Genomic DNA, 115,343 nt, shown 5'->3' on the forward strand with positions numbered 1-115,343 from the left:
CACGGTTCCAGCGGGCCCGGTCGCCCACCCGGTACATCCGGGTGCCGGGCGGACCGTACGGGTCGGCGACGAAGCGCTCGGCACTCTGGCCGGGCCGCCCGGCATAGCCGCGGGAGAGGCCGGTGCCGGCGAGGTACAGCTCGCCCCACACACCGTCGGGGACGGGCTGGAGACGGTCGTCGAGCACATAGACGTGCGCGCCCGCGATGGGGCGGCCGATGGGTACCGGCCCCGCGGCGAGGTCGTCGTCCGGTTCGAGCCGGTGGACGACGCAGCCGACGGTCGCCTCGGTCGGGCCGTACTCGTTGATCACCACTGCCTTGGGGTGCCGCTCGCGCCATGCCCGCAGGGCACTGCCGTCGAGTGCCTCGCCGCCGATGACCAGGGTGCGGGCGTCGCTGACGCGGTCGGGCAGCGACTCCAGCAGCCGTAGATGACTCGGGGTGACCTTGAGCAGGTCGGGGGTGGGGGTGTCCTCGTCCAGGTCCCCGAACCGCACCCGGCCGCCCGTGATCAGCGGCGTGAACAGTGTGGTCACCGGCATGTCGAAGGCGAGGGAGGTGTGGACCAGCGACTCGCCCGACGCGGCCGGGTACATCGCCGCGGCCTCGCGCAAGTAGGCGGCGAGCGAGCCGTGTTCGACGACCACTCCCTTCGGGTGGCCGGTCGAGCCGGACGTGTAGATCAGGTAGGCGGCCTGGCGGTGGTGGACCCGGACGCCCGGGGCGGCGTCCGCGCCGGTGTCCGGGACGGCGGCCAGCGCGTCCTCGTCGAGGACGATCGTGGCGCCCGCGTCGGCGATGAGGGCGTCGATCCGCGCCCGCGGGTTGGCCGGGTCGATGGGCAGGTAGGCGGCCCCGGTCTTGAGGACCGCGAGCAGCGCCACGATCACCTCGGGGCGGCGCGGAAGCACCACGGCGACGACGGTCTCCGGCCCGGCCCCGAGCGTGACCAGGTGCCGGGCCAGCCGGTCGGCGCGGCGGTTCAGCTCGGCGTACGTCAGCTCGGTGCCGTGCGGGAGGCCCGCACCGTCCGCGACGACGGCCACGGCGTGCGGGGTGCGCGCGGCCTGCTCCTCGAACATCTCCGGCAGCGAGGCCCCGGGCAGCGAGGCCTCCGGCAGTGAGCCGTCGGGCAGCGGGCGGGCGGTTCCGGCGCGTCCGGCGAGCGTGTCCTCGCGTTCGGCGCAGGTGAGCAGAGGCAGGCTGTGCAGGGGGCGGGCCGGGTCGGCCGTCACCTCCTCCAGCAGGCGCAGGTAGCGGGCGGCGACGCTCTCGGCGGTGGCGCGGTCGAACAGGTCCGAGGCGTACTCGACCCATCCGGACCAGCCGCCCTCGCCGTTCTCGGCGAACATCAGTGACAGGTCGAACTTGGACCGGTCGCCCGGTACGTCCCCGACGGCCACCTCCAGGCCGGGCAGCGTGGGAACGACCGTCCTCTGATTGACCGTCAGCATGACCTGGAACAGCGGGTGCCGGGAGCGTGAGCGCGCCGGGTTGAGGACCTCGACGAGCCGCTCGAAGGGCACGTCGGTGTGGTCGTACGCCGCCACGTCGGTCGCGCGCACCCGGTCGAGGAGTTCCTCGAACGTGGGGTCGCCGGAGGTGTCGACGCGCAGGACCAGCGTGTTGGCGAAGAGTCCGACGAGGCCTTCGAGCGCGGTGTCCGGGCGGCCCTCGACGGGTGTTCCGAGCACGATGTCGTCGCCGGCGCCGAGTCGGCTGAGGAGGGTGACGAGCGTGGCGTGGAGCACCATGAAGGCGCTGGCGCCCCGGTCCCGGCCGAGCGCGTCGGCGCGGCGGCGCAGGGCGGCCGGCACCGTGAAGGGCACCATGCCGCCGCGGTGGGAGGCGACGGCCGGCCGGGGCCGGTCGGTGGGCAGCTCGATCTGGTCGGGGATCCCGGCCAGTTCCCTCGTCCAGAAGTCGACCCGGTCCGCGGGCAGTTCCCGCTCCCACAGCGCGTAGTCGGCGTACTGGACGGGCAGCGGGGCCCAGTCGGGGGTGCGGCCCGAGCGTCGGGCGGCGTAGGCCGTGGAGAGGTCCTCGGCGAGGGGCCGCATGGATGTGCCGTCGCCCGCGATGTGGTGCAGGAGCAGCAGCAGCGCGTGTGCGCGGTCGCCGTCGGTGAAGAGCGTGGCGCGGATGGGCAGTTGGTGGTCGAGGGCGAACGGCACCCGGGCGGCCTGATCCAGGCCCGCGGTGAAGTCGCCCGGGTCCAACGACCGGGTCACGAAGGGCGGTTCGGTGTCGACGACGACCTGGTGCGGTCCGTCCGGCCCTTCCGCGATCACCGTGCGCAGTACCTCGTGGCGCCCGACCAGATCACCGAAGGCGTCGCGCAAGGCGTCCGGGTCGAGCGCGCCGGTCATGCGCAGGACGACGGGGATGGTGTAGGCCGGCGCCTGGTCGTCGAGCCGGTCGAGGAACCACATCCGCCGTTGTGCCGCCGACAGCGGTATCCGCTCGGGCCGTTCGCGCCGGACGAGAAGGGGGCGGGAGGCGTGCGTCGGCCGTTGTGACAGCAGTTCGGCGAGGGCGGCGACGGTCGGGTGCTCGAAGACCTCCCGGATGGACAGCTCGGTGCCGAGGCCGTCCCGGACGCGGTTGACCAGCCGTGCGACGAGCAAGGAGTGACCGCCGAGGCGGAAGAAGTCGTCGTCGGCTCCCACGTCGGGCACGCCCAGGACGGCGGCGAAGAGGTCCGCCACGCGCCGCTCCGTGCCCTCGGCGGGCGGCCGGCCCGAGCCCTGGGGGCTCAGGTCCGGGGCGGGCAGCGCCTTGCGGGCGATCTTGCCGTTGGCGGTCAGCGGCAGGGTCTCCAGCACGACGAAGGCGGCGGGGACCATGTAGTCGGGCAGGGCTCGCGCGGCGGCGGCGCGCAGGGCGGCCGGGTCCGCCGGACGGTCCGGCTCCGGGACGACATAGGCGACGAGGCGCTTGTCCCCGGGGCTGTCCTCGCGGACCACTACGGCGGCCGCGTCGATGCCGGGCTGGGCCGTCAGGACGGCCTCCACCTCGCCGAGTTCGATGCGGAAGCCGCGGATCTTCACCTGGTCGTCGACCCGGCTGACGAACTCCAGCAGTCCCGCGGCCGTCCAGCGGGCCAGGTCGCCGGTGCGGTACATCCGGGATCCGGGCGGGCCGTACGGGTTGGCGACGAAGCGTCCGGCGGTCAGGCCGGGGCGGCCGTGGTAGCCGCGGGTGACGAGGTCGCCGGCGACATACAACTCGCCCGCGGTGCCGACGGGCGCCGGGCGCAGCAGGGCGTCCAGCACATACATCCGGGTGTTCCAGGCGGGTGTGCCGATGGTGATGACGCCGGGTGGGACGGGAGCGCCGGGTTCGATGCGGAAGAGGCTGCAACCGATGGTGGTCTCGGTGGGGCCGTACTCGTTGAGGACGGTCACCCCGGGGTGACGGGCGCGCCAGGCGTCCAGCACGTCGCCGAGCAACGACTCACCGCCGAGGACGAGTTGGCCACCCGGCGAGTACTCCTCGGGCACCGCCCCGAGCAGGTGCAGATGGCTGGGGGTGGCCTTCACGAAGTCGGGCCGGGTGACGTGGGCGTCCGGGTCGGGTCCGCTGGATGTCCAGCGGACCAGTTCCACGGTGCCGCCGGAGATCAGCGGGCCGAACATGCCGGTGGCGGTGAGGTCGAAGGAGACCGGCGAATGCACCAGCACACGGCGGCGCAGGCTCGCGTACTCGGCCGTCGCCCAGGCCAGGTAGGAGACGAGCGAGCGGTGTTCGACGACGACCGCCTTGGGGCGCCCGGTCGAGCCCGAGGTGAAGATGACGAACGCGGCGTGCTCGGGCCGGCGGACCACCTCGGTGAGCGGGCCGGACGGCTGCTCCGCGAGCGCTGGATCGTTCGCGAGTACGACAGCGGCGTCCGTCAACGACCGTACGAGAGGGGCCAGTTCAGTGGTGGTGACCACCGCGACCGGCGCGATGTCGCTCAGCATGAAGGCGAGTCGCTCGGCCGGGTGTCCCGGGTCCAGCGGCAGATAGCCGGCCCCCGCCTTCAGGGCCGCCAGCAGGGTCACCGGGATGTTCTCGCAGACCGGCATCAGGACGGCGACGTACCGCTCGGGACCGGCACCGAGGGCGGTCAGGTGCCGGGCCAACCGGTCGGCGCGGGTGTCGAGTTCGGCGTACGACAGCTCGGTCGTACCGAAGACGACCGCGGGGGCGTCCGGCGTACGGACCGCCTGGGCTTCGATCAGGTCGGTGAGGGTCTGTGACGGCACCTCGTGGTCGGTGGCGTTCCAGTCGGTGAGCAGCAGGCGGCGTTCCGCCTCGTCCACGACGTCGAACTCCCGCAGCGGGCGGTCCGGTTCGGCGACGACGTCGGTGAGCAGCCGGGTGAAGCGTTCCGCGATCCGGGCGGCCGAGTCGCGGTCGAACAGGTCGGTGGCGTACTCCAGGAGTCCGCTCACCCCGCCTTCCGGCCGCTCGGTCAGGAAGAACGACAGATCGAACTTGGCGGCCGGCGAGGCCACCGGCTGCACGCGCGCCGACAGTCCGGGCAGGTCGACGGCGAGGTCGAGAGCCGCCTGCTGGTCGGCGTTGCTGAAGTTCAGGCCGGTCTGGAACAGCGGGTGCCGGGCGGTGGAGCGCACCGGGTTGACCGTTTCCACGACCCGCTCGAAGGGGACGTCCTGGTGGGCGTAGGCGGCGAGGTCGGCGGCCCGCACCCGGCGCAGCACCTCGGTGAAGGCGGGGTCGCCGGTCAGGTCGGTGCGCAGGACGAGGTTGTTGGCGAAGAAGCCGACGAGCGGGGCCAGCGCCTCGTCGGTGCGGTTCGCGATCGGTGAGCCGATGACGATGTCGTCACCGGCGCCGAGCCGGTGCAGCAGGGCGGCGAGGGCGGCGTGCACGACCATGAAGACGGTTGTGTGGTGCGCGCGGGCGAGCCGGACCATGGCCTGGTGGACGTCGGGTGCGACGGCGAAGGGCACCGTGGCGCCGCGGTGGGTGGGGACGGCGGGTCGGGGCCGGTCGAAGGGCAGCTCCAGCTGCTCGGGCAGCCCCGCGAGCGTGCTCCGCCAGTGGTCGAGCTGGCGGAACAGGACACTGTCCGGCTCGTCGGCCGAGCCCAGCGTCCGCCGCTGCCACACCGCGAAGTCGGCGTACTGGACGGGCAGTTGACCCCAGCCCGGCTCGTGTCCCTGGGCGCGCGCCGCGTAGGCGGTGGTGAGGTCGCGGGCGAGCGGGGCCATGGAGGCGCCGTCACCGGCGATGTGGTGCAGGACGAGGAGGAGGACGTGTTCGTGCGCGCCGAGGTCGAACAGGGTGGCACGGAGCGGGGGTTGGGCGCTGAGATCGAACGGGGTGCGGACGGCCTCCGCCAGCCGTTCGGCGAGCCCCTCCTCGTCCACGGCGACGACACTCAGCGGCGGCACGGACGGCAGGACGATCTGGTGGGGCCCCTGTGCGTCCTCCGCGAAGACCGTGCGCAGCGCTTCGTGCCGGAACGCCAGGTCGTCCAGGGCGGCGCCGAGCGCGGCGACGTCGAGGTCGCCGGTCAGCCGGAGCGCGACGGGCAGGTTGTACGTCGGGGAGGGGCCCTCGAAGCGGTGCAGGAACCAGAGCCGTTCCTGGGCGTACGACAGCGGGAGGCGGCCCACGCGCGGCTGCGCCGTGAGACCGGAGCGACGTGGGCCGCCGGCGCCGAGCCGGGTCGCGAGCTTCGCCACGGTCGTCGCCTCGAACAGCACCGACAGTTCGAGGTCGGTGTCGAGGGCGGCGCGGATACGGCCGGCCAGCCGGGCCACCAGGAGAGAGTGACCGCCGAGCGCGAAGAAGTCGTCGTCCACGGAGACCTCGGCCAGGCCGAGCACCTCGGCGAACAGACCGCACAGGATCTCCTCCTGCGGGGTGCGCGGTCCGCGCCCGCCGGTGTGCGCGAGGTCGGGGACCGGGAGCGCCTTGCGGTCGAGCTTGCCGTTCGGGGTGAGCGGCAGGACCTCCAGGGAGATGAGCTGGGCCGGGACCATGTACTCGGGCAGCCGGGCGGCGAGCCGGTCGCGCAGGGCGTCGGCGTCGAGCGGGACACCCGGGTCGGCGGGGACGACGTATCCGACGAGCCACTGGCCGTGGACGGCGGCCGCCGCCCGGACGACGGCCGGGTGGTCGGCCAGGGCGTCCTCGATCTCGCCGAGCTCGACCCGGAAGCCGCGGAGTTTGACCTGGTCGTCGGCGCGGCCCAGGTACTCCAGCTCGCCGTCCGCCGTCCAGCGCGCCAGGTCACCGGTGCGGTACATGCGCGAGCCGGGCGGCCCGTAGGGGCTCGCGACGAACCGTTCGGCGGTCAGGGCGGGCCGGTCGAGGTAGCCGCGCGCGAGCTGGACGCCCTCGCAGTACAGCTCACCCGGCACACCCGGTGCGACGGGGGACAGGCCGGCGTCGAGGACGTACATGCGGGTGTTGGGGACGGGCCCGCCGATCAGCACGGTCTCGGGGTCCGGGCCGGCCGGCCAGGTGGTGACGTCGACGGCGGCCTCGGTGGGGCCGTAGGCGTTCAGGAGCACGGCGTCGGTGTCCTGGTGGAAGCGCCGGACCAGTTCGGCGGGCAGTGCCTCGTCGCCGGAGACGACCAGGCGCACCGAGTCCGGCAGCCGGGCCTCGGCGAGGTAGGCGCCCAGCATCGAGGAGCTGAGGTGGACGACCGAGACACGCTCCTCGCGCATCAGCCGTTCCAGATGGAGCGGGTCGCGATGGCCCTCCGGGCGGGCGACCACGAGGGTGCCGCCGTGGGTGAGGGTCCAGAACACCTCCCACACCGACACGTCGAAACTCACCGGCGTGGACTGCAAAACCCGCTCTGCGGGCGCCAGTTCGTGGTCGCGCTGCATCCACCACAGGCGGTTGCCCATGCCGGTGTACGTGTTGACGGTGCCCTTGGGGCGGCCGGTGGAGCCGGAGGTGTAGATGACGTAGGCGGAGTTCTCGCCGCGGACCGGCACCCGCGGGTTCTCCTCGGACTTCCCGCCGTCGGGGCCGATCCGGTCGAAGCCGTCCACGTCCCGGTCGGAGACGAGCAGGGTCGCGCCGGAGTCGGCGAGGATGTACGCGATGCGGTCGGCGGGGTAGCCCGTGTCGATGGGCACGTACGCGGCACCCGCCTTGAGCACCGCCCACAGGGCCACGATCAGGTCCACGGAGCGCGGCAGCATCACCGCGACCCGTGACTCGGGGCCCACCCCACGCCGGCGCAGGGAGCGTGCCAGACCGTTGACCCGGGCGTTCAGCGCGCCGTAGGTGACGCGCTCGCCCTCGAAGAGGACGGCCTCGGCATCCGGGGCCTGCGCCTCGAAGCGCTCCACGATCGAACGCCGGTCGTTCCAGGCCACAGTGGTGTCGTTCCAGCCGTCCAGGACCCGTGCGCGGTCCTCGGCGCCGAGCACGTCCACCTCGGACACCCGTCGTGTCGGATCGGCGGTGACGCTCTCGAGCACGCGGACGAAGCGGGTGGCGAAGCTCTCCGCGGTCCGGCGGTCGTAGAGGTCGGTGGCGTACTCCAGGCGGCACAGCAGACCGCCGCCGTCGTGGACATGGCAGTCGAAGTGCACGTCGAACTTGGCGGTGCCGCTGGTCACCGGGCCCGGGTCGGCGGTCACACCGGGCAGGTCGAAGCGGGCCTCGCCGAGATCCAGCCAGGCCAGCATCACCTGGAAGAAGGCGTGCCGGGAGCGGGACCGCTCCGGGTTCAGCTCCTCCACCAGCCGCTCGAACGGCACGCCCTGGTGGGCATAGGCGGCCAGGCCGGTCTCCCTGACCCGGACCAGCAGATCCTCGAAGGCCGGGTCACCGGAGGTGTCCATGCGGTAGACGAGGGTGTTGATGAACACGCCGACCACGTCGTCGAGGACCGAGTCGGGCCGGTCGGCGATCACCCCGCCGAGCGGGATGTCCTCACCCGCGCCGAGCCGGGTCAGCAGCAGGGAGACGGCGGCCTGGAGGACCATGAAGGGGGTCGTGCGGGTGCGTCCGGCCAGGTCCAGCATCCGCTGGTACAGCTCCGGGCCGACCGAGAACTCCACGTGGTCGCCGCGGTGGGTGGCCACCGCCGGGCGCGGCCGGTCGCCGGGGAAGGTGACCTCGGGCGGCAGCGCGTCGAGGTGCTCCTTCCAGTAGGCGATCTGGCGCGGCAGATCCGCCGCGAGCGTCTGCCGCTGCCAGATCGCGAAGTCCTGGTACTGGACGGTCAGTTCGGGGAAGTCCGGCGGGTTGCCGGCGAGCCGGGCCCGGTAGGCGGCGGACAGGTCCTCCGCGAGCGGACGCAGCGAGGCTCCGTCGGTGGCGATGTGGTGCACGACCAGCAGCAGGACGTGGGTGTCCGGTCCGAGCGGGTAGAGGGTGGCCCGCAGCGGCACGTCACAGGTCAGGTCGAAGGGGCGGGCCGCGGACGCGGCTAGGTCGGGGGCGGGCCCCGCGTCGCGTACGACCTCCATGGCGAAGCCGGTGTCCGGGGGCAGGACGACCTGGTACGGCCCCTCGGGGTCCTCCAGATACAGGGTGCGCAGCGCCTCGTGGCGGGCGACGAGGTCGGCGAGCGCGGCGCCGAGCACGTCCGCGTCGAGCGGACCGTCGAGGCGGATCTGGATCGGGACGTTGTACGTCCCCGAGGCGCCCTGGAGCCGCTGGAGGAACCACATGCGTTCCTGGGCGAAGGACAGCGGGACCCGGTCGGGCCGCTCCTCGGCCGTGATGCGCTTGGCCTGCGGGGCCAGTCGGGTCAGCCGTTCGGCGACCCCCGCGACGGTCGGCCCGGAGAAGACGTCGCGCAAGGACAGGTCGACGCCGAACTCGTCGCGCACCCGGTGGACGAGGCGGATCATCAGGATCGAGGTGCCGCCGAGGGCGAAGAACTCGTCGTGGACGCCGACCTGTTCGACGCCGAGGACGTCGGCGACGATGGCACACAGCGTGCGTTCCTCCGGTGAACGGGGCTCGCCGCCCGCGAGGGCGACAGTGGGCTTCACGGGAGTGTCGGGTGCGCAGATCCCGGTGAGCGGCAGCCGGTCCGCGTCGCCCCGCACGGCCAACTCACCGGCCAGGACGTCGAGTCCGGCCGCGGCGGTGCCGGCCAGGTCGGCGAGTCGGGCGGCGATGCGCTCGACAGCCGCCGTGTCGAAGGCACCGGTGAGATGGGAGAACCTCAGCCGCAGCCGCTTCCCGGGGAAGACGGACAGGCTCAGCGGGTAGTGGGTGCGCTCGACGAGTTCGGCGTGGGCCAGGCGCAGTCCGCCGGCCTCGATGCCGTCGCCCATCGGGTAGTTCTCGAAGGCGACGATGGTGTCGAACAGTGCCTCGAAGCCGGACGCACGGGTCAGCTGCGCCAGTGAGGCCTGCTGATGGGCGTCGAGCGAGCGCTGCTCGTGCTGGAGCCGGGACAGCAGCCCCGCCAGCGGTTCGCCCCGGTCGATCCGCACCCGGACCGGCAGTGTGTTGACGAACAGGCCGACCATCGACTCCGCGCCCGGCAGCTCGGGCGGGCGACCGGAGACGGTGGCGCCGAACACGACGTCGTCCCGTCCGGTGAAGGCGCTCAGTACCAGGCCCCACAGGCCCTGTACAACGGTGTTCAGGGTGAGCCGGTGCGCACGGGCCGTCGCCGACAGGGCCTCGGTGAGTGCCTCCGACAGCACCAGTTCATGGCTGCCGTGTCCGCCGCGGGCGCCGTCGGCGGGGGCGAGGAGCGTGGGCGCGGCCAGGTCGGTGAGGTACGCGCGCCACGCCCGGGCGGACGCCTCACGGTCCGTGTGGTGAACCCAGCTGAGGTAGTCGCGGTACGGGGCGGCGGGCGGCAGTTGGGAGCCGCCGTACAGGCTGAACAGCTCACGGACCAGCAGCGGCAGCGACCAGCCGTCCAGCAGGAGGTGATGGTGGGTCAGGACGAGACGGTTCCCGAGGGCGGTGAACCGCAGCAGGGGCGGCCGCATGACGCTGAAGCCGCGTGTCCGGTCGCGGGCGAGGAACGCCTCCATGTCGTCCTCGTCGCGCTCCTCCCAGTCCACCTTGACGTCGGCGGGGACGACCTGGACGGGGGCGCCGGCCGGGCGGCTGCGGAAGGCGGCGCGCAGCTGGGGGTGGCGGTGCAGCAGCGCGGTGGCGGCGGCCCGCATCCGCCCGGTGTCGAAGCCGCCGTCGATCTCCAGGACCAGCTGGCCGACATAGGGGTCGTCGGCGTCGTACAGTGCGAGGAAGAGCAGGCCCTCCTGGAGCGGGGAGAGCGGCAGCACGTCGGCGGCGCCGCGGAACCGGTCCAGTTCCTCCTGGGTGATCCGGACCAGGGGTACGTCGGAGACGGTGAGTCCGCCTCGGGTGTGGACGGCGAGTTCGGCGAGGGCCGTGGTCCACGCCTCGGCGAGGGCGCGGACCTCGGACTCCGTGAGGACGCCCGGGGGGTAGGTCCACTCGGCGGTGAGCCGGCCGTCGCGGACGTGGGTGTCGATCTGGAGGGTGTGGGTGAGCGCGAGGCCGTCGTCGGCGAGGAGTTCCACGGCCGTCGCGTCGTCGGCGAGCCGCCAGCCGCCGAGGTCCTGCGGCTCCAGGCGACCCAGGTAGTTGAAGGAGATCTGGGGTGCGGGCAGACCGGTGAGACGGTCGCGGAGCAGGTCGTGACCGCGGCCGCCGTGCGGGACGGCGCGGAGCTCTTCCTTGGTGCGCTTGAGCAGGGCGGGGCCGGTGTCGGTGCCGGATCCGAGGCGGACCGGGTGGATACGGGTGAACCAGCCGACGGTGGTCGACAGGTCCATGCCGTCGGGGAGATGGTCGCGTCCGTGACCCTCCAGATCGACCAGGACCGGTCCCTCGCCCCGGTGACGCTGTACGGCGGCCGAGAGCGCGGCGAGGAGGATGTCGTCCGGCCCCGCCCGGTAGGCGGCGGCCAGTGTGGTCAGCAGGGTGTCGGTGAGTTCCGCCGGGACGGTGACGGTGATCGAGCGGGCGGTGCCGTGCACGTCCTGGGCGGGGTCGAGTGGGCGGGCGCCGAGGACGGGTTCGGGGGTGGACAACAGGTCGGTCCACAGCGGGAGTTCGTCGTCGGGAGCCCGGAGGTGGCCGGCCCAGCCGCGCAGGGAGGTGCCGACCGGGGACAGCTCGCCGTCCGCGAGGGCCTCGGCGAGATCGCTCAGCAGGATGCGCCAGGACACGCCGTCAACGACCAAGTGGTGCAGGACGAGCAGCAGTCGGCCGGAGTCGAACCACACGGCCCGGACCATCGAGCCGTCCTCGGGCGACAGTGCGCGGCGGGCGGCCTCCTTGTGCGCGGCCACGTCCTCGTCCCGGGCGCGGGTCAGACAGTCCACGGCCCGTACGGCGCCCACGGGCCGGATGTGCCGGCCGCGCATGCGCAGGGCGTCGTGCCGGTCCAGGACGCGTTGCAGGGCCCCACCGAGTCGGTCGTACGACAGGCCGGGCCGGGCGGTGAGGAGGAGGGACTGGGCGAAACCGGTGGTGGGTCCGCCGCGTTCGGCGAGACGCCGGGCCATCGGTGTCTGGGGGAGCTCGCCGACCGGGTCGTCCTCGACGGTCGCGGGCGCCGGTGCCGTGGTCGCCGCGGTGGCGAGGCGGGCGACGGTCGGGTGGTCGAAGACGTCCTGCGGGGTGAGGTTGAGGCCTTGGCGGCGGGCCCGGCTGACCAGCTGGATGGCGTGGATGCTGTCCGCGCCGAGGGCGAACAGGTCGTCGTCCACGCCCAGTTCGGGGCGGTTCAGCAGGTCGGCGGCGAGGGCGTGCAGGGTGTGCTCGGGGAGGGTGCGGGGTGCACGGCCGCCGACCGGGCGGGTGGGGGCGGGCAGGGCGCGGCGGTCGGCCTTGCCGTTGGGGGTCAACGGGATCGACGGCAGGACGAGCACGCTGACCGGCACCATGTGGGCGGGCAGCAGGGCCGCCAGGTGCGTCCGGGGGTCGGTCTGCGGAGTCCCGGTCACATAGCCGACCAGCTGCCGGGCACCGGCCGCGGAGTCGTGGACGAGGACTACGGCCTGCGTGACGCCGGGCACCGCGGCCAGCACGGCCTCGACCTCGGCCGGCTCCACCCGCTGACCGTTGATCTTGATCTGGTCGTCGGCGCGTCCGACGAACTCCAGGTCTCCGTCCGTGCGTCGGCGCACCAGGTCCCCGGTGCGGTACATACGGCTGCCGGCCGGGCCATGGGGGTCGGCGACGAACCGTTCGGCGGTCTGGCCGGGCCGGTCGAAGTAGCCGCGGGCCAGCTGGACGCCCGCGAGGTACAGCTCGCCGGTGAAGCCGTCCGGGACCGGCTGGAGGGCCGGGTCGAGCACATAGGCGCGGGAGGCGCGGGTGGGGGTGCCGATGGTGACGGGCACGCCGGGGGCGCAGGCGTGGGAGGTGGCGGTCACCGAGAACTCGGTGGGGCCGTAGGAGTTGTGCAGCCGGGCGCCGCACTCGCGGTGGAAGCGTTCGGCGAGCCCGGCGGGCAGGGCCTCGCCGCCGCAGCTGACCATGCGCAGGGAGTCCACGGGCAGGTACGCGTCGAGGAAGGGGCCCAGCATCGCCGGGACGAAGTGGATGACGGTGACCCGCTCGTCGCGGACCAGGCGGGCCAGATAGGCCGGGTCACGGTGCCCGTCGGGGCGGGCGACGACAAGGGTCGCGCCACGGGTGAGGGTCCAGAAGACCTCCCACACCGACACGTCGAACCCGACCGGCGTCTTGTGCACGACCCGGTCCGCCGCGGTCAGCCGGTACTCGTCCTGCATCCAGGCCAGCATGTTGGTGATGCCGGCGTGGGTGACGACGACGCCCTTGGGGCGGCCTGTGGTGCCCGAGGTGTGGATGACGTACGCGGCGTGGTCCCCCCGCGGGACGACGCCGGGATTCGAGTCGGGCTCGCCCTCGCCGAGGATCCGTACGTTCTCCTCGTCGAGCACGAAGGAGGCGCGGGCGTCGGCGAGGATGTAGGCGATCCGCTCGGCCGGGTAGCCGGTCTCGACGGGCACGTACGCGGCGCCGGTCTTGAGCACCGCCCACAGCGCGACGATCAGGTCCACCGAGCGCGGCAGTCGTACGGCCACCCGTGACTCCGGTCCCACGCCGCGTCGGCGCAGGGCGTGCGCGAGTCGGTTCACGCGTGCGTGGAGCCGGCCGTACGTCAGACGCTCGCCCTCGACGACCAGGGCCTCGGCGGCCGGGTCCTGGGCCTCGAACAGCTCCACCAGCGATCTCGGGTCGGTCGTGTGGTCGCTGGTTCGGTGGGCGTGGAAGCGCTCCCGCTGCGGGTCGGAGAGCAGGTCGAGGGCGCCGACGGGCCGTTCGGGGTGCTCGGTGGCGGTGGTCAGGAGGCGGGCGAAGCGGTCACGGTGGGCGGCGGCCGTCTCGGGGGTGAAGCGGCCGGGGTGGGTGTTGACGGTGAGCTCGATGCCGTCGCCGGCCTCGGGATCGCCGTACGCGTGCAGGGCGAGGTCGCGGACGGGGCCGGAGGCCAGCTGGTGGGCCTCGGCCTGGACGGTCCCGAAGGGGAGGCGGGCGGCGGCGAAGGAGAGGACGTTCAGGGACGGGCCGTTCAGGGTGCCCGGGTGGGCGGTGGCGGCGAGGTCGCGACGGAGTTCGTCGTGCGGATAACGCTGGTGGCGGGTGGCCTCGGCCAGTCGGGCGGCGACCCGGTCGAGCAGTTCGGTGAAGGTCGTCGCGCCGTCGACAGGGATCCGCAGCGGGATGTCGTTGACGAGCATGGCGGGGGTCGCCAGCGCGTGCGGGCTGAGGCGTGCGGCCATGAACACGCGGACGAGGACGTCGTGGGCGCCGGTGACGCGGTGGGTGTGGGCGGCCATGGCGGCGATCACCGGCAGCGACCAGCGGGACCCGGCCAGGCAGCGCACGCGCAGAGCGCTCTCCTCGGGCAGCCGGAGCTTCGCGCCGGGCAGGCTGGGCGCGAGTCCCGTGGCTCCGGCGCCGAGCTCGGTGGACTCGGGCAGGTCGGCGAACTCACGCCGCCAGTAGGCGCCGTCACGCTCGTGCCGGGCGGAGCCCAGGTAGGCGTGCTCCTCGGCCAGGACCTCGGCGAGGGTGCCGAAGCCGCTCACGGGCGGCTGCTCGCCCGCCGCCAGGGCCGTGTAGAAGGCCAGCACACGGCGGCAGTGCAGGACCTGTCCGTAGCCGTCGAGGAGGATGTGGTGGTAGCGGAAGTGGAACCAGTACCGGTCGGGGCCGAGCCGCAGCAGGGTGTGGCGGAACAGCCGGTTGCCGGTGAGCGGGACGAGACGGGACTGGTCGGCGTCGATCCAGGCGCGGGCGGCGCCGGCCGGGTCCGGCTCGCCGCTGAGGTCGAGATGGCCCAACTCCCCGGTGATGGAAGGGTCGACGACCTGTCGAGCCGCTTCAGCGCCCTCGCCGTCGGCCTCGTGGAAGCGGACCCGCAGCGCCTCGGTCTCCGCCACGGCCTGTTCGACCGCACGTGTCAGCAGGGCGCGGTCGACGGAGCCGGGGACGTCGTAGTAGATGCCGCAGGTGTACAGGGGGCTGTCGGGGGAGAGGCGCTGGGCGACCCACACGCCTTGCTGGGCCGCTGTGAGCGGTAGCGCAGTGTTCATGGTCAGGCCTGCTTCTCGCTCGTGCGTGCCGTCTCGGACCGCCCGCCGAGCAGCTCGGACAGGGCTTCGCTCAGCGCGTCGACCGTCGGGTGGTCCCAGGTCAGGGCATCGTCGACGGTCACCTCGAACTCGTCCTCGATGTCGGCGGTGATGGCCAGCGCCGTCAGGGAGTCCAGCCCGTAGTCGGCCAGCGGCACGGACGTGTCGATGTCCTTGGGCGCACGGCGCAGATACGTGGCCACACGCTCGGTCAGCCAGGTGTGCACGTCGCTGTTGCCAGTGGTCATGAGGGGGGTTCGCTTTCTTGGACGGAGGATGGGGGGTGGGCCGGGGCGCGGGGCGGCAGGGCGTGCCCAGGAGACGAGCGGGTGCCGGGCCGCGGGGGCCTGGGGTGACGGTGGGGCTCAGACGGCGAGTGGTCTTGCCGTCAGGCCGAAGGAGCGTCCGGTGTCGTGTCGGTCCACAAGTTCGGTGAGGAGCGCGTCCTCGGCCTGGGCGGGCAGCGGACCGGGCCGGTGTGCCCCTCGGGGCGAGCGGTGCAGGGCGGCGCGCAGCCAGGCGGGGTCGGCGAGGAAGGTCCCCGGCTCGGAGTGCCGCCAGACCTGGACACAGGCGGTGCGGGACAGCAGGCGGACGTAGCGGGTGACGAGGTCGTAGTGCTCGGGGCGGGCGTCGACCCCGAGCTCCACCGGTGACAACCGGCCGCACACACCTGCCAGTTCGGCCAGCTCCGTGCGATCGGCGGCGCCGGCGTCCCGCAGGTCGGCGTGGTCCGCTGCCCAGGGCGCGTCGACCAGCGCGTGCAGGGAACCGGCGATCGGGTCGCGGCCCGCGGCGTGCAGGGCCAGCCGGTCGTACGGCAGCGGCGGCAGCGGCTGCCCGAGGGCGTACAGGCCGCCGGGGGCCTCCGCGCCGGACCCCGCCCAGGTGCGTCGGGCCAGCAAGGGGAGCTGCGGGAGCAGGCTCATCTGGCAGGCGGCCCGCGCGATGTGCCCGAAGCCGACGGGGGCGAGGTCGCGCAGCAGCTTCTGGAACAGCGCGGTCGGGCCCTCGCGCAGATAGAAGTGGGCGCCGAGGAGTTCGGCGAGCCGGTCCATGGCCTCCAGCAGCAGTCGGGACACCTCGAACTTGACGGCCGAGGCGTACACGCTCGCCGCCCCGGGCACCAGGTGCAGCGCGCGGGCACCGACCGCGCCGTGCGCCTCGGCCCGCAGCAGGTCGGCGAAGACGCCGGCCAGCACCGAGCGGACGTGGGGGAGGGCGGTGGCGGGGGCTCCGTAGAGCCGGCGCCGGGAGAGGTGGTCGACGGTGAGGCGCAGTCCGGTGTCGAGGATGCCGGTGGCCATGGCGGGCAGGACGGTGCGGGTGATCTGGAGGGCCTTCAGCGCGGTCTCCAGACCGGAGCCGACCGGCCCGAGGACGGCGGAGGCGGGCACCCGCAGGTCGTCGAAGCGCAGGCCGCCGAGTTGGACCCCGCGCATGCCCACGGTGGAGAAGCGCGGCAGATCGGTCAGACGGGCGGGGTCGGCGCCCGCGCGGTCGACGAGGACCAGGGAGTGGCTGCGCGGACCGGACCTGGGGTCGGTGCGGGCGAGGACGACCATGGCATCTGCGCGCGCGATGTTGGTGACGACCTCCTTACGGCCGCTCAGGCGCAGGCCCTTCGGTGCGGCGGTCGCCTCGAACTCCGTGCCGGCCATGTCGTTGCCGTGCGCGAGCTCGTGGAACGCGATGGCGATACGGCGGCCGTCGAGGAGGAGACGGGCGGCGTGCTCCTTCTGGGGTGCGGCGCCCGCGGTCCACAGGGTGACGGCGGCGATGAGCGAGCTGGCGCCGTAGCCGAGGCCGAGCGCGGGGTCGCGGCGGTAGAGGGTGCGCATCACCTCGGTGACGTGGTCGGCCCGTTCGAGACGTCCGCCGAGCTCGGGCGGGACGAACTCGGCGTTGAGTCCGTAGGAGTGCAGCCGGGCCTCTCCGGCGGCGAGCATCTCCGTGCGTTCGTCGGCGGCGAGGATCGCGGCTGCGCCGGTGGGGTTGGCCGGGTCGGACAGGCTGCCGAGGAGGTGGTCGAGTTCGTCGGCGCGCTTGGGGGTGAGGCCGGTCGTGGCGGTGGTCATGCGGCGCCTCCCCAGAGGGTGAACTCCGTGACGGGGGTGGTGAGGACGACGTCGGCCAGGGCGTCGAAGACAGCGGTGGCGTTGCCGCCTTCTGCGCCGAGCAGCACCGTCAGACAGGCCCGTAGCCACAGCCCGTCCGTGCCGAGCCGGCCTGTGCGCAGGGGCGGGTTCTCCAGCCACAGCAGGAGACAGGCGGCAGCGGCATAGGCGCGCTCATAGGCCTCGGCAAGGCCGAACGCCGAACTGGGCAGTCCGCCCGCGACCGGGACGAATTCGGCCGACTCCCCTTCCAGAAGGGCGATCTGGGTGAGTACTTGGTCGATGAGGCGGCCGGCCTGCGGTGGCCCTTGGTCGCGCAGGCGCGCCGCCAGCTCGGGCAGGGCCTGCACCGCGCTGCATCCCGTGACCGACAGCATCGTCAGACGGCTGGGGTCGAAGGGCGGCAGCGGGGTGGTGACGTCGGCGGCTGCTCGCAGGCCGGCGAGGTCCGTGCGGCGGCGGCTCAACTGGCGTGCCAGGCGTGGCATCTGGTGCAGGAGGGTGGTGCGGTTGACGACCGTGCTGCCGTCGAAGATCGCGCAGATGCGGTGGTCGCGCTCCAGCTTGGCGAAGCCGCCGCCGGGCGGTGAGGTGAGGAAGCCGCGTACGCCGAGGAGTTCACCGAGGGAGGCGAGGGCCTGCTGGGTGAGCGTCGGGACGTAGGCCTTGGTGAGGGCCGAGAGCACGCTCAGTTCACCGGGCAGGGTGTGCACCGAGCGGGCGGAGAGCAGGCTCACGGCCTCGACGGTCAGCCCGGCGGCGGCCGCCCGGCCGAGGACGCGCCGTACGTGCGGGACGTCGGCGAGGCGGCGGCCGTACAGCTCGCGTCCCGTCGCGAAGTCGCGGGCCAGCCGCAGGGCGTGGTCGGCGGCGCCGAGGGAGAGCGCGGTGCAGGCGATACGGGTGAGCTGGAGCGTTTTGAGGACCACGGCGATCCCGTCGCCCCGTTCACCGACGAGGGCGTCGGCGGGCACCGGGGCGTCGGCGAGGGCGAACCCACTGATGTCGGCGCCGCGGATGCCGTGCGTGCGGACCTTCGGCAGGGTGCGCCAACTGCCCTGCGGTAACTGGTTCTTGTCCACGAGGAAGAGGCTGAAGCCGCGTCCGCCACCCGCGGGGTCGGTGCGGGCGAGGACACAGGCGAGCGTGGAACGGGTGGCGTTGTTGATGAGCCACTTCTCGCCGGTGAGCCGCCAGCCGACACCGACACCGCTGGCGCTGCTGCTGCCGCTGTTGCCGGTGTCGTTGCCGTTGCCGTTGCTACGACGGTCCGTGTCGCCGGCGCCGTCGGCGCCCGTGTCGGCCATGGCCACGGCCGTGAACTCGCTCGCGAGCAGGTCGGCCCCGTGGTCGCGCTCGGTCAGCCCCCAGCAGACCGCCTCACCGGCGCGTACGCGCTCGGCGAGCCGCGCGGCCTGGTCCGGGGTGCCGGCCACCCACACCGGGGCGGCCCCGAGGAACGTCTTGCCGTGGGCGATGGCCACGGTCAGATCGCGGCGGGCGACGGTGCGCAGCAGCCGTACCGTGCGGCTGAAGTCGCCGTCCGGGGTGAGGACGTAGTGGGCGGGCAGCCCGGCGTCGTCGAGGAGGCGGACGGCGCGGTCGGGGAACTCCTCACGCTCGTCGAGGGCGGCGAGCGTGTCGGGGGAGAGGACGTCGTCCTCGTGGCCGGCGAGCAGGGATTCCAGGTCCGCCGTGGTGGTCATCGCGCGCTCCTCCGCCGGCCGTCGGTGAGGGCGGCGCTGAGCAGCGGGTCCTCGGCGAGGTGCAGGGTGTCCAGTTCACCGTCGAGGTAGAGGGCGCGCATCGCGGAGCGCTGCACCTTGCCGCTGGTGGTGCGGCGGACACCGGCGGGCCTGACGAGGGCGACCGCGGCGACCGGTACGCCGAACTCGCGGGCGACGGTCTGCTTCATGGCGACGGCGATCTCGCCGAGCCGTTCGGCGCCCCAGTGGGCGCGGATCTCGTGCACGGCGACGATGGCGGGGGTGGTGTCCACGCCGTCGTCGTGCCCGACCATGAAGACGGCCCCGTGCAGGCCTTCCAACTCCTCGTGCTGGGAGCGCAGTTCGTACTCGATGTCCGCGGGGTGCAGGTTGCGTCCGTGCACGACGAGGACGTCCTTGCACCGGCCGGTGATGTACAGGTCGCCGTCGAGCAGGGCGCCGAGGTCGCCGGTGCGCAAGAACGGGCCGCGTCCGTCGCTCGTGCGGGCGTGGAACGTGGCGTCGGTGGCGGCGTCGTTCTCCCAGTAACCGGCGGTGACGCAGGGGCCGTCGAGCCAGATCTCACCGATGCGGCCGTCGGGGAGGGCGTCGCCGGTGTCGGGGTCGACGATCAGGGCGTCGGATCCGCACGGCGTGCCGCATCCGACGAGGACGCGGGACGGCTGCGTGCCGGTGGCGGGCCTCAGCCGCCGGTTCTCCAGCGCGGCGGCGTCGACCGCGGTGCGCAGGGGCGGCCGACCGGAGGTGCCGGAGGCCATGAGCGTCGCCTCCGCCAGGCCGTACACCGGGATGAACGCCTCGGGACGCAGTCCCGCCGGGGCGAACCGCTCGGTGAAGGCGGTGACCACGTCGGCGCGGACGGGCTCCGAGCCGTTGGCCGCCTTGAGCCGGGACAGGTCGAGCGTGGCGAGCTGCTCGTCGGTGACCCGGCGTACGCACATCTCGTATCCGAAGTCGGGTGCGGCGGTGAAGTCGACGTCGCAGGCGTCCAGCATGCGCAGCCAGTGGTAGGGGCGGCGCAGGAAGGACATGGGGTCCATCTGGACGTACCCGTTTCCGCACAGGAGGCCGGGCAGCATCAGGCCGATCAGTCCCATGTCGTGGTACAGGGGTATCCAGCCGCCGTAGGTCGTGCCGCTGTCGTTGCCGAACATGCGGACCATGCGGTCGACGTTGGCGACCAGGTTGCCGTGGGTGACCATGACGCCTTTGGGGTCGCCGGTCGAACCCGAGGTGTACTGGAGCAGGGCCAGGGTGTCGGGCGAGACGTCGGGCGGGGTCCAGGCGGCCGGGTCTCCGTCCCCGTCGTCGGTCGGGTGGCAGACCGCGTCGACGACGCCTTCCTCGGCGATCCACTTCTCGACGTCCTGGAGGTCGCCGCGCTGGGTCAGGACGGCGCGCACACCGGCGTCGTGGGCGATGGCGGCGAGCCTGCGGCGCTCGTGCCGGTAGCGGCCCGGCAGCGGGGCGGGGACGGCGATGACGCCGGCGTGGACACAGGCGGAGAAAGCGGTGGTGAACTCGATCCCGGGGGAGTAGAGGAGCAGTGCCCGGTCTCCTGGCGAAAGCCGCTCCTGGAGCCAGGAGGCGATGCGCCGGGAATGCAGATCGAGTTCCGCACGGTTGCGCACTGTCTGTCTGATGTGGCTGAAGTCCGAAACGAAGGTCACGGCCGGCTGCTGCGGATTACGCGCTGCCCGTTCCCGGAGCGTCGTGAGTAATTCTGGCACGACAGGAACCGTACGGAATCTCGATCCTCGAAGCAGTCGTGAAACATTCAAGCAACAGCCAAGAAACCCCATGGAACAGGCAAGAAGCCTTGAACGTTCCGTGATCGACTTCGATCTTCAGTGGCCGTAGAACGGATTCGTGCATAACCCAACCGCGTCAGTCGTCGCCGTACAGGGACTACAGAAGAAATTCAAGGAGCGTCATGCCTTACGTGGCGTTGATCTGGAGTTGAATCCAGGTGAATTGCACGGGCTGCTGGGGCCGAACGGAGCGGGAAAGACCACGCTGGTAAGGATTCTTACCACCCTCCTTCAGTCGGATTCCGGCCACGCTTTCGTGAATGGCTGGAATGTGGCGACCGAACCGGAGAAAGTACGCTCCACTATCGGACTGGCTGGCCAGTATTCGACGGTCGACGGCCTGCTGACCGGGTTCGAGAACCTCTATCTCATCGCGAAACTGCGCGGCGTGGGCCGCCGTACGGCCCGCCGCCTGGCGGCTGACCTGCTGTCCCGGTTCCGGCTCGACGAGGTGGCGGGGCGTACGGCCGGGACCTACTCGGGCGGGATGCGTCGGCGGCTGGATCTGGCCGCCGCCCTCGTCGGTTCTCCGCCACTGGTCGTCCTGGACGAGCCGACGACCGGGCTCGACCCCGAGAGCCGCCTCGACACCTGGGAGGCGGTCGGGGAACTGGTCGACGGCGGCACCACCATTCTGCTGACCACCCAGTACCTGGAGGAGGCGGACCGCCTCGCCGACCGGATCACCGTGATCGACCGGGGGCAGGTCGTGGCGCAGGGCACCAGCGACGAGTTGAAGGCGGCCGCGGGCAACCGGCTCGTCGTGTGTGTCGCCGAGGAGCACCAGCTCGACGCGGCGGCACGGGCCGTACGGGAGGCCACCGGTGCCACCCCGACGGTGGACCGTCGTGCCCGGCGTGTGGAGGCGGCCGCCGCCGACGGTCGGGCCGCACTGAGCCGTGCCCTGACCACACTTGAGGGCGAGCGGGCCGAGGTGCTGGAGATCGGGCTCAGCCGCTGCACCCTCGACGACGTGTTCCTCGGCCTGACCGGCCGCCCCCGGCGGGAGACGGCGCAATGACGGCGTCCACCCAGGTGCGCGCCGCCCATGGCCCGCGTCGGCGGGCACCGGCGACCGGCCCCGCCCTCACCCGCGCCCGGCGCGATCCCGTCCTGCGGGTGTTCGCCGAGAGCGCCGACCTCGCCCTGCGTAATCTGCTGCATCTACGACGCACGCCGGCGCTGCTGATCACCTCCCTGGTGGAGCCGGTCGTGTACGCCGCGCTCATCGGGTACGTCTTCGGCGACAGTCTGGGCGGCCCGGCCTACCGCTCGTACCTGGTGGGCGGGCTGCTCGCCCAGACGGTGGCCTTCACCACCACGTACACCACGGTCGGGCTCGCCAGGGACCTGGAACAGGGCATGGTCGACCGCTTCCGCGCGCTGCCGATCTCCCGCGTGTCCCTGCTGTTCGGCCGCACCACGTCCGACCTGGCCACGTGTGCGGCGAGCGTGGCCGTCACCACCACCTGCGGGCTGCTGATGGGCTGGCGTGCCCACACCGGCCCGTTCGAGGTGGCCGCCGGGTTCCTGCTGGCGCTGCTGTTCTCGTTCGCGATGTCCTGGATCGGCGTGTTCGTCGCCCTCATCGCGCCCAACACCCAGGTGGCGGGCAGCCTCGGACTGATCTGGCTCTTCCCGGCGACCTTCGTGTCCTCCGCGTTCGTCTCCGGTTCCTCCCTGCCGGGCCCCCTTTCCACCCTGGCCGCCTGGAACCCGATCACCTCGCTCGCGGGCGCCCTGCGCCACTTCTTCGGCAACCCGCCCCCACCGGGCTTCCAGGTCCCGCACGACTGGCCCGCCCGGCACCCCGCGCTGTACACGGCGGCCTGCTCGGCGCTGCTGATCGCGGTCTTCGTCACGCTGTCGACCTGGCGCCACCGCACCCGTACGAGCCACTGACCCCACCGCACCGCACCCGATCGACGGGTGTCCCCACCGCCCCCGCGGAGACCTGGACGACTCCGCGCCTGCGGAAGACCCGGACGACCCGGAAGACCGCGCGCTCGTGGAAGACCCGGACCACCCCCCGACCGCACAGGCCGACACCCGCACAAGCCGCTACCCGCACCCGCGAAGGACGCGCACGACCCCGCGAGTCGCCGACCCGACCCGCACCCGCGAAAAGCCCCCGCGAAAAACCCCCGCGCCCGCCCCGCACAGGAGCCCCCATGACCGTCCCCACCCTGCGCCTCGGCCTCAACCTCGGCTACTGGGTCGGCGGCAACGACGCCTCCAACCTCCCGCTGGCCTCCCTCGCCGAGGACCTCGGCTACTCGGCGGTGTGGGTCTCGGAGGCCTACGGATCCGACGCCGTCACCCTGCTGTCCTGGATCGCCGCCCGCACCACCCGTATCGACGTCGGCAGCGCCGTCCTCCAGATCCCGGCCCGTTCGCCCGCCATGACGGCGATGACCGCCGCGACCCTCGACACCCTGTCCGGCGGACGGTTCAGGCTCGGCCTCGGCGTGTCCGGCCCCCAGGTCTCCGAGGGCTGGCACGGCGTCAGATTCGGCTCCCCGCTGGGCCGTACCCGGGAGTACGTGGACCTCGTGCGTCGCGCACTGCGCCGCGAGCCCCTGGAGTACACGGGCCGGCACTTCACGCTGCCGCTGCCGGACGGCCCCGGAAAGGCACTCGCGCTGACCATCCGGCCGCAGCGCGAGCGGATCCCCGTCTACCTCGCCGCCCTCGGCCCGAAGAACCTTGAGCTGGCCGGGGAGATCGCCGACGGCTGGCTTCCGGTGTTCTTCTCACCCGCCCACGCGGACCGGCAGCTGGCACCGCTCCGGGCCGGCCTCGCGAAGGCGGGGCGCACCCTCGACGGGTTCGACATCGCCCCCGGAGTACCCCTGGTCACCGGCCCCGACTGGCGGGCCTGCGCACGCCGGGTGCGGGGATACGCCGCGCTGTACCTGGGCGGCATGGGCGGGCGGGAGGACAACCACTACACCCGGCTGGCCGAGCGCATGGGGTTCGGCGCCGAGGCCCGTGCCGTCCAGGAGCGGTTCCTGGCCGGTGACTATCCCGGCGCCATGGCCGCCGTACCGCTCGCATTCCTCGACGCCACCTCGCTGCTCGGGCCGCGGGACCGGATCGCCGAGCGGATGACGGCGTTCGCCGAAGCCGGAGCCACCACGCTCAACGTCATGCCGGTCGGCCCCGGCCTGCCCGGCCCGGACCGTGCCGCCGCGGCACTGCGCATCGCCGTCGAGGCCGCGGAACTCGCCGGTCTCCTCGCATCCGACCCGCACCCCGGAACGCCTCGCCCCCAACGCCCGCACCAAGCACCCCACTCACAAGGAGAGACCCCCGCCCATGACCGCGTATGACACGACCAAACTGATCTGCCTGCCCTACGCCGGAGCGGGTGCCTCCATCTACCGGCCCTGGACGGCCCTTGCCGGGGACGCGATGGAGATCGTCGCCCTGCAACTGCCGGGCCGCGAACGGCTGATCGACCAGGAGCCGCACCGGGACGCGCACCAGGCCGTCGACGGACTCCTGGCCCAGCTGCGGGAGAAGCTCGCCGACAACGGGGGAAGGGTGGCCCTGTTCGGGCACAGCCTCGGCGCGGTGCTCGCCTACGAACTCGCCCACCGACTGGCCGCCGAGCCCGGCCTCGAACTGGTCCACCTGTTCGTGAGCGGATCACCGGAGCCGGCCCAGGGGCGCGAGCGGCGCGCCACCGGTCTGTCCGACGAGGAGTTCCTCGCCCAGGTCGGCGAGTTCGCCGGCTACCACCATCCCGCGCTGGACGACCCGGAGATGCGCGAGATGATCCTGCCCGCCCTGCGCGCGGACGTCGAGATGCACGAGAACTACACGCCCTCCACCGTCCTCCCGCTGGACGCCCCGCTCACGGTCGTCCGCGGCGAGGACGACGACCTCGTCACCTACGACGACGCCGAGTCCTGGAGCAAGGTCGCCGGCCGGGACTTCGAGCACGTCGAGGTCCCCGGCGGACACATGTACCTCACCGACACCGCGCCCGCGCTGGTCCGACTCATCGTCTCGACAGTCCTGTAGCCCACCCGAACCTGGAGGAGTACCCGATGCGACTGGACGGCAAGTCGGTCCTCATCACCGGCGCCGCCCGCGGACTCGGCCGCGCCACCGCGCTCGCCTGTGCCGCCGAAGGCGCCGATCTCACCCTGCTGGACATCTGCGCCGACCTGCCCGGCGTGCCCTACCCGCTGGGCACCCCGGGCCAGTTGGCGCACACGGCCGCGCTGTGCCGGGAGGCGGGCGCGGCCGTCCTCACCGCCGAGACCGACATCCGCGACCTGAGGGCCGTACGGGAGGCGGTGACCCGGGCCGAGGACCGGTTCGGCCGGATCGACGTCGCCGTCAACAACGCGGGCATCGCCGCGCCCTCGGGCAGGCCGGTGCACGAGATCGACGAGGAGGAGTGGTCCCTGATGATCGACGTGGACCTCTCCGGCGCCTGGCGGGTGATCCGCGAGGTCGGCAAGGCGATGAGCGCCCGGCGCGCCGGCAGCATCGTCAACGTCGCCTCCACCGCGGGCCTCGTCGGCTATCGGCACTTCGCCGGGTACGTCGCCGCCAAGCACGCCGTCGTCGGACTGACCAAGGCGGCGGCGCTCGACTACGCGCCGACGAAGGTGCGCGTGAACGCGGTGTGCCCGGGATCGGTGCGCGACGACGCGCGGGCCGAGGGCCGGATGCTCGCCGAGATCGCCAGGGCGCTCGACGTACCGGTGCACGAACACGAGAAGACCTTCGTCGAGGCGCAGCCGATGAACGCGCTCATCGAGCCCGAGGACGTCGCCGCCGCGGTGGTCTTCCTCGCCTCGGACGAGTCCCGGCAGATCACCGGATCGGTCCTGACCGTGGACGGCGGGTTCAGCATCCGCTGAGCCCACGCCCCGCGCCCGCCCTACCCGTACGGCCCTCCGGTACCGGTACCCCGGACCAACTCCCCGCGCCCACTAAGGAGTACGACCGTGTCAGGCCCCCACCACCCCGCGGCCCGCTGCCACGCGGTCCGCATCCGCTTGGACCGCTCGCCGTATCCGACGCCCCCTGCGGGGCTGTGGATCGAGGACGTGCCCGTGCCGGCGACAGACCGCCTCGCCGAGCGCCGCCGCGCCCATGAACTCGCCCGCCCGACCGAGGGGTTGCGCCGGGTCCTGCTGCGCTACGCCGACGGGACCTGCGATCTGGTCCTGGTGGCCGCGCGGGAGCGGTGGGACCGCGCGGCGCTCGGACGGCTGGCGGTCAGTGTCAATGAGCCCGCGGAGCGGGCGGCAGGTGAGTCCGCCGCTCAGGAAGCCGCTGAGTGCGCCTCTCCGATCGAGGGCCGCCGAGCCACCTCGGCACTCGCGCCCACGGCCGCCGCACCCGTACCCGCCTGGGGCTTGGCCGACGAAGGTCCCGCCCGCCCCCACCTCTTCGCCCTCGACGGCGGAGGCGACGAGGCGAGCTGGCTCGCCGCCCTCGCCGTGACCCTGCGCCGGCACGACCCCGAGACCACCCCGGTCATCGGCACCGACCACGGCACCTTCACCGTGCCGGAGGCCGCCACGCTCGGTGAGCTCAAACCCCGCTCCGCGGACGGCCCCGCCCTCGCCGGCCTCCTCTTCGACGAGGCCGAACTCCCCGGCGCGTATGTGCCCTGCCTCGCACCGCCGTTCCCGCTCACCCTGTCGGTCTTCAAGGACGCTGACGGCTGGCGGCTGCGCTGCGACCACGTCAGCGGCCATGTATCCACCGAGATCGCCGCGCAGTTCGCCCGGTACCTGGTGCGCGTGCACCGGATGATCCTCACCGAGCCCGGGACCGCGGTCGACGACGTCGACCTGCTCGACGAAGCCGAACACGACCGCGTAGCGGCACTCGGCCGCCCGTCCCGCCCCCTGGTCACCGCGCCGGTGACCCTACCCGCGGCGTTCGCGCGGATCGCGGAGGCGACACCCGAGCGCATCGCCGTGACCGAAGGCGCGGCCGGTCTGACGTACGGCGAGATGGACGAGCGAGCGACCCGGCTGGCCCACGGCCTGCGCGAGCGCGGAGTCACGGCCGGCGACCGCGTGGGCGTCTGCCTGGAACGCACCGCCGAACTCGTCGTCACCCTGCTCGCCGTACTGAAGGCCGGCGCGACCTATGTTCCCGTCGACCCGGCCTACCCGGCCGACCGCATCGCCCACACGGCACAGGACGCGGGACTGCGGGTGGTGGTCACCCGGCTACCGCAGTTCCCGCACGTGACGGGCTGCGTGCCCGCCACGCCGGACGAACTCCTGGAGGCCGCCCCGCAGTTCGCCGACACCCCGCTCCCGTCGGCACCCACCGCCCCCGACGCCGCCGCCTACGTCATCTACACGTCCGGCTCCACCGGCCGCCCCAAGGGTGTCGAGGTGCCGCACCGCAACGTGATCGCCCTGATCGACGCGACCCATGAGGAGTACGGCTTCGGCGCCGACGACGTGTGGACCTGGTTCCACTCCAGCGCCTTCGACTTCTCGGTGTGGGAGATCTGGGGCTGTCTGCTGACCGGCGGGCGGCTGGTCGTGGTGCCGTACTTCGTCTCCCGCGAACCCGACCGCTTCCGCGATCTGCTCGTGACCGAGAAAGCGACCGTGCTCAGCCAGACCCCGTCGGCCTTCGCCCAGTTGCTGGACGTCGACCACACCGAGGTCCCGGTCCGCATGGTCGTCTTCGGCGGCGAGCCGCTGGACGCGCGCATGCTGCTGCCCTGGTTCGACCGGCACCCCGAGTCGGAGTGCCGGATGGTGAACATGTTCGGCATCACCGAGACGACGGTCCACGTCACCGAGCAGACCCTCACCCGGCGACTGTCCCTCGCCGCCACCCGCTCCGTGGGACGGGCACTGCCCGGCTGGCACCTGTACGTGACCGACCCGGCCGGACGCCTTCAGCCACCCGGCGTGGCGGGCGAGATCTGCGTCGGCGGCGCCGGCGTCGCGCTCGGCTACCTCGGTCAGGAGGAGCTGACCGCCCGGCGCTTCGTCCCGGACCCGTACACCGGCGGCACCATGTACCGCAGCGGCGACCTGGGACGCCTGCGCCCGGACGGCCGCCTCGAACACCTCGGCCGCATCGACAGCCAGGTCAAGATCCGCGGCTTCCGGATCGAGCTGGACGAGATCCGCTCGGTGCTGCTGGAGGACCCGGATGTCCGTACGGCGGCCGTGACGGTGCGGCGCGACGATCCGGACGACGCCGCCACCGCCAGGATCGACGCCTACGTGGTCCTCTCGGGCGGCGATCCGGCGACCGTTCGCAAGCGGGCCGCGGGCATCCTCCCCGACTACATGCTCCCCACCACGGTGACCGCCCTGGACACGCTGCCGCTGACCGCCAACGGCAAACTCGACACCGCCCGGCTCCCCGCACCCGCGACACCCGCCGCAGCGACCCGGGCCGCCGAACCCGGCACGGCAGCGGACGAACTCACCGAGCGCCTGCGGCAGATCTGGAGCGAGGTCCTCGGCGCGCCGGTCGGCCTGGACGACGACTTCTTCGAACTGGGCGGTAACTCCCTGTTCGCCGTCCGCATCGGGGCCGTCATGCGCGAACGGGGTCTGCCGTCGCTACGGCTGCGGGATCTGTACCGCCATCCGACCATCCGCGGCACGCTCAGGAGCCTCGCCGCCTCGGCCGGCTGAGGCCAGGGAGGTACGCGCCTGGTCGATCTGTGAAGACTCCGCGACTCCGCGTGCGCCCCGGGGCAGTCGTCAAAATACTTCGGAGACGGAGGAGGCGCCGCATCGGTCGGGACCTGCCCCTGCGAGGCCGTTCACTGCGCGGGTGGGGATGAGTTCTGGCTCCGCTCACGGTGTGGCGGCAGTCGGCGCGGCCTCCCACACGAAGCCGTCCAAGTCGGTGAAGCCGTCGGTGGCGCCGCCGAGGACGACGCGATGCGAGCCGGAGCCGTCGGCCGCGACACCGAGGTCCTTGGCCAGAGCTGTGCGCTTGTACAGCGCCAGCTTCACGAGGCCGTGCCGACCGGGGGCGAACTCGACGTACTTGCCGCCGAAGCTCTTGGCCACGGTCAGGCCTTGCCCGACGTAGCACTGCTTGGTGGCCTTCACGTCCTCGACGCCGAGGAGGAGGACCACCTCGTCGACCGTGCGGGTCGCGGGGCCGGTGTCCTTCTTCGCCGAGGTCGCGATCTTCCAGATCGTGCCGTCCGGCGCCTGGACGACGCCGGCATAGCCCCAGAACGACTTGGAGGGGGACTTCAGCACGGTGGCGCCGGCGCCCACGGCGGCGTCGAAGAACGCGTCGACGGTGCCCGGTTGGGCGACCGTGAGCGCGACCGTGAAGCCGCGGAACCCGGTGGAAGGCGCCTCGGACGCCTGGAGGCGTACGTAAGCGTCCACGCCGAACGCGCGGTAGAACGTGTCGGCGGTGGCGAGGTCGGTCACCTCCAGGGTGACGGACGTGAGGGAGATACCGGCTGCGGTGGGAGTCTTGGTTGCCATGACCATCACGCTAGGACAGGCGCGGACTCCAAGGCTTCTCCGATCCTGACCGGTCCTGACCGGCGCCGTGCACGCGGGTGGCCAGGCATCTCGGCGATGGCCGCTCGTTCACCGACTCCCGTCGCCTGTCCGCCGGTTCTCCAGTCGTCGCGGATCGCCTACGATCTTGAGACCACGAGCAGCCCATGGCAGGCTCATGCCGCATGATCGATGACTTCGCGAAAGACAACCTGCACAACAGACTGCGGCGGGACCGCGAGGCGCTCCTCTGGAAACTCGACGGTCTGTCCGAATACGACGCCCGCCGGCCTTTGACGGTGACCGGGACCAACCTCCTCGGCCTGGTCAAACACGTGGCCACCGTCGAGGCCAGGTACTTCGGCGAGGTCTTCGACCGCCCCTCGCCGGAACCGCTGCCCCGGTGGCAGGACTACGACGGGGACGATCTGTGGGCGGCCGAGGATGAGACGCGCGATCAGATCATCGGGTTCTACCGGCGCACCTGGGAACACTCGGACGCGACGATCAAGGAGCTTCCCCTCGACGCCCCCGGCCACGTGCCGTGGTGGTCGGATCCCTACCCCAACACGAACCTGTTCGCCATCATGGTCCATGTCCTCGGCGAGTCCAACCGGCATGCCGGGCACGCCGACATCCTGCGCGAGAGCCTCGACGGCCGCACCGGGGTGCGCCCCGAGTACGAGCAGCAGATCGACGAGGAAGCCCGTGCGTCCTACCGCGCGAAAATCGAGCAGGCCGCCGGGTCGGCCGCACCGATCAGGATTTAGCGCCGGCCTGCCAGTTCTCCTTCTGTCGCGGCCACCCACCGCCCGCAACGGATCTCACCGGACCCGGCGGTGCCGCCGGGTCCGGGCAAGGGATCTGAACCGATACGGGAATCAGACGGCGACGAGTTCCTGCTCGCGTTCCGGCGTTTCGACCTTGGGCGTCTTGACCGGCTTGGGCGTCTTGTTCGGCAGCGAGAGCCGGAAGACCTTGCGCCACGCGGAGAACACCTGCTGGGGCAGCGGGCCGCTGACGTACTCCAGCTCGTACTTCTCGAACAGCGCGCGCACCTTCACCGCGACCTCGGCGTACCGGTTGCTCGGCAGGTCCGGGAAGAGGTGGTGCTCGATCTGGTGGGAGAGGTTGCCGGTCATGAAGTGCATGGCCTTGCTGCCGCTGATGTTGGCCGAGCCCATCATCTGGCGCAGGTACCACTGGCCGCGCGTCTCGCCCTTGATGGAACGGCGCTCGAAGACCTGTACGCCCTCGGGGAAGTGCCCGCACATGATCACCGAGTGGGACCAGAGATTGCGGACCAGGTTCGCGGTGAACGTGGCGCCGAGCGTGGGGAGGAACGACGGACCCGACAGCAGCGGGTGGATCACGTAGTCCTTGAGCACCTGCTTGCGGATCTTGCGGCCCACGGCCTTGGCCCGCGCGCGGAACTCCGGGTTCTTGCGGCGGCGCTTGTTGAGGTTCTTGCCGAGTTCCAGGTCGTACGCCGCGATGCCGTACTCGAAGAAGCAGGCGTTGAGGAAGTTCCACAGCGGCTGGCCGAGGTGGAAGGGGTGCCACTTCTGGTCCTCGTCGACGCGCATGATGCCGTAGCCGAGGTCGTTGTCCTTGCCGATCACGTTGGTGTACGTGTGGTGCAGCTCGTTGTGGGAGTGCTTCCACTGGTCGGCCGGCGAGACGTGGTCCCACTCCCAGGTGGTGGAGTGGATCTTCGGGTCCCGCATCCAGTCCCACTGGCCGTGCAGGATGTTGTGGCCGATCTCCATGTTGTCCATGATCTTCGCCACGGAGAGACCGGCGGTGCCGATCAGCCACGCGGGCGGGAAGATCGAGAACAGCAGCACACCCCTGCTGACCAGCTCGAGTGTGCGCTGCGCCGAGATGACCTTACGGATGTAGGCGGCGTCTTTCTCGCCGCGGCCGGCGATCACCTCGTCGCGGATCGCGTCCAGCTCGCGGCCCAGCTCCTCGATCTGCTCCGAGGTGAGGTGGGCGGTGGGGTCGATAGCGGTCACGGTGTTCCTACCGTTCGATGTCGCAGGGGCCCGCCGCGGCGGACACGCAGGTCTGGATGAGGACGCCCGGCTCGGCCTCGGTGATCTCGCCGGTGCGCAGGTCGCGGACGGCGCCCGCCTTGAGCGGCGTGATGCAGCCGAAGCAGATGCCCATACGGCACCCGGAGGGCATGAGCACGCCGGCCTCTTCGCCGACGTCCAGCAACGGCGTGGCGCCGTCCGCGTCGACACTCTTGCCGGTGGCGCTGAACGTGACCTCGCCGCCGTCGCCGGCGACGACGATGCTGGGGCGGAAGCGTTCGGTGTGCAGGCGCTCCGGTACGCCGTGCTCGCTCCAGTGCTTCTCGGCGGCGTCGAGCAGGCCCGCGGGCCCGCACGCCCAGGTCTCGCGCTCGGCCCAGTCGGGTACGAGTTCGTCGAGCCGGGCGATGTCGAGCATGCCGTCGGTGTCGGTGTGCACCTCGGTGAGCCGCAGCTTCTTCTCCGCGACCAGGTCGTGCAGTTCGCTGCGGAAGATCACGTCGTGCGGCTGGGGCGCGCTGTGGACCATGACGACGTCGTCGAACGCGGTGTCGCGCAGCATGCCCATCACCGGCGTGATGCCGCTGCCGGCCGTCAGGTAGAGCACCTTGGAGGGCTTGGCCTGCGGCAGCACGAAGTCACCGGTCGGCTGGTCGAGCTGGATCAGCGTGCCCGGTTTCGCCCTGCGGACCAGGTGACTGCTGACCTTGCCGTCCGGGATCGCCTTCACGGTGATCGTGACGCGGCCGTCCTGGCGGTGTGTCGGCGAGGTGAGGGAGTAGGCGCGCCACAGGCGCACCCCGTCGACGTCGACCCCGATCCGCACGTACTGACCGGCTGTGTGGCCGCGCCAGCCGCGTCCCGGTCTGATCACGATGGTCGCGGCGTCGTCTGTCTCGGGGTGTACGGCCTCGATGCGCCCCCGCAGGTCCGCGCCGGCTCGCAGCGGGCTGACCAGGTCGAGGTAGTCCGACGGCAGCAGCGGCGTCGTGACCATCTCCAGCAGTTTCCACGCCCTGCTGCGGAGGGCTGTACTCGTCATGGCTCCAGCTTGCTGCGTCTCAGGGCGTAAAGTCCTGACCGAAGGACGTGAATCTGGTCGGTGGAATTGTTCGCAGGGAATAGATACGTGAGCCATGTAACCCGGAGGGCCAGTGAGCTGGCCCTGGATGAGACGACGGTCACCGTACTTCGGGCCGCGCTGAAGACCACCGCCGACGAGGTCGTGCAGGCGATCATCGACGAGGTCCCTTCCTACGCCAATGCCCTCTCGGGCCACATGGGCGCCACCATCCGCCGGGCCGTCCGCACCGCCCTGGGCCACTACCTGGACCTCGCCAGCGGGAACGCCACGGCCGGCGACGGCGGTGACGCGGCCTACGAGCTGGGCCGTGGCGAGGTCCGCGACGGCCGTTCGATGGACGCCCTGCTCAGCGCCTACCGCGTCGGTGCCCGCGTGGCCTGGCGATGCCTCGCTGCGGGTGCCGTACCCGCGGGTCTGCCCGCCGCCGAGGTCGCCAAGTTCGCCGAGCTGACCTTCGCCTACATCGACGAGCTCTCCGCCGCGAGCGCCGCGGGCCACGCCGACGAACTGGCCGCCCGGGGCAGGGACCACGAGCGCCACCTGGAGCACCTGGCCCGCGACCTCCTGGCCGGCGCGAGCCCGGACGTGCTGCTCGTCTCCGCCCAGCGGGCCGGATGGCAGCCTCCCCTGTCGCTGACCGCGGTCCTGCTGCCCGCCGGCCAGGCCCGGCCCGCCTACCGCACGCTCGACCCGAGCACCCTCGTCCTCGACGATCTGCCGGACGCCACCGGTGTGCTGCTCGTCCCCGATGCCGACCGGTCACACCTTCTGCGCCAGCTGACCGACCGCACCGCCGTGGTCGGCCCGCCCCGGCCATGGACCCGCGCCTCCGCCTCGTACGCACGAGCCGCCCGCGCACGCTCCCTCTCCTCCGAGATCCGCGACACCGAGGACCATCTGCCCGAGCTGGTGCTGAGCGCCGACATGGACGCGCACGCGGACCTGCGCGCCCGAGCCCTCGCCCCGTTGCGGACCTTGCCTGCCGCGACCGCACGGCGGCTGGAGGAGACGCTGCGGGAGTGGCTGCTGCACCAGGGCAGGCGGGACGAGGTGGCGGCGGCGTTGTTCGTCCACCCCCAGACCGTCCGTTACCGGATGTCGCAGCTGCGGGAACTGTTCCCGGATCTCGCCTCGCCCCGGCGGGTCCTTGAACTGACGCTGGCGGTCGGTCTTCGGGGCGACTCAAGCTGACCCGCAGCCGGACGATCGACCGGTCCGGCCCGGCACACCGGGCGAGGGATGATGGGCATCGAACGACGGAACGCGAGACCAGGGGCTTGCATGACGAAGCGGGTTCACCGACCCCGTGAGGACGCGGAGTTCGACTTCATCCTCAGGATGAGCGGAGCTCCGGTCCTCGCGTACTTCATCGGGACATGGCCCAAGGCAATCGAGCCCTGCCAGGCGATGGACCTCGTCGTGGGTGCCGTCGCCGACGAGTGCACCGGCCGCCTGACCGTCGTCCGCACCGACATCTCGCGTTGTCCGGCCACGACCGAGCGATACGGGATCACCGGGGCGCCGTCCTGCGTCCTGCTGAAGGAGGGCGAGGCGGTGGCGCACGGCACCGGGCCCATGACCATCGCCGAGCTACGGAATCTCCTGGACAGCCACCTCTGAGCGACCCCGGCAGCACCTGGCCGCGACGTGGCGCCTCGTAGGGGATGCCCCGCCCGCGATCTCGTGGACGGGGCGTCCCACCCGGAAGACGCCGACGCCATGCGGCTCGGTCATTCGCCCGCTCTTTCCGTGCGGGCATGCAGCAACAGGCGGGCGTCCGCGGGGTGTAATCCGGTCCTGCCCAGGGTCTGGCGCAGCGTCGTCCTCGCGGCGGTGTAGCAAGTGGGCCAGCGGCGGGCGGTGGCCGTGCCCGTGGTCCACAGGCGGTCGCCGGCCGGGGTGAGGCGGGCCGAGGTGAGCGACTCGTCCTGGACGTCGAGCCGGTAGCGGACGTGTGGAACCCGGGCGGTGGTGTCCCACAAGACGGCGGAGCCGTCCGTGGAGGAGCGGGCCGCGCGGGTGCCGTCACCGGTGGCCGTGAGCGCGGTGACCGCGCCGGTGTGCACGGCAGTCGCGTTGCCCGCCGGGGACAGGGCAGGGTCGCGGAGTCAACACTCGACAGCTCAACGGCGGCTGGGCCCCCGCACGCAAGGGCCGAGCGGTGGAAGCTGCGATCGGAGCGCCCAGGCCGACCGCATCGCCGGGTTCATCAGCTGTGCCGGGCGTGCCGCTCTGTTCCGCGTGCTTCTCGATCGCCTCGCGCGCGGCGTGGGCGGCGGCTTGGTCCTCGATGGAGGCGATGCTCAGCCCGTCGCCGGTGATGGGTGGGCGGTGCGCCAAGGGTATGAATCCGCTCTGTGTTGGAAACGAATAGGTGGCGCCTGGGTGTGCCCCGGCGTGGTGGCGGGCTTCCCGGCCGCCTGTTCGGGGGCCGATGCGTGGAAGGGGGGGCCAGGCGATGGCTGGAGAGCCCACGGTGGCGGCGGACGTCGGCAAGCAGCAGGCGGGATCGGACAACGCCTGGCGGATCCTGGACACCATCCGGGACTGGACCAAACACGCGGAGACCAAGGCCGCCACGACCCTCACGGCGGCCGGAGTGGTCGCCGGCGTCCTGTACAGCCTGGTCACCGGTGGCGGTGATCGCTCGGTCTGGTTCGCCTCCGCGGCGGCGGTGTCCGCTGTCTGCACCGTGGCGGCAGGACTCACCGCGGCGCTGGTGCTGTGGCCCAGGCAACGGCTCGCCGTCGGCACCATGCCGACCAGCCTGCTCTTCTACGACCACATAGGCCGGGCATACTCCGCGAGTCATGCCGACTACAGCGACCGGTTGACCGAGTTGCTGCGGGACGAGGACGCGTTGGTGGCCGCCGTCGTGGACCAGATCTGGGCCAACGCTCTCGTGGCTCGCCACAAGTACCGCTGGGTCGGCCGCAGCATCGGCCTGCTGCTGTTCGCGCTGCTGGGCCTGGCGGTGGCGGCGGTTCTCAGCGCGGCCGAGACGGCGGGGTGACCGAGGCGTCATCGCGAGAGACCTCGCAGGGGGAGCGCGGGTGAACGACATGCCCGAACGCGGGGCCGGATCCCCGGAACTGGACACTTTGCCGCGGATGTTCGCCGCGTTGACCCAACCGGCCTGCCCCGACGAGGAACGGCGGGCGGCGCTGGCATGGTTCACCTCGGCATGGCCGCAACTGTCGGCGCGGCTGAGGGCATTGACCGACGGCGCGAATGAAGAAGGTCTCGCGGACGAGGAAAGTCTGGACGTCGTCCGACAGCTGATGCCGTTCCTGGCGGCCGTGCACAACTGGCGGCCCATGGCGGACGTAAGCCGTCTCGGGCTCGACGCCGCCGCTCGCCTGGGTTCCACGACCGACCCGGTGGATCTGTCCCAGAGCCTGGGTGCCGCACTCCAGCAGCTGGAACGCGACGACGAGGCGGAAGAGGCATTCCGGCAGGCCGCCGACCGGGCCGCCGACCTGGGCGACGAGCGGGCCCGTGCCGCGGCGCTGGCCCACCTGGGACAGCTGCGCCATCACCGGGGCGATCTCCCCGAGGCCACCGCGTTGCTGCAACAGGCCGCGCTCGGCTACCGAAGCGTGGGGCACGAGACCGGCGAGGCCCGCAGGCTGGGCGACCTGGCACCCCTGCTGCACCAGCTCGGCGCGCCCGCCGAGGCCGAGCACTATGCCCGCCGCGCGCGGCAGCTGTTCCACGACCTCGGGGACCACATACAAGAGGCCCGCGCGCTGCGGTTGGTCGCGGCGGCCGAGGCGGAGCGTCACGCGGACAAGGACGCACTGCGTTCACTCGACGACGCGCGCGGTGGGCGCCGCGCGTGCGGCCGTGGAGGCTCTGCACACCGCTGCCCTGGTGCATCGGCGCGGCGGGGATCCGGCGGCCGCGCGGGCCGCTGCGGAGCGGGCCCTGGACAGGGCGCGGGCGTTCGGCGACGTGCAGGGGTCGGAGATCGAGCGGTTGTACACGGTCGTGGCGGCGGAGGAGGCGGTGTCGGCCCTGCTGGCCGCGCGGACCGAGGAGGAACGCCCGCGACCAAGGAGGCACTGTTGCGGGCCCTGCCGACAGCCACCCATCTGCACTTCGCCGGGCACGGCCACTACGACCCCGAGGAGCCGCTGGCCTCCCATCTGGCCCTGGCCGACGGCGAACACCTCACGCTGCGCGACCTGTTCGACGGGCAGGCGCTGCGTGGGGTACGCCTGGTCGTCGCGTCCGCCTGCCAGACGGCGGTGACGGACATGACCCGGCTGCCCGACGAATCGGTGGGCCAGGCCGGGGCCACCGCGGTCATCGGGAGCCTGTGGGAGGTCAACGACCGGTCGACGGCGCTGCTGGTCGCCGGAATCTACGACTTCCACCTGCGCGGTGTGCCGGAGCTCGGTGACCCTCCGATGCCGGCCTCGGTCGCCCTGGCCCGGGCACAGGCCTGGATGCGCGAAGGGACCCTCAGGAACTGGATGCCATCGCTGCTCGGGTCGGTCTGCGCCGGCGCACCCATGCCCGCTACGCCGAACACCCGTCCCACTGGGCCCCCTTCGTCCTCGTCGGCGACGGCTGAGGGGGCACCCGGCAGGGCGGCGCGAACGGGAAGCCGTGCGGTGCGGGGGGGGGAGTGGGGACCGAGCGGACACAGGGTCACGAGAAAGCTACAGTGAGCCAACGTCGACGCGGGCGGCGGACAGGGGGAAGCGCACATGGCTGGTGGGGTTCCGATCGACGACGAGGCGCGTGACGACGCCGTCAACGTCCTGGAGGATCTGGTCGAGTGGCACCTCGCGCCGCAGCGCTGGGAGCGGGTCGATTCGATCGTCGGCACGCTCGCCGACGCCCTCGCCCGCGGAGACGGCGAGGCACTGCGTGAGGCCACCGCGGAACTGGAACTCACCGGGCCGGTGCGGGTCACCAGGATCGGCACCCAGTCGGTGATCCCGGTACCGGAGCGGACCCGCGACCGGGCGAACCATCTGGTGCACGCGCTCGGCGGGCAACAGGAGGGGCCGCGATGGGAAGAGCGGGCCGACGCCTCCACGGACGGTCCGGGAGGTGACGGTGACGGAGCCGGAACGCCCGCTCGCTGACCAGGAACTCGTGGTCCACGTCTTCGCACCGACCGACGGTCCGCACGCCAAGACCGCCTACCGGCAGATCCGCGATGTGTGGGACCGATGCCGGGACGGCCTCGGCATGATCGACGAGGTCCCGACCACCGGCCTGGCCACCGCCCTGCCACTCGACGCCGGCACGCTCGCACCGGACCGATCCGCGGCCGCGATCCAGGACCGTGCGGCGGACTACCAGGCCATCGTGCGCCGTGAACACGACGTCGTGAACCTGTCGATGGTGTTCGCCGCCCCGCTGGACACCCCCTCCCGCCGTCTGCGCATCGGTTCCGCGTCGCCGCCCGGCTGGGTCGAGTTCGACCGATGGTGGGACGAGCTGGCGGCGGGCGGTATGGACGCCCAGCTCGGCGTCGTACGCGTGTACCAGGCGAAGGTCGCAGGCCCCTCTGTCCCGCCGCTCGACGTGATCGCACACGAGGTGCGTGCGGTGCTGCCCGGCGCGGACCACGCCCCGTACTGGTGGCAGCGCGGCTGGCGCACCGAGGACGCGATGGCCGTGTGGGAGGTGTCACCGGACGAGGACCAGGCGGGACGGCGTGTCGTCGTCCTCGCCCCCGCGGCGCAGGATGCCGAGCTGAGCGCCTGGACGTTCAGCCAGGGTGGTGAGGCCATGCCGCCGCTGGCCCGCTATCTGATGCACGCGGCGAAACTCCGCTATCAAGCGCGCGTTCGGGGTGACGGCGGGCAGCTCAAGGACCTCATCGACAGGGTGAACGACCACGTCGTACAAGTGCGGGCCGCACTGGAGGCGGACTCGGCCGACTTCACGGCCCTGGCCCGGATGCGGCGGGGCGAGGCCGATCTGGCGTCGGCCCTGAGGGACGTACGCGCCATGCGGCGCACCGTGGACATAGCCGTCGGAAACATGACCGCCGCGCTCGCGCAGCCGTTCCCCGGCGACCGGCGGCTCGCCGAGTGGCTGGGCAGTCAACTGGGCGATGACGCGGAGTACTTGGAGGCAACGCGCGAGGTGGCCCGGGAGATCGGCCGGTTGGCCCAGCAGGACATCACCTTCGTGGAGCGATCGCGGCCGGAGCCGCCTGCTCCACCCGCAGCTGACCGTGCTCGCCGACCCGAGTCCGCGCCCACCGCACGACGGGGCGCGCCAGATCGCATCAGCGTGCGCATGGGCTTCGCCGTGGACATCGAGCGCTACAGCAGCCGTACCTCCCCCGAGAAGGCGCGGGTGCAGGAGCGGCTCGCCGCCCTGGTGCGGGAGGTGCTCGACGACATGGGCTATCGCCTGGAGGAGACCGACCACCAGGACACCGGGGACGGAATGAACGTATTCCTCCCGGTGGACGCCGAACTGCACCGCTCGCTGCCCCAGTTGCTCCTGTCCTGGCAGACCCGTCTCGGGGCCGACAACGACCGCTACCGCGACCGTATGCGGCTGCGCATGTCCACGGCCTTCGGGCCGGTCGGGATCGCCGCGCTCGGCTTCGCCGGGTCCACGATCGTGGACGTCAGCCGACTGCTGAACAGCGCGGTACTGCGCGGTGCCCTGACCGAGCATCCCGACATCGACCTCGCGGTACTGGTCTCCGAGCAGTTGTACGCGTACGTCGTCGGCGAGGGATATCCGGGGCTGGACGCGCGACACTTCGAACGACGCCTGGTCGAGGTGAAGGAGTTCCGTCAGCCAGCCTGGCTGTGGATCCCCGCATGACATCGGGGCGTCGGCGCGGGTCAGGCGCCGACGTGGACGTGTGCCGCCCAGACGCTGGGGTGTCCGGGCATGCGCCGCCGGGCGTCGAGTACGGCTGAGTGCAGCGCGGGCGCGGCCGACTCGGCGGAGAGCCCTTCGGCGGTGCCCGCCCCACGGTAGAAGTCACGCGTGATGCGTCCGGCCGGATGGTCGTCCACGGGCCACAGTGTGCCGATCACGTGCCGGTAGCCCGCGAGATGGAACGCCGAGGTGATGTGGATGCCCTCGTCCGGGAACAGCGCCGCACCCTGCGCGGTCGAACAGGCCGACAGATAGGCGACCTTGGCATCGGTGGGCCGGGCCGTGACGATGTCCGACACCCGCAGCGGCGCGCTGTCGTGGTCGTGAAGGACCAAGGCGCTGCGTGACGGGTAGGCGGTGTCGGTCGTGGCATGGCAGGCGAAGTGCGCCCAACTGTGCTCCGCCAGAGCGGAGAGCACCCGGTCGCGGGTGGCTGCGTCCCGGATCAGCACGGTCTTGGCCACCGGCAGCGCCTCAAGGCGTGCGGTCTCCCGGCGGGTGGCGGGCAGGGCGGCATGCCCGGGCGTGGCCGCCGTGGAGACGACGAGCAGCCTGTCGTGTCCCGCTGGTTGCGGGCGACGGGAGAACGACAGGCTGCGCAGGGTGGGGCTGTAGGAGGACACCACACGGTCGAGTGCTCCTCCCGCGTCCGGGCGCCCATGCGTGTCCTGCCGCTGCGCGGCGTGCAGCGGCAGGAAGGACAGCAGGCCGGTGGGGATCCACCACACCCGGGGGCGCCGGCCGGGAGCGGGTGTCGCGGGTATGCCGAGGTGGCGCAGGACCGGCCCCGTGACCGCGTGCCACAGCCAGTCGAGCACACCCCGGATGTGCTCCTCCTGCCGTTTGCGTGCGTCACGGTCGGAGGTGTCCTCGCCCTGGATGGCCTCCAGCGACGTGAACAGGACGGACACCTGGGCGCGCACCGCTTCCGGCGTCGCGAGCGGCAGCGCGACGCGGGACGGGTGGTCGCCGTGGACGATCAGAGCGTCCGAGTAACGGGTCTTCAACGCCACGTCCAGCGCCGACAGCGGGCGACACGCGTGTCCGCGGCGTCCGCGCAGCGCCGCAGCAGTCCCACGGCGCGCGACAGCAGCCGCTCGTCACGCAGCCGACGGGCCTCCTCCAGAACGGCGACGCCCTCCTCGTACAGCGCACGGGCCATGTCCTGCGAGCCCTCGCCCTCGTCAGACGGCATCCCTCGCCCCCGTGGCCGTCCGCGCCGGCCGCACCGACCCGGAGACGGTGAGCGGGCGCCGCCGGGGGCATTCGACTCGGCACATGGTCATGCTCTTCAGGTGTCCCGGCGCATGACCGGGGTCCCGCGACCACCGCCGGCGGGCGCTCAGCATCCCGTGTGCATGTAGGGCGCCCAGACGGCGGGAGACTTGGCGTAACGGGTGCGCAGACCGTGCACGATGACATGCAGGGCACGGCTCGCCTGCCGTACGTCGAGGCCGGACCCGTAACCGCGGACGGCGCGGTAGAACTGCTCCGTCAGCTTGCCCGATGCCAGGTCGGCGGCTTCCCACATGGCGCCGATCACCTGGGGGAAGCCGGCCACTTGGAAGGCCGACGCCAAGTGGATCGCTTCGTCGGGCAGCCGGTTGGTCCGGGCGGTGTGACAGGCGAGGAGCAGCGCGAGCTGCGCGTGGGGCAGTCGCTGCCGGGAGATCTCGGCGACACTCAGCGGACCGCCCGCGAGGGACAGTCGACTCGCGGCCGGATTCTCCGCATCGCTCACGCCATGGCAGGCGAAGTGCACCACGGCGGCCGCGGGCAGTTCGGCGAGCACCCGGGCCGGGGTCGCATCGGTGCCGTCCAGGACGCGCAGCGCCGCCAACACCCGTGCGACCGAGGCCACTTCCCTGGCGGACGCCCCTCGGGAACCGCCGGCCCCGGTCGGCTGAGCCACGGCCAGGTACGAGCCCCCGGTACCGGCGGGTGCGGCGGCCTGACGGGCGTGGCGCAGCGCCCTGATGCCGGGGGTGTAGGAGGAGGCGACCCGGTCCAGGACCGATCGCCGCTGGGCGAGGTGGCCCTTGCGCTGGTAACCGGCGGCATGCAGCGGCAGGTGGGCCAGGGGGCCGGAGGCGGACCACCACAGCCGGGGGATCGCCTGCCGGGGTGTGTTGTGGGGGAGGGGCGCGGTGAGACCCGCGGCGTCGAGGACCGGTTCGGCCACGGTGTCCCACAGCCACTCCAGGGTGCGGAAGATGACCTCGCGCGCCTGCTCCTGCTCGTGCGGCGAGTCACTGTCCAGGGCGACCGCGGCCAGGAACTCCTGCGCCCTGTCGGCCACATTGCCTTCGGTCACATCGAGCGGCACGTGCCTGATGCCGTCCGTTGTCACCACGAGCGCGTCGCAGCGCAACGGGTCGACGTTGATCATGACGATCGGCCCCTGCGTGGCCTCGTCCCGCAACTGCCGCACGGTCGGCGGCAGCAGGAACCGCTCGAACCCGGGCTGTGCCCGGATGTCCGTCAACAGCCGCCGCCACTCCTCGGCCACGGTGTGCTGCTCGCGCACCCGCGCGGACTCCTCGCCCGTGCCGCCCCGCTCGGCGCGCAGCATCCGCTCACTGAGAGCCGTGAATCGGGCGGCCATCTCGGGACGGGCCTCGGCCAGGTCCGAGACATCGGTACGGGCTTCCAGGTCCTGAGCCATCAGTACGGCCCGACCCTGCTCCAGCAACGTCAGCGCCTGCTCGGGCCGGCCCGCCGCGATGGCCACGGCACATCCGGTACGGCCGAGGCTGGTCCCCGTGATCTGGTCAGGCAGACCCGCGGCACCCTGGCGAGAGGTGGCCATGAGGTAGGGGCGGCCCTGCATCGCGGCGCGCAGGGCGTCCTGGCGATCGTCCCGGCCCAGGGCGCGGGACGTCAGCAGGGGCAGTACGTCCAGCGCGACAGCGGCGGCGTCGGCGGCCTGCGCCCATGCGCGGTTCTCCAGGGCGCGGAGGAGCGCCGAACGAGCGTTCTCGAACCGGGCGGTCGGCGGCAGCAGCTGCTCCGCCGCCGGATCCCACTGTGCCTGGGCCGAGTCGAACGCGTCGTTGTCCGCCCTGACGTAGGCATCGGTGGCGAGTACGGCACGGTGCACCTGGTCGAACGCCGGGCGCAGGCGGCCCTGGAACGGTTCGGTGCCGAGGACCGCCGCCTGCTCCGGCAGAGCCTCCAGTCGCCGCAACGCGTCCTGCGTGACGCGTACCGCCTCCGCCGACCTGACCGGGTCGCGCAACAGCCCTGACAGGTCGGAGAGCGCGTGGGCATAGGTGATCGAGCCGCCCAGCCAGGCGATCGAGCCCATGGGCAGCTGCTCCCTGGCCCAGAGCAGGGCACCCACGGCCCGTTCGACGGTCGCGCTGTGCCGGCACATCACGCCGTACATGTGCCGGTAGTTCTCCACCGTGCACAACAGGTCGATGTAGTGGGGGCTGGCCCGGGGCAGGTCCGCCAGCATTTCGTCACCGCACCTGACGGCCCGCTCCAACTGGGCCGCGTCATTGGTGAGGGTGGAGCCGATGGCCATGACATGGACCAGTACGGAGGCCATCCAGCCGCGTCCGTCGTCCTGGTCCGGTTGCGCGAGCCGGGCGCGCAACTCCTTCTCGGCGAGTACGAGAAGCCGCGGATCGAGTGGACTGCCGTCGTCCGCCACCATGCTGCGCCAGACGGCCGCCGCGTCCGGCGGCAGATCGGCGAGCGGCGGCGGCGCGGTCCCATACAGCGGGGAGACCGGTTCGGGAGCCGGATGCGGACCCGGGGCGGGAAGAGTGTCCGGACCGGGAGGCCAAACGGGCTCGGCGACCGGTGCCGTCATCGCGGAGAACGGGACGCCCTGGCTGTCGGCGTCCCACTCCGTCCCCGGCTGTCCCCCCGACCCGGGGGACACGTAGCCGGGCGGCGTCAGCGGAGCGTCCAGCTGCAACGGGGGCAGTTCCGTCAGCACACCACCGAACAAGGGCTTCAGGTCGCCGATCAGCCCGCTCGCGTTGAACGGGAAGGTGCGCATCAGCCGAGCCACCTTGGCCGCGCCTTCCCGCTTGAGCGCGATGTGCGGAAGCAGCGGATGACCGGCCGGCAACTCGCGCTCCAGTGCGGCCCACAGCTCATCCGACCGCATCACGTCCTCCGGCGACCACGCCAGAAAACCCCGGGCGCTCAGCATGGACGCCATGTTGACGCTGTACATGCCGCGGTCGTCCGGAGGCCCGTCGGTCCGGAACGCCTCAAGGTGTGCGATCGCCTCGTCGACGGTCGCCAGGTCCGGATGGTCGGTCGCCGCCGACATCAGGGCGATCGCCAGGACGAAGTGCGCGGTGGCGGCCTCGTACCGGTCGTAGGGGGCACCATGGCCCCGAGTGCGCTGCACGGCGTCCACGGCGAGGCGTCCCGCGCGGACCGCGGTCTCGACCGCCGAACGGTCCTGGAGGTGCAGGCGGAACCAGGCGACGCCGGCGTAGGCCGCCATACGCCCGACCGCCGCCGCCTCGATGTGGTCCGGCGTGACGGCGGAGAGCGCGGCACGCGCCCGTTCCCAGGCGTCCGTGAGCTGCGCGGTGTTCCCGGACTCGTAGCGCTGGTAGGCGGCCTGGGCGAGCCGGATCAGCAGCGTGGCCCGGGCGAGGTCGTCCTGGGGCAACCGGGCGACGAGGCGCTCGGCTTCGCGTTCGATGGGCGCGGGCGCCTCGAAGTGGCGGGGCAGCGGCAGATCCGGGTACGTGGCCGCGACCGCCACCGGATCGTCCGCCGCGCGGTTCTGCGTCTGTGCGGCGAGACGGTGACGTACTTCCTGGGACAGCCGGTAGTCCCCGTACAGGGCGGAGAGGGTGTGTTCCGCCAGCCACAGATGCAGCGCCCATCGGCCGCGCTCGGGATGGTGATGGGGGGCCGTGTCCAACGCCAGCCCCATCAGCGCGGCCACGGCGGCCGCCGCACCCAAGCCGTCCCCGTTCCACGCGGCGCGCAGCAGCCCCGCGGCCGGCACCAGCCAACTGTGCGGGTCGTCAGTCGCGGACGCCAGCGCTCGGTTCACCTCCGCCGAGCGGCTCACATCGAAACGGGCCAGCATCCGATTCACGACCACATCAATGTCCGGCACGCACCCCAGTCTGCTCGTTCCGCCCACCCGAAGCGCACAGTTGACAGGATGTGACCCAGGTTGACTCCGTCAGGCGATCCATCGACGGGGACGGTTCGCTTGTGTCGACAGCGCGTATGGCAGCAACTCGGGGGCGGAACAGGCTGGTTGAGCCGGTCCTGTAGGACGTCCAACGCCGTCGCCCGAGGACCGGACGTCGAGGCATCGCCTCGAAGTGCGCGCGACGGGTCAACCGGCGAACGCTTCGGTCAGGCTCACCCGGTAGCCGTCCTCTTCCATCAGTACGACGGTGACGCCGAACGGCGAGGGGTGGTCGATCTCGATCGGGATGAAGGAGAAGTCCACCGCGGCCTGGATCGGCGACACCAGTTCGCCGCCCGGCTGCGGCGCGGGGGCCGGCGTCCAGTCCGGGGCGACCGACGCCCAGCCCTCGGGACTGAGGGACAGGAGCTGCTCGTTGTACGGGTACTGGTGCAGGACGTGCCCCTCCCGAGTGGCGAGCACCATGTTCAGGCAGGGCGCCGGGCCGACGATGGGCAGCTCGCAGGCGGTGGCGACGTCGTGGGTCTCCCAGACCAGGACCACCTCGTCCGCGTCGGCCGCCGCGGCGATGTTGGCGAGTTCCGCGATCCCGGTGAGCGCGTCCTGACCGACCTTGAGCGGGCGGGCCCAGATCATCCCGACCAACTCGCCGCGCACCAGCGGCATGATGAGCGGGCGCGGGACCGTGCCCTCGCCCAGCGAGGCGGTGTACGTCTCCTTCGCCACGCCGACCAGTGCGTCCCACATCCGTGCTTCCACGGAAGCCCCTTCCGTCTGCCGAGTCGTTGCCGTCGACCCTGCCATGGGAGTTGAGGCCGTGTCAGCGGGATGATCCGCCAGCACCTGAAGGCGTTCCCGGAATGACCCGAGGGGTTGGGCTGGTCGGTCGGCGTGGCGGCCTCGCAGGCGTAGCCGTATCCGGTGCCCCTGGCGGTGAGCGGGAAGCCCGCCGGGTTATCCGTTCCCGGCGCCCGCCGAGCCAGGGCGGTGACGGGCGCCTCGGCGGTGCCGGACCGCGCCCGGCGCCGCCCATGCGTCACTTCAGCACAGTCGGCAAAGTCGACACCCCACACGCCCCGCCCCCGCCGGCCAGCAGCTCGGTCGGCAGGTGCCGCCGGCGGCCAGGGTCAGACCGGTACTGACCCATGGCGACGCCACGCGCCGGGCGCAGCCGCGCTCCTCACGGCCGAGATTCGCAGGTCGCAGGGCGCGGACGAGGCCGACGTCGACGACCTCTACGGGTTGGCGATCGACGCCGACGACCCGGAATGGTCGCCGTTGGCCCTGACCGAACTCGGCGTACGGATCTATGGACGAGACGGCGCGACCGACGAAGCTGTGGCGCTGCTGCGCCGGGCCGGCACCTCAGGGCACCCCGACATCCAGGCCAAAGCCGCCTGGATCCTGGGACGCCTGCTGGAGGAGAGGGAGGACAACAACGGCGCGATCCAGACGTACCAGGCGGCCATCGCCGCCGAGCACCCCGACCACACCCCGGCCGCGCACTCGGCCCTGGGGCAGCTCTACGGGATTCTGAACCGGGTCGGCCTGGCTACGCGGCACCTGGAGACGGCCTACCGGTCCAGGCATCCCGAGTACCGGCTGGAGGCCGCCTTCCATCTGGGCCTGCTGCACTACTGGTTCAGTCGCTTCCGGCCCGCCGCCGCCCTGTTCCGTGAGGTCGTGGTCGGCAGGGACGCCGAAGTGTGGCCGGTCGCGGGTGTGCTGCTGGGCCGGATGCTCCTGGAACTCGACGACGTCGCGGAAGCGGCCGAAAGGTGGAGACAGGTGGTCGAGTCCGGCATTATGCCGGCCGCCCGTGACGCGGCGGCCGAGCTCCGCACACTGCGTCAGGCCCAGGGGAACGGCTCTGGCGGAGGCGACAGCACCTACGGGTGATGAAGTGACTACGCCGGGTGCCCGCCGGGTCGAAGGGGTCGCGAGCGGCGGCGAGCAGACGGCGGGAAGTGTAGAACGTTCTGCGTTTGACGAGGGCGCGGTATGGGGCTGCACTGGATTTATGGATGCTGCGGCGACTCCGTTCTAGGGAGAGCAGCGATGCAGACCATGGAAACGTTCGACCTTTTGCAGCCGTACAAGATCGCCGAGGAGACCTTCGTCATCCCGTGGGCCCTTGAGGCCCCGCCCGTCGGCCATTTCCCGATGAATTCGATGGTGATCCGGGGAGCCGAGCCGGTTCTCGTGGACACCGGGGCGCCGGCAGTGCGCTCCCAGTGGCTGGAGGCAGCCTGGTCCGTCGTGGATCCTCTGGACGTACGGTGGATCTTCCTCACCCATGACGACCGCGACCACGCCGGCAACCTTCTGGCGGTTCTCGCCGAGTGCCCGAATGCGACCCTGCTGACAACGTGGTTCTCCATCGGCCGGATGGCCGAGGAGTGGGAGACCCCCATCAACCGGTGCCGCTTCATGACCGACGGCGACACGATAGACGTGGGTGACCGCACCCTGGTCGCCAAACGACCGCCCCTGTACGACAACCCCACAACGCGCGCCCTGTTCGACCCGAAGACCAGCGTCCTGTGGTCCGTCGACACCTTCGCCACGAACGTACCCACCCCGATGCCGGACGTCGCGGCGCTGTCCGCGGACGAATTCCGCGACGGCCAGTTCTTCGGCGGACGGCTGGTCTCTCCCTGGGTGGCGCTGCTGGACGAGCAGAAGTTCCGCAGGGTCGTGGACGACTTCCAGCATCTGAACGCCGAGGCCATCGCCGGTTGCCATTGCCCGATCCTCCAAGGCACCAAGATCTCCGAGGCCTACGACTTCCTCCGCCAGCTGCCCGGGATCCCTCCGTGGACAGAGTTCACCCAGGCCGACCTGGACCAGTGGATGGCGGTCGCCGAGAGTTCGGTCCCACGGGAACAGCCGCGGCCGTCGGCGACGTGACCAAGCGTGCTCACACTGCACCGGCTGTGTGGCTGTCGAGAACGACGGGACGATGGGAGTCGGCATGTCTGAGTCTTCGAACGATTACGCCTGCGCTGCTGGTGCTCAAGACTTCACCGCCACGGCGTATCGAAACAGCAAGGGGGAGCGCTGGGTCACGGTGGAGGGTACGTGCTCGTGCAACACCGAAGGCTTCGAACTGACCTTGGAACTCGCGCCCCCACCGATTGTTCCGGTTCCTGAAGAACTTCATCTCACCCTGGTGGAACACGCACCGGACGGACGTGTTCCGCAAGTCATCACGGCGACGCCGGTCAAGGAAGACTTCCGCATCGGCGACGAAGAGGAGCGCGTGGTGATCCGTAACAGGCACATCACCGTACCGATCAAGAAGGAATGAAATACCCAGGCCGGACAGTCCGCATGGTTGGCCATACTGGCCTTCATGAATACAGCGGATCATGCGGCGTCAGTCCACTTGCGGGCGTTCACCGAGGGCGACCTCGCGTTCCTCGATCGCCTCTGCACGGATCCCGATGCGCTTGGCGAGTTCGAGTGGCCCGGATTCGGTGACGCGCGGGCACGCCGCAAGCGATGGGAGGCCGACGGGTACATCTCCGCCGAGTCCGCGGCGGTCGCGATCGTGCGGCCCGACGACAAGGTCATCGGCATTGCCACCTGGAAGCCCCGCGGATTCCCATCAGGTGTCACCTACGAGATCGGCGTGGGGGTGCTACCCGAGCATCGTGGACAGGGCGTGGGTACGGTGGCCCAGAAGCTGCTGGTGGACTACCTGTTGGACCGCACGACCGCGAACCGAATCGAAGCCCTCACCAATGGTGGCAACCTCGGCGAGCAGAAGGCCCTCGAACGCCTGGGATTCCGTCGAGAAGGGGTCATGCGCGGTCGGTCCTTCCAGCACGGCGAGTACGTTGATGTGCTTGTCTACGGCCTGCTCCGCTCAGAGCACCGTCCCGGTAAGTGATCATCGCGGCCGGGTCCTGGTCCGGTCGGACACAGAGGAAGGACAGCACTGAATGAACTCCCGTTGGGGACTGGGCTATCACCCGGCCATGCTCGGGCTGCGGCTCGCGCTGGAGGTCACCGCGTTGGTGTGCTTCGGATACTGGGCCTGGCACGTCTCTGCGCATGGGCTGCGGTATGTCACGGTGGTGGGCATACCGGTGTTGGTCGCCGTGGTCTGGGGGGTGTTCGCGACACCCGGCGATGCTTCGCGCTCCGGAGACACCGTCGTGGCGACTGTCGGGCCGCTGCGGCTGCTGCTCGAACTCGCCGTCTTCTTCGGCGGCGCGGCAGCCGCGTATGTGGCGGGGGCTCAGACTCCCGCCCTGGTGCTCGCGATCGTTCTGGTGGCCTACCACGCCGTGTCCCTCGACCGGATCGGGTGGCTGTTGCGGAACTGACAGACCATCATGTCGGGCCTCAACGGGGATGGCCGGCCAGGAGCGGCCGGTGCATGGACCTGACCGTGCTCTCACGCCGACTCGCGCACCACGAGTTCCGGCTCGAAGACGACCGACGTCGCCTCGGTGTGTACGCCATGGATGTGCTCGTCGAGCAGACGGGCCATCCGAGCCGCCATCTCCTCTACCGGCTGGCGGACGGTGGTCAGTTGGGGCCGACAGGCGACGGCGACGCTGGAGTCGTCGAAGCCGACGACCGCCACGTCCTGAGGGACCCGGCGGCCACGTTCGCGCAGCACCTGGCACGCGCCCTGCGCCATGAGGTCGTTGGCCGCGAACACACCGTCCGTGTCGGGATGGCGCGCCAGCAGGTCGGACATGGCCGCGATGCCGCTGTCGAGAGTGAAGCCGCCCTCGGCTACGGGGACGTAGGGGCGGCCGTGCCGGGCGAGCGTGTCGCGGAAGCCGGCCAGGCGCTCCTGGCTCGCGGCGACATCTAAGGGGCCGCTGATCGTGGCGAGTTGGCGGCAGCCGCGCGCGAGCAGGTGCTCGGCGGCCATGCGTGCTCCGTCCCGGTGCGCCAGGTCGACATAGCTGAGCGGCACCGGACGTGAGGGGCGGGCGAAGAGCACCGCGGAGAGCCGGGCGTCGGCGAGAAGGGCGGGCAACGGGTCGTCGGCGTGGGTGGAGACCACGAGGGCGCCGTCGGCACGCCCCTGCCGCAGATACGTCAGCACTTCCTGGCGGGCCTCGGCCGACTCGGCGAACATCAGCACCGGATGCAGGGAGCGGGGGCGCAGATAGCCGACGACGCCTGCGACCACCCGTCCGAAGAAGGGGTCGGCGAACACACGGGCGGCGAAGGCGTGCTGGGCGGCGTCCGAGGTGTCTCCCGCGCCGGACACCACCAGGGCCACGGTCTCGGCCCGCCGCGTCACCAGGGAACGGGCGGCCCGGTTCGGGGCGTATCCCGTCCGTTCGATGGCACGGCGGACCAGGTCCTGTATCTGCGGATCGACGTTACGGGTGCCGTTGACGACCCGGGACACGGTGGCCCGGGAGACACCGGCCTCCCGGGCGACGTCCTCCAACGTCGGGGCCCGTCTGCGCATGCTGGCACCCTAACGGACCGGCCGATCAAGCAATAGAGCGCTCTCCGGCGACGGGTCGAGGGTCAGGCGTAGACGCCGAACTCGTACAGTGAATACCCCCAACCCGTGCCCCGCGCGGTGCCGTTGACCCGCACGTAGCGGCCCGCCCCGGTGACGTCGAAGTCGTCGATGCCGCCGTTGCCGTCGGACACGGTGTGCACGGTCCGCCAGTTCTGGCCGTCGTCGGAGGTCTGGATGGTGTACGCCTTCGCGTACGACGCCTCCCAGTACAGCTGGACGTGGCGGAACGTGGTGCGGGTGCCCAGGTCGACCTGAAGCCACTGGGGGTCGCTCCAGTCGCCGGCCCAGCGGGTGGCGGGGTTCGCGTCGACCGCGTTGGCGGCGGGGCAGGGGCAGTCGCCGTAACTCGCCTGGAACGACGAGGCGGTGGCCGGTCTGCCCTGGGCCAGGTTGGTGCCCGACGGCGCGGGTGGGACGACACGGATGGAGCGGGTCTCGACGCCAACGTTGCCGCGCCCGTCGGTCACCTTGACGTACATCTTCCACACCCCGGGGCGGTCGGGTGCGGTCACCTTCAGTCGGCCGCCGCCGAGATCGGTGAAGGGCAGCGAGGCCAGGTTCTTGCTCTGGTCGATGTACATGCTGTTGTCGAGGACCTCGTAGGAGACCGGGTCGCCGTCGGGGTCGGTGGCCTTCACCGACAGCACGAGGTCGTGTCCGGCCGCCACCTTGCCCGCATCGCCCTCCACGGCCAGGTCGGAGATGACGGGCGGGGTGTTGTCGTGCGTGGTGTCGCCGCCGTAGGCCCTCTTCACCGCGTAGTACGACAGGCGTTTCTGGCCGGCGGGCAGCAGGTTGAACCAGATGCCGCCGAAGTCGTACTCGGTGCCGTAGTGGAACATCGTGGCGCCGAGCGCGACGCCCTGGTGCCCCGTGACACAGCCCCAGGCGCGGGTGTAGCCGTCGGCCTTGGCCCGGTCGGAGGGTTCGAGCGGGACGCCGTTGGCGTCGTCGGGGACCTCCCACTCGCCGGCCGGTCCCGTCTCGGTGACGACGTAGGGCTTGGTGTAACCCCCCTGCTCCCAGGCGGGCTTGATGTCGCAGGCCGCGTTGTAGGAGTTCACGGCGTACAGGTCGAGATCCGGGGCGTTCTTCTTGTAGTACGGCCACGCCCCCACCCAGGCGTCGGTGGAGGTGACGGGGTGGTCGGGGTCGACGGCGTGGATCTTCTTGGTGATGTCGTTGACGAGGGTGGTGTAGGCGTCGCGCTGCCGCTCCAACTCATCGCCGCTGTAGCAGTTCTGAAGGCCGAGGACGGACTCGTTGCCGACGTCCCACATGAGCACGCCGGGGTTGTCCTTGTACGTCTGGACCCAGTGGGGGAACTCGTCGAGCATGTGGTTCTTGTACGCCGTATCGGTCACGTAGTTGACGCAGCCGCCGCTGCCGGGGCCGCCGCCGGGCTGGAGCCAGAAGCCGGCGACGACCTTGATGTCGTGGGCTGCCGCGGAGTCGAACAGGGCTTTGCTGGTGGCGTCGGTGCCCCAGGTGCGGATCGTGTTGACGCCCATGGAGTGCAGGTCCGGCATGTACTTCTCGGCGTCCGCGACGTTCGGGCCCCAGGTCAGGCCCTTGATCAGGTACGGCCGTCCGTCCACCGTCAGCTGCCAGGCGCCCTGGTTGCCGGTGACCTTGACGACGCTGCCTGCGGCGTGGGCCTGGGCGGCGGGCACTGCGAGGAGGAAGCCGGCGGCCAGGGCGCCGGCGGTGAGGGGTGCCGCGGCGCGGCGGGTTCTGGAGCGGGTGCGGGTGCGTGGGGTCATCGCTGGTGCTCCTCAGGGGAGTTGGTAGTGCTCGTCGAGTGCCGCGCCTGCCTCCGGGTGGGTCTGGTCGTAGCCGCGCGCGTCGCATTGCAGCCCGCCGACGACGCAGTGGTCGACCAGCGCTTTGAGCGTGGGCGAGTCCCAGGCGTTGAAGAAGTCGTAGTGGAAGGTGTGGCCCGCTCCGCTGGCCAGGCGCACCTTGGACATGTCGCCGTTGACCGGGAAGGCCATCTTGAACTCGATCATCGGCAGGGCGACCGGGTGGTCGGCCGGGCAGATGTTGTCGTTCGTGCCGGGCTTGACCACGGGGTAGGCCATGTGGCTCTTGTGGTCGGGGGTGTCGAGGTACGTGCCGTCCCAGCAACTGGGCGCCTGGAAGCGGATGTTGAGCTGGACGTCGGCGCGGTCGGGGCAGGTCGCCGGGAACTCGGTGTTGAAGAAGCTGTCTCCGCACTCCCAGCCCTCGACGAAACCGGGGTGGTGGCGGAACTCGTCGGGGCTCTGCATCGGGCTGCCGACGACGAACCGCAGGCCCTTGGGGAAGGGGCGCACGCTGGTGTAGTCGGTGATGCCCGCCTTGTAGTAGATCACCTGCGGCCCCACCGGGAGGATCTGCCGGTCGCCGTTGTAGAGGGTGGGCATCCAGTAGCCGGACCGGTCGCCCGGCGCCTTGCAGGTGGTGGTGCCGGTCTCCAGTGAGTGCGTGGTGCTGTAGGCGTCGGTCGTGGTGTTGCCCATGAAGGTGTGGTCGTGGGAGGTGCCGGGCTGCTGCGGGTAGACGATGGGGTCGTCGGGCCGGGTGTGGGTGACCGAGCAGTTGGCCTGGAACTCGTGGAAGTAGCGGTGGGGCGGGTTCTGCGTGGACGGTGTCACGCCGGTGACCGGCGGGTTCACGGGAATGTAGCCGTCGCCGTCCGGGTCCTCAGGTGAGGTGGCGACGGACGCGGCCATCGCGTGCCCGGAGTGGGTGGCCGCGAACGCCTGGGCGGCCGAACTGTGCGGTGCGGGCGGGCCGGAGCTGACGGCGACGCCGCCCAGTCCGAGCGAGGTCAGCAGGAGCGCGCCGGTGATCAGCGTGGCTGACAGGCCTTTCGATCTCCGTGACATGGAGACCTCCTCCTGTGCTGTGGGGGTCTGGAAGCTGTGGGGGTCTGGAACAGATGCCGGGCGCCATGGCGCGGCTCGGCGTCAGGGAGCGCCGGATCGCATACGGGAGAGCGCTCTCCCGCCGAGGAGTGTTGAGGGCATGTCATCAAGGTGTCAAGGGATCCGGCAGAAGCGGACCCGGAAAGATTTCAACTTCCGAAGACTTGCCGAGAGTTGTGACTCATCAGTTAAATCAAGACGTGAACTAAGCGTCGGGGTGCAGCCCTTGGCGTGCTGATCCGCCTGCACGTCGGCGGCTCCCCGTGTTCCCTTCCCCACCACACCCGCAGGGACCTCCATGAGACTCAGATCCATGGGCGTCGTGCTCGCCGCCATGGCAGCGCTGCTCGCCCTCCCCGCCGCCCACTCGGCCGGCGCGGCCGAACTCCCGCTCTCCCAAGGCAAGACGGCGACGTCCTCCTCCGACGAGAACGCAGGCACCCTGGCAGCCGCCGCCGTCGACGGCAACACCGCCACCCGCTGGTCGTCGGCCGCCACCGACACCCAGTGGCTCCAGGTCGACCTGGGCGCCACCGCCACGCTCTCGAAGGTCGTCCTCACCTGGGAGGCGGCCTACGGCAAGGACTACAAGATCCAGGCCTCCGCCGACGGCAGCACCTGGACCGACCTGACCTCCGTCACCGGCGGCGACGGCGGCACCGACACCCTCGACGTCTCCGGACAGGGCCGCTACGTCAGGATGTACGGCGTCCACCGGGCCACCCCATGGGGCTACTCGCTCTGGGAGTTCCAGGTCTTCGGCACCAACGGCACCGACACGTCATCCTGCGACGCGGCGAACGCCGCGAAGGGCAGGTCCGCCTCGGCCTCCTCCACGGAGAACGCCGGCACCCCCGCCTCCGCCGCCTTCGACGGCGACACCGGCACCCGCTGGTCCAGCCAGGCCTCCGACCCGCAGTGGGTGCGGGTCGACCTCGGCTCGGTCAAGGACCTGTGCAAGATCGACCTGACCTGGGAGGCCGCCTACGCCAAGGAGTTCCAGATCCAGGCCTCCTCCGACGGCCAGAACTGGAGCACCCTCAAGAGCGTCACCGGCGCGAACGGCGGCACGGCCTCCTACGACGTCACCGGCTCCGGCCGCTACGTCCGTATCAACGGCACCGTCCGCGCCACGGGTTACGGCTACTCCCTGTGGGAAGTCGCCGTCCACACCACAACCGGCGGCGTTCCCCCGGTCCAGGGCGGCGGCGACCTCGGGCCGAACGTCATCGTCGTGGACCCCAACACCCCGGGCCTCCAGCAGAAGTTCGACGCCGTCTTCGCCCAGCAGGAGTCCAGCCAGTTCGGCTCCGGTCGCTACCAGTTCCTGCTCAAGCCCGGGACCTACAACGGCATCAACGCCCAACTCGGCTTCTACACCTCGATCTCGGGACTCGGCCTCAACCCCGACGACACCCAGATCAACGGTGACATCACCGTCGACGCCGGCTGGTTCAACGGCAACGCCACCCAGAACTTCTGGCGCTCGGCGGAGAACCTCGCCATCACACCGTCCAACGGCACCGACCGCTGGGCCGTCGCCCAGGCCGCGCCCTTCCGCCGTATCCATGTCAAGGGCGGCCTCAACCTGGCCCCGAACGGCTACGGTTGGGCCTCCGGAGGCTACATCGCCGACTCGAAGATCGACGGCACCGTGGGCCCCTACTCCCAGCAGCAGTGGTACACCCGCGACAGCTCCGTCGGCGGCTGGACCAACGGCGTGTGGAACATGACCTTCACCGGAGTGCAGGGCGCCCCGGCGACCAACTTCGACTCAGGCCCGTACACCACCCTCGACACCACACCCGTCTCCCGCGAGAAGCCCTTCCTCTACCTCGACGGCAGCACCTACAAGGTGTTCGTGCCCGCCAAGCGCACCAACGCACGCGGCGTGTCCTGGCCGGCGAACGCCGGCACCTCCCTTCCGCTCGACCAGTTCTACGTCGTCAAGCCCGGCGCCACCGCCGCCACCATCAACCAGGCACTCGCCCAGGGCCTCAACCTCCTGTTCACGCCCGGCGTTTACCACCTCGACCAGACCCTCGACGTCACCCGCGCCGACACCGTCGTGCTCGGACTGGGACTGGCCACGCTCGTGCCGGACAACGGCATCGACGCCATGCACGTGGCCGACGTCGACGGTGTGCGCCTCGCCGGCTTCCTCATCGACGCGGGCCCCGTCAACTCCGACACCCTCCTCCAGATCGGCCAGCCCGGCGCCGGCGCCGACCACTCCGCCGACCCGACCACCGTCCAGGACGTGTTCGTCCGCATCGGCGGAGCCGGACCCGGCCTCGCCACCAACTCCGTCGTCGTCAACAGCGACGACGTGGTCATCGACCACACCTGGCTGTGGCGCGCCGACCACGGCACCGGCGTCGGCTGGGACACCAACCGCGCCGACTACGGCCTGCGCGTCAACGGCGACGACGTCCTGGCCACGGGCCTGTTCGTGGAGCACTTCAACAAGTACGACGTCCTGTGGAACGGCGAACGCGGCCGCACGATCTTCTTCCAGAACGAGAAGGCCTACGACGCCCCGAACGCCGCCGCCATCACCCATGACGGCATCGTCGGCTACGCCGCCTACAAGGTCGCCGACACCGTGACCCAGCACGAGGCGTGGGGACTCGGCAGCTACTGCAACTACACCTCCGACCCGACCATCGTCCAGACACACGGCTTCCAGGTCCCGGTCACCGCCGGGGTGAAGCTGCACGACGTGCTGGTGATCTCCCTCGGCGGCAAGGGCCAGTACGCCCACGTCGTCAACAATACCGGCGCACCGACCTCGGGGACGGACACCGTGCCGTCGAAGCTGACGTCGTTCCCGTGACCGGCGCAACGGGCGACGCCTCGCGCCCCTGACCGTCCGCCGGGACCCGGACCCGGGACCCACGAGCCGTGGGTCCCGGCGGACGCTCCACGGTGAAGTGGGGACAGTCGGCGGGCCTCAGCGTGGACGGTCGCGGAAAGCCTGGGCCGCCCAGGCCACGACGGCGAACCAGCACAGCAGGACCGCGGCGGGCGTCGGAGCGAGAACCCGGGGATCGCTTTCCACACTCATCAGGTCGACGGCACTGCCGGACAGGTAGAAGGTGACGGCGGCGAGTATCACCGTCATGGTCACGTCCGCCGCCCATGCGCCCGCCTTGGCGAACCGACGTCTGCGGGCCCAACGGAGTGCGACAGCTCCAGAGTTGGGTGGGCGTGCGGTCGATCGGCCCGATGAAGCGGCGGGGCCCGCGACGGCGCGGAGGCGGTGTAGGCGGCCGGTCGGGCCCCGGTGCCTCCTGGCCTTGCGGTCACCAGTCCGTGCACCCCGAGCAGCGCACGACCTCACCAACTGCCGTGGCGCTCGGCTGTATACGGGTGGTGGTGATGGTTGCGCTGCCATGCCTCAGGAGGTCACCGGCTGGTGCGCGCAACGAATGCCGTACGTCCTTCCCCCGGGTTGTCGCCGAGCCGCGCACGGACCCGTGCGATCCGGCAGCGGATTGCCAGGTCCGAGAGGCTCTCGATGAAATAGCGGTCGGCCAGGACGGAGCCCGGCGGATGGACCTCCCGCGCGCTCATCCACTCCATCAGCACTCCGGCGGCGGCCCGGGCCTGCCACGTCTGATCCATCGGAGCGCGTGTTTGACGACCGTCGGTTGCCCTGGTCCACATCTGGTCGCTGCTGTCGCACACGTCCCTGCGCAGGGCCGCTAGGTCCTCAAGGGTGATCCGCGCCAGCTTGTCGACCCGTTCTTCGGGCGATGTCCTCTCCTGGCGGGCCATCTGAGAGGCATGGCAAGGGGCCGCGTAGTCCCATACCGCGAGGCAGTCCTCATCGACCTCGCAGTCGAGGTGCAGGGCCGCTGCCAGGTCGGCCATGAACACCCGGTCCCACTCGGGCAGTTCCCGCATCTCCAGACCGACCAGCACCCCCAGCAGCCGCGCGTCCACCTCATCGCGCGTCGCCTGGGCGAGGTCAGGCAGACGACGGAGGTTGCTGCGCATCTGGCACATGGCCCTGCCGTTCTCGGCCAATGAGATCGTGGCTTTGGCCTCGGCCTCCTCGTATGCGCTGTCCATCTCGGCAGCCCAGTCCGGCGGAACCTGTGCCTGAACCTGCCCCACGTGCTCCTCGCGCCGCAGACGGCGTTGGAAATAGGCGCGCGCCAGGGCGGTCTTGAGCGCGATCTCCGGGACTCCGGCTCCGGAGAAGAAGGCGAGCAGGGCCACATCGTCGTAGGAGCGTCCGGGGCCCGCATGCCGCGCCAGAGCGCAGACCAGTTCGCCCGTGCCCTCCGGATAGACCGCTTCGCTCCCTCCATGACCTGTGCGGCGCACAATAGGGCGCGGGATCAGTCCGTGACGGCGCCAGCGTTCCAGTTGGCCGGCGCTGACCGGGAAACCGGACTGCGCTGCCAGGGCCATGAGCGCGCGGTCAGCTCGGCTCGGTGCAGTTCTTGGCATGAGGTGACGCTAGCCAGAAGACGCATACGTTCCGGTGCCGGAGCTGCGGGGGTCGGCACTGTCGTCAGGTACGGCCTTTGCGCGCAATGAGCGCGACTGTGGCTCGGGCTGGGGTTGTCCGGCAGTTCCGAAGTCTCGGGAAGAGCCCGGGATCTTCTGGGGTACTGGCGGGGGCTTTCGTTCGCTGGGCTACGCTGCGCTGCATGACTACCGGGACGGCATTGCGCCACACACGGATTGGCGACCCGGCGCTCCTCTGAGTGCCGTACGGGCCGGTGCCGGCCCGCTGTTGGATCGAGGGTCTGGCGCCGCTGCGCGGGCCCCGCCTCCTGTCGTGATGATCACAGCACGACACGTCAACCACGACAGGAGAACTCATGCCCACCAAGACGCTGCACATTGCCACCGCGGACGGCCAGGCCGACGCTTTCGCCGCCTTCCCCGACGACGGAGTGCGGCACCCCGGGGTCCTGATGTACGCGGACGGCTTCGGCATCCGGCCCGTGCTGCGGGAGATGGCCCGCGAACTGGCCCGGCACGGGTACTACGTGCTGGTCCCCAACTACTTCTACCGGCACGGCCCCGCACCCGTGATCGACCTTCCCGAGCACATCGGAGACGAGGTCCGGCCCGCGGTCTTCGCCCAGCTGATGCCCTTGATCGAGGCGCACATGGCCGACCAACGCGTCCTGAGCGACGCGGACGCCTACCTCAGGTTCCTCACCGCACAGCCCGAGGTCGGCGCCGGTCCGGTCGCGGTGACCGGCTACTGCATCGGCGGCCTCCTGGCGATGCGCACGGCCGCGGCCCACCCCGGCCAGGTGGCCGCTGTCGCCGGATTCCACTGCCCCGTGGTGGCAGACGGGCCCGACGGCCTGCACGGCCTCCTCTCCAAGATCACCGCCGACGTCCATCTCGGCCACGCCGAGGGCGACTTGACGCCCGGGGCTCTCGGCGAGCTCAACCAGGCCCTGCATGCCGCGGGGGTCGGCCACACCTCCGAGATCTACCCCGGCACCGTTCACGGCTTCACCATGTCCGATACCGACGCCTTCGATCCCGCCGCGCTCCAGCGCCACTGGGACCGTCTGCTGCCCCTCCTCGACCGCACCCTGGCCAACGGCTGAAGCTCTGGCTCGGAGACCTCACCCCGCCTTCAACACCTCCGCGCCGGGGACGGGCCCGCCGACCCCCGGAACGCTGCGGCAGCACACCGGGCATGCTTCGCGTCGGACTTCCGCGAAGACCCGTTGGCGGCCCACGGCGATCACCGGAGAGGCATCATCACGGCGTACAACCCACCCCGCCGGCGTACGTCGAGCTGCTGATGAACCAGGTGGGGCCTAAGGTGTAGGTCGAGTGGGCGGCCACGCACTGGAAGCTCTGGCTGGCGCCCAGGGCCCATGTCTCGATCAGGTGGTTGTAGTTGCCACAGTTGATCCACTGAGCCCAGCCGTCGATGTTGTCGTTGTAGCCGCATACCGCGGCGGGGGCTGCGGCGGTCTGGTCCGCGGCCTGTGCCTGGCTCGTGAGTGTCAGGGGGCCGACGATCGCGAGCCCCAGTGCCGCCGCAGTGAGCGATATTTTCCTGAACATCGTTTTCCCTCCATGTGTCAATCAACCGTGTCGGGTCCGCTTATGGAGCCGGTCCGGTGAGCAACGTACTTTTCACGGCAGAGTGGCCGCCATGTATTCGAAGTGCGTCGAACTGTGTTTCAGCGCGGGAGGACGGGGATGTGCCGGGATGCCGCCCACGGCCGGCTCCGGCAGAGGGCTCTCAGCCGCCGATGAGTTTGGGTGCGCGGGACGGTCCAAGTCGGCACACCTGGCAAACAGGTCGGCACACCTGGCAAAGGGGAGAACCCGATGGGTAGGACGCGCGTGAATTCGATGACTCACATCGCCCGTCGCATGTACGAGCTCGTGGAGCCGATCTGCCTGGTCACCTACCTCGCGGACGAGTGCAATGAGGAAATGGCCGCGCTCGGCCATCGCACCTACTGGGACGGCTATTTCGCCAGCCGCGCGGCGCCGCTGGGGCGGGTGTCGGCCGAGGTCGTGCACGCCGCCTTCTACAACTTCGCCGAGGGGGAAGCCGCACGGCACATCCCCAGCGCCTGGGAGACGATCCCGCCCGAGGCGTCCCTCGCCGCACGGGAGCGGGGCAGCGTGGCCTCTCTACGGCGGATCCTCGGTGATGAGCTGGCCGATTCCCCGGGGTTGGCGCGCGCCGCCGACCTGCTCACCAAGGCCGCGACGAGCGCGCCCATGGAAGGCAGGGTGATGTACGCCGGGATGCGCACCCTTGTGGTGCCGAGCGAACCCGTCGCCCGGCTGTGGCACTGTGCGACGATGCTGCGCGAGCACCGCGGTGACGGGCACATCGCCGCTCTCGTCGGGGCACGCATCGGCGGCACGCAGGCCCATGTGCTGTCGGCGCTGGACATGGGCATCCACCCCCCGGAGTCGTTCGGACGCATCCATCACCTGCCGAAGGAGCGCCTGGCCGCGGTCATGGACTGTATGCGCGAACGCGGACTCATCGACGCCGACGGCCACTTCACCGAAGCGGGTCGCGAGACCAAACAACGCATCGAAGCCCTGACCGACGAACTGGCCGCCCCGCCCTACGAGGCTCTGACCCCCGCCGAACTCGACGAACTGACCACCGAGCTCGAACCCATCGCCGTGAGGCTGGTGGCGACAGGCTCGCAGTGACACGCCGGAACGGCCAAGCTCTGCCACGGGTACGCCAGTCATCGTCGCCTCGATGGTCGTGATGACCGTAGGGCTACACACCGTCAAACCTTTGCGTCCAGAGCATCGGAGTTTGCGGAAGCGGGTCGGTCGGACGGCATCGCTGGTCCGTCGCAGCCGGCACGCAGCGCGCAGAGGCAGAGATGTGCGCGGGCCGGACCTGTTCAGGTCCGCTCCGCTCGGCGGCGTAGAGCCGCCCTGTCCTCCGGATCGCGCTGCTTGTTCGGCCTTTGACCGCCGTTCGGCGGCACCGCTTCCGATTTGCCGTCGCTACCGGGGTTCGTCGGTACGGGCCCGGCTGCGGGTCGGGGCGTGACGCTCGGACGGCTCCCCTCTTGCGTCATTGCCACCCAGACGACACTCCATTGTCGAGCAATTACGAATCTGACGCGCAATCTTGCGTTCACTTGTCGGTGGTGGTTGAGTGTGGCCCGCCCCACAACGCACCCGTACCGAAGGTGGGGCCTCCTCCACGTCATGCCCGAAGGGGACCCACCCATGAGAGTTGCCCGGTTCCGTCGTACGCGCCGCGCCAGCGCGGTCGCTCTCGTCTCCGCTCTGACACTGACCGCCCTGGCCGCCTGCGGCACCAGCAGCAGTGACAACGGGGACAACTCCGAGGGGAGCGGATCGAGCGACCCGTCCGCCCCGCTGGACCCCAAGACGAAGGTGACCCTCACCATCGACTGCATGCCCCCGACGGCGAAGGCGGCCGAGCTCAAGGAGTGGAAGGAGGACGTCGCCGAGTTCAACAAGACGTACCCGAACGTCACGATCGAGGGACGTTCCACTCCTGGCCAGTGCCTGGAACCGGCGCGGTTCACGGCCATGCTCAAGGCCAAGTCGCAACCGGACGTCTTCTACACCTACTTCACCGACCTGGACCAGGTCCTCTCCGAGGGCGGCGCCGCCGACATCAGCGCGTACGTCAACGACAAGACGGTGCCGCTGCTCAAGGACATCGACCCGAACGTGCTGGGGCAGCTCAAGCAGGACGGCAAGCTCTACGGCCTGCCCACGAGCAACTACACGATGGGCCTGCTGATCAACCGCAAGCTCTTCAAGCAGGCCGGCCTCGACCCCGACAACCCCCCGCGCAGCTGGGACGAGGTCCGCGCCGCGGCCAAGAAGATCGCCGGCCTCGGCGACGGCATCGCCGGCTTCGGCGAGTACAGCGCCGGCAACACCGGTGGCTGGCACTTCACCGCGCAGACGTACAGCCGCGGCGGCGAGATCGTCGACGCCGGCGGCAAGAAGGCCGCCTTCAACAACGACATCGGCAAGCAGGTCGCCGAGAACCTCCACGCCATGCGCTGGGAGGACGACAGCATGGGCAAGACCCAGCTGCTGAAGTGGGGAGACCTTCAGAAGCAGATCGCCACCGACAAGCTCGGCATGTTCCTCGCCGCGCCCGACGACATCGCGTACATGGTCCAGCAACTGGGCGCCCAGTACGAGAACTTCGGCATGGGGCCGATCCCCGGAGGACAGAGCACCCTCGCCGGCGGCAACAACTACATGATCAAGAAGGGCATCTCCGGCGACAAGATCAAGGCCGCGATCGCCTGGCTCAACTTCAAGAACCTCACCGTCGGCAAGGGCCAGTTCAACTGGGAGCGCACCAAGGCCGACAAGCTTCCCGTCGGTGTCCCGCAGCCCAACTTCTGGCTGAACGAGTCCAAGACCAAGGACGACGCGGCCCGCCAGGCCAACGCCACCATGCCGGTCGCCAACTTCAAGACGTTCATGGACAACCCGGTCCCGGGCAAGGCCGAGCCGCCGAAGGCCCAGGAGATCTACAAGGTCCTCGACAACGTGATGTCCGGGATCCTCACCAACAAGAACGCCGACATCGACAAGCTCCTGTCCACCGCCGAGTCGCAGGTCAACCAGGTCCTGGCCAACCAGTGACCGGCCGGGGCGGGACGGCCCGTCCGCGGCGGCCCCGCCCGGCAGCAGCAACGGCAGCAGATACGGCCGCAGCAACGGCAGCAGATACGGCGGCAGCAACGGCCGCAGCGACGGCACCAGATGCGGCCGCAGACACGGCAGTTGAGTACCGAGGAGCGACGATGTCGGCCCCGAGCCTGACCCCGAGCAAGGCGGGACCTCCCCGCCCTCCCGAGCCGCGCACCGCGGGCCCGTCGGCCCCCGGCGGTTCCTTCGCCAGAAGCCTCAGACGCAACCTGACGGCCCACGGCTTCCTCATCGGAGCCGTCCTCTGTTTCCTGGTGTTCTCCTGGTACCCGATGATCCGGGAGTTCTTCCTCGCCTTCCAGAAGACCGAGAGCGGACAGACGACCTGGGTCGGCTTCGACAACCTCGTCACCGTCTTCAACGACCCGGCCTTCTGGCAGGCCTGGCGCAACACGCTGCTGTTCACCGTCCTGGCGCTGGTCCTCGGCTTCGCCGTGCCGTTCGTCGTCGCGGTGGTCATCAATGAGTTCCGGCATGGCCAGGGCTATCTGCGGCTGCTCGTCTACCTGCCCGTGATGCTGCCTCCCGTCGCCTCGGTCCTGCTCTTCAAGTACCTGTACGACCCCGGATACGGGCTCCTCAACGAGCTGTTCGGCTTCCTGCACCTGCCCGAACAGCAGTGGCTCCAGGACCCCGACCTGTCCATGCTGTCCGTCGTCATCGCCGCGACCTGGATGAACATGGGCGGCGCCACCCTGATCTACCTCGCCGCACTCCAGGGAGTGCCCGGCGAACTGTACGAGGCGGCGGAACTCGACGGCGCGGGCCTGTTCCGCAAGATCTGGCACGTGACCATCCCGCAGACCCGCCTCATCCTGTCGCTGATGCTGCTCATGCAGATCATCGCGACGATGCAGGTCTTCGTCGAACCCTTCCTCCTGACCGGCGGCGCCGGCCCCGAGGGGTCCACGACCACCGTCGTCTACCTCATCTACCAGTACGCCTTCAACTTCAACAACTACGGTGCCGCGGCGGCGCTCGGTCTGATGCTCCTCGTACTGCTCGCCGGATTCTCGGCGCTGTACGTCAAGCTCAGCCGCGCCGAGGACAAGTAGGCCAGGGGAGTCCACCATGTCCACACGCACACTCATCGCGCCGGCCGTCCTCGCCAAACGCAAGGGCAAGGCCGTGTACTGGACCGTCTTCGCGCTGGTCGTCGGCGGATTCAGCCTGGTGTTCCTCGGGCCGCTCTACTGGCTGGTCTCCAGCGGGTTCAAGGACACCCAGGAGGTGATCCAGACCCCGCCCACCCTGGTGCCCCGAAGCTTCACACCGGACAACTACAGCCGGGCCTGGGACGTCATGGACCTGTCCTCGCTGCTGTTCAACACCCTCTACTACGCGTTCGGCGCCCTCGCCTTCCAGCTCGTCCTGGACGTCGCGGCCGCGTACTCGCTCTCCAAACTCCGTCCCGTGCTGGGCAAGGCGATCCTGGGCATGATGCTCGCCACGCTGATGATCCCGGCGACCGTCCTCGTCGTACCGCAGTACCTGACCGTTCTGGATGTGCCGATCGTGGAGCGCAACCTGCTCAACTCGCCCTGGGCGATCTGGCTGCCGTCGGTCACCAACGCGTTCAACATCTTCCTGCTCAAGCGCTTCTTCGACTCCATCCCGCAGGAGCTTCTGGACGCCGCCTCCATGGACGGGGCCGGCCCGATGCGGACCCTGCGCTCCATCGTGCTGCCGATCTCGCAGCCCATCCTCGGCGTGGTGTCGATCTTCGCGGTCGTCGGAGTCTGGAAGGACTTCCTGTGGCCGATGCTCACGCTGCCCGACCCCGCCAAACAGACGCTCAACGTCGGCATCTACTCGCTGTCCAACGGAGTGCCCGTCAACGTGCTGATCGCGGCGCTGACCATCGCCTCGATACCGACCCTGCTCATCTTCCTGCTGTTCCAGCGCAACATCATGAGCGGCCTGACCGCCGGAGGCCTCAAGGGCTGACGCCCACCGCACGGAACACCCCCCGATGAACTTCGCCGCCGCCCTGTCCATCCGCCCCGCAGCAACCGGGGCGGCGGCGAAGAACCTCTTCCTGCCCGAAAGGAACGCTCTGTGGCAGCCCCTCATGCGCCCCGCACCGACGACTGGTGGCGCGACGCCGTCATCTACCAGGTGTACCCACGCAGCTTCGCCGACGGCGACGGCGACGGCACCGGTGACCTCGCGGGCGTCCGGGCGAGACTGCCCTACCTCGCCGAACTCGGAGTCGACGCCGTCTGGTTCACCCCGTGGTACGCCTCACCTCTCGTCGACGGCGGCTACGACGTCGCCGACTACCGCGCCATCGATCCCGCCTTCGGCACCCTCGCCGAAGCCGAGAAACTGATCGCCGAGGCCGCCGCGCTCGACCTCCGCGTCATCGTCGACATCGTCCCCAACCATGTCTCCGACCAGCACATCTGGTTCCAGCAGGCCCTGGCCGCCGGGCCCGGCAGCGCGGAGCGGGAGCGGTTCCACTTCCGACCGGGGCGGGGCGAGAACGGTGAACTGCCCCCGAACAACTGGCCCTCCCAGTTCTCCGGACCGACCTGGACCCGGGTCCCGGACGGCGAGTGGTACCTGCACCTGTTCACCCCCGAACAGCCCGACCTTAACTGGGCCCACCCCGAGGTTCGCCAGGAACACGAAGACGTCCTGCGCTTCTGGTTCGAGCGCGGCGTCGCCGGCGTCCGCATCGACTCCGCCGCACTGCTCGCCAAGGATCCCGCGCTCGCCGACTTCGAGGAGGGCGTCGACCCCCACCCGTACATCGACCAGGACGAGCTGCACGACGTATACCGGTCCTGGCGTGCCGTAGCCGACGAATACGGCGGGGTTTTCGTCGGCGAGGTGTGGCTGCCCGACGCCGAACGCTTCGCGCGCTACCTGCGCCCCGACGAACTGCACACCGCCTTCAACTTCAACTTCCTGTCCTGCCCCTGGGAACCCGGCCGGCTGCGCCGCACGATCGACGACACTCTCGCCGAGCACGCCCCGGTCGGCGCGCCCGCCACCTGGGTGCTGTGCAACCACGACGTCACCCGCACCGTGACCCGCTACGGCCGTGACGACACCGGCTTCGACTTCGCCACCAAGCGTTTCGGCACCCCCACCGATCTCGCCCTCGGCGCCCGCCGAGCCCGGGCCGCCGCGTTGCTGACCCTGGCGCTGCCCGGGTCGGTCTACCTCTACCAGGGCGAGGAACTGGGCCTGCCCGAGGCGGACATCCCGCTCAACCGGATCCAGGACCCCATGCACTTCCGCTCCGGCGGTATCGACCCCGGCCGCGACGGCTGCCGGGTGCCCCTGCCCTGGGAGGCGGACGCCCCGGCCTACGGGTTCTGCGCGGGAGCGGCACCCTGGCTGCCGCAGCCCGAGGACTGGGCGCACTACGCCGTGGACCGCCAGAGCGTCGACGCCGCCTCGATGCTCGCGCTCTACCGGCAGGCGCTGCGGCTCCGCCGAGCCGAGCCGGGTTTCGGCGACGGGCCCATGCGGTGGCTGCCCGCCGAGGAAGGGGTGCTGGCCTTCGCCCGTCCCGGGGGAGTGATCTGCGTCGTCAACCTGTCGGCCGCGCCGGCCGGGCTTCCCCCGCACCGTGAGCTCCTGTTGGCCAGCGGGCCGCTCGGAACCGACGGGACGCTGGCGCCGGACACGGCTGTATGGCTGCGGGCCGCCGACGACGCCTGACCCACGCTTCCCCGCGCGCGCCGCCCCGGACGGCGCCCGCCTCGTCGTTCGCTGCGTGCCCTGTCCCGGACGGCCCCAGCCTCATCGTTCTCCACGCGCCCTGTCCCGGACGGCGCCCGCCCCGTCGTTCTCCGCGCGCCTCGCCGTCCGGAGCAGGTCGGCCGGGCGCGCAGTTCCACCCACCCGCGCCGCCCCGCATGCCTATGCCCATGTCCGTGTCCATGTCCGTGTCCGTGTCCGCGATCACCGTCCCCACCCGCTCACCGCCCGACGTGCCGCGCCACCCCCTCCGACAGAAGCGAGCCCCGATGTCTTCCAGACGTGTCCGCGCACACGCCGGCGCGAGAGCCACCACCTTGTTCTGTGCGCTGCTGGCTCTCGGCCTGGCGGCCGACGGCATCGCCGCCGCGGCGCCCGCCCGCACACCCGACACCTCCGGCACCCGTCCGGTCGTCACCCGCGCCGGACTGGATCCCACACTGGTCGCCGGGCGAGGCGCGGACGTGGACTTCGACGAGCAGGAAGCCGAGAACGTCACCACGGACGGCACGGTCATCGGGCCCGACCGCGCCCCGTACACCCTGGCTTCGGAGGCGTCCGGACGGAAGGCCGTCCGGCTGACGCCGGGGCAGTACGTCGAGTTCGTCCTGCCGCGCGCCGCCAATGCCCTGAACGTGCGTTACAGCATCCCCGACGCGCCCGAAGGCGGCGGAATCGCCGCGCCCCTCGACGTGCGCGTCGCCGGCCGGCACCGCGCGACCATGACGCTCACCTCGCAGTACTCCTGGCTCTACAACCAGTACCCGTTCACCAACGACCCCCGCGCCGACCTGCTGCACCCCGACTGGTGGATCACCGAGTGCTCCTGCGTGCCCTCGGCCACCACCCCCGCCCCGGAGATCGACAAGCCGTTCCGGCCCACGCACTTCTACGACGAGCAGCGCCTGCTCCTGGACCGCACCTACCGGGCGGGCGACCGCGTGCGACTGACGGTGCCCGCGGGCAGCCGCGCCGCCTGGACCGTGGTGGATCTGCTCGATTCCCAGCTCGTGGCCCCGCCGAAGACCGTACGTGGGGGAGTGGACGTCCGCGGCTTCGGCGCGGACCCCACCGGCCGGCGGGATGCCGCGCCTGCGATCGAGCGGGCGATTGCCTTCGCCCGCCGCGTCGACCGGCCCGTCTATCTTCCGCCGGGCACCTTCCAGGTCGACCGGCACATCGAGGTCGACGACGTCACGATCATCGGGGCGGGCAGCTGGCACACGATCCTGAAGGGCCGTCAGGTCACGCTGGACGCTCCCGCGCCCGACGGTTCCCGGCACACCGGCGTCGGACTGTACGGCAAGAGTGCCGCGGACGGCGGCAGCCGTAACGTGCGTCTGTCCGGCTTCGCGGTTGAGGGAGATGTCCGTGACCGCGTCGACACCGATCAGGTCAACGCGATCGGCGGCGCCATGAGCGACTCCACCATCAGCGGCCTGTATCTGCACCATACGAAGGCCGGGTTGTGGTTGGACGGCCCCATGGAGCACCTGCGCGTGCGGGACAACGTCATCGCTGACCAGATCGCCGACGCCCTCAACTTCCATACGGGCGTGACCGGTTCGCTCGTGCACGACAACTTCATCCGCAACACCGGTGACGACGGTCTGGCCATGTGGTCGGAGAAGACGGCCGACTCCGGCAACACCTTCTCCCACAACACGGTGCAGTCCCCGACCCTCGCCAACGGCATCGCGATCTACGGCGGACGTGACAACACGGTCAGCGGCAATCTGGTCGCGGACCCGGTGCGCGAAGGCAGCGGACTGCACGCGGGCGCACGCTTCGGCGCCACGCCGTTCGGGGGGTTCCTGCACTTCACCGACAACACCACGGTCCGTGCCGGCACCCTCGACCTGAACTGGCGGATCGGGCTGGGTGCGCTGTGGTTGTACGCCCTGGACGGTTCTATCGACGCCGACATCCGGGTCACGGGTGATCACTACCTCGACAGCACCCACAACGCGATCATGCTCGCGAGCGAGTACGGGGTGAAGGACCTCTACGACATCCCGGCGGTCCACTTCAAGGACATCCACGTCGACGGCACGGGCAACTCCGTGCTCAGTGCCCGCACGAAGGGCTCCGCCACCTTCGAGAACGTGGACGCCCGCAATGTCGGCGCGGTCGGGGTGAACAACTGCGGCTCCTTCAACTTCCCGGCCAGTGGCTCGGAGTTCGCGCTGACCGACCTCGGCGGCAATGACGGGGACTGGCTCTCCGGCTGGATGCTGCCGAACACCCTCACCTGTGACGACCGGCCCCCGGTGGTGGAGCCTCCGGCGCCCTCACCTTGGTGATGCGGTGACGTCCGGCGCTGTTCGTGCGGAAGCCCTGGAGACGGTGAGTGGAGTGTCGTGCAGGCGACGAGAAATCGGCACTCTCCGCAATTGGCTTGCGTATTTTGCGCTAGGCTTGCGTTCATGACGCGACGACTTGCTCAGGTGGCGAAGAAGGTTGGGGTCAGCGAGGCGACGGTCAGTCGTGTCCTCAATGGAAAGCCCGGGGTGTCCGACGCGACCCGTCAGTCGGTCCTGACCGCTCTGGACGTGCTCGGATACGAGCGGCCGACCCAGCTGCGCGGTGAGCGGGCCCGGCTCGTCGGCCTGGTGCTCCCCGAGTTGCAGAATCCGATCTTCCCGGCGTTCGCCGAGGTCATTGGTGGTGCTCTGGCCCAGCAGGGGCTGACGCCCGTGCTGTGCACGCAGACCCGGGGCGGCGTGTCCGAGGCGGACTACGTGGAGCTTCTGCTCCAGCAGCAGGTCTCCGGTGTCATCTTCGCCGGCGGCCTGTTCGCGCAGGCCGACGCACCGCACGAGCACTACCACCAGCTCGCGGAGCGGAAAATCCCCGTGGTGCTGGTCAACGCCTCCATCGACGGGCTGGACTTCCCGTGCGTGGCGTGCGACGACGCGGTCGCGGTCGAGCAGGCCTGGCGGCATCTGGCGTCTCTGGGGCACGAGAGGATCGGCCTGGTCCTGGGGCCCGAGGACCACATGCCCTCGCGCCGCAAACTGGCGGCCGCCCGACTGGCCGCCGACGCGGTGGGCACGGTGTGGGACGAGGCCCTGGTCCAGCGGTCGATCTTCTCCCTGGAGGGCGGTCAGGCGGCGACCGCCCGGCTGCTGGAGGCGGGGGTGACCGGCATTGTCTGTGCCAGCGACCCGCTCGCGCTGGGCGCCATCCGGGCCGCGCGCCGGCGGGGGCTGGCTGTACCCGCGGAGGTGTCGGTCGTCGGTTTCGACGACTCGGCGTTCATGACCTGCACGGAACCGCCGCTGACCACCGTGCGCCAGCCGATCGAGGCCATGGGGCGTGCGGCGGTGGACCTGCTGTGCGCACAGATCCAGGGGAGCGCGGCGCACCCGGGCGAGCTGCTCTTCGAACCCGAGCTGGTGGTGCGCGGTTCCACCGCGCAGCCGCCCACCGCCTGACCGTCTGTTCCCGCGTCGCCTCACGGCACCGGTGTCACCGCCTTCCCGGCGGTCGTGACATCGGTGCCGTTGTCGTTTCTCCGGCAGTTCTCTGTCGTGAACCTGACGGAGGCGTTGACATAGACTTCATTTTGGAGAAACCTGTCACCTCAGCGTTGCAAGTGAGTCACATAACTACTCAATAAATCGACTCAACGGCGCCATCCCTCAATGAAGTCGTGCTGGGCTCTCGGCGCGCCGTGCCCGGATTGCGGAGAGGCCACCATGAGACGCATCAACCTGAGCAGACGGCTGGGGGTCGGCCTGCTGCTCGCGGGTCTGACAGCCACCGGACTGCTCCCCGCCCCGGCACACGCCGCGGCCGAGACCAACCTGGCCCTGGGCCGAACGGCCACGGCCGGCGGAGCCCTCGGCGGCTACCCCGCCGCCCACGTCACCGACGGCAGCCAGCAGACGTACTGGGAAGGGCCCACCGGCTCGTTCCCGCAGTGGGTACAGGTCGACCTCGGCGCGCCGGTTCCGCTGGACCGTGTCGCGCTGAAGCTGCCCACCGGCTGGGAAGCGCGCACCCAGTCGCTGTCCGTCCTCGGCAGCACCGACGGCGGCTCCTTCAGTACTCTCGCCGCCGGACAGGGCCGCGTCTTCAACCCGTCCGCCGCCAACACCGTGAACATCGACCTGCCGACCGCGACCGCCCGCTACGTCCGGGTGCAGTTGGCCTCCAACTCCGGCTGGAACGCCGCCCAGTTGTCGGAACTCGAAGTCTTCGGTGACGCCGGGCAGGAACCCGAGGAGCCGCCCGTCGAAGCCGGCGACCTCGCCCGGGGCAAGCCCGTCGAGGCCTCCTCCACCACCCCGAACTACGTCGCTGCCAACGCCGATGACGGCAACCTCGGCACCTACTGGGAGTCCGCGGGCTTCCCGGCGAACCTCACCGTCAAGCTCGGCTCCGACGCGGACGTCGAGGCGGTGCGCATCAAGCTGAACCCGGACGCGGCCTGGGGAGCGCGGACCCAGTCCCTCGAAGTCCTCGGCCGCGCCACGGGCGTGTCCGGCTTCACCACGCTGAAGGCCCGCGCCGACTACTCCTTCAGTCCGTCCTCCGCCGGCAACAGCGTCCTCATCCCGGTCACCGGCCGCGTGGCCGACGTACGCCTCGCCTTCTCCGCCAACAGCGGTGCGCCCGGCGCCCAGGTCGCCGAGGTGGAGGTGCTCGGCACCGCCACCCCCCAGCCCGACCTCGTCGTCACCGACCTGACCTGGTCCCCGGCCGCTCCCTCCGAGGCGGACCCGGTGACGGTCAAGGCCACCGTCCGCAACGCCGGCACCGCCGCCGCGCCCGCGAGCGCGCTCGACGTCAGTGTCGAGGGCACCGTCGCCGGTTCCGCCTCCGTCGCGGGCCTGGCCGCCGGGCAGTCCGCCACGGTCGACGTACCCGTCGGCAAGCGCCCGACGGGCTCCTACACCGTCTCGGCCGCCGTCGACCCGAGTGACACCGTCACCGAGTCCGACAACAGCAACAACAGCCGCACCGCGGCCGGCAAGCTGACCGTCTCCCAGAGCCCGGGCCCCGACCTGACGGTCACCGGCATCACCACCAACCCCACCTCGCCCGCGGTCGGCGCCGACGTCTCGTTCACCGTCGCCGTCCGCAATCGGGGCACCACCGCCGTCCCGGCGGGCAGCGTCACGCAGCTGACCGTGGGGGAGCAGGCGCTCAAGGGCACGACCGGCGCGATCGCCGCGGGAGCCACGGCCGACGTCGCGATCAGCGGTACCTGGAAGGCCACCAGCGGCGGCGCGACCCTGACGGCCACCGCGGACGCCACCGGCACGGTCACCGAGACCAACGAGAACAACAACGTCTTCGCCCGCTCCATCGTCGTCGGACGCGGAGCCGCCGTGCCGTACACCGAGTACGAGGCGGAGACCGACCGCTACCGCGGCACCCTGCTCACCGCCGACAGCAAGCGGACCTTCGGCCACACCAACTTCGCCACCGAGTCCTCGGGCCGCGAGTCGGTACGGCTGGACACCACCGGCGACTATGTGGAGTTCACCTCCGCCAACGCCGCCAACTCCCTCGTCGTACGCAACTCCATCCCCGACGCGGCAGCCGGCGGCGGCCGGGAGGCGACCCTCAGCCTCTACGCCGACGGCACGTTCGTGCGCAAGCTGACGCTGTCCTCCAAGCACAGCTGGCTGTACGGCAGCACGGACGAACCCGAGGGACTGACCAACCGTCCCGGCGGCGACGCGCGCCGTCTGTTCGACGAGGCGCAGGCGCTGCTGACCACGACCTACCCCGCGGGCACCACCTTCCGCCTCCAGCGCGACGCGGGGGACACCGCCGCCTACTACGTCCTGGACCTGATCGACCTGGAGCAGGTGGCGCCGCCCGCCACCAAACCCGCCGAGTGCACCTCCATCACCGCCTACGGCGCGGTGCCCAACGACGGCATCGACGACACCGACGCCCTCCAACGGGCCGTCACGGCCGACCAGAACGGAGACATCGCCTGCGTCTGGATCCCCGCCGGACAGTGGCGCCAGGAGCAGAAGATCCTCACCGACGACCCCCTCAACCGCGGGCAGTACAACCAGGTCGGCATCCGTGACGTGAGCATCCGCGGCGCCGGCATGTGGCACTCGCAGCTCTACACGCTGACCGCACCCCAGGACGCGGGCGGCATCAACCACCCGCACGAGGGCAACTTCGGCTTCGACATCGACGACAACACCAAGATCTCCGACATCGCGATCTTCGGCTCCGGCACCATCCGGGGCGGCGACGGCAACGCCGAGGGCGGCGTCGGCCTCAACGGCCGCTTCGGCAAGAACACGAAGATCAGCAACGTGTGGATCGAGCACGCCAACGTCGGTGTCTGGGTCGGCCGCGACTACTCCAACATCCCCGAGCTGTGGAACCCGGGCGACGGCCTGGAGTTCACCGGCATGCGGGTGCGCGACACCTACGCCGACGGCATCAACTTCGCCAACGGCACCCGCAATTCGACCGTGTACAACTCCTCCTTCCGCAACACCGGGGACGACGCGCTCGCGGTGTGGGCGAGCAAGTACGTCAAGGACACCTCGGTCGACGTCGGCCACGACAACCACTTCCGCAACAACACCGTCCAACTGCCCTGGCGCGCCAACGGCATCGCGGTGTACGGCGGTTACGGCAACACGATCGAGAACAACGTCGTGGCCGACACGATGAACTACCCGGGCATCATGCTGGCCACCGACCACGACCCGATCCCGTTCTCCGGACAGACCCTCATCGCCAACAACGCGCTGTACCGCACCGGCGGGGCGTTCTGGAACGAGGACCAGGAGTTCGGTGCCATCACCCTGTTCGCGCAGGGCCCGGACATCCCAGGTGTGACCATCCGCGACACCGACATCCACGATTCGACCTACGACGGCATCCAGTTCAAGACCGGCGGCGGCGCGATGCCGGGCGTGAAGGTGAGCAACGTCCGCATCGACAAGTCCCTCAACGGGTGCGGAGTTCTCGCCATGGGCGGGGCCCGCGGCAGCGCCACCCTGACCGGTGTCACCATCACGGGCTCGGCGGAAGGCGACGTCTGCGTCGAGCCGGGCTCCCAGTTCGTGATCAACCGCAGCTGACCGGCTCGGCAACCGGTTCGGCGGCCCGCCGTGCGCGGGTCGCCGAACCGGCATGCCCGCGCTCACACGGGGTGGATGTCCGCTCGCCGGGCCTGTTCGACCGGCCGACAACTCACCGTGCCGGACCTGTAGACGCTGCGACAATCCTCTGCAACTCTCTGACCGTTCAACGCAAAGTCTGCATTCTGAGGCGTCAGAAGTGGATGCCCTCTCCGGAGCCGCGACCCGCACCCCCGACGTGCGATCCCGAAATGCGAGGAACGATGAGAACCCCCACCTGGAGATCACGGTGGCTGAGCGCCGCGATCGTCACGAGCCTGCTGGCCCTGGGCGGCCCCCTGATGACCGCCCACGCCGCCGGCGGACCCAACATCGCGCTCGGCGACAGCGCATCGGCCGGCAACACCAACAACGGCTACACCGCGTCCAACATCACCGACGGCAACCAGGGCACGTACTGGGAGAGCGCGGGCAGCAGCCTGCCCCAGTGGGTCCAGGCCGACCTCGGCAGCAGCCGGCGCATCGACGAAGTCGTCCTGAAACTGCCCATCGGCTGGGAGAGCCGCACCCAGACCCTCGCCGTCCAGGGCAGCGCCGACGGCACCAGCTTCACCACCCTCAAGAGCTCCGCCGCCTACACCTTCAGCCCCGGGTCCGCCAACACCGTCACCATCGGCTTCCCCGCCGCCCAGGCCCGCTACGTCCGCATCGCCATCAGCGCCAACACCGGCTGGCAGGCCGCCCAGCTCTCCGAACTCGAAGTCCACGCCGCGGGCGAGTCCTCCGCCGACCTCGCCTCCGGCAAGACCCTCAAGGCCAGCAGCCACACCGACGTGTACGCCGCGCCCAACGCCAACGACGGCAACCGCGCCAGCTACTGGGAGAGCACCAACAACGCACTCCCGCAGTGGCTGGAGGCCGACCTCGGCGCCTCGCTCGCCGTCAACCGCGTGGTCCTCAAACTCCCCGCGGGCTGGGAGTCCCGCAGCCAGACCCTCAAGATCCAGGGCAGCACCAACGGCAGCACCTACACCGACCTCTCGGCGTCGCAGGCCTACACGTTCAACACGGCGAACGACAACACCGCCACGATCACCCTCGACTCGACCACCACGCGCTTCGTCCGCGTCCTGGTGACCGCCAACTCGGTACAGCCCGCCGCCCAGATATCCGAGCTGGAGATCTACGGCCCCAACGGCGGCGACACCCAGGCCCCCAGCGCCCCGACCAACCTGGCGTACACCGAACCGGCGAGCGGCCAGATCAAGCTCACCTGGACCGCCGCCACCGACAACACAGGCGTCACCGGCTACGACATCTACGCCAACGGCTCCCTGCTCACCTCCGTCGCGGGCAACGTCACCACCTTCACCGACAACCGCCCGGCCAACCAGACCGTCTCCTACCGCGTCCGGGCCCGTGACGCCGCAGGCAACCAGTCCGCCGACAGCAACACCGTCACCCGCATCGGCGACGCCGGCGACACCCAGGCGCCCACCACCCCCGCGAATCTGGCCTACACCGAGCCGGGCAGCGGCCAGATCAAGCTCACCTGGACGGCATCGACCGACAACGTAGGCGTCAGCGGCTACGACATCTACGCCAACAACGTCCTCAGGGACAGCGTCGCCGGCAACGTCACCACCTTCACCGACACCCAGCCCGCGACCAGCACCGTCACCTACTACGTCCGCGCCAAGGACGCCGCAGGCAACCAGTCCGGCAACAGCAACACCGTCACCCGCAACGGCAGCGGCGGCAACGGCTCCAACCTGGCCGTCGGCAAGCCGATCGACGCCTCCTCCACCGTCCACACCTATGTCGCCGCCAACGCCAACGACAACAACACCGCCACCTACTGGGAAGGCGCCGGCGGCAGCTACCCCAACACCCTCACCGTCAAGCTCGGCGCCAACGCCGACCTCGAACGCCTCGCCCTCAAGCTGAACCCCGACAGTGCCTGGTCCGCGCGCACCCAGACCATCGAGGTCCTCGGCCGGGACCAGAACGCCTCCGACTTCACCAGCCTGATCGCCGCCAAGAGCTACGCCTTCGACCCGGCGAGCGCCAACACGGTCACGATCCCGGTCACCGCCCGCACCGCCGACGTCAGGCTCCGCTTCACCGCCAACTCCGGTGCCCCGGCGGGCCAGTTGGCCGAGTTCCAGGTGATCGGCGTTCCCGCACCCAACCCCGACCTCCAGGTCACGAACCTGACCACCACACCCGCCTCGCCCGTCGAGTCGGACTCCATCACCGTCGCCGCCACCGTCCGCAACGATGGCCCCGCCGCCGCGCCGGCCAGCAAGCTCGCCGTGCGCCTGGGCGGCACCAAGGTCGCCACCGCCGACGTCGGCGCCCTCGCGGCCGGCGCCCAGACCACCGTCACCGCCTCCATCGGCCGGCGCGAGGCCGGCTCCTACGAGCTCAGCGCCGTCGCCGACGACACCGACACGGTGATCGAACAGAACGAGACCAACAACACCTACACCCGGCCCACCGCCCTTGTGGTCAAGCCGGTCGCCAGCTCCGACGTGATCACCACCTCGGTCACCACCACCCCCTCCAGCCCCTCGGCAGGCGACACCGTCTCCTTCAAGGCAACCGTCAAGAACCAGGGCACCGAGCCCACCGCTGCGGGCAGCCACGGCGTCACCCTGACCCTCCTCGACAAGCAGGGCGCCACGGTCACGACCCTGACCGGCTCCTACGACGCCACCCTCGCCCCCGGCGACTCCGCCGTGGTCACCCTCGGCCCCTGGACCGCCGCCAACGGCACCTACACCGTCAAGACCGTCCTCGCCCCCGACCCCAACGAACTGCCGGTCAAGCGCGAGAACAACACCGCCGGCCAGCCCCTGTTCGTCGGCCGCGGCGCCAACATGCCGTACGACATGTACGAGGCGGAGGACGGCACCACCGGCGGCGGCGCCAGCGTCCTCGGCCCCAACCGCACCGTCGGCGACCCCGCAGGCGAGGCCTCCGGACGCAAGGCCGTCCGCCTCGACGCCACCGGCGAGTACGTCGAGTTCACCACCCGCGCCGCCACCAACACCCTGGTGACCCGCTTCTCCATCCCCGACGCGGCGGGCGGCGGCGGCACCGACGCCACCCTCGACCTCTACGTCGACGGCACCTTCAAGAAGGCCGTCCCGCTCACCTCCAAGTACGCCTGGCTCTACGGCGCCGAAGCCTCGCCCGGCAACTCGCCCGGCGCGGGAGCCCCGCGGCACATCTACGACGAGGCACACCTCATGCTCGGCGAGACCGTGCCCGCCGGCAGCAAGATCCGTCTACAGAAGGGCTCCGCCAACACCTCCACGTACACCATCGACTTCGTCAACCTCGAACAGGTCGCCCCCACCGCCAACCCCGACCCCGCGACGTACGCCGTGCCCGCCGGCTTCACCCACCAGGACGTGCAGAACGCCCTCGACAAGGTCCGCATGGACACCACCAACACCCTCGTCGGCGTCTACCTCCCGCCCGGTGACTACGAGACGGCGAGCAAGTTCCAGATCTACGGCAAGGCCGTCAAGGTCGTCGGCGCCGGCCCCTGGTACACCCAGTTCCACGCCCCCAGCACCCAGGACAACACCGACATCGGCTTCCGTGCCGACGCCACCGCCAAGGGCTCGCTCTTCAAGGGCTTCGCCTACTTCGGCAACTACACCTCGCGCATCGACGGCCCAGGCAAGGTCTTCGACTTCGCCAACGTCTCCGACATCACCATCGACGACATCTGGAACGAACACATGGTGTGCCTCTACTGGGGCGCCAACACCGACCGCATGACCATCAAGAACTCCCGGATCCGCAACCTGTTCGCCGACGGCATCAACATGACCAACGGATCCACCGACAACCTCGTCACCAACAACGACGCCCGCGCCACCGGCGACGACAGTTTCGCGCTGTTCTCCGCCATCGACGCCGGCGGCGCCGACATGAAGGACAACCTCTACGAGAACCTCACCACCAGCCTGACCTGGCGAGCCGCGGGTGTCGCCGTGTACGGCGGCTACAACAACACCTTCCGCAACATCCACATCGCGGACACGCTCGTCTACTCGGGCATCACCATCTCGTCGCTGGACTTCGGCTACCCGATGAACGGCTTCGGCACCGATCCGACGACGTTCGAGAACATCTCGATCGTCCGCGCCGGCGGGCACTTCTGGGGCGACCAGACCTTCCCGGGCATCTGGTTCTTCTCCGCCTCGAAGGTCTTCCAGGGCATCCGCGTCAACCACGTCGACATCGTCGACCCCACCTACAGCGGCCTCATGTTCCAGACCAAGTACAACGGCACCACGCCCGAGAACCCGGTGAAGGACACCATCCTCAACGACATCTCCATCACCGGCGCCCGCAAGAGCGGCGACGCCTGGGACGCCAAGTCCGGCTTCGGCGTCTGGGCCAACGAGATGCCCGAACCGGGCCAGGGGCCCGCCGTCGGCGAGGCCACCATCAACTGCCTGCGCACCGGCAACAACGCCCAGGACATCCGCAACACGACGACCACGTTCAAACTGACCGTCAACCCCTGCTGAGAAACCCGGTCATACCTGGCACGACAGCGACACCCCGCGCCCACCGCACTCCGCGGCGGGCGCAGGCGCGCGAGGAAACCCCGCCATGCAATCCACTGTGACACCGGGTGAGAACGAGATCAGGGAGTGATCGTCACCGAGGTCCTTGGCTGGGTCGGCGCCGGCTGGGCGGTGTCACGCAGGGGTGCCGAGCGGCGGGTGTTCGAGCACGCGGGGCTTGTACTCGACCAGTTGGATGCCGCCGTCGAAGGTGCGGTGTTCGGTCATCTCCAGGGCGACGTCCGGATAGCCGTCGTAGATGCGCTCTTCGCCTGTGGCCCCGGTGATCACCGGGAACATCACGACCCGGAAGCGGTCGACGAGTCCGGCTCGCAGCAGGGACCGGGACAGGCTGAGGCTGCCGATCGTGCTGAGGAGCCCCGAGCCACTCGACTTCATGGCGCGGACCGTCTCGACGGCGTCCTCGCGCACGAGCGTGGAGTTGGCCCACGTCAGGGGCTCCTCGAGCGAGGAGGAGAACACCACCTTGGATGCCCTCGTGAGCTCGTCGACGGACGCCTCTTCCTCGGGCCGGAACTCGTCCTGGCCACTGGGGACCTCGCCTGCGGCGAAGCCCGACATCAAGCGGTAGGTGTTCGCTCCCATCAAGTAGGTGACCTCGGGCTGCTTGCCGAGCCAGGCGAGATACTCCGGGCTCTCCAGGCCCCAGAACCCGGGCCATCCCTCTCCCGATGCGTAGCCGTCGAGGGAGGTGATGAAGTCGACGAGAAGCTCCGACATGGCAGTGTCCTTTCCTGGGGTGTCACGAGCTTGGACCGACCGGGAGCCACAAACTCATCGGCCGCGCCGTGGAGCAACGAGAAAACCCATGACAACGCCGTCGATCAGGTCGAGGAACGGTTGCTGATGTCGGCGGAGCCGGTTGCTCCGGTGGCGACCCGGCGCTGTGCCAGGGACTCCTCGGCCGCCTGGCACGGGTGGCGGCGGCGCCAGTACGGGTGTGAGTAGTTGCGGTACAGAAAGTGCCGCTGGCCGGGGCTGCCGCGCTGCTGCGTGTGCTGGTGGGGGTTCATTGCCCGCACGATGTGCTCGCCGGCGTAACGCTCGGCGGTGCTCTGGGATCATTCCGCCTCAACCTTCCCAGCCGTGATGCCACCTCCTGGGCAAGGGGCATGAACGCGAGCAGCACCGCCGCCACGACAGTTTCGCCACCGGCGGGGGGCATCCGAAGCCAAGAGCGGTAACCGCCCCTACGCTTCGTCGCGCGCAACGTTGCGGGCGCCGGTCAGGGCTGGAGGTTCTCCAGGTCCTCCAGGAGGCTGGGGTGCTTGGGCTCCCAGCCGAGTGCCTGCCGGGTGTACGCGCTGGACGAGGGCTGGTCGCTTGCGAAGATCTGGCCGAGGGGGCCGAAGGTCTCCGGCGGCACCGACTCGACCGGCAGGCTCAGGCGTCGGCCGATGACCGTGGCGATGTCGCGGACGGTGTCCCCTTCGTCGGCCACGGCATGCCAGGCGGTACCCGCTTCCGCCTGTTCCAGGGCGAGCCGGAAGAGGACTGCCGCGTCGAGCGCGTGCACGGCCGGCCAGCGCTGTGCTCCGTCGCCGGGGTAGCCGGACACTCCGGTCCGGCGTGCGATGTCGGTCAGCAGGCCGGCGAATCCACCGGAGCCCTGGTTTTGCACCGTGCGCGGCAGTCGTACGGCGCTGCTGCGGACCCCGTGCGAGGACAGGGCCAGGACCGACGTGACCGCACGACTGCGACCGCCGACGGGCCCCTCGGTCATCAGCGGGTCGGTCTCGGTGGAGGCGCGGCCGGGGACGTAGGGGGTGCCGGAGCAGGTGACGAGGGGGCGGTCGCTGCCGACGAGTGCCTCGCCGAGGGTCGCGAGGGCGGCGCCCTCCTCCGCGACCGACTTCGCGAGGGCGTCGGGGCTGCTGAAGTCGTGGCCGAACGCGAGGTGGATCACCCCGTCGGCCCGGGCGGCGCCGGCACGAAGGGTGTCCAGGTCGGCGAGGGCTCCCCGGAGTGGCTCGGCCCCGGCCGCCTCGACGGCCTGGGCGGATGCGCTGGAGCGAGCGAGTGCGAGGACGGTGTGGCCGTGGTCGAGCAGTTCGGCGACGACGGCGGAACCGATCAGTCCAGTGCCGCCGGTGACGAAAACGCGCATGGGAAACTCCCCCAGAAGTGATGGGACTCTTGTCCCATCACTCTACTCCAGTGATGGGACAAGAGTCCCATCACCTAGGATGGTGACCATGGGCAGATGGGAACCAGGCGCACGCGAACGCCTTGTCGTGGCCGCCGTCGACCTGTTCACCGAGCAGGGGTACGACGCCACGACGGTCGCGCAGATCGCCGAACGCGCAGGAGTCACCAAGAGCACCTTTTTCCGGCACTTCCCCGACAAGCGCGAGCTGCTGGTGGCCGGACAGGAGACGTTGAGCCGACTGCTGACCGAGGGGATCGCCGACGCGCCCGCCGATGCCAGCCCGCTTGAGTCGGTCGCCGCCGGTCTGGAGCGCGCATGCAGCGCCATGGGCCCCATGAGCCGCGAACTCGCGCCCCGCCTGAAAGCGGCCGTCGCCGCCAGCGCCGAACTCCAAGAGCGGGACGCCCTCAAGAGCGTCAGCCTCGCGGCCGCCATGACAACCGCACTGGTCGCCCGCGGCGTGCCCGATCCGACTGCCGCCCTGGCGGGTGAACTGGGCGTCCTGGCCTTCAAACGGGGATACGCCCAATGGTCCGAGGGCGACCGCGACGGCAAGGACGAACTTGCCGGGTACACCCTGACGGCCCTTGACGAACTGCGTGCGGCGAGCGCCTCGCTGGGCTGACCGCCGCGACACCTCCGCCACCCGGACGGCGTGCAGGGCATGCACAGGGGCTCAGGAGGGGAGGGAAGGCAGGCGGCCGTCGTCGATGGCCTCGGTGAAGGTGGTGTAGTCGTCCCTGGTCTGCTGGGCGTAGCCGACGGCGAAGGCGGCGACGGCCCGGTCGAAGGAGTCGTCGTCGCCCAGGTAGGCGGCGATGGCGGCGCGGTTTCCGGAGCGGGCGTGGCCGCGGGCCAGCGTGCGGCCGCAGAGGCCGGCGTACCGGTGCATCAGGCTGTCGGACAGGCTCTGGACGGCCGCGGACCCCTTCATGTCGAGCAACTGCCGCCAGTAGAAGTGGCGTCCGGTGGGCCCGGTCGACCAACCGAGGAAGATGTCACCGAAAGCCTGGAGCAACCGCTGTCCTTCGACGACGCGCTGTCCCTCGTGGGTGATGGGCACCTTCACGTAGGGGGCGAGGACGGAGGGTTCGGCCTCCTTGGCCTGTAGCAGCAGGAGTTCGCCCGCTACGCGCCCCTCCAGCAGCAGGACCCAGCAGCGGGTCCCGACGCTGCCGATACCGACGACCTTGCGCGCCGCGTCCAGGATGCGGAAGCGGTCCAGCAGGCTGGCCTGGGCCGACGGCAGGGTGGCGCGATAGTCCTCGAAGGCGTGCTTCACCGTGGCCCGCTCCTCCTCCCCGACCGGTTCGACCAGGGGCGGCGCGTGGACGAACCGGGGCCGCCCGTCGGGACCGGGTGCGGTGAGCTTGGCGACGGCCTTGCTGCTGTCCGTCTGTCGCGCCTGGTCCAGGCTGCGCTTCAGCCGGGCTTGCTGCATCGAGTTGCCGACCTCCTGGAGCAGGTCGTCGGCCGCGATGTGCTCGTACCAGACGGCGAGTTCGGTGGAGGAGGCGAGCTTGCCCAGATGCGTGCGGTAGCCACGGGCGGCCTCGGTCGCCGCGGCTGCGGCGGTCTCCTGGGTCGCGCCGTTGTCGAGTGCGGCCACCACGATGCTGGCGGCCAAACGCTTGACGTCCCATTCGAAGGGGCCGGGCAGGGTCTCGTCGAAGTCGTCCAGGTCGAAGACCAGCCGGCGCTCCGGGGAGGCGAACAGGCCGAAGTTGGACAGGTGCGCGTCTCCCGAGAGCTGAACGACCAGCCCGGAGTCCGGAAGGCCGGCCAGGTCGGCGGCCATGACGGCGGGAGTTCCCCGGTAGAAGGCGGACAGGGAACCCGTCATGCGGCTGTAGCGGAACGGCAGCAGCTCGGGGATCCGCGGCGCGGCCTCCTCTTCGAGGATCTCCACGAGGTCGCGTCGCTGCGTGGAGGGGGTCCACTCCCCGTGCCTGACCAGGGGAAGGCGTTCGCGCGTCGCCCGCCCAGTGGCGAAGGGATCCTCGGATGCGGGGCCCCCTGCATGCGGCTGGCCGGGGGAGCGAGGGGGCGTGGACACGGGATGGCTCCTATGGTGCGGGCCTCGGGCGAGGAGCGTGCTGCGGGATGTCATCACGGGCCGGTCGCCGGCCGTGTGCCTGTTCACGAGTCTTCTTCCAGCGTCCCACGGCTGCCGACGGCCGCCACTTCGGGCGACCGCTGCCTCGCCGGGCCAATGCGGCGAAGCGGCGTGACAATGAGAGACGTCCGGTGTTCAGGATCTGGGAGGCACCGTGAGCGATCTCGAGTTCGAACAGAAGCGGACGCTGTCACGTGTCGAGGCGGCCGACCAGCTCGAGGCCGTGGCAGCCGCGCTCAGACGCGGTGGTCAGGCGGAGCTGGACCTCGGCCCGGGTCGGCTGACGGTGCGGATCCCGGACGAGCTCCGCACCGAGATCGAGGTCGAGCTGGAGGACGGCGAGATAGACCTGGAGATCGAAATGTCCTGGCAGACGCCGCAGCCCCACGGGGCGGCGCACAAGGACTGACGGGTCGCGGCCCCGTTCCCGGCGCGCGTCAGCCGAGGATCTGGCGCTTCTGCGCCTGCATCTCCTCGTCGGTCAGGACTCCCTGTGCCTTGAGGTCGGCGAGCTGCTTGAGCTGGTCGATCTTGCTGGTCATGTCGTCGCCGCCGGAGGACGGCGCCGCCGTCTGGGGCGGAGCCGGCGCTTGGGCGGCGGCAGGCTGTTCGTAAGCGGGCTGCCGCTGCTCCTGCTCGGCCCAGCGGCCGGCCTGACGCCTGGAGACGCGGTTGGACACCGCGGTGGCAGTGCCTGAGATCACCGCGGTCCGTGCGATGCCTCGAAGAAGTCCTGGCATGCTGCGTCATCTCCCAAGTCGAGTGATGAAGGGGTGAGTGCGGGCGTAGCCGTTGTGAGGTCAGGCCGCGTGTCGTCGGGGTCGGTGCTGCGTCAGATGTTCACCGGTCCGCTCGACGTCTGCGGGGTGGTCTGCTCGATCGCGTCCAGCGACGCGAGCAGGGCCTGCACCGGGATCCTTCCGCTGGCCACCATCGCGGCGCCGCCCCGTCGCAGCTCGCGGGCCAGTGGCGCGGCCCAGGTGTTCTCGTACACGAGGATCGCGGCGGAGCTGTCGGCCTCCAGCGCCGCGGCGGCGTCCTGGAGGTCGCTGTGGTCGAGCAGGCCCGAGGAGGCTCCCTCGAACATCGTCAGGTCGACCCCCTCGCCGATCTCCTGAAGTTCCAGCCCGGCCACCGAGCCGTCCGCTTCCTTGCGGACGAACACCAAGTCGAGGATGCGGATGATGCCGCGGTCGACGAGGTCGAGGAGCAGGGGAAATCCCTGTCCCGTCATGCGGTTGCCGGGGAATTCGAGGACCAGGTAGTCGACAGGTCCCATGTCTTCGAGCTCTGCGTTCACGACCACTCCCAAAAGCGGATTCGGTCCTACGTGGCGTCCGGAGCAAGTGCACCTGGGCCGGCACGTAGGCGACCGCAAGGGTGACTCCCGTCAGCCCATTCCAGCATCGGGCGGGCGCCCCCGCACCTCGTGCCGGACCGGGACCCGACGACGACCAGGGCCTCGGGTGTACGCCACCGCACCGCCCGGCTCATGTGGTAGAGGGCTGCTGCCGGTCCCGACGACGCCTACGTCTGGATGACGAGCCGGACCTGGTCGAACTTGCGTGCGGCGAGGTCTTCCGGGCGGATGAGCCAGTAGAGGGCGCCTTCGCCGCCCCACACCATGTTCGTCTCGTGGTCACCGGCGAACTGCGCGAGCAGCACCCATCGTTCGGCTTCCTCGTCCAGCGGTGGGTCCCCCCGCTCGCGCCTCTCCGCGAGAGTCGCGTTCGCGATGTCGTACTCCACCGGGCCCTGAAGAGGGCTGGCATGGCCGCCGATCTGGTGGTCGATCCGGGTGCGCAGGCGCGCGAAGGCACGCACGAACGCCGCGAGTTCGGCTGGAGTGTCGCGGCGGCGGGACGGCCAGACACACATGTCGCCCAGCAGCGCCCGTCTGGTCTGCGGCAGCCACAGATCAGGTGCACTCTGTTCGCTCTCCGCGGTGAGTTCCACCCGCGGGTACGACTCCAGAACAGGTGGCGTCTCAGCCAGGAAGACAGGTGTGTTCTCCGGTACGTACAGCACCTGGGCGCCGGCCCAGGTCTCGGCGTCGTCGACGCACACGACGGCGTCTGCGTGCGTCTGACCGTCGAAGTAGAAGAAGAGAAGGGTTCCGTCCTGCGGGAACTCCTCGCCGAGCCCCTCTTGGGGCAGAGCGGCACACCGCACCGACGCGATGAACGCCAAGGGCCCGTGGTCAGGCCATTCGGGCCAGCCGACCCCGGCGGGCAGGTGCGGGGTCCCGCCGAGAACCGCCACGACCTGCTCGCCGGCGTGCGCCCGGCGCAGGCGTGCACAAGGACGCAGGAGCGCTGTCCAGCGCTGGGCCAGATCGCCGGGAGGATACGCGTCGGCAAGCTGGGAGTACGGCCCATCGGACATGCCGTGCATCATGTCCGATCCCGCCGACACTGCCGTACCGAGGGCCTTCACGCTGTTGGCGTTCGAGCGGACGCCGGGGCGGCGGATCAGGGGCGGTGCTGGATACCCGTGGGTGCAGCAGGCCAAAGGCGGCCGTGCGCGGATACCGAGAAAGTAGCTCAAGCGTCCGGCTAGGACGAGGCGACGGAGACCTGAGCTGTCCAGGAGTCGGGTTGCCGAGGTGGATCCCAGGTCACCTCGACGTCGGCGTGATGGAAGTCGTGCGCGAGCGCCACGACCACGGCGGCCGCAGCGACCCGCGCTTCGGCCGCATCGGCGCTGGCCGGCACGTCGGCAAGGCGTCCACAGAGCATCCCGCCATCCTCGGTGAGCACACTGTGGCGATAGCCATCCGGCGTCGCCAGCAGAACGATGCTTCTCGGCATGCCTACTGGGGGCCGGGTCTTAGCCACACGCTCTCGCCACGCCATAAAGCCATTCAACCTCATGGGTGAGCACAGGCGTTGGTCGGTCACCGTCGTAATTCGCTGATCAGCAAACCCGTGTGCACGGCCAGAGCGAGAAGCGGGAGAACCAGGAATGCCTTGCCCATGCGTGAGAGCCGTGCCGTGTTCATCCGCAGCCCGAGCCCCCGGCGCCGTACGCCGACTGCCGCCAGGGCGAGTTGGAGGGCCTTCGCCACCTCGTGCGCGGGCGACAGGTGGCTCTTCTCCCCGGGCAGCGGACCGACCGGGCACACCCGAGCCTGCCATTGCGCGTCGAAGGACACGACGGCCGAAGCCCAGCCGTTGCCACTGAGGCGCACCGCGTCGGCCGCGCCGGAAGGGGTCGGCAGCGACGCGTCAAGCCGGTCTGTGAGTCCGGCCGGCAACGGCTGACCGGGGAGCACGGCCAGCACCTTCTCCGGCGGCACATGCCGCACGGCATGGTCGAACTCCCACCACAGCTGCTCTCCTTCCCCGAGCCGGATGACCACCAGCCGGGACTGCTCCATCAGTTGAGCCACCGCCGACTGCCAGGCGTCCGAGGGGAAGTAGAGGCGTACGGCCCCCATGGGGGGAAGCCGCTCGTCGGGTCGGCCGACGGCCACGACCGGGCCGAAGGCGCCGAGAACCGTGGCGAAGAGCTCCTCACGGGTCTCGATCCCCGCGAACTGCAACATCCCGGGCAGGGGGATGTCGCCCGTGCGCGCCGCCTCTTCGTCGTCCACGAAACTGCGCAGGTAGAGCACCGGAGCCTGCCCGGTGCGGGCCAGCGCCCGGATCGGGTCCGCCCGGGCCCGGGGCCGGCAGTGGCGCAGGAGAACGGATCCGGAGACCGCGAGCGTGAGGCTGCCGACCAACAGCAGTGCCCGGATACCGATGTTGATGTCCAGGTTCCAGGCCGTGATGGCGGCCGTGCCGCCGAAAATCCCTGCCAGCAAAACGACGTGCCCCAGGCCGGTCAGCAGACCGTGGAGCGATCGGTACCACCAGGGGCGGACCGGGGTGAGCTCGCGGGCCATCCGCACGACATCGGACGCAATCCGCACACGGCGTCGGCGCCGTGCGAGGATCAGCCGGCTCGCAACGAAGGGCAGGGCGAGGGCGCCGTACGTCACGAACGAGCCGCGTTTGCGGGTGACGTCCGCCGCGATGCGCCGCCGTTCCCCCGCGACATCGTCCGGCACGTCACGCAGGTACCTTGCCGCGAAGGCCAGATCGCACGCCGGGTCCGCTCGGGTCGGCAGGGCCCTGCCATGGCACGGGTCGTTCTCCTGCTCCGCCCAGGGATCCGTCGGCACGGATCCCGTCCTGCGATAGCTTCGCCACCGCTCGAGTGACTCCGTCGCCAGTTCGAGCGAGGAGGTGGCGCGGTAGTGGCCGGGGGCCGCGGCGTGCTGGAGGGAGCGGGTCCCCGCGTCGATGTCCCGCAGCGCCGTCCGTTCCTGCTGTGTCAGTGCGGGGCCCGGGGGGTGTGCGACTGAGCGCAGGTGCGTTGCTGCGGAGACCAGCTCCTGGGCATGCCGAGGCGCGTCGTGGAGCATCCGCTGCTCGTGCAGCGACACGCACCAGGAGAGGAGCAGGTGGGCGGCGAGGTACAGCAGCGAGCAGGCGATGTAGGCCGACGCGCGCAGCGCGAACCCTTCAGGAAATCTCGTCCGGCCCACGGCGCCCCCCGGCGATCCGACGTGCACAGCATGGACCGACCGCCCACGAGCGCCGGTGCTGCGATTGTGCCGCACGGTGACCGGCCCGTGGCCCGGAGTTCTGGAAGACGCTTCCGGCGCGTAGGGTCGGGCCGGGGATGAGCGTCTGCCGGTATGCGCGGTGCGGCGACGGCTGGGTGAGGGCGTCTCTGTGTGCCCCGTGGTCCGGCATTCCCGCCTTTCTCAGGCCGTGGCGTCCCGGAACTGCCCCAGCCAGCGGAATCTCCCGCCCGTCACCTGGAACAGATACATGGCCTCCATGGTGAAGCGCGTACTCAGGCCCGTGTAGCGCAGCTCCTTGGTGATCCCCCGGTAGTCCGTGTCCCGCAACCCGCCCGCGATCGCCCCCCGTTCCGCGCGGGACGCGCCCAGCGTTGCCATGACATCGGCGACGAACAGCGTCGCGTCGTAGGCCTCGGCCGAGTACCAGGGAGGCGTCGTGCGGAAGCGTTCGCGATAGGCGGTGACGAAGGGCTTCGCGGCCGTCACCCGGGTGGGGTCGAGGAAGGGCGCGGCCAGGATCCAGCCTTCGGCCGTGTCGCCCGCCGCGGTGAGGAAGCCCGGGTCCAGGACGCGATGGGTGGCCAGCCGGGCGCCCGAGTACCCGGCCGTTCGCAGCGCACGCGACAGCTTCGCGGCGCGCGCGTACCCTCCGCCGAACACCACCGCGTCCGCCCGGGCGGACGTCACCGACTCGGCGAGGGAACGGAAGTCACGGTCGGAGGCGTCGGCGGCGAGTGTGCGCGGGATCGCGGTGTTCCCGGCCGGCAGGGCCTCGGCGACTCCGGAGCAGAGCTGCCAGCTGACCTCACCCTCGGCCGCGTCGTCGATGAGCACCGTTCTGTGGGCCTCGGCGGTGCGCGTGAGGTACGCCATGATCGGCGCCGACAGGATGTCGTCGGTGGGCCGGGTGGCCGCGTACACCGTATAAGGGTTGGCGCTCACGACGACCCCCACCGACACGGTGACCATGGGGAGAAGCGCCTTCTGGTAGAGGTCGAGGACGGCCTTGGCGCAGGCGTCGGTGGTCGGGCCGATCACCGCCCGGACCCGCTTGTCCGCCGCCAGCCGCCGCGCGACTGTCTGAGCCCGGGTGGTGCTGCCCGCGTCGTCGTGCACCTGGAGCGCCACGTCGAAGCCGCGGCCCTTGGGCGAGTTGAGGTGGTCGATTGCCAGGCGTACGCCGTTCTCCTGGGCGCGGCCCAGGGTCCGGCCGCTGCCGCTGAGGTCGGCATGCAGTGCCACCGCCAACCGCGGCAGCGGGGCGGCGCCGCTGCCCGCCGAGGTGTTCGGGGACCGGTGTGCCGTCCACCAGGCCGCGCCTCCGCCCGCCGCGACGACCCCGGCGGTCGAGCCGAGCACCAGGAAGCGGCGCCGCGAGGCGACCTGGCCGAACTGGCCGACCTGTGGCGCGGTGTCGACCGCCCTCGCCCCTGACACCTCGGTCGCCGTCACGGCGGGCAGCGCGAGGACGGCGGCCGAACGGCGGGCGATCAGCGCGGTGAGCGGCTCCGGCAGCCAGCCGCCGCCCTCGTCGTCCCCGGCGCCCTCGTCCAAGGTTCGCCGTATGTCCGTCACCGTGGGGCGGGCGCCGGGCTCCTTCGCCAGACAGGCTCGCAGCAACGGGACCAACTGCTCGGGAACCCCGTCCAGTTCCGGTTCGTCGTGCACCGTGCGCACCAGCACCCCGGCCGCGGCGCCCATGCCGAAGGGCCGCTCGCCCGTCGCGGCGTACGCCAACAGGCAACCCAGTGAGAAGACATCGCTCGCGGGCCCGATCTCCCGGCCCCGGCCGAGCGCCTGTTCGGGCGAGAGGAAGCCGGGGGAGCCGACGACCATCCCGGTCGCGGTCAGCGCGGTGTCCTCCGGCGCCCGGGCGATACCGAAGTCGATCATCCGGGGTCCGTCGACCGCCAGCAGCACATTGCCGGGTTTGACGTCCCGATGGATCAGCCCCGCTGCGTGGACGGCCTCCAGCGCCTCGGCGAGCCGCGCCCCCAGCACCCGGACCGAGCCGTACGGCAGTGGCCCGCACTCCTCGATCGCCTCCGACAGCGAGGGTCCCGGCACGAACGCCGTGGCCAGCCACGGTGATACCGCGTCCGGGTCCGCGTCGAGCAGCGGCACCACCCACGGGCTGGCCACCCGGCTCGCCGTCTCCACCTCGCGGCGGAACCGCGCCCGGAAACCGGCGTCGTGCGAGTGCGCCGCGCGGATCACCTTCACCGCGGCGAGCGAACCACCCGGGGAACGGGCCAGGTACACCACGCCCATGCCGCCCGCGCCGAGCCGCCGCAGCAGCCGGTGGCCCGCGATCGATGCCGGGTCGGCGCCGCGCAACGGCTCCATCAACGCCCCCTCAGGTGGACACCTGGAACGCGGCCACACCCTGGTACGCGAATCGGCCGCCGTCCACCTTCCACAGGTAGACCCCGGTGCCGTCGATGGTCAGGACGCCGGTGTCTTTGTCGAACGCGAAGTTCTTGGTGATTCCCTTGTACGTGGCCGAGCGCAGCGCCGTCGTCAGGTTCGACCGGGTGATCTGCCCTGAGGTCAGCTTGCTCAGACTCCGCACGGTCATCTGTGCCACGTCGTACGCCTCGGCGGCGTACGGTTGCGGTTCGGCGTGGAAGTGTGTGCGGTACGCCGCTGCGAACGTCTTCGCCTCCGGGGCCACGGTGGCGTCCATCACCGGGGCCACGATCGCCCAGCCGTCGGCCGCGGCCCCCGCCTCCGACAGGAACCGTGCGTCCAGCAGCCCGTGGGCCCCGACCCTGGCCCCGGGGAAGCCGCGGCTGTTCAGCACCCGGGCCATCAGCGCCGCGCGGTCGTGGTAGCCGGCGAACGCCACCGAGTCGGCGCCGCCGGCGAGCAGAGCGTCGAGGGTGGGCCCGAAGTCGGTACGCAGTGCGCTGACCACCTTCGGCACGAACGGCTGCCCGGCGTCCCGTTGGATCTTGGCGAGAGTGCTGCTGAGCTCCGAGGCGTACGCATAGGCGTCGGCCGCCCGGTCGTCGACGATGCCGATCGAGCGGGACTTCCCGGTGCCGCGCAGATAGGCGTTCATGTAGAACGGCTGGATCGTGTCCGTCACCCGGGCGTGCAGGAGGGACCGGCTGCCCATCACCCCCAGTACGGTGGCGCCGGGCGACACCGCGATCATGGGCAGCGACGCGGCGTCGTACGTCTCCAGCGCGGCCAGGGCGCAGCCGTCCGTGGTGGGGCCGATCACCGCCAGTACGGAGGAGTCGGCGACGAGTTCCTTGGCGACGACGGGCGCCTTGGCCGGGTCACCGGCGTCGTCCACGGTCCGCACGGCAAGCGTGAAGGGTTTGTTCTTGCGTGCGTTGAACTCGGCGACCGCGAGCTTGAGTCCTTGTTGCTGGGCTCGGCCGACCGCTTTCTGATCGCCGCTCAGGTCGGCGTGCAGAGCGATGGTGTGCACGGGGCCGGTGGCCGTGGTGGCCGCCTTCTTCTTCTCGTCGTCGCGGGACAGCGCGGCCCAGGCGGCTGCGCCGCCCCCGGCCACGGCGACCGCCGCGCCCCCGGCCAGCAGCAGGAAGCGGCGGCGGTTGGGCGGCGGGGTCTCGACGGTGAGGTCGGGCGAGGCGTCGATCTCGGTGTCGTCGATGCCGGGGAGCGCGAGCCCGGCTGCGGACCGTTCGGCGATCAGCCGCACCAGCGGCTCGGGGAGCCAGGCCTCGTCCTGCGGGGCCGGTTCCGGGACCGAGTCCTCGGCCGCCTCCTGGGGACGCTCCTTGCGCAGCACCTCGCGGGGGTCGGCGGGTGTCTTGTCCGGTACGTCGGAGGCGGCGCCGGATGCCACATCGGTCGTCCAGGCGGCGGTGAGCGCCTCGGCCGTCGGCCGGTCCCGCGGGTCCTTCTCCAGACAGCTACCGATCACCTCAGTGAGTTCGGCAGGGGCCCCGTCCAGGTCCGGTGCGTCGTGCGCCGTCCGGTACAACAGGGCGTCGACCGAACCGGTGCCGAAGGGAGGGCGCCCGGTGGCGGCGTACGCGAGCAGACAGCCCAGCGAGAACACGTCCCCCGCGGGCCCCGACTCGCCCCCGCCCCGGGCCTGTTCCGGGGAGAGGAAGCCCGGCGTGCCGACCACGACACCGGTCGAGGTGAGCGCGGTGTCCTGAGCGTCACGGGCGACGCCGAAGTCGATCAGGCGTGGCCCGTCGAGGGCCAGCAGGACGTTGCCCGGCTTGACGTCCCGGTGCACCAGACCGGCCGAGTGCAGGTGCCGCAGAGCGTCGGCGAGCCGTGCCCCCAGCACCCGCAGGCTCCGTACGGGCAGCGGGCCGTGCTCGGCCACGGCCTCACCGAGCGAGGGGCCCGGCACGAACGTGGTGGCCAGCCAGGGCTCCGCGGCTTCGGGGTCCGCGTCCACCAGGGACGCCACCCACGGGCTGGTCATCCGGCGTGCCGTGTCCGCCTCGCGGCGGAACCGCTCCCGGAAACCGGCGTCCTCGGCGAACTCCGCCTGGATCACCTTCAACGCGACCAGGGTGCCGCCCGTCGAACGGGCCAGGTACACGACACCCATACCGCCCGCGCCGAGACGCCCGAGCAGGCGGTAGTCCGCCAGTTTGGCGGGATCCGAGGTACGCAGCGGTTCCATCATGTGCCCTTCAACCGCTGCTGGATCCGCTCCAGCATCTTTGCCAGGGAGTTGCTGCCCAGGGTGGTCAGTTCGTCTTCTGTGTAACCGGTGCCGGCGGTCACGGAGACGGCCACGACGACCGTGCCGAGCCGGGCGACCATCCAGCGGTACGGCTGCGCGGTGCCGCTGTTCTCGGTGAACTGACCGATCTCCAGTACGGAGTTGTCGGCGTAGTCGTTGCCGCGCGCGCCGAACGGGGTGCCCTGTGAGTTCATGCCGGTGATCAGCTCGTTGGAGCGCGGCTGCTGCTGTGGGCAGCGCAGCACCTCCTCCAGGGTGGTGCTGAGTTGTTCGTCGGCGCCGAGGGCGGAGGTGTGCACGGTGGTGACGGCGGTCACGGTCACGGTGCCTTTGCCGCCGCCTGCGGGGAGCGTGCTGTAGCGGGACGAGTTGGCCAGCACCCCCTTCGGCAGTTTCTCGCGTCCCCAGCGGCAGTTCGCGCCGAGGACGGCCCAGGTGCCAGGGGTGCCGGCGGCAGGCTTGCGGGCGACGTAGCCCCGCCCCCAGTCGGCCGGGGCGAGCACGACGGCGTCGGCGAGGGCGCGTCCGGCACGTGTGGTGCGGGGGACGAGCGAGGCGTCGGGGGTGAAGACGGAGGCGGCCGCGGTGGAACTCGCGGAAGGGGCCGCGGTTGCTCCCGCCCCGGTCGGCGCACCGGCCGAGGACGACGAGGATCCCGTGGCAGGCGTGCTGTCCGCGCCTTGAGCCGTGCATCCGGTCAGCAGAATCCCTGCGGCCAGGGCCGACGCCCAATTCCCCCTTTTACGCAGGGTGTTGCCTGTCACGCAGTCCCCTCAGGCCCGTCCGCGTTGTTCGATCCTCCGAACCTAGACGGCCGCAAGGCGGGGGGCATCAGTACAAATACGTAGCCGGTTACGTATTCCGCGATGTGACATCCGTCCGTTCCGGGGCGGAGATGCGGCGGTTATGTCGATCAACAGGTGAGAATGATGTGTGAGGGGAATGTCAAGACAAGGGGGTAACTGTGGCGGTGGACGGGGTGGTTGGGGAGGCCGGGCACGGGGCGCCGTTGCTGAGCCGGTCTGTTGAACTGGCCCGGTTCGACGAACTGCTCGACCGTGCCGCCCGCGACGCCCGTGCCGCTCGCGGCACCGCGAAGGGCGAGGAAAGCCGTGACACGGGCCGCTCCCAGCTCGTCGACATCACCGGCGCGGCAGGCATCGGCAAGAGCAGGCTGCTCGGCGAGGTCTGCGCGCGGGCGCGCCGACGCGGCCTGACCGTACTGCGCGGCAGAGCCACCGAGTACGAACGGGAGGTGCCGTTCCAGGTCTTCACCGACGCGCTCGCCGACCTCGACCCGCACACCCTGGACGGCTTCCACGAGGCCGACGCGGTATCACCCCTGTTGCAGCGGAGCGCCGCTCGACAGAGTGACGCGGCCGACCGTTTCGGACTGCACCGCTCCACAGCGGCCCTGCTCGCCCGGCTCGCCGCCCCGTCCGGGTTGCTGCTGGCCCTCGACGACCTGCACTGGGCGGACTCCGCGTCACTGGAACTGCTGGACCATCTCGTACGCCATGCCGTGCACGCCCCTGTCGTCCTGGCCGTGACGCGCCGGGACCGCCAGAGCCCCGAGTCGCTCGCCGCCAGGCTCACCCGGGGAGTCGACGACGGCACGGTCGTCAGACTCGGACTGGGACCGCTGAGCGCACGCGACTGCGCCGAACTGGCCGGCCCCGGCATGTCACCCGCCGACACCGCCGCACTGTATGCCGCGAGCGAGGGCAACCCGCTGTACTTCCTGACCCTTCTTCAGGCCCACCGCGGGGGTGCCACAGCCGAGTCCTCGTCGCCACCTGGGCTCGGCGCCCTGCTGCTGGAGGAACTCACCGCGCTCACCCCCTCCCAGCGCGGCATCGTCGAGGCCGTCGCGGTGCTGGGCGAGCACGCCACCCCGGCGATGCTGGGCCGGGTGACAGGCCGCTCCGGCACCGCGTTCACCGACGACGTCGTCACCCTCACCCACCGCGATCTGCTGCGCTCCGACCCGCAGGGCCTGCTGACCCTGCGGCATCCGGTTGTCCGCACGCTCGTGCACGAGCGCACACCCTTCTCGAGACGCGTCGACATCCACCGGCTCGCCGCCGAGGAGCTGGCCCTCGCCGGTGCCTCCGCCGCGGAGCGGGCCCACCATGTGGAGCGGTCGCTGACCGCCTGGGACCCGGCGGCAGTTGCCGTACTCGACGAGGCCGCCGCACGGACCGCCCGCACGGCCCCGGCGAGTTGCGCCCACTGGCTCGACGTGGCGCTCCGTCATCTTCCGCAGACCGCCGAACACGCCCCCCGGCGCCGGGAGTTGACGCTGCGGCGGGCCCGTGCCCTGGCCGCGTGCGGAGGGCTGCGCGAGAGCCGTGACCTGCTCCAGGAGCTCATAGCCAGCCCGCCCCGGTCACCCGGTGGCCGCGCCACCGGCCAGGACCCGGACCAGGACCACGACCAGGACCACGACCAGGACCAGGACCAGGACCTCAGGGTGCGCGCTGTCGTTCTGTGCGCGCTGGTGGAGCGTCACCTGGGGCGCTGCACCGAGGCCGTCGCGCTGTTGCGCCGCGAGCTGGCCCGCGGCCCCGCACCGGCCGATGTCGTCCGGCTCGGCCTGGAACTCGGCTCGGCCGCGCCCCAGGGCAGCGGCACCTCTTACCCCCAGGTCCGGGCCGAGGTCGAGGCGGCCCTCGCGGCGGCCCGGTCGATGGGGAACGAGGCCGGTGAGGCGGGCCTCCTCGCGGTCGCCGCCCTGGGGGAGGCGTACGAGGGCAACATGACCGCGGCGCACGAACGGGCCGGGCAGGCCGCCGCCCTGGTCGACTCGCTGCCCGACAACGACCTCACCGCCCTGTGCGAACCTCTCGCCAGGCTCGGCTGGGCAGAGGCCTTCCTGGAGCACTACCCGGACGCGGAGCGGCACGCCGAGCGAGGCCTCGACATCGCCCGCCGCAGCGGCCAGCTCTACGTCATGCCGCATCTGCTGCTCTGTCTGTCCCATGTCCGGGTGCAGACCTGCCGCGTCTCCTCGGCGGTCGAACTCGCCGACCTGGCGGAGGACATCGCCCGCGGCATCGGCAGCGACCAGCTGCTCACGTTCGCGCTGGCGAGCAAGGCCTCTGCGCTCGTCGCCGCTTGCCCGCCCGGCGATCCGCGTCCGCTCGCCGTCGCCGGGGAGGCGGTGGCCGCGGCCGGTACCGGGGTGAACTGGTGGGCCTCCACCGCGTGGTGCATCTTCGGCTGGGCGTCACTCATGGCCGGTGACCCGGTCCGTGCCAGGGACGCGCTGCTCCAGGCGGGCGGCCCCGAACTGCACCGGATCCAGCCCTCGATGCGGCCGCTGTACGTGGAGATCCTGGTCACGTCCGCACTGGTCATGGGCCGGTCCGAGGAGGCCCGTGAGTGGGCCGAGCAGGCCCGTAAGGAGGCGGAACAACTGGGGCTGCCGATGCAGCGGGCCTCCGCGCTGCGCAGCAGCGCCCATCTGCCGCTGGCGCAGGGGGACACGGCAGCGGCGGCGGACCTGTTCGCCCAGGCCGCGGTGGAGAGCGCCCGCTGCGGGGCGGTCTTCTGGGAGGCCTTCTCTCTGCTGCTCGGCGCCCCGCTGGAAGCGGCGGCGGGCCGCGGCCGTGACGGCACGCTCGCCTGGCTGAGGGGACGGCGGCTCGCCGAGGCGGGCGGCAGCGGCATGCTGGTGGGCCTCGCCGACGCCACCCGTCCGCCCGACAGCGGCTCCGAGGCCGCGTACAGCTCCCCGGACCGTGCCGAACTCGCCGAACGGCTGGCCACCCTGACCGCCAGGGAACTGGAGATAGCCGAGCTGGTGGCACAGGGCCTGACCAGCCAGGCCATCGCGGACCGGCTCTACGTCAGCCGGCGGACCGTCGACACGCATGTCTCCCGGGCCTTCCGCAAGACCGGGGTCTCCTCCCGGACCGCCCTGGCCACGCTGATGGCCCGCCGTCGCACCGGGAACCGCTTCATGGACGCCCGGCCGGAGCAGGGCTGACCCCGGCCCGGGCTCAGCGGGGCTGACCCCGGGCCGGGCCGGTGCTGCCCGCCTACTTGACGTCGATGAAGTCGCCGGTGGCCGTCGCGGAGCCGGTGGTGGAGGTGCCCGCGAAGGCGAACCTGTAGTAGCCGTCGGAGGTGGCCTTGGCGGTGGTGCTCAGGTTCCCCGTCGAGTTCGTCTTGACGGTCTTCAGGGTGGTGTAGGTGCTGCTGCCCTTCTTGCGGAATTGCAGCTTCACCGGCTGGGTCGAGTAGCCCGCGTACTTGCCCGTCGTCCAGTTGGCGCGGCTCAGCTTGCCGGTGACCGTGATGGTCTTGCCCTTCTTCACCGGCTCCGGGGAGGCGTTGGCGGTGAGTTTCGCAGCCCGCTTGATGCGGGTCCTGGTGACGTCGTCGTCGTAACTGGCGTTGGCGTACAGGTCGTAGGCGCCGAGGAAGACCTTCCAGGTGCCGGCGGTGCCGTTGCCGTCCTTGAAGGCGACCGCGGGGTCGATGGTGAAGACCGTCTTGCAGCTGTAGCTCCAGCCGCCCTCGGCCGGTGACTCCGTGCACACGGGGTCGTCGTCCGACTGGAACGATCCGGTGATGGTGTCCGTGCTCGAACTGTCGGTGCCCTGCCACAGGAAGGCCTGCGTGAGGGCGACGCCTTCCGCGTCGAAGGCGGAGAACGTGACGGGAACGGCCTTCTTGCCCGTCACTCCGAGGACGATGTCCTTGCCGCCGTTGACGACGCCGTCCGAGAAGGTGGTGCCGCCCAGCGCGTCCTGCGGCTCGACGCCGCCGGAGGCGAAGGCGCCGAGAGACGTCGCCGCCCCCGGGTGCTGTGCCGCCTGTGCGGCGCCCGGGAGGGCGAGTGCCGAGACTACGGCGGCGCTGGTGAGGACGGTGGCCGTGGTGCGCATGCGCATGCAGTTCCCCATGGTGAGGTCGGTGTTCTGTCGGACTGCCTTTGTGGCAGGGCCGGTTGATGTGCTGAAGAGAGGCTGGTGCAGGTTCGGATTCCCGCGGCGGGAGGTCAGGGCGTGGGGGAGCGGAGGATGTCGTCGAGGTCGAAGCTGTAGCTGGGCGACGGGTAGAGGTCCGTCGGGTACAGGCCCGTCGGGTAGAGGTCCGTCGGCTCGGCGCTCGGCGGGGGCACGTCGGCCGGGTCCGCGGTGGGTTTGCCGTCCGGGCTGCACACCTGCGGTGCCGAGGGTTCGGAGAGTTCGTAGTCGGCGACGCGCTTCGTGCGGAATTCGACCGTGTCGCGGTCCCAGATGTCCTTGGTGCCGCCGACCTCGACCTCCTTGGGTAGTTCCTTGCTCTTGAGCGGCTTGCCCACGGTGATCGTGAGGAGGGCGCCCACGCAGGGGCTGCGGTCGTCCGCGTAGAGGGACTTGGGCAGGGCGATCTTCCGCTCGCTGCTGGCGTCCGTCCGCAGCTCGACGCGTTTCACGCGGCGGATGTCGAAGTAGTAGTCGGGTCGCGTCCCGTCCGAGAGCGACTCGCCGTCGTCGCCGTCCGCGACGCCGTACACCAGCTTCCAGAACTCGACCTGCACGGTGATCTTGTGGCAGAGCGGTCCGAGGTATCCCGGCATGCTGGAGAACTCCAGATCGCCGGAACTTGAGTTCTGCTGGGGAGTGTCGACGTCGAGCTTCACCCAGTCCACGGACTCCGTCGTCGTCCACCCCTTGTTGTCGTGGCAGCCCGAGGCTCCGGTCGGGTACGGGGGCGTCAGGGAGGGCGTCGGTGACTCGGTGACCTGCGTCGCGCTCTCGGTCGGATCCCCGTAAGCGGAGGTGTCGTCGCCGCCCGAGCACCCCGCGGTGAACAGAACGGCCAGCGCGAGGGCCGCGAAGCCAGGCAGAGCGGAACGATTCGTCCCGGGCGCGCGCCTCATCGGTCGAACCACTTCTTGGCCTCCGCGCCTCCCCGGAGCAGGCCCGGCACGCCACCACCCGGCAGGCTCAGCCGCTCGTTGAAGACGACGGTGACGCGTACCCCGTTCGACCGCCAGACTCCCCCGACGGCGAGCCTGACACTCCTCGGCATCTGCGCTCTCACGCCCGGTGTCGTCATGCACACAAGGAAATGGCATGGATGCCGGGAACACGTCGGTAGGAGTACGTATTCCATGTACGTAGGGGCCGCCATGACCCAACTCCATGACCTGGTTCGGACGATGGTCACGGGCCAGGCCGGTGCGTACGACGCTCAGTGGCCGGTGAGTTCACCGCTGAGCGTCTTGTGGATGCGGGCGCTCGGTTCGTTGAGCCCGATGATCTCGACGGTCTTGCCGCGCTGGGCGTACTTGGTCTCGATGGCGTCCAGGGCGGCCACCGAGGAGGCGTCCCAGATGTGGGCCGCCGACAGGTCGATGACGACCGTGTCGGGGTCGGTGGCGTAGCTGAACTGGCCCACCAGGTCGTTGGAGGAGGCGAAGAACAGCTCGCCCGTGACCCGGTAGACGACGGTGGCGTGGTCGGGGTCGGTGACCGCGGTGACCTCGGCGACGTGGGCGACGCGCTTGGCGAAGATGACCATGGCGGTGATGGAGCCGACGACGACGCCGATGGCGAGGTTGTGGGTGGCGACCACGCAGGCGACGGTGACGACCATGACGGTGATCTCGCCGGCGGGCATCCGCTTGAGGGTCTTGGGTGCGATGGAGTGCCAGTCGAAGGTCGCGAAGGACACCATGACCATCACGGCGACGAGCGCGGCCATGGGGATGTCGGAGACGACGGGCCCGAAGGCGATGCACAGCACCATCAGGAAGGCACCGGCGAGGAAGGTCGACAGGCGGGTCCGGGCGCCGGAGACCCGTACGTTGATCATCGTCTGGCCGATCATCGCGCAGCCGCCCATGCCGCCGAAGAACCCGGTGACGATGTTGGCGACGCCCTGGCCGACGGATTCGCGGGTCTTGGAGGAGCGGGTGTCGGTGATGTCGTCGACCAGCTTGGCCGTCATCAGCGACTCCATCAGGCCGACCAGTGCCATGGCGAGGGCGTAGGGCGCGATCGTGGTGAGGGTGTCCAGGGTGAACGGCACGTCCGGCAGCCCGGGCACGGGCAGGGAGGACGGCAGCTCACCCCGGTCGCCCACGGTCGGCACCGCGATGCCGGCCGCCACGGTGATGACGGTGAGGATGACGATCGACGCCAGGGGCGCCGGGACCACCTTGGTCACCTTCGGGAAGAACACCATCAGCGCCAGGCCCGCGGCGAGAAGCGGGTAGACCGGCCAGGGCACGTCCGTCATCTCCGGCACCTGGGCCATGAAGATGAGGATGGCGAGGGAGTTGACGAAGCCGACCATCACACTGCGCGGCACGAACCGCATCAGCTTCGCCACGCCGAGCGCGCCGAGGACGATCTGGAAGACACCGGCCAGGATCACGGTGGCGACCAGACAGCCGAAGCCGTGCTCGCGGTTCACGGGGGCGATGACCAGGGCGACCGCGCCGGTGGCCGCGGAGATCATGGCGGGTCGGCCGCCGACGAACGCGATGGTCACGGCCATGGTGACCGAGGCGAACAGGCCGATGGCCGGGTCGACCCCGGCGATGACGGAGAAGGAGATCGCCTCGGGGATCAGGGCGAGGGCGACCACCAGGCCGGCCAGCACCTCGGTGCGCAGCACCTTCGGGTCGGACAGCCAGGCAGGACGCCGGGAGCCGCGCAGCCAGGCGGCCGGGGACAGTGCGGAGGAAGACAAGACGAAGAGAACCTGTCGTGCTCGGGCACACCCGGCATCACGGCGGGCGCGCTGGAAGGAGTGACGGACCGGACCGTCCTGCACGAGGTCCGCGAGCGGCGCGGACCGACGTCAGTGGGCGGCCGTCAGGTCAGGCATGAAGAAATCGGGTGCCGTGTCGGGGCGAAGGGCCATGGCGGGCAGACAGCGGCGAGGCCGGGCGTCACGGACACGCGCACGCTCTCTTTCGCGGACTAGGGGTTTCGCCGGGAGCTTCGTCGGCCCCGACAGGGCAGTCGGCGACGGGACGGCATCCCGCACCAGGCGCGTGGTGCACGGCAGACCGCTGGCCAAACGCCCGGGCAACTCTACCCTGACGTTAAGGTAGAGATCAGCGCCGGCCGGTCGCGGCCAGGGCGAGAGACGAGGAAGGAACCCGCGTGAGCAGCGAGCAGATGCAGATCGGAGAGGTGGCCGCACGGACCGAACTGTCGCTGCGCACGATCCGCCACTACGAGGACGCGGGCCTTGTCACCCCCTCCGCCCGCTCCCAAGGTGGCTTCCGCCTCTACACCGAGGCCGACGTCGCCCGGTTGATGGTCATCCGCCGTATGAAGCCCTTCGGTTTCACCCTGGACGAGATGCGCGCCCTGCTCCACGCCACCGACCGGCTCGACTCCGGCACGGAACTGCCTCCCGAGGAGCGCGAGGACCTGCTGGAGCGGATCCGCGGCTTCGAACAGGCCGCCCAGCAGCGGGTCGAGGATCTGCGCACCCAGCTGACGCGAGCCGAGGAGTTCGCGGCCACGCTCGCGGAGCGCCTGACCGGGACGCCCGTCTCCTGACAAGGACGCACCGGACCGGACCGGCCCGGCCGGTGCGCGAGGAGGACCCCGGTACCCGGCTGCGCTTCAGCACACTGCGCCAACCTCAGAGCCCGGTCACCTTGCCGCTCGCCGAGATGTCGTAGACGAGGGTGAGCGTACGGCGGCCGTTGGGCGGCAGGTCGACGTCCCAGCGGGCGATGCCCTCGGCGTCGACCGTGTCCGGAGCCGGGGAACAGGCGTCCCTGCGTAGCCGTACCTCCACCGCCGACACCTCGGAGACCGGGATGCGTTCGCGCACGGTCACCATCTGCTCGCCTGCCTCACCCGGGGCGGAGAAGCGGGAGAGGTGCAGACGAACCGTTCGCGTGACGGTGGTGCGCTGGGGCAGCGCGGAGGAGTCACGGGATTCCTCGACCTGGCGCAGCACCCGGTAGTCGTCGTGACTGCCGAAGGCCAGCTCCAGGGGCGCGCCGGGAGCGGTGAAGCCCAGCGCCCCGCGGCCGCCGAAGCCGCCCGGCCCGACCAGGTCCACCGGGCCTGCCAGCAGCGTGTGCCCCGCCGGGTTGTCGCAGCGCACGACGTGCGTCACGAGGGGGGACAACTCCGGGGAGCAGGCGTACTCGCTGCGCGCGACCGCACCGGCCACGGACAGCGGGACCCGGTGGGCGCGGCCGTCGGCGGGAACGGAGACGGGGGCGGGGGAACGCAGGACCTGGGTACGGCCGCCGTCGTCCACCCCCGGCAGGCCGAGCACCGGCGCCGGGCCCAGCTCGGCGATCTCCTCCTCGCGCAGCTCGACGGCGACCGTGCGCCGCTCCGCGGGGGAGCGGTCGGTGAGCGTCAGCCGGTCCGGCATGAGGCGCGGTGGTTCGGTGGCCAGCGCCGAGCGGGCCGTGGACAACGTCAGTCGTACGTCGGTCCAGTCCTCGCCGGTGCGCTGCCACACCATGGCGTCGGTCTCCAGGGTGAGTTGCTCTCCGTCGAGCACGGCCCGATAGGTGGGGCGCCACAGGGCACACGCGGTGAGGTGACTCAGCCGCAGCCGGGCGGGGCCCGCGACGGAGGCCTCCAGGGTCAGCTCGACGTGGCCGACCAGTTCGGCCTCGTGGTGTTCCGACAGCTCGACGGCGTGCTCGGCCTGACGGAGCTCGGTGGCGAGGGCCTTCAGACGGGCCTCGACGGTACGCAAGTGCTCGCCGTGCGCGTCCCGTTCGTCGTCCACCCGGTCCAGTTCAGCCGCCCACCGTACGGTGTCGGTCGCTCCGTGACCGGCCCCTTCGCCGATCTCGCGCAGCAGGTCGGCGGCGAGACGGGAGAGCAGGTCGAGGCGGGCGCGCAGCCGGTCGCGCTGCCGTTCGAGCGCCGAGCTTTCCTCCTCGATGGCGTGGACGCGCAGACGCAGAGCGGAGTCGTCGGCGCCGGGCAGCGGCCCGCGCGGTGTCCAGGCGCGGACGATCCGGGCGTCGAGGACGGTCGCCTCGCCTTCGGCGGCGGTCACCTCGGCGTGGAGGGTCGGGTCGACCGCCAGAGCGCTGACCGGCCCGAGACGCAGCCGCTGCACGCCGGTTCGGAGGTCGAGGTCGGCGGACCGTTCGACCTGGGCCCGGTCCTCCAGGCAGGTGACGGCGGTGACGGGCAGCGGGATCGGGGCGAGGTCGGTGGACATGGTGTGTCAGCTCCTGCGGTTGCCGCCGACCAGGGCCTTCGCGGCCGGGATGCGGATCTCGTAGCCACCGTGACGGGCGGCGGTGCCTCCGGCGGGCAGGTCCACGCGCCACACGCGCGTGCCGGGGTCGGGGGCGTCGGCGGAAGCAGTGTCCTCGGGGACGGTCCAGTCGGCCTGTTCCTCGATACGGATGTCCGCCTCGGCAGCGGTCGGCACTTGCTCGCGGACTTCGACGGTGACGGGCTCGCCCAGAGTGTTGGCCAGTTCCACATGGACGCCGTGGGCGAGCACGGTGACGTTGTTGCGCAGCCCGGCCGTCGACTCCTTGAGGCTCGTGCGGCGGGTGACCCGGATGCTCTCGGCCAGCCCGAGGCCCATCCGCCGGGTTCCGCCCGGGGCGAGGGTGGGCAGCGCGGCACTCACCACGAAGTCGTCGTCCACCCGGACCTCGACGGGACCGGCCAGGAGCGCCTGATCGGTGGCGTTGGACAGCACCAGAGCCGCGTACACCCGCTGCTCCACCGCCGGCACACAGACGTACTCGGTCCGCAGACCGACCGGGATCCGGCCGACGGTGACGGTGTGCCAGGTGCCGTCCGAGGGAACGTCGGCGCGGGCGACGGCGTCGTAGCGGTGGTCGAAGGAGCCCGCTGACGCGCGGGGCCGCACGGCGTGTGCGGGCAGGGACAGCGCGGCGACCGCCTCGGCCCGCCGGCGGTGCTCCACGGCCACCGCGTCGAAGGACGGGGCGGGGAGCAGCCTTCCCCTGCGTGGTGCCGGCTCCTCGGGGCCGTTGAGGACGAGTGCGGCGTAGTCGAGTTCGGCGCTGCTGGGCTGCGGCGGGCCGACCGGTGGGGCGGGTGGCGCCGGGGGCGGGGCCATTGGGGGCGCCGCTGGTGCGGCTGCGGGGGCTGCCTGGGGCGCGGCGGCGAGGCTCGCCCTCCTCGGTTGCGCCGCTTGCGCGGACGCGACCGGTGCCGGGAGGCCGCCAGGGGCCGCGGGCGCCGGGGGCATGCCGCCGTATGCCGGAGGGGCGGGCGGGACGGGAACACCGGCCGCGCCCACGGAGGGGGGAACGGGCGGCAGGGCGGCGCCTTCCGGGTCGGGGAACCGGGGAGCGGCGCCGACGGGGACAGGGGCGGCGGTCGCAGCCGGGCGGGGCCCCGCGGAGTCGTACGCCGTGAAGAGGTCGGCGAGCCCGGCGGGCGGCTCACGCCAGCCGGACGGCTCGGGGGCGGGCTGGCGGCGGCCGATCCGCAGCGAGCGCAGTCGCGGCAGCTCCGCACCGCGCCCCAGGTCGGCGGTGGCCAGGGCGATCCGTACGCCGGTCCAGTCCTCACCGGTGCGCTGGGCCACGCCGGCCCGCAGCACGAGGGTGCCGCTGTCGTCGGCCTGACGGCAGGTCAGACGGTAGGCCGGCACCCACACGGCCCCCGGGACGCCGTACTCGATCTCCAGGCCCACCTCACCGGTTCCGCCGTCGAGGGTCACGGCCGCGCAGACCGTGGTGAGAACCAGCCCGGACGGTGCGGCGGTGGAAGCGCGTTCGCAGCGGTCAGCGGCGACGGCGAGGTCGTGTTCGAGGCGGCGCAGCTCCTCCTCGGACTCGGCGAGCCGCTCATGCAGGCGGGTCAGCCGCTCGTCGACGAAGTCCGCGAGCGTCAACCACGCCTCGGCAGGAGTAGGGCGGTGGTGATCGGGGTCATCGCGCTTGCGCGGTGGCGGCACCGGACGGAGCCCGGTGATCTCCTTGATCCGGACCAGGAGCCGCTCGTGCCGCCCCCGGGCCGCGTCGCAGGCGTCCTCCAGGCGTTCCCTCTCCCGCCGCAGCCCGTCAGTGGAGCCGCTGTCGCTGGGCTCGGCCTCCGTCTCGACGCGTACCGAGGTGACCCGTGCACCGGAGTCACCCGTGACCCGGGCCCGCACGGAACCCGGGTCCACCGTGCGCGGCAGCCCCGTGACCAGCACTCGGCCGTCGGGCGGAACCGTTCCCCGCGCCAGTCGGCTGCACAGCGCGCCCTGCGCGTAGACCACCACCGCGTCCAGAGCCGACGCCCACCGCGGCACCCCTTCGGACTTCATGCACTCAGCCCCCGTCATGTCCGTGCGGGCGAAGCCTAACGTCCGCGCCGGCCGGCGATCTGGCCGAACCCCGGGTTCGGCCGCGACGGTGTGGGTCAGTCGTACGGGGTGCATCACGACAGGGAGTTCGCGACGTCGACTCGGCGGTGACCGCGGGATGTTACTCGGTGCCGCGCAGGGCGACCCAGGTGTCGTGTGCCACCACTCCGTCGGTGTCCAGGCCCCGGTCGCTCTGGAACGCCTGCACCGCGTCCTGTGTGCCGGTCCCGAACTCCCCGTCGACGCCCGTGCTTCCGACGCCGTACCCACGCTTGGTCAGCATGCACTGCACCTGCTGTACGCGTTTGCCGCTGTCACCGAGGCGGGTGAGTCCGCTGCCGGTGTAGTAGGTGCACTCGGAGAGCCAGGGAGTGGTGCCGGTGGACGCGGTGGGGGAAGGGGAGTCGGTGGGGGAGACCGTGGGAGAGGGAACGCCGTCGCCCGGGTCGGCGTCGGCGTCCGGGTCGGCGCCGGCGGAGTGCTGGGCCCCGGTGTGCGAAGTGGCCGTCTTCGCCCCGCCGTCGAGATCCTCGTCCACGGCGCCGTCGACGTCCGGGCGGGTCAGCGCGCTGGTGCCCGAGGGCACGGGGGAGGACGAACGGCCCCCGGGGGCGGTCGAGTTGTTGCTGTCGGAGCGGGCGCCGGCTTCCGGAGCCTCGGCGGTCGCGGGCCGCTCCCCGGGAATGCTCCAGTAGGTCGCCGCAGCCAGGAGGCAGGCTAAGAGGGAGGCGGCGGCGATCCATAACGCCCTCCTGCCGCGCGGGGACGAAGTCCCGGTCCGGTCCGGCGGCCCCGATGATGCTGTCTCCGGGCCGTGTTGGGAGGGCATCGGTGGCGCCACGGGGGACGGAACAGGGCTGGTTGCCCGCGCGGAGGGGAACACGGCGGGGGCGGCCGGCGACCACAGACGGGTCAGGGTCGCCACGGGCAGGCGGCGCAATGTCTCGTACGCCTGTTGCCGGGCAAGCAGGTTGGCGCTGAGCGGCTCGGGCCATGCGGCAGGCGTCGTACGCGCTGCGGCGGCGTCGATCAGTTCCTGCGGGGTGGGCCGCTCCGCGGGCTCCTTGGCCAGGCAGGCGGTCAGCAGGCGGCCGAGGTCCGGGTCTGCCGCCGAGACCTCGCCGATCACCTCGGGATTCGCGTTCTCGTACGCCACCCGGTGCATGACGTCGACGCCCGTGCCGTCGCCGAACGGCGCGCGCCCGGTGGCCGCGTACACCAGGCTCCCGGCCAGCGAGAACACGTCGGACCGGGTGTCGGACCGCCCTTCCCTGAGGTGCTCGGGCGACATGTACGCGGGGGTCCCGACGCGATTGCCCGTACCGGTGATCGCGCTGGCGTCGGCGGCCTTGGAGACCCCGAAGTCGATGACATGGGCGCCGTGGACGGACAGCAGTACGTTGGACGGCTTGAGGTCCCGGTGCACGATGCCTTCGGCGCTTAGCCCTGCCAGGGCCTGCCCGAGGTCGGCCACCAGCCGCCAGACGGCGTCCGTCGGCAGGGGTGCGTCCTCGCGTACGGTCTCGGCCAGGTCGAAGCCGGGGACGTAGTCGGTCGCCATCCACAGCAGGTCGTCGTCGAAGCCCGTACCGCACAGCCGGGGCGCGTAGGGCATGCGCAGCCGGGCGTGCACCGCCGCTTCCCGTTCGAAGCGGCGCCGGAATCTGGGGTCCTCCGCGTACTCCGGCCTGATCACTTTGACCGCGACCAGCCCGGGGCCGTCGTCCGCGGGGCGCGCCAGATAGACCCGTCCCATACCGCCGCTGCCGAGCAGCGCCACGGGCACCCAGGGGCCGACCCGTCGCGGGTCGCCGGGCCGCAGCGGCGAGGCACCGGTCCGCCGCAGCGCGGCACCCGCGTCGTCCGTCGGCTCCGGCTGCTGTCCCGACAAGAAATCCCCCGAAGTTGCTTTCGGCGTACGCCAGTTCGTTTGTGTGGAAGAGGAGGCTAACCCAGCCCGCCCATGCGTTCAGCGAATCGGCGACTTCGGCCCCGGTGCGGCAGCTGGTGCAGGCCGAGGCCGGTGTCGGGCCACTACGGGTGCTGCGAGCCGAATGGACGGGGAACCGGTTGCCGACGTCAAGCCCGGACGTGACCTGGACGAAGGCGGAACTGGTGAACGGCGCCGAGTCTGCGACCGAAGGCGAGCCCGTCAAGCGCGCGGTCACCCTCGCCCCGCCCGACCTGCACTGGCTCTTCGGTACGGCTGCGCTCTAAGCCTTGAGGCTGAGTGCATCGCGCAGTGGGCTGCCCAACTCGGCGGCCATTTCCTCGTCGTCGTCTTCCTCTGGTTCAAGGAGGAGGGCGCGCAGTGCGTTGAGGGGAAGGACCCGGGGCGTCTCGACCGCGGGCCCGAGCGCGACGCGTGGGGTCCTTGTCCAGATGCTCTGTGGCGACCCGGGAGCCCCGGGCGGCGCCGTTGGGTCCGGGGGAAGGCTGTGCCAGGCGGCCCCGTCGTTGACGCGCCGGGCGACCTCGCCGATGTACCAGATGGCGACCTGGATGAAGGTGCTGTCCACGTCGTCGTTGACGGCGTTCGCGTCCGTGTACCGCCTGCGGACGTGTATCTCCAGGACATCGAGTGAGGCGGGCGAGAAGTCCCAGCTCTTCGGTGTGCCGGTCGCCTCCGCCCAAGCCGGGAACTCCGCTTCCTGGCGGGCTAGCCATGCTGCCAGTTCGGGGTGCGTCTCGCTCATGGACGCCACTGTAGGCGGCCCCGGGGCCTCGGGTCGCCGGCCACGCCAGTCGACGCGTAGGGCCCACAAGTCCCGCTACAGGCAAGTGAATTGAGAATAGCGCCTTCACCGCATCGGCACAGTGGGCAGCCCATTGAGCCCCTAGAGTATTGATGGGCGGTGTCATGTCACGGGGGCCGCACCGCTGCGTGCAGGGTCGTTCAGGCCCCTAGGGGGACACGCCATGAGGACGAAGAACCGGATCGCGACACGCGTGGCCGCGCTGGCGGTCGGTGTGGGGCTGCTCGCCGGAGGGCTGCCCGTCGTACAGCAGGCGGCGTCGGCCAGCCCGAGCTCGGGGCCGTGCTCGAAGATTTTCGGCACACCGGACAAGAACCCCGCCTACGACGACCTCCCGGGGTCGGACAAGTTCCCGAACGGCTCGCCGCCCGATGAGGACCGCAGGTACACGTACCCGAATCCCAAGCGTGCCGTGTCGGGCATCGATCTCCCGCCCGGTATGGGGCAGGAGGAGCTGCTCAAGAAGTACGGGACGGACACCAAGGGCCTCGCGGAGGACTCCCCTGAGCGGGCCTACGCTGCCTGGAACCGCAACCAGACCGGTGGCGCCAGGCCCTGGACCGGCAGCTTCCGGACGTGGCTGATCAAGCAGTACATCGGCAACGAGGTCGTCCGCCAGCGCGGTGACGCCTTCCACAAGAAGGTCGCGGAGGACTTCGGCATCGGTGGCTCGCAGTGGCAGTGCGAGCAGAAGATCCCCGGCAGCAAGCGCAGGGGCGACTTCGTCAATGCCGACCGGAAGATCCTGATCGAGGTGAAGTCGGACGGCTCCTACAAGAAGGGGCAGTTGGCGGAGGACAAGAAGCTGGTCGAGCAGGGCTGGGACGTGCGGTACGTCTTCGGTGAGGAGCCTGACGAGGAGACGGTCGCCGCGCTGAAGGCCGTCGGGATCAGGGTCCATGTGCACCAGTCGGCCAGCCTACCGCAGTTCACGCCGAGTGAGCACACAGCCCCGAAGGACCTGGAACTCTTCACCCCGGACGCGGGAGCTGCTCCCTCCACCGGCGACGGCGTCAACATGATCCGCGGCTCCGCGGACACCGCGGCGGAGGCTCGCGCGATCCAGCAGCAACTCACCGACGCGGGAGGTGAGTCGAGCAGTGCGGGTGGGGTGGACTTCTCCACCCTGGAGCTGAGTTACGTGGGGACGTCCAGGGACGGTAAGGGCCTGGACTACTCCTTCAAGGCAGCCCGCAACCCGGACGAGGACACCAATCCCTCCTGGGGCGGTATGGCGAAGGCGCACCTCGCCTCCGACGCGTTCTTCACTTGGCTGGCCCTCACACCGGACAAGTTCTGGGTGAATCTCAACCCCACCGAGCCGGACCGGATCATGGACAGCACGTTTGCGAAGACCGACGCGGGGCGCGTGCTGCTTGAGGCGGACCTCGCCATGAAGCACGACTTCGCGAAGACGGTGAACCCCAAAACCAAGCTGGGCGCCCGCTTCTGGGATGCCCTCAGCCTCGTCGGCGGTCAGCCGTGCATGCCGGTGATCCGGAACTGGATCGTGCCGGACACCGCCAAGATCCGTGAGCAGGACGGCGGCATCTACATCCTCGACGCACCGCTGAAGGTCAACTCGGTTCCGTACGAGGGCACCATCCCCGGCGATCAGTGCCGCAAGACGACGGCGCAGCGCGAGCACGATCAGCGGCTCGTGGACACGATGATCCGCCCGGTGGTCGAGAAGCGGGTCAACACCGCTTCGGAGTACGCGGATCTGCGTCGCGTCTACGCCAGCCGGGTTGCCGCGGAGTGGGTCGCGCAGCGGGATGCGGCGAAGCCGGGCCCGTACCACGGCATCATCGCCAGCGACGACGTCTCCCGCTGGCCCCTGCGCTACGACAAGAACTGGTCGGAGCAGGACACGTATCAGCGTTACCTGAAGTCGTTCACGGAGGGCGACTACACCTTCGAGCGTCGGTCCGGCAACTGGCTCTACACGTACTCGGTCGGCGGCGTCGACTTCTCCAAGGCCCCGAAACAGGACATCGGCAGCGCCCAGTTCACCGAGGACGAGCCGGGAATGCCCGGTACGGCCGCCAACTCCCGTGCTCAGGCCACGAATTACCGCGACTCCGGCACCACCTGGCTGGGCGGCAGTACCTCCGAGGCATCGGCGTTCGGCCAGGACCTGCTGTCGTCGCCCGCCACGGCCACGGACCAGGGTGGCGGAGCACTGGGCGCCATCAGCCCCACGGCCATCTTCTTCACCGCGCTGGCCGCGGGCCTGGCGGTGATGACCGGGACCGCTGGGTGGCGGATCCGGCGGCGGCGCCGGGCGGTGCTGCGAAGGTACTGACCCGTGCCGCGACGGATGAGGTGTCGGCTGCCTGCGTGACCGGGTTTGCGGCTCCACCTTCGGGCTGCCCTTGGCTGGCTGGAGGGCTCAATTCGCGGGTGGACTGGCGATGTTGTTGGGCAGAATGACGGCCATGACGTACAAAGGCTCCTCCATCGACCCGGCCAAGCCCAGCATCGCCCGTGTCTACGACTATCTGCTCGGCGGCAAGGACAATTACGCCGTGGACCGGGAGATCGGGGATGTGTTCAAGCGTGACCTGCCCGGATCGGTGGCCATCGCCTTTGCCAACCGCGCGGCTCTGACCCGGGCGGTCAGGGAGATCGCGAGGACCACCGGCATTCGGCAGTTCGTGGACCTGGGCAGTGGTCTGCCGACCGCGGACAACGTCCACCAGGTCGCGCAACGGCACGCTCCTGAGTCCCGGGTGGTCTACGTCGACATCGATCCCCAGGTGCTGGTGCATGGACGCGCGCTGCTGGAGGACAACGACGGGACCCGTGTCGTCGCGGTCGATGTGCGCAACCCCGAGGACGTTCGTACGCACCCCGATACCGTCGAGCTCATCGACTTCGATCGTCCGGTGGCTGTGATCTTCAGTGCCATCCTCCATCACGTCAACGATGACGAGGACCCGGCCGGCATCGTCCGTTACTGGCGCGATCATGTCGCGTCGGGGAGCTACTTCTTCATCAGTCACTTCCGCTCGGGTGACAACCCGGAGACTGCGGCGGCCGAGGCGGTGCTGCAACAGACGTTCGGCCGTGGCCGGTGGCGGACCGACGCGGAGATCGCCGCCCTGCTGGACGGTCTGGAGATCCTCGACCCAGGGATCGTTCCCGCGTCCCTGTGGCGTCCCGATGACGCCGATGGCGCCATGGACATTGGGCAGAGGCGGGAACTCACGGTCTGGGAACACCTCATTGCCGCCGGGCTGGCCCGGAAGGTGTAGCGCGTGCTTCTTTGAGGGGGGCGGTCGGTCGATCGGATGTGTCTGTCCGATGAGTGATCACCGAGCGACGGGGGCGGACCTGCGCTGGCGATCCGTCGAGATCCTCGGCTGAGTCAGGCTGCGGCTCCAACACCTTTGGTTCCTCAACTGCATGTGCCGGGGCCGTGCCGCGAGGATTCGAGGTGTAGGGGACGTCAAGGAATGATGCCTGAGGCCCGCGCGTCGGTCAGCCATGTGGGGAACTCATGGAGCAGCCGGTCGTAGAGCAGTTGGTCGTCGACGGTCTGGGGATTGCGCCCGGCATGGAAGAATCCCGCGTTGTCGACGACACGGGTGGCGGGGACGGCCAGGGTGTCGAGCTTGCGCAGGAACACGAACTCGTTGTCGTCGGGGTCACCGAACCCTACGAACTGCCAGAACAGCGGCAGTCGGGCCGCCTTGCACAAGTAGCGCTCGGCAGCGATGCGACTTGTGGGCCCTCCGTCCGTCTGGAACACCACGAGAGCGGGGCAGTCGCTGCCGGAGTCGAGGAAGTGGTCGATGACCGCATCCATGGCCCAGTGATAGTTCGTGCGCCCCATGTGCCCCAGATTCTGGTGCAGTTTCTCGATGCGGCCCTGGTGGCGGCCCAGCATGAGATCAGTGACGCCGTCGATGTCGGTGGAGAAGAAGACCACCGGCACGATGCCGTCGTCGTCGAAGTGCGCAGACAGTGACAGGACCTGCTCGGCAAGATGTTGCACGCTGCCGTCCCGGTAGTACGGGCGCATGGACCCCGATCGATCCAGGACGAGATAGACCGCGGCACGCAGCCCTTCCAGGCCACGGTCGCGGATGCTTGCCCCAGCCTTCTTGTAAAGACTGACCAGGCTGGGCGCCGCTGCCTGGACCTTGGCCAGACTGATGGCAGGGAGCTGCTCGATGCCGTTCATGCCAGCCACTCTCGCGGACACCGCCTCAAGGAGGAGGGCCGTTGCGGAAACGCGCGGTGGGGTGATTCAGGGGACGGGAGCGGATTTCGGCAACGGTTGTCGGCGTGCTGGGTCATCTGCCACTTAAAGGAGCGGCAGGCAAGCCTGGCATTCCTGGGCCACTGCTACCTGATCCACACTCCCGATCGTCCCGAGCACACCGATCACCAAACCGTGGACCGGCTCGCGGTTCCTCACCGCGAAGGACGCCGACCCCGCACCGGCCTCGGGCCTCTGGCGCGTAGGCGCTACTCTGCGCTGCGGGAGGGAACATGAGCACAGTGGGGGAGCACGGTACGGCCGTGCGCACGCAGTCGTGCCCGGAGTGCGGCGAGGCCGTGCCGATGGACGCGCGCTTCGGCGCCTGGTGCGACGCATGCGACTGGAACGTCGACTCGGCGGCCACGAAGCCGGGCCCCGGGCGGATCGAGGCACTGCGCCGGCGCCTGGCCCAACGGCACGGGCAGGAACTGCTGGAGGAGATGCGGGAGGACACCGGCGCACGGCCGCGCCGCGACACCTCCAGCCTGCTCGCCCACATCATCGCCCTCGCGGTGCACGGCTTCACGCTGGCACTCGCGGTCGTCGGAGTACTGCTGGTGGTGCTGGGCTGGAGCACGGTGAGCCAGCCGGTGGTCGGAACCCTGCTGCTCCTGCTCGCCATCGGCCTGCGCCCGCGCTTCGCCAAACTGCCCGACTACGGGACGGTGCTGCACCGTCCTGACGCGCCGCGGCTGTTCGCCCTGATCGACGAGGTCGCGGCGGCCGTCGGCACCACCGGCGTGCACACCGTGGTGATCGGACCGCAGGCCAACGCGAGCGTCGGCACGTTCGGCGTCCGGCAACGACGCGTGCTCCACCTCGGACTCGGTCTGTGGGAAATCCTCACGCCCCAGGAGCGCGTCGCTCTCCTCGGCCACGAACTCGGCCACTACGCCAACGGAGACCTGCGCCACGCAAAGATCGTCGGCACCGCCCTCAGCTCGCTGAGCCTGTGGTGCTACGTCCTGGCGCCCACACGGTCCCCCAGCTTCCTCGAGCGCGTCGCCAACGCCCTGATGTCCGTGCCCCGCGGCCTGGCCCACGGTCTGCTGGTCCTGCTCGACCACGTGACCCTGCGCGCCTCGCAGCGTGCGGAGTACCTCGCCGACAGGGCAGCCTCCGCCGCTGCTTCCACCACCGCGGTCACCGCACTCATGGACCGGCTCCTCGTCTGCGACACCGTTGACACCGAACTCCGCCGCGAATCGGTCACCGCCCAAACCGGAATCGGCGGCACGAAGTCGCGCGGCGAGGCATGGCAGGGGCTGTGGGAGCGCCTCGCGGCACACATCGCCTCGGTTCCCGAGCGCGAGTTCGAGCGTCTCCGCCGGGCCGGTGCCCTGCGTGGGCACAGCGTCGACTCGACCCACCCGCCGACCCACCTGCGACGCCGGCTTGTCGTCGAGGGCGAGGACCTGCCGGCCCGCGTCCGCGTCGACGACCTCACCGCAGCCGCGATCGCCGCGGAACTGGCGGACCCCCGCAACCGACTGGCCCGCACCGTCATCCGCGACTACGCCGGCTGACGCGGTTCCCGCCTCGCAGGAGGCGGTTCACGGCTCCGTACAGACGAGAAAGGGGGCGCCGGGAGAGTCCCGGGCGCCCCCTTCTCGCGTACTGCCGTGGCTTACGGCACGTCGATGCTCAAGCGTTGCGAGCGTCAGTCGGCTTGCGTCCAGCCAGGCCAGGAACGGGATGCAGGTGCGGACGTTGCCGCAGTCTCCTTTGTGGGTGTTGAAGGTGTAGCGGGCCCCGTGCGGATGTCAGCCAGAGTGCCCTGCAGCCTTGGTCGCCTTGTCACCGCGTAGGGAGCGGGGGCTTAAGAGGCACTCCAGTGGGGGGCGCGGCCGAGGTAACGCAGAAGGATCGCCACGTCGTCGTCGCCCTCGTCGGGGACCAGGGCGACGGTGTACGCGCCGCGGGGGCGCAGTGGCTCGACGATCTCCCTGGCGACCTTGAGGAGGGGGCGGGCCAGCTCGGGTGTGAGCGGCGAGGGCCGGCCCGTCGCGGCAGCGATGTCCCAGGCGTGGACCGCTGCGTCCAGCCCGCACGCCGCCGAGCCGGACCACGGCGACAGCCTGTGCGGCGGCACCGGCACGGGCGCCTCGGCGGCGTCCCGGTCGACCCCCGCCCAGGCCTTCGCCGCGCGTGCCAGGGCGTCCTCCAGGAATGTTGCCGGGTCCACCCCCTCCATGTCGCCCGATGGGGCGAACGGGTTGAAGTCGGGGCCCGGTTCTCCGGTCAGCGCGGCTGCGTAGCCGATCTGGTCGCCGACGGCGTGCTGGAAGACCTGGGCGACGGTCCAGGCCGCGCAGGGCGTCGGCAGGTGCCAGCCGTCGGCGGGGACGGCGCGGACCGCCGTGCGCAGCGCCTCGTGGGAGGCGTCCAGGACGTCCCAGCCGCTGGAGATCACGCCATCGCTCATCGGAGAGCCCTCATTCGTCGTGTCCGCACAGTGATGAAGGTTGTTGTCATGCGTCCACTCTCGGCTTGTGGCGACAGGAGAACCAGTGCCCTCCGCGACGAGAGGACTGCGAGTACCAGCCCCGAATTCAGGGGTGGATCACCAGGCCACCTCACCGTGACGGTCGCGGAAGGTACCGGTCGGCCCGTCCGCCCCGAGGGAGGCGAGTTCGACGATCGCGTCGGTCCCCTCGGTCACCGTCTGTGGGCCGCTGTGCCCGTTGAAGTCGGTCGCGGTGTAGCCCGGGTCGGCCGCGTTCACCTTCACGTCCGGCCAGGACTTCGCGTACTGCGTGGTCAGCATGGTCACGGCAGCCTTCGACGCCGTGTAGAGCGGCGCGAGGTGCCTCGACTCGACGCGTTCTGCGTCGTGGGTGGCCGCGAACGATCCCATACCGCTGGACACATTGACGATGACCGGGCTCGCAGACTTGCGCAGCAAGGGCAGGAACGCGTGCGTCACCCGGACGATCCCGACGACGTTGACCTCGAACACCTCGCTGGCGTCTGCGGCTGTGATCTGGTCGGCGGGGCTGTGCGTCCCGAGGATGCCTGCGTTGTTGATCAGGACGTCGATGCCGCCCTCACGAGCCTCGACATCGGCGGCGGCCGCAGCCACCGACGCGTCATCCGTCACATCGATGGGGACGAAACGGGCACCGAGTGCGTCGGCGGCCGCCCGGCCGCGCTCGGGATCACGCGCACCGATGAGGACGGTGTGGCCGGCCTCGATCAAGCGGCGGGCGGTCTCATACCCGAGGGACTTGTTGGCTCCGGTGATGAAGGTTGTTGTCATGCGTCCACTCTCGGCCTGTGACCAGAGGACAACCAGTGCCCTCCGTGACGGTAGGACAGCCAGTACCAGGCACGAGGACGGCCCGACGGACACAATGGCCGAGTGGACGAGACCCTGGGCACGGCACTGCACCGCTGGCGCGACCGCCTTTCTCCCGCCGACGTCGGACTGACCTCACGGCCCGGACGACGTGCGCTGGGGCTGCGACGCGAGGAACTGGCAGAACTCGCCGGGCTGTCGGTCGACTACGTGGTCCGCCTGGAACAGGGACGCGCCAAAAGCCCATCGGCGCAGGTCGTCGCGAGCCTGACCAGGGCACTGCAACTTCAGCCCATGGAGCGCGATCACGCCTACCGGCTGGCCGGCCTCCTGCCTCCCCAGGAGGGAACGGTCTCCACGCATGTTCCGGCCGGGGTCCAACGGATGCTGGCCCGCCTCGGGGAGTTCCCCGTGGGCGTGTTCAGCGCCGACTGGACCTTGCTGTCCTGGACCCCCGCATGGTCAGTCCTGATGGGTGACCCCGGCGCACGGACTCACGACGAGCGCAACCTGGCCCGGGCGGTGTTCGTCGCAGGGCCCAGCCGGCTCGCGTCCTGGCCCGTGCTCCACAACGACAACGCCCTGAAACCCGCCCTCGTCGCCGACCTGCGCACTGCTCTCATCGCCTACCCCCGCGACCGCGGCCTGACCGACCTCGTCGAGGAACTACGGTCCATCAGCGCGGAGTTCGCGCGCCTGTGGGACGAGGGAACGGTCGGCCCGCATGTCTCCGCCCGCAAGACCGTCGTACATCCCCAGGTGGGTGAGGTGATCTGCGACTGCGATGTGCTCACCGTCCCTGGCTGCGACATCCGCCTCGTCGTCTACACGGTGGCCGCGGGTTCCACCGACGCGGAAAAGCTGGAGTTCCTCCGGGTCACCAACGGCGGTCGCGCCGAGCGCCCCACACCTCCGGGGCCCGGCCTGTTCTCCACGCCGTAACACCGTCTCTCGCGGGCGTGGAACTGGCGGGCGGCGGGCTTGTTCCGCTCGCACAGTTCGTCCTGGTACTGCCGCGCGGGCTGCGCCACCTTGTGCCCTGTGGTGTCGGGGTCGACGCCGACCGTCTCCAGGAGGTGCCTCTGCACCGGCACCAGTGGGTCCCGCCCAGCCACCTGCCCGGCGACCCACGCCCCGACGTCCACCCCCTGGACGACGACCTCGCACGCCCCGGCCGGGAGATGCCGTTGAGCGCGTCCAGGCGCCGCCGCGTGATCCTGCACGTCGACGAATCCTGGACCCTGAAGTCGCCGAACGAGCCGGTCACCGCGACCCGGCCGACGACGATGACGGCGTGACCATCGCCTCCGTCGCAAGCCACCGCGGTGAACTCCCGGGCGTCCCGTCTGCGACGGCCGTTACGCCCGCGCCGCCACGTTGGTACACCGTCCGTCTCTTTTCAGCCAGACCCTTACAACGTCCCTGCACAGAAAGGTACTTCCCTACAAGGGCATGCACCTGACATCTTGCACCCACCACTGGTTTCGTACGGCCCGGTCGGTGCCACGAGCACGGCCGGGCCGTCTTCGGAGGACGCATTGATACCCCACACATCCAGCCGACCGAGACGCACGTTGGTGCTGGCGGCCGTGCTCGGCTCCGCCCTCGCGTTCGGCGCCCCAGGCGCCCTCGCGGGTACGCTCCCGGTCGTCCCCTCCACCGCGCCGGCCGCCAAGGCCCACGCTCCGGCCGCCGCGTCGGCGTCCCAGAGCGCGGCCTGGGTGGCCGGCACGCGTGCCTACCTCGTGATCACCGCCCCTGGTGACAGTTCGGCGGTCCGCTCCGCGATCGCGGCCAACGGCGGCACCGTCTTCTCGAGCTTCGACGGCATCGGCGTGATCGTCGCCCACTCGGCGTCCAGCACATTCGCCGCCACCATGCGCGGCGTCGCCGGCGTGCAGCAGGTCGGTGCCACGCGCACCTCGGACGTCCCGGCCGACGCCTACACCCCGGCGCTCCCGCCCAATCCCGCCCAGGCCTCGACCCCGGCCGGAGAACCGGTCCGGGCCGACATGAGCCAGATCAAGGCCGACCAGGCCTGGGCCGTGAACCCGGGCTCCGCCTCCGTCACAGTCGGCGTCCTGGACACCGGTGTGGACGACCAGCACCAGGACCTGGCTCCCAACTTCGACGCGGCCGACTCGGTCTCCTGCGCCTACGGCAAGCCCGACACCCGTGCCGGTGCCTGGCGGGACGTCGACACGCACGGCACCCACGTAGCGGGCACCATCGCCGCGGCCAAGAACGGCAAGGGCGTCGTCGGTGTGGCCCCCGGGGTGAAGATCGCCGCGGTCCGGGTCGCCGAGCCGGG

82 protein-coding genes (2 of these 82 only partly in view) are annotated in these 115,343 nt (G+C 70.9%); 40 read left to right on the forward strand and 42 right to left on the reverse strand.

The genetic code is table 11. The features are described from left to right. The 5 genes from OG866_RS42680 to OG866_RS42700 form a co-directional block, all read right to left on the reverse strand. On the reverse strand, positions 1-14,563 hold the 5' portion of the coding sequence (locus tag OG866_RS42680; RefSeq protein WP_329343241.1) for a non-ribosomal peptide synthetase. It extends 1,784 nt beyond the left edge of the window; only the first 14,563 of its 16,347 coding nucleotides appear in the window; it begins with the start codon at positions 14,561-14,563; the stop codon falls past the left edge of the window. 2 nt (positions 14,564-14,565) lie between these two features. After that, positions 14,566-14,850 (reverse strand): acyl carrier protein, encoded by a 285-nt coding sequence (locus OG866_RS42685; protein WP_329343242.1) that lies wholly within the window; start codon positions 14,848-14,850, stop codon positions 14,566-14,568. Between the two features lie 117 nt (positions 14,851-14,967). After that, positions 14,968-16,680 (reverse strand): acyl-CoA dehydrogenase, encoded by a 1,713-nt coding sequence (locus OG866_RS42690; protein ID WP_329343244.1) that lies wholly within the window; start codon positions 16,678-16,680, stop codon positions 14,968-14,970. Further along, positions 16,677-18,425 (reverse strand): acyl-CoA dehydrogenase family protein, encoded by a 1,749-nt coding sequence (locus tag OG866_RS42695; protein WP_329343246.1) that lies wholly within the window; start codon positions 18,423-18,425, stop codon positions 16,677-16,679. Before OG866_RS42695 ends, OG866_RS42690 begins: the two co-directional genes overlap by 4 nt. Then, positions 18,422-20,176 carry a fatty acyl-AMP ligase gene (locus OG866_RS42700; protein WP_329343247.1) on the reverse strand — a complete coding sequence of 585 codons (1,755 nt, stop codon included), beginning with the start codon at positions 20,174-20,176 and terminating at the stop codon, positions 18,422-18,424. Before OG866_RS42700 ends, OG866_RS42695 begins: the two co-directional genes overlap by 4 nt. A 139-nt stretch (positions 20,177-20,315) precedes the next feature. Here OG866_RS42700 and OG866_RS42705 point away from each other — a divergent pair, with 139 nt between their 5' ends. The 6 genes from OG866_RS42705 (at position 20,316) to OG866_RS42730 (ending at position 27,909) form a co-directional block, all read left to right on the forward strand. Continuing rightward, a complete protein-coding gene (locus tag OG866_RS42705; protein WP_329343249.1) occupies positions 20,316-21,278 on the forward strand; it encodes an ABC transporter ATP-binding protein in 963 nt (320 codons plus the stop codon). Further along, positions 21,275-22,159, forward strand: a complete 885-nt coding sequence (locus OG866_RS42710; protein ID WP_329343251.1) for an ABC transporter permease — start codon at positions 21,275-21,277, stop codon at positions 22,157-22,159. The genes OG866_RS42705 and OG866_RS42710 overlap by 4 nt, the downstream gene beginning before the upstream one ends. A 269-nt stretch (positions 22,160-22,428) precedes the next feature. Continuing rightward, a complete protein-coding gene (locus tag OG866_RS42715) occupies positions 22,429-23,589 on the forward strand; it encodes an LLM class F420-dependent oxidoreductase (protein WP_329343253.1) in 1,161 nt (386 codons plus the stop codon). Beyond that, on the forward strand, positions 23,576-24,286 hold the full coding sequence (locus tag OG866_RS42720; protein ID WP_329343254.1) for a thioesterase II family protein: 711 nt from the start codon (positions 23,576-23,578) through the stop codon (positions 24,284-24,286). Before OG866_RS42715 ends, OG866_RS42720 begins: the two co-directional genes overlap by 14 nt. 26 nt (positions 24,287-24,312) lie before the next feature. Further along, positions 24,313-25,137: an SDR family oxidoreductase gene (locus OG866_RS42725; RefSeq protein ID WP_329343256.1), complete on the forward strand. Its 825-nt coding sequence runs from the start codon at positions 24,313-24,315 to the stop codon at positions 25,135-25,137. A gap of 87 nt (positions 25,138-25,224) precedes the next feature. Next, on the forward strand, positions 25,225-27,909 hold the full coding sequence (locus tag OG866_RS42730; protein ID WP_329343258.1) for a non-ribosomal peptide synthetase: 2,685 nt from the start codon (positions 25,225-25,227) through the stop codon (positions 27,907-27,909). 165 nt (positions 27,910-28,074) lie between these two features. Here OG866_RS42730 and OG866_RS42735 read toward each other — a convergent pair whose 3' ends face one another. Further along, entirely contained in the window at positions 28,075-28,734 is a 660-nt protein-coding gene (locus OG866_RS42735) for a glyoxalase (RefSeq protein WP_329343260.1), read from the reverse strand. Between the two features lie 197 nt (positions 28,735-28,931). Between OG866_RS42735 and OG866_RS42740 the strand changes: the two genes are divergently transcribed. After that, the gene (locus OG866_RS42740) at positions 28,932-29,516 is read left to right on the forward strand and encodes a DinB family protein (RefSeq protein ID WP_329343262.1); all 585 of its coding nucleotides are present in this window, start codon (positions 28,932-28,934) and stop codon (positions 29,514-29,516) included. Positions 29,517-29,627: 111 nt separating this feature from the next. On the opposite strand, the gene OG866_RS42745 is transcribed toward OG866_RS42740, so the two are convergent. Beyond that, positions 29,628-30,764 (reverse strand): fatty acid desaturase family protein, encoded by a 1,137-nt coding sequence (locus OG866_RS42745; protein WP_329343264.1) that lies wholly within the window; start codon positions 30,762-30,764, stop codon positions 29,628-29,630. Positions 30,765-30,771: 7 nt separating this feature from the next. Further along, the gene (locus OG866_RS42750; RefSeq protein ID WP_329343265.1) at positions 30,772-31,827 is read right to left on the reverse strand and encodes a ferredoxin reductase; all 1,056 of its coding nucleotides are present in this window, start codon (positions 31,825-31,827) and stop codon (positions 30,772-30,774) included. 87 nt (positions 31,828-31,914) lie between these two features. Between OG866_RS42750 and OG866_RS42755 the strand changes: the two genes are divergently transcribed. Beyond that, positions 31,915-33,060: a helix-turn-helix domain-containing protein gene (locus tag OG866_RS42755; protein ID WP_329343267.1), complete on the forward strand. Its 1,146-nt coding sequence runs from the start codon at positions 31,915-31,917 to the stop codon at positions 33,058-33,060. 90 nt (positions 33,061-33,150) lie between these two features. Further along, positions 33,151-33,489 (forward strand): thioredoxin family protein, encoded by a 339-nt coding sequence (locus OG866_RS42760; protein WP_329343269.1) that lies wholly within the window; start codon positions 33,151-33,153, stop codon positions 33,487-33,489. A 110-nt stretch (positions 33,490-33,599) separates the two neighbouring features. Here the strand turns inward: OG866_RS42760 and OG866_RS42765 are convergent, their stop codons facing one another. After that, entirely contained in the window at positions 33,600-33,935 is a 336-nt protein-coding gene (locus tag OG866_RS42765; protein ID WP_329343271.1) for a hypothetical protein, read from the reverse strand. Positions 33,936-34,327: 392 nt separating this feature from the next. Between OG866_RS42765 and OG866_RS42770 the strand changes: the two genes are divergently transcribed. From OG866_RS42770 to OG866_RS42785, 4 genes are read left to right on the forward strand one after another with little or no spacing between them, the layout of a single operon-like run. Continuing rightward, positions 34,328-34,882 (forward strand): Pycsar system effector family protein, encoded by a 555-nt coding sequence (locus OG866_RS42770; protein WP_329343272.1) that lies wholly within the window; start codon positions 34,328-34,330, stop codon positions 34,880-34,882. A 49-nt stretch (positions 34,883-34,931) separates the two neighbouring features. Continuing rightward, positions 34,932-36,545 carry a CHAT domain-containing protein gene (locus tag OG866_RS42775; protein ID WP_329344558.1) on the forward strand — a complete coding sequence of 538 codons (1,614 nt, stop codon included), beginning with the start codon at positions 34,932-34,934 and terminating at the stop codon, positions 36,543-36,545. 39 nt (positions 36,546-36,584) lie between these two features. Continuing rightward, complete coding sequence (locus OG866_RS42780) at positions 36,585-36,968, forward strand: CATRA system-associated protein (protein WP_329343273.1); 384 nt, start codon at positions 36,585-36,587, stop codon at positions 36,966-36,968. Beyond that, on the forward strand, positions 36,940-38,679 hold the full coding sequence (locus OG866_RS42785) for a CATRA conflict system CASPASE/TPR repeat-associated protein (protein ID WP_329343274.1): 1,740 nt from the start codon (positions 36,940-36,942) through the stop codon (positions 38,677-38,679). Before OG866_RS42780 ends, OG866_RS42785 begins: the two co-directional genes overlap by 29 nt. 20 nt (positions 38,680-38,699) lie before the next feature. Here the strand turns inward: OG866_RS42785 and OG866_RS42790 are convergent, their stop codons facing one another. The 4 genes from OG866_RS42790 to OG866_RS42805 all read right to left on the reverse strand — a co-directional run bounded on the left by OG866_RS42790 (position 38,700) and on the right by OG866_RS42805 (position 44,629). Further along, positions 38,700-39,746, reverse strand: coding sequence for a CHAT domain-containing protein (locus OG866_RS42790; protein ID WP_329343275.1), 1,047 nt, complete (start codon positions 39,744-39,746; stop codon positions 38,700-38,702). Further along, positions 39,743-39,934 (reverse strand): hypothetical protein, encoded by a 192-nt coding sequence (locus OG866_RS42795; RefSeq protein ID WP_329343277.1) that lies wholly within the window; start codon positions 39,932-39,934, stop codon positions 39,743-39,745. The genes OG866_RS42790 and OG866_RS42795 overlap by 4 nt, the downstream gene beginning before the upstream one ends. A gap of 147 nt (positions 39,935-40,081) precedes the next feature. Beyond that, positions 40,082-43,840 carry a CHAT domain-containing protein gene (locus OG866_RS42800; protein WP_329343279.1) on the reverse strand — a complete coding sequence of 1,253 codons (3,759 nt, stop codon included), beginning with the start codon at positions 43,838-43,840 and terminating at the stop codon, positions 40,082-40,084. 228 nt (positions 43,841-44,068) lie between these two features. After that, a complete protein-coding gene (locus OG866_RS42805; protein ID WP_329344559.1) occupies positions 44,069-44,629 on the reverse strand; it encodes a hypothetical protein in 561 nt (186 codons plus the stop codon). A 495-nt stretch (positions 44,630-45,124) separates the two neighbouring features. Here OG866_RS42805 and OG866_RS42810 point away from each other — a divergent pair, with 495 nt between their 5' ends. From OG866_RS42810 to OG866_RS42830, 5 genes are all read left to right on the forward strand, one after another. Next, positions 45,125-45,781: a hypothetical protein gene (locus OG866_RS42810; protein ID WP_329343281.1), complete on the forward strand. Its 657-nt coding sequence runs from the start codon at positions 45,125-45,127 to the stop codon at positions 45,779-45,781. A 159-nt stretch (positions 45,782-45,940) separates the two neighbouring features. Continuing rightward, complete coding sequence (locus OG866_RS42815) at positions 45,941-46,792, forward strand: MBL fold metallo-hydrolase (protein WP_329343283.1); 852 nt, start codon at positions 45,941-45,943, stop codon at positions 46,790-46,792. A 64-nt stretch (positions 46,793-46,856) separates the two neighbouring features. After that, positions 46,857-47,192, forward strand: a complete 336-nt coding sequence (locus OG866_RS42820) for a hypothetical protein (RefSeq protein ID WP_329343285.1) — start codon at positions 46,857-46,859, stop codon at positions 47,190-47,192. Positions 47,193-47,237: 45 nt separating this feature from the next. Next, positions 47,238-47,777 (forward strand): GNAT family N-acetyltransferase, encoded by a 540-nt coding sequence (locus tag OG866_RS42825; RefSeq protein WP_329343287.1) that lies wholly within the window; start codon positions 47,238-47,240, stop codon positions 47,775-47,777. 52 nt (positions 47,778-47,829) lie between these two features. Next, entirely contained in the window at positions 47,830-48,216 is a 387-nt protein-coding gene (locus tag OG866_RS42830; RefSeq protein WP_329343289.1) for a YrdB family protein, read from the forward strand. A gap of 71 nt (positions 48,217-48,287) precedes the next feature. Here OG866_RS42830 and OG866_RS42835 read toward each other — a convergent pair whose 3' ends face one another. From OG866_RS42835 to OG866_RS42845, 3 genes are all read right to left on the reverse strand, one after another. Next, the gene (locus OG866_RS42835) at positions 48,288-49,328 is read right to left on the reverse strand and encodes a LacI family DNA-binding transcriptional regulator (RefSeq protein WP_329343290.1); all 1,041 of its coding nucleotides are present in this window, start codon (positions 49,326-49,328) and stop codon (positions 48,288-48,290) included. A gap of 62 nt (positions 49,329-49,390) precedes the next feature. Then, entirely contained in the window at positions 49,391-51,151 is a 1,761-nt protein-coding gene (locus tag OG866_RS42840) for a discoidin domain-containing protein (RefSeq protein ID WP_329343292.1), read from the reverse strand. Between the two features lie 12 nt (positions 51,152-51,163). Further along, positions 51,164-52,258 carry a DUF1996 domain-containing protein gene (locus tag OG866_RS42845; protein ID WP_329343294.1) on the reverse strand — a complete coding sequence of 365 codons (1,095 nt, stop codon included), beginning with the start codon at positions 52,256-52,258 and terminating at the stop codon, positions 51,164-51,166. Positions 52,259-52,595: 337 nt separating this feature from the next. Between OG866_RS42845 and OG866_RS42850 the strand changes: the two genes are divergently transcribed. Beyond that, positions 52,596-55,133, forward strand: coding sequence for a discoidin domain-containing protein (locus OG866_RS42850; RefSeq protein WP_329343296.1), 2,538 nt, complete (start codon positions 52,596-52,598; stop codon positions 55,131-55,133). 117 nt (positions 55,134-55,250) lie between these two features. Here OG866_RS42850 and OG866_RS42855 read toward each other — a convergent pair whose 3' ends face one another. Together OG866_RS42855 and OG866_RS42860 are read right to left on the reverse strand one after the other, a co-directional pair. After that, positions 55,251-55,421, reverse strand: a complete 171-nt coding sequence (locus tag OG866_RS42855) for a hypothetical protein (protein WP_329343297.1) — start codon at positions 55,419-55,421, stop codon at positions 55,251-55,253. Between the two features lie 284 nt (positions 55,422-55,705). Next, the gene (locus tag OG866_RS42860) at positions 55,706-56,719 is read right to left on the reverse strand and encodes a hypothetical protein (protein WP_329343298.1); all 1,014 of its coding nucleotides are present in this window, start codon (positions 56,717-56,719) and stop codon (positions 55,706-55,708) included. Positions 56,720-57,135: 416 nt separating this feature from the next. Between OG866_RS42860 and OG866_RS42865 the strand changes: the two genes are divergently transcribed. Continuing rightward, a complete protein-coding gene (locus tag OG866_RS42865) occupies positions 57,136-57,885 on the forward strand; it encodes a dienelactone hydrolase family protein (protein ID WP_329343300.1) in 750 nt (249 codons plus the stop codon). 157 nt (positions 57,886-58,042) lie between these two features. Here the strand turns inward: OG866_RS42865 and OG866_RS42870 are convergent, their stop codons facing one another. After that, entirely contained in the window at positions 58,043-58,354 is a 312-nt protein-coding gene (locus OG866_RS42870; protein ID WP_329343302.1) for a hypothetical protein, read from the reverse strand. Positions 58,355-58,669: 315 nt separating this feature from the next. Here OG866_RS42870 and OG866_RS42875 point away from each other — a divergent pair, with 315 nt between their 5' ends. The 9 genes from OG866_RS42875 to OG866_RS42915 all read left to right on the forward strand — a co-directional run bounded on the left by OG866_RS42875 (position 58,670) and on the right by OG866_RS42915 (position 76,832). Further along, positions 58,670-59,476, forward strand: coding sequence for an SCO6745 family protein (locus OG866_RS42875; RefSeq protein WP_329343304.1), 807 nt, complete (start codon positions 58,670-58,672; stop codon positions 59,474-59,476). Between the two features lie 537 nt (positions 59,477-60,013). Next, positions 60,014-61,426, forward strand: coding sequence for an ABC transporter substrate-binding protein (locus tag OG866_RS42880; protein WP_329343306.1), 1,413 nt, complete (start codon positions 60,014-60,016; stop codon positions 61,424-61,426). Between the two features lie 161 nt (positions 61,427-61,587). Continuing rightward, positions 61,588-62,547: a carbohydrate ABC transporter permease gene (locus tag OG866_RS42885; protein ID WP_329343307.1), complete on the forward strand. Its 960-nt coding sequence runs from the start codon at positions 61,588-61,590 to the stop codon at positions 62,545-62,547. A gap of 16 nt (positions 62,548-62,563) precedes the next feature. Continuing rightward, the gene (locus OG866_RS42890) at positions 62,564-63,439 is read left to right on the forward strand and encodes a carbohydrate ABC transporter permease (protein ID WP_329343308.1); all 876 of its coding nucleotides are present in this window, start codon (positions 62,564-62,566) and stop codon (positions 63,437-63,439) included. 111 nt (positions 63,440-63,550) lie between these two features. After that, the gene (locus OG866_RS42895) at positions 63,551-65,167 is read left to right on the forward strand and encodes a glycoside hydrolase family 13 protein (protein WP_329343310.1); all 1,617 of its coding nucleotides are present in this window, start codon (positions 63,551-63,553) and stop codon (positions 65,165-65,167) included. Between the two features lie 308 nt (positions 65,168-65,475). Then, positions 65,476-67,509 (forward strand): glycosyl hydrolase family 28-related protein, encoded by a 2,034-nt coding sequence (locus OG866_RS42900; RefSeq protein WP_329343312.1) that lies wholly within the window; start codon positions 65,476-65,478, stop codon positions 67,507-67,509. A gap of 123 nt (positions 67,510-67,632) precedes the next feature. Continuing rightward, positions 67,633-68,643, forward strand: coding sequence for a LacI family DNA-binding transcriptional regulator (locus OG866_RS42905; protein ID WP_329343314.1), 1,011 nt, complete (start codon positions 67,633-67,635; stop codon positions 68,641-68,643). A gap of 264 nt (positions 68,644-68,907) precedes the next feature. Next, a complete protein-coding gene (locus tag OG866_RS42910) occupies positions 68,908-72,279 on the forward strand; it encodes a CARDB domain-containing protein (RefSeq protein ID WP_329343316.1) in 3,372 nt (1,123 codons plus the stop codon). Positions 72,280-72,542: 263 nt separating this feature from the next. Beyond that, a complete protein-coding gene (locus OG866_RS42915) occupies positions 72,543-76,832 on the forward strand; it encodes a discoidin domain-containing protein (RefSeq protein ID WP_329343318.1) in 4,290 nt (1,429 codons plus the stop codon). A 174-nt stretch (positions 76,833-77,006) separates the two neighbouring features. Here the strand turns inward: OG866_RS42915 and OG866_RS42920 are convergent, their stop codons facing one another. The 3 genes from OG866_RS42920 to OG866_RS42930 all read right to left on the reverse strand — a co-directional run bounded on the left by OG866_RS42920 (position 77,007) and on the right by OG866_RS42930 (position 78,999). Continuing rightward, positions 77,007-77,612: a dihydrofolate reductase family protein gene (locus OG866_RS42920; RefSeq protein ID WP_329343320.1), complete on the reverse strand. Its 606-nt coding sequence runs from the start codon at positions 77,610-77,612 to the stop codon at positions 77,007-77,009. 104 nt (positions 77,613-77,716) lie between these two features. Then, on the reverse strand, positions 77,717-77,905 hold the full coding sequence (locus OG866_RS42925; protein ID WP_329343322.1) for a hypothetical protein: 189 nt from the start codon (positions 77,903-77,905) through the stop codon (positions 77,717-77,719). A gap of 212 nt (positions 77,906-78,117) precedes the next feature. Beyond that, positions 78,118-78,999: an SDR family oxidoreductase gene (locus OG866_RS42930; protein WP_329343323.1), complete on the reverse strand. Its 882-nt coding sequence runs from the start codon at positions 78,997-78,999 to the stop codon at positions 78,118-78,120. A gap of 88 nt (positions 79,000-79,087) precedes the next feature. On the opposite strand from OG866_RS42930, the gene OG866_RS42935 reads away from it, so the two are divergent. Beyond that, positions 79,088-79,666, forward strand: a complete 579-nt coding sequence (locus OG866_RS42935; protein ID WP_329343325.1) for a TetR/AcrR family transcriptional regulator — start codon at positions 79,088-79,090, stop codon at positions 79,664-79,666. Positions 79,667-79,717: 51 nt separating this feature from the next. Here the strand turns inward: OG866_RS42935 and OG866_RS42940 are convergent, their stop codons facing one another. Further along, the gene (locus OG866_RS42940; protein WP_329343327.1) at positions 79,718-81,097 is read right to left on the reverse strand and encodes a DUF2252 domain-containing protein; all 1,380 of its coding nucleotides are present in this window, start codon (positions 81,095-81,097) and stop codon (positions 79,718-79,720) included. A gap of 214 nt (positions 81,098-81,311) precedes the next feature. Here OG866_RS42940 and OG866_RS42945 point away from each other — a divergent pair, with 214 nt between their 5' ends. After that, positions 81,312-81,566 (forward strand): amphi-Trp domain-containing protein, encoded by a 255-nt coding sequence (locus OG866_RS42945; protein WP_329343329.1) that lies wholly within the window; start codon positions 81,312-81,314, stop codon positions 81,564-81,566. Between the two features lie 28 nt (positions 81,567-81,594). Here the strand turns inward: OG866_RS42945 and OG866_RS42950 are convergent, their stop codons facing one another. The 8 genes from OG866_RS42950 to OG866_RS42985 form a co-directional block, all read right to left on the reverse strand. Continuing rightward, on the reverse strand, positions 81,595-81,897 hold the full coding sequence (locus OG866_RS42950; protein ID WP_329343331.1) for an SHOCT domain-containing protein: 303 nt from the start codon (positions 81,895-81,897) through the stop codon (positions 81,595-81,597). 92 nt (positions 81,898-81,989) lie between these two features. Next, positions 81,990-82,436: a DUF6325 family protein gene (locus OG866_RS42955; RefSeq protein WP_443063677.1), complete on the reverse strand. Its 447-nt coding sequence runs from the start codon at positions 82,434-82,436 to the stop codon at positions 81,990-81,992. Positions 82,437-82,684: 248 nt separating this feature from the next. Continuing rightward, entirely contained in the window at positions 82,685-83,542 is an 858-nt protein-coding gene (locus OG866_RS42960) for a YwqG family protein (protein WP_329343335.1), read from the reverse strand. A 170-nt stretch (positions 83,543-83,712) separates the two neighbouring features. Further along, entirely contained in the window at positions 83,713-83,967 is a 255-nt protein-coding gene (locus tag OG866_RS42965) for a hypothetical protein (protein ID WP_329343337.1), read from the reverse strand. An 86-nt stretch (positions 83,968-84,053) separates the two neighbouring features. Then, on the reverse strand, positions 84,054-85,691 hold the full coding sequence (locus tag OG866_RS42970) for a hypothetical protein (RefSeq protein ID WP_329343339.1): 1,638 nt from the start codon (positions 85,689-85,691) through the stop codon (positions 84,054-84,056). Between the two features lie 222 nt (positions 85,692-85,913). Then, positions 85,914-88,079: a bifunctional serine/threonine-protein kinase/ABC transporter substrate-binding protein gene (locus OG866_RS42975; protein WP_329343341.1), complete on the reverse strand. Its 2,166-nt coding sequence runs from the start codon at positions 88,077-88,079 to the stop codon at positions 85,914-85,916. Positions 88,080-88,089: 10 nt separating this feature from the next. Further along, entirely contained in the window at positions 88,090-90,357 is a 2,268-nt protein-coding gene (locus OG866_RS42980) for a bifunctional serine/threonine-protein kinase/ABC transporter substrate-binding protein (RefSeq protein WP_443063678.1), read from the reverse strand. Further along, a complete protein-coding gene (locus tag OG866_RS42985; protein ID WP_329343343.1) occupies positions 90,357-91,184 on the reverse strand; it encodes a hypothetical protein in 828 nt (275 codons plus the stop codon). The genes OG866_RS42980 and OG866_RS42985 overlap by 1 nt, the downstream gene beginning before the upstream one ends. 245 nt (positions 91,185-91,429) lie before the next feature. Here OG866_RS42985 and OG866_RS42990 point away from each other — a divergent pair, with 245 nt between their 5' ends. Continuing rightward, the gene (locus tag OG866_RS42990) at positions 91,430-94,411 is read left to right on the forward strand and encodes a helix-turn-helix transcriptional regulator (protein WP_329344560.1); all 2,982 of its coding nucleotides are present in this window, start codon (positions 91,430-91,432) and stop codon (positions 94,409-94,411) included. 52 nt (positions 94,412-94,463) lie between these two features. On the opposite strand, the gene OG866_RS42995 is transcribed toward OG866_RS42990, so the two are convergent. The 4 genes from OG866_RS42995 to OG866_RS43010 form a co-directional block, all read right to left on the reverse strand. Then, positions 94,464-95,321: a hypothetical protein gene (locus tag OG866_RS42995; protein WP_329343345.1), complete on the reverse strand. Its 858-nt coding sequence runs from the start codon at positions 95,319-95,321 to the stop codon at positions 94,464-94,466. A gap of 107 nt (positions 95,322-95,428) precedes the next feature. Continuing rightward, positions 95,429-96,295, reverse strand: coding sequence for a hypothetical protein (locus tag OG866_RS43000; RefSeq protein WP_329343347.1), 867 nt, complete (start codon positions 96,293-96,295; stop codon positions 95,429-95,431). Beyond that, positions 96,292-96,474, reverse strand: a complete 183-nt coding sequence (locus OG866_RS43005) for a hypothetical protein (protein WP_329343350.1) — start codon at positions 96,472-96,474, stop codon at positions 96,292-96,294. The genes OG866_RS43000 and OG866_RS43005 overlap by 4 nt, the downstream gene beginning before the upstream one ends. A 135-nt stretch (positions 96,475-96,609) precedes the next feature. After that, on the reverse strand, positions 96,610-98,115 hold the full coding sequence (locus tag OG866_RS43010) for a SulP family inorganic anion transporter (protein WP_329343352.1): 1,506 nt from the start codon (positions 98,113-98,115) through the stop codon (positions 96,610-96,612). 419 nt (positions 98,116-98,534) lie between these two features. Here OG866_RS43010 and OG866_RS43015 point away from each other — a divergent pair, with 419 nt between their 5' ends. After that, entirely contained in the window at positions 98,535-98,939 is a 405-nt protein-coding gene (locus OG866_RS43015) for a MerR family transcriptional regulator (protein ID WP_329343354.1), read from the forward strand. 85 nt (positions 98,940-99,024) lie between these two features. Here the strand turns inward: OG866_RS43015 and OG866_RS43020 are convergent, their stop codons facing one another. The 3 genes from OG866_RS43020 to OG866_RS43030 all read right to left on the reverse strand — a co-directional run bounded on the left by OG866_RS43020 (position 99,025) and on the right by OG866_RS43030 (position 104,599). Then, complete coding sequence (locus OG866_RS43020; protein WP_329343355.1) at positions 99,025-100,587, reverse strand: mucoidy inhibitor MuiA family protein; 1,563 nt, start codon at positions 100,585-100,587, stop codon at positions 99,025-99,027. 6 nt (positions 100,588-100,593) lie between these two features. Then, positions 100,594-102,669 carry a DUF4139 domain-containing protein gene (locus tag OG866_RS43025; RefSeq protein WP_329343357.1) on the reverse strand — a complete coding sequence of 692 codons (2,076 nt, stop codon included), beginning with the start codon at positions 102,667-102,669 and terminating at the stop codon, positions 100,594-100,596. A gap of 160 nt (positions 102,670-102,829) precedes the next feature. Next, the gene (locus tag OG866_RS43030) at positions 102,830-104,599 is read right to left on the reverse strand and encodes a serine/threonine-protein kinase (RefSeq protein WP_329343359.1); all 1,770 of its coding nucleotides are present in this window, start codon (positions 104,597-104,599) and stop codon (positions 102,830-102,832) included. A gap of 104 nt (positions 104,600-104,703) precedes the next feature. Between OG866_RS43030 and OG866_RS43035 the strand changes: the two genes are divergently transcribed. Beyond that, positions 104,704-104,925: a hypothetical protein gene (locus tag OG866_RS43035; protein ID WP_329343361.1), complete on the forward strand. Its 222-nt coding sequence runs from the start codon at positions 104,704-104,706 to the stop codon at positions 104,923-104,925. Here OG866_RS43035 and OG866_RS43040 read toward each other — a convergent pair. Further along, positions 104,922-105,404 (reverse strand): hypothetical protein, encoded by a 483-nt coding sequence (locus tag OG866_RS43040; RefSeq protein ID WP_329343362.1) that lies wholly within the window; start codon positions 105,402-105,404, stop codon positions 104,922-104,924. The genes OG866_RS43035 and OG866_RS43040 overlap by 4 nt on opposite strands. 223 nt (positions 105,405-105,627) lie before the next feature. Between OG866_RS43040 and OG866_RS43045 the strand changes: the two genes are divergently transcribed. Both OG866_RS43045 and OG866_RS43050 read left to right on the forward strand, forming a co-directional pair. Next, positions 105,628-107,769 carry a hypothetical protein gene (locus OG866_RS43045; RefSeq protein WP_329343364.1) on the forward strand — a complete coding sequence of 714 codons (2,142 nt, stop codon included), beginning with the start codon at positions 105,628-105,630 and terminating at the stop codon, positions 107,767-107,769. A gap of 124 nt (positions 107,770-107,893) precedes the next feature. Further along, a complete protein-coding gene (locus OG866_RS43050) occupies positions 107,894-108,721 on the forward strand; it encodes an SAM-dependent methyltransferase (RefSeq protein WP_329343366.1) in 828 nt (275 codons plus the stop codon). Between the two features lie 194 nt (positions 108,722-108,915). On the opposite strand, the gene OG866_RS43055 is transcribed toward OG866_RS43050, so the two are convergent. Then, on the reverse strand, positions 108,916-109,653 hold the full coding sequence (locus OG866_RS43055) for a vWA domain-containing protein (RefSeq protein ID WP_329343367.1): 738 nt from the start codon (positions 109,651-109,653) through the stop codon (positions 108,916-108,918). Positions 109,654-109,964: 311 nt separating this feature from the next. Between OG866_RS43055 and OG866_RS43060 the strand changes: the two genes are divergently transcribed. Beyond that, on the forward strand, positions 109,965-111,260 hold the full coding sequence (locus tag OG866_RS43060) for a M48 family metalloprotease (RefSeq protein WP_329343369.1): 1,296 nt from the start codon (positions 109,965-109,967) through the stop codon (positions 111,258-111,260). A 293-nt stretch (positions 111,261-111,553) separates the two neighbouring features. Here OG866_RS43060 and OG866_RS43065 read toward each other — a convergent pair whose 3' ends face one another. Further along, a complete protein-coding gene (locus tag OG866_RS43065; RefSeq protein ID WP_329343371.1) occupies positions 111,554-112,159 on the reverse strand; it encodes a TIGR03086 family metal-binding protein in 606 nt (201 codons plus the stop codon). 138 nt (positions 112,160-112,297) lie between these two features. Further along, positions 112,298-112,993, reverse strand: coding sequence for an SDR family NAD(P)-dependent oxidoreductase (locus tag OG866_RS43070; protein WP_329343373.1), 696 nt, complete (start codon positions 112,991-112,993; stop codon positions 112,298-112,300). 102 nt (positions 112,994-113,095) lie between these two features. Between OG866_RS43070 and OG866_RS43075 the strand changes: the two genes are divergently transcribed. The 3 genes from OG866_RS43075 to OG866_RS43085 form a co-directional block, all read left to right on the forward strand. After that, entirely contained in the window at positions 113,096-113,974 is an 879-nt protein-coding gene (locus OG866_RS43075) for a helix-turn-helix transcriptional regulator (RefSeq protein WP_329343374.1), read from the forward strand. A 17-nt stretch (positions 113,975-113,991) separates the two neighbouring features. Beyond that, positions 113,992-114,330: a hypothetical protein gene (locus tag OG866_RS43080; protein WP_329343375.1), complete on the forward strand. Its 339-nt coding sequence runs from the start codon at positions 113,992-113,994 to the stop codon at positions 114,328-114,330. Positions 114,331-114,609: 279 nt separating this feature from the next. Further along, on the forward strand, positions 114,610-115,343 hold the beginning of the coding sequence (locus OG866_RS43085; protein ID WP_329343376.1) for a S8 family peptidase. 1,027 nt of this gene lie beyond the right edge of the window; only the first 734 of its 1,761 coding nucleotides appear in the window; it begins with the start codon at positions 114,610-114,612; its stop codon lies beyond the right edge, outside the window.

Origin of the sequence: Streptomyces sp. NBC_00663, assembly GCF_036226885.1 — a bacterium.
In the GTDB taxonomy this organism is placed as follows: Bacteria; Actinomycetota; Actinomycetes; order Streptomycetales; family Streptomycetaceae; genus Streptomyces.

Coding starts and splice junctions, on each gene's coding strand:
- OG866_RS43045 (WP_329343364.1), top strand. CDS start 105,628: ATGAGGACGAAGAACCGGATCGCGACACGCGTGGCCGCGCTGGCGGTC.
- OG866_RS42715 (WP_329343253.1), top strand. CDS start 22,429: ATGACCGTCCCCACCCTGCGCCTCGGCCTCAACCTCGGCTACTGGGTC.
- OG866_RS43025 (WP_329343357.1), bottom strand. CDS start 102,669: ATGAAGTCCGAAGGGGTGCCGCGGTGGGCGTCGGCTCTGGACGCGGTG.
- OG866_RS42960 (WP_329343335.1), bottom strand. CDS start 83,542: ATGTCCGATGGGCCGTACTCCCAGCTTGCCGACGCGTATCCTCCCGGC.
- OG866_RS42955 (WP_443063677.1), bottom strand. CDS start 82,436: ATGGGACCTGTCGACTACCTGGTCCTCGAATTCCCCGGCAACCGCATG.
- OG866_RS42860 (WP_329343298.1), bottom strand. CDS start 56,719: ATGGCCCTGGCAGCGCAGTCCGGTTTCCCGGTCAGCGCCGGCCAACTG.
- OG866_RS43070 (WP_329343373.1), bottom strand. CDS start 112,993: ATGACAACAACCTTCATCACCGGAGCCAACAAGTCCCTCGGGTATGAG.
- OG866_RS43060 (WP_329343369.1), top strand. CDS start 109,965: ATGAGCACAGTGGGGGAGCACGGTACGGCCGTGCGCACGCAGTCGTGC.
- OG866_RS42890 (WP_329343308.1), top strand. CDS start 62,564: ATGTCCACACGCACACTCATCGCGCCGGCCGTCCTCGCCAAACGCAAG.
- OG866_RS42900 (WP_329343312.1), top strand. CDS start 65,476: ATGTCTTCCAGACGTGTCCGCGCACACGCCGGCGCGAGAGCCACCACC.
- OG866_RS42880 (WP_329343306.1), top strand. CDS start 60,014: ATGAGAGTTGCCCGGTTCCGTCGTACGCGCCGCGCCAGCGCGGTCGCT.
- OG866_RS42820 (WP_329343285.1), top strand. CDS start 46,857: ATGTCTGAGTCTTCGAACGATTACGCCTGCGCTGCTGGTGCTCAAGAC.
- OG866_RS42710 (WP_329343251.1), top strand. CDS start 21,275: ATGACGGCGTCCACCCAGGTGCGCGCCGCCCATGGCCCGCGTCGGCGG.
- OG866_RS42975 (WP_329343341.1), bottom strand. CDS start 88,079: ATGGAGCCGTTGCGCGGCGCCGACCCGGCATCGATCGCGGGCCACCGG.
- OG866_RS42915 (WP_329343318.1), top strand. CDS start 72,543: ATGAGAACCCCCACCTGGAGATCACGGTGGCTGAGCGCCGCGATCGTC.
- OG866_RS42835 (WP_329343290.1), bottom strand. CDS start 49,328: ATGCGCAGACGGGCCCCGACGTTGGAGGACGTCGCCCGGGAGGCCGGT.
- OG866_RS42805 (WP_329344559.1), bottom strand. CDS start 44,629: ATGTGGGACGCACTGGTCGGCGTGGCGAAGGAGACGTACACCGCCTCG.
- OG866_RS42910 (WP_329343316.1), top strand. CDS start 68,908: ATGAGACGCATCAACCTGAGCAGACGGCTGGGGGTCGGCCTGCTGCTC.
- OG866_RS42930 (WP_329343323.1), bottom strand. CDS start 78,999: ATGCGCGTTTTCGTCACCGGCGGCACTGGACTGATCGGTTCCGCCGTC.
- OG866_RS42920 (WP_329343320.1), bottom strand. CDS start 77,612: ATGTCGGAGCTTCTCGTCGACTTCATCACCTCCCTCGACGGCTACGCA.
- OG866_RS42775 (WP_329344558.1), top strand. CDS start 34,932: ATGCCCGAACGCGGGGCCGGATCCCCGGAACTGGACACTTTGCCGCGG.
- OG866_RS42965 (WP_329343337.1), bottom strand. CDS start 83,967: ATGCCGAGAAGCATCGTTCTGCTGGCGACGCCGGATGGCTATCGCCAC.
- OG866_RS42885 (WP_329343307.1), top strand. CDS start 61,588: ATGTCGGCCCCGAGCCTGACCCCGAGCAAGGCGGGACCTCCCCGCCCT.
- OG866_RS43000 (WP_329343347.1), bottom strand. CDS start 96,295: ATGAGGCGCGCGCCCGGGACGAATCGTTCCGCTCTGCCTGGCTTCGCG.
- OG866_RS42760 (WP_329343269.1), top strand. CDS start 33,151: ATGACGAAGCGGGTTCACCGACCCCGTGAGGACGCGGAGTTCGACTTC.
- OG866_RS42690 (WP_329343244.1), bottom strand. CDS start 16,680: ATGACCACCGCCACGACCGGCCTCACCCCCAAGCGCGCCGACGAACTC.
- OG866_RS42855 (WP_329343297.1), bottom strand. CDS start 55,421: ATGACGGTGATACTCGCCGCCGTCACCTTCTACCTGTCCGGCAGTGCC.
- OG866_RS43005 (WP_329343350.1), bottom strand. CDS start 96,474: ATGACGACACCGGGCGTGAGAGCGCAGATGCCGAGGAGTGTCAGGCTC.
- OG866_RS42980 (WP_443063678.1), bottom strand. CDS start 90,357: ATGGAACCGCTGCGTACCTCGGATCCCGCCAAACTGGCGGACTACCGC.
- OG866_RS42870 (WP_329343302.1), bottom strand. CDS start 58,354: ATGTTCAGGAAAATATCGCTCACTGCGGCGGCACTGGGGCTCGCGATC.
- OG866_RS42770 (WP_329343272.1), top strand. CDS start 34,328: ATGGCTGGAGAGCCCACGGTGGCGGCGGACGTCGGCAAGCAGCAGGCG.
- OG866_RS42685 (WP_329343242.1), bottom strand. CDS start 14,850: ATGACCACTGGCAACAGCGACGTGCACACCTGGCTGACCGAGCGTGTG.
- OG866_RS42845 (WP_329343294.1), bottom strand. CDS start 52,258: ATGTCACGGAGATCGAAAGGCCTGTCAGCCACGCTGATCACCGGCGCG.
- OG866_RS42840 (WP_329343292.1), bottom strand. CDS start 51,151: ATGACCCCACGCACCCGCACCCGCTCCAGAACCCGCCGCGCCGCGGCA.
- OG866_RS42750 (WP_329343265.1), bottom strand. CDS start 31,827: ATGACGAGTACAGCCCTCCGCAGCAGGGCGTGGAAACTGCTGGAGATG.
- OG866_RS42950 (WP_329343331.1), bottom strand. CDS start 81,897: ATGCCAGGACTTCTTCGAGGCATCGCACGGACCGCGGTGATCTCAGGC.
- OG866_RS43065 (WP_329343371.1), bottom strand. CDS start 112,159: ATGAGCGATGGCGTGATCTCCAGCGGCTGGGACGTCCTGGACGCCTCC.
- OG866_RS43020 (WP_329343355.1), bottom strand. CDS start 100,587: ATGTCCACCGACCTCGCCCCGATCCCGCTGCCCGTCACCGCCGTCACC.
- OG866_RS42865 (WP_329343300.1), top strand. CDS start 57,136: ATGCCCACCAAGACGCTGCACATTGCCACCGCGGACGGCCAGGCCGAC.
- OG866_RS43040 (WP_329343362.1), bottom strand. CDS start 105,404: ATGAGCGAGACGCACCCCGAACTGGCAGCATGGCTAGCCCGCCAGGAA.
- OG866_RS42875 (WP_329343304.1), top strand. CDS start 58,670: ATGTACGAGCTCGTGGAGCCGATCTGCCTGGTCACCTACCTCGCGGAC.
- OG866_RS42925 (WP_329343322.1), bottom strand. CDS start 77,905: ATGAACCCCCACCAGCACACGCAGCAGCGCGGCAGCCCCGGCCAGCGG.
- OG866_RS43055 (WP_329343367.1), bottom strand. CDS start 109,653: ATGAACGGCATCGAGCAGCTCCCTGCCATCAGTCTGGCCAAGGTCCAG.
- OG866_RS42735 (WP_329343260.1), bottom strand. CDS start 28,734: ATGGTCATGGCAACCAAGACTCCCACCGCAGCCGGTATCTCCCTCACG.
- OG866_RS42740 (WP_329343262.1), top strand. CDS start 28,932: ATGATCGATGACTTCGCGAAAGACAACCTGCACAACAGACTGCGGCGG.
- OG866_RS43050 (WP_329343366.1), top strand. CDS start 107,894: ATGACGGCCATGACGTACAAAGGCTCCTCCATCGACCCGGCCAAGCCC.
- OG866_RS42905 (WP_329343314.1), top strand. CDS start 67,633: ATGACGCGACGACTTGCTCAGGTGGCGAAGAAGGTTGGGGTCAGCGAG.
- OG866_RS42695 (WP_329343246.1), bottom strand. CDS start 18,425: ATGACCACCACGGCGGACCTGGAATCCCTGCTCGCCGGCCACGAGGAC.
- OG866_RS42935 (WP_329343325.1), top strand. CDS start 79,088: ATGGGCAGATGGGAACCAGGCGCACGCGAACGCCTTGTCGTGGCCGCC.
- OG866_RS42780 (WP_329343273.1), top strand. CDS start 36,585: ATGGCTGGTGGGGTTCCGATCGACGACGAGGCGCGTGACGACGCCGTC.
- OG866_RS42995 (WP_329343345.1), bottom strand. CDS start 95,321: ATGCGCATGCGCACCACGGCCACCGTCCTCACCAGCGCCGCCGTAGTC.
- OG866_RS42825 (WP_329343287.1), top strand. CDS start 47,238: ATGAATACAGCGGATCATGCGGCGTCAGTCCACTTGCGGGCGTTCACC.
- OG866_RS42720 (WP_329343254.1), top strand. CDS start 23,576: ATGACCGCGTATGACACGACCAAACTGATCTGCCTGCCCTACGCCGGA.
- OG866_RS42850 (WP_329343296.1), top strand. CDS start 52,596: ATGAGACTCAGATCCATGGGCGTCGTGCTCGCCGCCATGGCAGCGCTG.
- OG866_RS42830 (WP_329343289.1), top strand. CDS start 47,830: ATGAACTCCCGTTGGGGACTGGGCTATCACCCGGCCATGCTCGGGCTG.
- OG866_RS42725 (WP_329343256.1), top strand. CDS start 24,313: ATGCGACTGGACGGCAAGTCGGTCCTCATCACCGGCGCCGCCCGCGGA.
- OG866_RS42815 (WP_329343283.1), top strand. CDS start 45,941: ATGCAGACCATGGAAACGTTCGACCTTTTGCAGCCGTACAAGATCGCC.
- OG866_RS42795 (WP_329343277.1), bottom strand. CDS start 39,934: ATGCCGTCTGACGAGGGCGAGGGCTCGCAGGACATGGCCCGTGCGCTG.